This is a genomic window from Leisingera sp. UBA4491 (assembly GCF_002388965.1).
Lineage (GTDB): Bacteria > Pseudomonadota > Alphaproteobacteria > Rhodobacterales > Rhodobacteraceae > Leisingera > Leisingera aquaemixtae.
In genome coordinates, this window is record NZ_DGNN01000005.1 from 29,524 (window position 1) to 142,014 (window position 112,491).

Genomic DNA, 112,491 nt, shown 5'->3' on the forward strand with positions numbered 1-112,491 from the left:
CGCCGGGGCACCCAGCCCGCCGGGCAAACCCCGGGACAGGCGTGATGCGCCCTCCGCCGAATCGCCCCGTCTCCGCCCCGCCCGGCCGTTAACCAGTTCACTTCAGATTTTTTGACAATTCGAATTGAATCCCTCCACACTCAGTCACACATATCGTTCAAGCGCGTCTGTGTTGCCGGTGGGGGCCGATGCAAACGGGCAGTTTGAAAGGAAAGGTCCGGTTATGACCATCCCCTACTCGCTGCAGCGGGCTGCAGCCAATGCCGTCGAAGCCACCTCTATCCTGCAGGACCCGGCGGTTCTGCGCGCCGCCAACAAGCCGCAATTGCGCCGCTACGAGGTCAGCAGCCTGCTGCCCGGCGGCGCCATCTCGGAAACCCGCCACATCGCCCCGGCGCTGCCGCTGTTCGAGGACGCCTTCTGCGCGTTCTCCCGCGGCTCGCTGGTGGAAACCGCCAGCGGCCCGGTCGCGGTCGAGGATCTGCTGCCCGGCGATGAAATCCTGACCAGCGGCGGCGGCAGCCAGCCGCTGGTGTGGATCGGCCGTACCAGCCTGCTGCCGGCCCGGCCCGGCAGCCGCGGCCGCAGCCACCGGCTCACCAGCTTCATGGCCGACAGCCTGGGCCTGCAAAAACCGTCCGCCAGCCTGGTGGCCGGCCCTGCCGCCCGGCTGCTGCGCACGCCGCCGCACCTGCAGGGCAGCGGCAAAGGCCCGCTGCTGACTCCCGCGGCCGCGTTTCAGGACGGGATGAGCATCTTTGAAACCGCGCCGCCGACGCCGGTGGACATGTACCACCTGTGCCTGCCGCGCCATGCGGTGATCAATGCCGGCGGGCTGGAGTTTGAAACCTATCACCCCGGCCCGGACGCGCTGAAGCTCGCCAGCTATGCCATCAAGACGCTGTTTTTGAACATGTTCTCCCACGCCGACAGCGTCAGGGACTTTGGCCCGCTGGCCTATCCCCGCGCCGACGGCCAGGGCGGCAGCGCCGGCGGCCCGCTGCTGTGATCTCCCTGCCGGCGGCCTGTCCGCCGCCGGCACAGGGGCTGCGGGTCAGTTCATGCCGCGCACATAGCGCACCAGCTGGCTGGCATTGAACTGCTCTTCGTCAATGATGCTTTTCATCAGGTCGCCGATCGAGACGATCCCCGCCAGCTCGCCGTCCTTCAGCACCGGCAGATGGCGGACATGCTTTTCCACCATCACCGCCATGCAGGCCTCGGCGCTCTGCCCCGGCTCGACGCCATAGAAATCCGTCGCCATCACATCGGCAAGCGGCGTCGTCGGAGAGGTCTTGCCCGCCAGAAACACCTTGCGGGTATAGTGCCGCTCGGTGAAAATCCCGGCCAGCTTGCCGCCGGACATCACCAGCACGGAGCCCACGTCCTCCTCCGCCATCAGCTTCAAGGCGTCGACCACCATGGCCTCCGTCGGAAGCGTGTGCAGGGTGCCGCCCTTCGCATCGAGAATTTGCTGAACAGTTGCCATCGTTACACCTCCAGTCGGCGGAACAACGACCGGGTCAAACCGATCAACCGGCATGCCCCGCCTTACCAGCATCCGGGGTTTCCCCCTCGCGTCAATGACTTGGATCAAGTGGCCCCGGCACCGCCCCGCAAAAGGGCCGCCGCCGGCACGCGCCGGGCGGCTCCGGCTCAGGCCTCGCGGGCCAGCCGCTCCTCCAGCACCTCAAACGGCACGCCCGGCTCATCCTTGGCGCCGCGGATCACCAGCGAGGTCTTGACGCTGGCCACATTCGGCGTGGTCAGCAGCTCGCCGGTCAGGAAGCTTTGAAAGGTGCTCAGATCCGGCGACACGCATTTCAGGATGAAATCCACCTCGCCGTTCAGCATGTGGCACTCGCGCACCAGGGGCCAGCTGCGGCACTTCTCTTCAAAGGCGCTCAGCTCCACTTCGGCCTGGCTCTCCAGCCCGACCATGGCAAAGACCTGCACCTCGAAGCCTAGCTCGCGGGCGTTCACATCTGCATGATAGCCGTGAATCAGCCCGGCCTCCTCCAGCGCCCGCACCCGGCGCAGACAGGGCGGTGCCGAGATGCCGACCCGCTTGGCCAGCTCCACGTTGGTCATCCGCCCATCGGCCTGAAGCTCCGACAAAATCTTGCGATCAATCGGATCTAGACGGGTTGTGACCATGCGGGAAACTCCTGTGAACTTTGCGTTTCTTATAGCACCGCCGCCGGGCTGCGCAATAATGTTTCATCGCCGCGCAATATTCTTTGCACTCCGAAGGTGCAAGCGGCAATCCGGGGCGGCAGCGGCACCAGCGCCAGGCACCCCGGCACGGCTGGGGGGGTTTAAGCCAGCGGGTCCTGCCGCTATATGCATTTCCTGACGGCGGCAAGCCCGCCATGCTGCTTACGTAAGGGACGAACATGAGCGAGACGCGCCACACCAAGGTTCTGATCATCGGCTCCGGGCCTGCCGGCTATACCGCGGGGGTCTATGCCTCCCGCGCCATGCTGGAGCCGATCCTGGTCCAGGGCATCGAGCCCGGCGGCCAGCTGACCACCACCACCGAGGTGGAGAACTGGCCCGGCGACACCGAGGTGCAGGGCCCCGACCTGATGGTGCGGATGCAGGAGCACGCCAAGGCGATGGGCACCGAGATCATCGGCGACATCATCACCTCGCTCGACACCTCCGCCCGCCCGTTTGTTGCCAAGGGCGACAGCGGCACCACCTACACCGCTGACGCTGTGATCCTGGCAACCGGCGCCCGCGCCAAATGGCTGGGCCTGCCGTCCGAGGAGAAATTCAAGGGCTTCGGCGTCTCCGCCTGCGCCACCTGCGACGGCTTCTTCTACCGCGGCCAGGAGATCGTGGTGATCGGCGGCGGCAACACCGCTGTCGAGGAAGCGCTGTTCCTGACCAACTTCGCCTCCAAGGTCACGCTGATCCACCGCCGCGACGAGCTGCGCGCCGAGAAGATCCTGCAGGACCGCCTGATGAAGAACGACAAGATCGAAACCCTGTGGTTCCACACCCTGGAGGAGGTCGTCGGCACCGACAACCCGCTGGGGGTCGAGGGCGTCGTGGTCAAGAACGTGCAGACCGGCGAAGTGAAGGAAATCCCCTGCAAGGGCGTCTTTGTCGCCATCGGCCACGCCCCCGCGAACGAGCTGGTCAAGGACGTGCTGGAGCTGCACAACGGCGGCTACGTCAAGGTGAAGCCCGGCACCACCGAGACCTCTATCCCCGGCATCTATGCCGCCGGCGACCTCACCGACCACAAGTACCGTCAGGCGGTCACCTCGGCCGGCATGGGCTGCATGGCGGCACTCGACGCCGAACGCTTCCTGGCTGAGCAGGAATAACCGGGATGCCGCATGATTTCGCCGCGCAACGGGCCGGAACCGTTGCGGCATTCAACGACATGCAGGCCGAACACGGCCTGCCGGAGGCGGCGGACGTGGATTACTTCTTCGTCCCCGCCCGCGACGGCGCCGACTGGCGCAAGCTGGCCGATGACCTGAGCCGCGAGGGCTACGGCTGCAACTGGGTCAGCGGAAAAGACGCCGAAGGCGGCAGCCCGTATCTGGCCGCCACCCTGCCGGATCAGATCATCTCCGCCACCGGCATCTGGATCGGCGAGGAAGTCGCCACCCGAGCCGCCCTCTCCCACGGCTTTGCCCCCGACGGCTGGGGCCTGGAGGGCTGAGCGCCCGCCACCCCCGGCATTGACCCCAGGCCCCCGTCCCCGCAGTCTGCCCTCAGCGGACCGCAGGACAGGAGGACCGGCGTGGCAAGCGCGCTCTGGCAGGGCAACTGGATCACCCGCACCCGGATCATCACCGGGCTGGTGCTGTTCACCTATGCCTTCTTCCACTTCCTCAACATCGGCCTGGGCTTGCTGTCGCCAGACTGGATGGAGGCGTTTCAGGACGTCCGCCAGCTGATCACCCGCAGCGTCCTGGGCGGTCTCATCCTCTATACCGCGCTGATCCTGCATGCCGGGCTGGCGCTGTGGAGCCTGGCCCGCCGCCGCACCCTGCGGATGCGCCCGGCGGCGGCGCTGCAAATGCTGCTCGGGTTTCTGATCCCGCTGCAGCTGCTCAGCCATCTGGCCTACACCCGCTATTCGCATGAAATCTACGGCGTCAACGACGAGATGGCCTATGTGATCGTGCTGATGTGGGCCTCGCCCGAGGCCTGGCAGCAAAGCGCGCTGCTGCTGGCGGTGTGGATCCACGGCTGCATCGGCCTGCATTACTGGCTGCGGCTGACCCGCTGGTGGCGGCGGCTGATCCCGTGGATGGCCGGGCTGGCGGTGCTGATCCCCGGCTTTGCCCTGGCCGGCTTCCTGACCGAAGGCCGCCGCATCCACGGCCTGTTCGCGGAGGGCAGCCAGCGCCCGGCGCTGATGGAGGACTTCAACTGGCCCAGCCGCGAGGTTTTTGCCGAGCTGCTCCTGACCGACAGCCGCTGGTTCACGGCGTTCCTGCTGCTCTTGGGGCTGGCGGCGGCGGCGCATGTGCTGAACCGGCTGCTGCGGCGGCGCCGCGCGGTGCGCATCCGCTATGCCTTCGGCCCGGAAATCCGCGCCGAGCGCGGCCTCACCCTGCTGCAGATGTCGCAGGCGGGCGGCGTCCAGCACACCTCCCTGTGCGGCGGCAAGGGCCGCTGCACCACCTGCCGGGTGGTGGTGGAGGAAGGCGGCGACACCCTGCCGCCGCCCGCCCCGCCCGAGGCGCGCAGCCTGGCCCGCGTCAAGGCGCCCGCCAATATGCGTCTGGCCTGCCAGATCCGCCCCGAGGCGCCGCTGACCGTCACCCGCATGTTCCGCCCCGACGGCCGCAAGACCCGCGCCCATGCCAGCCAGGGCAGCGAACAGCAGCTGGCGGTGCTGTTCCTCGACATGCGCGGGTTTACCGCCCGCACCGCCGGCCAGCTGCCCTATGACGTGGTGTTCCTGCTGAACCGCTTCTTCGACGCCATCGTCCCCGCCGTCACCAGGGCCGGCGGCACGGTGGACAAATACCTGGGCGACGGCCTGCTGGCGCTGTTCGAGGCCGCCACCCCCGCCCGCTCCGCCGAGGCCGCACTGGACGCCGCCGCCGCCATCGGCACCGCGCTGCAGGACTTCAACGCCCGGCTGGCAGCGGACGGCGAGCCGCAGATCCGCATCGGCATCGGCATTCATCTGGGCCAGCTGGTGCTGGGCGAGATCGGCAGCGCCGGCCACGCCCCGCGCACCATCATCGGCGGCAGCGTCAACACCGCCAGCCGGCTGGAGGCCAAGACCAAGGATCTGGGAATCGAACTGCTGGTGTCCGCCCGGGTGCTGGAGGCGGCGGGCTACCCCCTGCACCGTTTCGCGCTGCAGGAGTTCCAGCTCAGGGGCGTCTCCCGGCCGCTGGCGGCGCTGGCGGTGGAACAGGCCGCCGCGCTGCCGCGGCTGCTGGCCAAAGAACAGGGTTAAGCCCCGCCCGCGGCCCCGCGAACACCCGTTTCCGCCCCGGCGCCGGACCCGGACGATCCCGCCCGCATAACACGCCTTAGGAGAACTTTCTGCCGCGCACCCGGATGCGTTGCAGCACGGCAACGCGGCAGAAAATCGCCAATCCGAGGCAATTCCCCCTTTGATTCCCGGCCAATCCATGCAATGCGTTCACGCGTGAACACACTTTGACCCCCGCCCTGGACCCGCTGCGCCGTGCCTGAGACCCTGACCACATCCACCCCGGACGAGCAAGACCTGCTCTTTCGCCTCCTGCGCCAGCTCGATGCGGCGCCGGATGCCTCGCAGCGGACCACCGCCGCGGCGCTGGGGATTTCGCTGGGCCGGCTCAACACCTTGCTGCGGTCAGCGGCAGAGGGCGGCCTGGTCACCGTCAGCGCCCGCCCCGGCCCCGACAAGCGGCAGCGGTTTGCCTATTCGCTGACCACCCGCGGCGCGGCAGAGAAAGTGCGGCTCACCGATCAATTCCTCGCCCGCAAGCTCGCAGACTACAACGCGCTGCATGCGGAACTCACCGGCTCCGCTAGCGGCCTCCCCCCTCTCAAACACAGGACCAACCCGATGCAAAGCAACCTGGCTCCCATTCCTGAGCTTTATGTCTCCTACGAAAGCGCCCAGAAACTGAAGGTCGAAGCGGCCGATCTGGTCAGCTGGGATCTGACCCCGCGCCAGATCTGCGACCTGGAGCTCTTGATGAACGGCGGCTTCAACCCGCTGAAGGGGTTCCTGTCTCAGGCTGACTATGACGGCGTCATCGAAAACATGCGCCTGGCCGACGGCACCCTGTGGCCGATGCCGATCACCCTGGACGTCTCCGAAGACTTCGCCGCCAAGCTCGAAGCGGGCCAGGACATTGCCCTGCGCGACCAGGAAGGCGTGATCCTCGCCACCATGACCGTGACCGACAACTGGGTGCCGAACAAGGCGCGCGAGGCGGAGAAGGTGTTCGGCGCCGATGACGACGCCCACCCGGCAGTGAACTACCTGCACAACACCGCGGGCAAGGTCTACCTGGGCGGCCCCGTGACCGGCATCCAGCAGCCCGTCCACTATGACTTCCGCGGCCGCCGCGACACCCCGAACGAGCTGCGCGCCTACTTCCGCAAGCTGGGCTGGAACAAGGTTGTTGCCTTCCAGACCCGCAACCCGCTGCACCGCGCCCACCAGGAGCTGACCTTCCGCGCCGCGCGCGAAGCCCAGGCCAACCTGCTGATCCACCCGGTGGTCGGCATGACCAAGCCGGGCGACGTTGACCACTTCACCCGCGTGCGCTGCTACGAGGCGGTGCTGGACAAATACCCGGCCGCCACCACCTCCATGTCGCTCTTGAACCTGGCGATGCGTATGGCAGGCCCGCGCGAGGCGGTCTGGCACGGCCTGATCCGCAAGAACCACGGCTGCACCCATTTCATCGTCGGCCGCGACCACGCAGGCCCCGGCAAGAACTCTGCCGGCGAGGACTTCTACGGCCCCTATGACGCGCAGGAGCTGTTCCGCGAGTTCCAGGGCGAAATGGGCATCGAAATGGTGGACTTCAAGCACATGGTCTATGTGCAGGAGCGCGCCCAGTACGAGCCGAACGACGAGATCGAAGACCGCGACAACGTCACCATCCTGAACATCTCCGGCACCGAACTGCGCCGCCGCCTGGCCGAGGGCCTGGAGATCCCGGAATGGTTCTCCTTCCCGGAAGTGGTGTCCGAGCTGCGCAAGACCAAGCCGCCGCGCTCCAAGCAGGGCTTCACCGTGTTCTTCACCGGCTTCTCCGGCTCCGGCAAATCCACCATCGCCAACGCGCTGATGGTCAAGCTGATGGAAATGGGCGGCCGCCCGGTGACCCTGCTCGATGGCGACATCGTGCGGAAAAACCTCAGCTCCGAGCTGGGCTTCTCGAAAGAGCACCGCGACCTCAACATCCGCCGCATCGGCTATGTGGCGTCTGAGATCACCAAGAACGGCGGCATCGCCATCTGCGCCCCGATCGCGCCCTATGCCACCACCCGCCGCGCCGTGCGCGAGGACGTGGAGCAGTTCGGCGCCTTTGTCGAAGTGCACGTCGCCACCTCGATCGAGGAATGCGAGCGCCGCGACCGCAAGGGTCTGTATAAACTGGCCCGCGAAGGCAAGATCAAGGAGTTCACCGGCATCTCCGACCCCTACGACGTGCCGCAGAACGCCGAGCTGGTGGTCGAGACCGAGAACGTCGACGTCGACAACTGCGCCCACCAGGTGCTCTTGAAGCTGGAAAGCATGGGGCTGATCAAGGCCTGAGCCTGACAGCAGCACAAGACCGCAGAGCGGCCCGCCAATTGGCGGGCCGTTTTCCGATTGGCCGAATGCGGGCAGTGGCAGCCGCCGCACCGCTCCGGCAGCCCCCGCCTCCCCGCCGGCGCTTTGGTCAAAAAGGCAACGGTCGGCCCCTGATGCGCAGGTCCCTGCCCCGGAACGCTTCCCGGATCGGCGGAAAACCGCTAATCATGCCGCAAAAATACAGCATTACAGGCGGATTTCAGGTGCGTGTCGTTTCTCTTTGGATCGGTGAAGAGCTGCCGCTGCTGACGCAGCTGGCGGTCATGTCCTGGCAGCGCCACACCTGCGGCGTCGACCTCTATGTCACTGACCCCGCCTGCCCGCCCCGCGGCGTGCCGCCCGGTGTCAGCCTGAAACCGGCCGGAGAGATCCTGCCGCTGGACACGCTGGAGCGCCTGAAGCCCCTGATCCGCACCCGCTACAGCCCGCGGCAGGAGCGGCTCAGCTATTCCGACATCTTCCGGATCGTGCTTCAGAAACAGGGCCTTGGTGTCTGGCTGGATACCGATGTCATCCTGTTCCAGGACTTCCAGCCGGACCCGGACCGGGCCTGGTTCGCCTTCGACGGCGCGGCGACGGTGGGCTGCTCGGCGCTGTATTTCCCGCCCGATGACCCCTTTGTCTGCGACTTCCTCAAGGTGCTTGACCATCCCGAGCTGTGGCCGGACTGGCTCGGCTTCAAACGGCGGGTGGTCAAACCCGCGCTGCTGCGCGCGCTTGGCCGGAAATTCCGCGCAACCGATCTCGGCATGACCGTCTATGGCAACGAGGCGATGGTGCGCATCCTCAAGCGGCAGAACCGCTTCGGGGAGGCCAAGCCGATGAAATCAATGTATTACCTGCCGGGCGCCAGCTGCGATTTCTATGACCCGGCGCACACCCAGGCGCTGCTTGGCCAGCCCGACATCATCGGCCTGCACGTGCATCAAAAAGGCCCCTCCACCCAGCCGCCCCGCAGCGGCAGCGCGTTTGATGTGACCCTGCGCGCCTACGGTCTGGCCGCCGCGGAACCCGCCTGAGGCCGCCGCCCGCGGTCACAGCGCCGCGGGCAGATCCACCGTGCCGCGCATCAGCACAAACCCCTCGCCCGCAACCCTGACGCCCTCGATCGCCTCCGCAGGGCCAACCCGGGACACCCGCGCCTGGCCGGGGCGGCCCAGCCCGTGTCCCTGTTCTGCCACGAACTCCGCCTTCTGCATCAGCCCGTGGTGCCACAGATAAGACGCCATCGCCCCGGTGGCGGACCCAGTGAACGGGTCCTCCGGCGGGCTGGGCGGCGCCATCAAAAGGCGCGAGAAGGTGTCCCCCGCCGCCGTCGCGCCCTCCAGCGCCACCAGGAACGGCTCCATCATGTCGATGCCATCGGCGCCCAGCGATTTGCCCAAGGCGGCCAGCGCCTCCAGGTCCAGCTGCGCCGCCTCCAGCGCCGCCCGGTCGCGCAGGACAGTGATACAGAACGGCAGCCCGGTTGAGACTTTCTGCGGCCGCCCTGCGATGGCCTCCACCGGCAAGCTCACCGCCGCCGCCACCAGTGCCGGATCGGCAAAGGGGCCGAACTGCGGCGCCACCTGCGTCATTTCGATCAGGTCCCCGTCCAGCCGCACCGGCACGATCCCCGCCCCGGTTTCCAGCGTGATGCTATCGCCCTCGATCAGCCCGCGGTCCCGCATCGCCGCCACCGTGGCGATGGTCGGATGGCCGGCAAAGGGGATCTCGCGGCTGGCCAGGAAATAGCGCACCTTCACATCCGCCGCCTCAGACGGGCCGGTGAATGTGCATTCCACCAGCGAGGTCTCCCGCACGTAGGCGGTGCAGACCGCCTCCGGCAGAGGCGCGCCGCCATGCACCACCGCACAGCCGTTGCCCCCGAATGCCCGGCCTGAGAACGCATCCACCCAGTCGAAATCATAGCGCGCCATCTGCATCTCCCGGCTTTAAGGCAACAAAAAAGGCGGGCTGCGGCCCGCCTTTCGCATCATCAAAGCCCGCCGCGGGATGTCAATCCGCCGGCCCTGCACCTTTCCGTGTGCTGGCCCTAGTGGACCGGCACCGGCGTCATGTCGTTCTGGCGCGCCAGCACAAAGGCCAGGCTGCGGTCGGCCACCAGCGCCAGCTGGCCGCCCTCGGCGTCGTGCACCGCATAAAGCTGTTCACGCCCGCCCGCGCTGGCCTGCACCTCTTTGGGAAGATCTGCCACCGCAACCGCCTTCACATAGACGGTCCGGCTGCCGGCATCCTTGAAGTCAAACGGTGTATGCATTGCTCTTACCCCTTCTTGATGTTGATCGTCTGAACCACGGTTTCGGGCCGCGACCGGGTCAGGTCCACATGCAGCAGCCCGTTTTCCATCACCGCCTCGCCCACTTCGACGCCATCGGCCAGCACGAACATGCGCTGAAACTGGCGCGCCGCGATGCCGCGGTGCAGAAACACCCGCCCTTCGCTGTCGTCGCGCTGGCGGCCGCGGATCACCAGCTGGCGGTCCTCGACGGTGATCGCCAGATCCTCCTCGGCGAAACCGGCCACGGCCAGGGTGATGCGGTAGGAAAAGTCAGAGGTCTGTTCGATATTATATGGAGGATAGCCTTCGTTGCCCGATTTGGCCGAGCGTTCCAGGAGGCGTTCCAGCTGCTCGAACCCCAGCATATGCGGGTAAGAGCCCAAGGTAAGTTTCGACACGTTGTTCGTCCTTTTTGCCAAAGCGACGGATGCTTGCGGCCCCGGTCACGGCAGCCGCTTCCAGAAGAATATGGGAAGTTCCTGCTGGATTCACAAGAGCATGTGCTCATAGGTCTAGCGGAAAAGCGGTTAAGGAAGTATCTTCAGCCTCACTTCATTCATCAGCTTTACTGAGTCGCCCATGAACGCACCCACAGATGTGTCGATGAAGACGGATGAGGTCCTCAGGGTTGAGCTGGAGGTTTTCCGCAGACAGCACCGCGATCTGGACGAAGCGATCTCCGCGCTGGAAGAGCGCGGCACCGCCGACCAGCTGACCATCCGCCGTCTGAAGAAGCAAAAGCTTATCCTCAAGGACAAGATCGCCTTGATCGAAGACCGGCTGACCCCGGACATTATCGCCTGACGCCGCGCCGGCAGGACCGGCAGCGCATCAGCGCCTGTTGCCCGGCGCCAAAGCCGCCCGGGCCCCGGCTGCAGAACGCAGCGCTTTTTTTCAGAACCCAAGCCCTCCCGCCCCCTGGCGGTGCAGCGCAGCTGCCCAGCCAGGCGTTGGGCGCGGCAGCGCGCCTGCCGGCGCGCTGCGCTCCCGCAGGGCCGCCGCCCGCTCGTCCTGCCCGCCTGGCCCGCCTGCCTGGCCCGCCTGCCTGGCCCGCCTGCCTGGCCCGATTACCGGCTGCGGCGGATGGTCAAACCGGCCGGAACCGGTTAGGAGCAGCGCGATTGTTTCCGGCGGCCGTGCAAAGCGGCCTCCGGACGCAAGCCTCTGAACAACAAGACGAGTTAATCCATGACCGCTGCGAGGGAACAGATCCCGGCGTCCGATCTGCAGGACGCCGATTACAACTTCACACCAAGGCAGGCGCTGGCCGGGGCGCAGATGCTGTTTGTCGCCTTCGGCGCGCTGGTGCTGGTGCCGCTGCTCACCGGGCTGGACCCCAGCGTGGCACTGTTCACCGCCGGGCTTGGCACCCTGATCTTCCAGGTCGTCACCCGCGGCCAGGTGCCGGTGTTCCTGGCATCGTCCTTCGCCTTCATCGCGCCGGTGATCTACGGCGTGCAGACCTGGGGCATGGCCGCCACCACCGGCGGGCTGGCGGCGGCGGGCCTGCTGTATGTGGCGCTCAGCTTTGCCATCCGCGCCTTTGGCACCGGTTTTCTGCACCGGCTGCTGCCGCCCGTCGTGGTCGGCCCCGTCATCATGGTGATCGGCCTGTCGCTGGCGCCGGTTGCGGTCAATATGGCCACCGGCCTGGCAGGCGACACCCAGGTGATGCCGCGCAGCACCGCGCTCTTGCTGGCCGGTATCTCGCTGGGCACCACCATGCTGACCGCCATCCTCGCCCGCGGCATCATGCGCATCGTGCCGATCCTGGCCGGCGTCGCCGCAGGCTGCAGTGCCGCGCTGATCCTGGGCGCCGTCACCGGCGACCCGCTGATCAGCACCGCCGCCATCGCCGCCGCCCCCTGGTTCAAGGTCCCGGCCTTCGTCGCGCCCGAGTTCAACCTGGCCGCCATCCTGTTCATCCTGCCGGTCGCCATCGCGCCCGCGATCGAACACTTCGGCGACATCCTGGCGATCTCCAACGTGACCAAGCGCGACTATATGGAGAAGCCCGGCATCCAGAACACCATGCTGGGCGACGGCCTTGCCACCGCCGCCGCGGGCCTGCTGGGCGGGCCGCCCAACACCACCTATTCCGAGGTGACCGGCGCCGTGACCCTGACCCGTGCCTTCAACCCGGCGATCATGACCTGGGCGGCGATCTTCGCGATTGCGCTGTCCTTCGTTGGCAAGCTGTCCGGTGCGCTGGCGGCGATTCCGATGCCGGTGATGGGCGGCATCATGATCCTGCTCTTTGGCATGGTCACCGTGGTCGGCCTGTCAGTTCTGGCCAAACTGGGCGAGGCGCTGTCGGAGGCGCGCAATATGGTGATCATCTCCACCGTGCTGATCATCGGCCTGGGCGGGTTGACCCTGGAATTCGGCGAAGGCTTCACCCTCGCAGGCATCGGCCTGTCCGGCGTGGCCGGCCTCGCGCTGAACCTGATCCTGCCGAAACAGCGGTAATCCCGCAACGCTGAGGAGCCGCCGCAAAGGCGGCTCCCCTCACCGCTCCTCCGGCGCCAGGTGCCGGATGCGCTCCACATGCGCGGCAATGTCCTCGCGGCTGAACTTCGAATGCACCCGCTTCTCTGACGCCGGATGGTTCCCCAGCCCCAGCTTCAGCTCCTCCCGCCAGGCGCGTTTCGGCCGGATGGGCCGCGGCGCAAAGCCGCCGCCGCAGGTGGGGCAGACATTGTGCAGAACCGCCTCAGCACAATCCGCGCAATAGGTGCATTCATAGCTGCAGATCCGCGCTTCCGCCGCATCCGGCGGCAGATCCTTGCCGCACAGCTCGCAATTAGGGCGCAGCTCCAGCATCCTATCCTCCCTGATCCTGCCCCCACCCTGCCCCGGTTACTGCCCCCTTGCAATCCTCTGTTCAAGCCACCCGCGCCGCGCAACGCGCGGCGCCACGCCCAACCGCAAGGCGGTGCAGCTTGCCTGCGTCCCGCGCGGGCGGGAGCCTGCCGCCCTGCGGCATAGCGGCCAGCGGCGCAAAACAGGGCAAATCCCCCTGCTTTCCCGGCCAAGCCGGATTGCGCAAAACCCAACATTCCCTATAGTGCGCGCTCCACAAGCCGCGACAGGAGCCACCAGCCATGGGTGACATCAAAGTGGGCATCATCATGGGCAGCCAATCCGACTGGCCCACCATGAAGGAAGCCGCGAATATCCTCGATGAACTGGGCGTTGCCTATGAGGCCAAGATCGTCTCCGCCCACCGCACCCCGGACCGGCTGTGGAGCTACGGCAAATCCGCGGCGGACCGCGGCTTGCAGGTGATCATCGCAGGTGCGGGCGGCGCCGCCCATCTGCCCGGCATGGTCGCCTCCAAGACCCGCGTGCCGGTGGTCGGCGTGCCGGTCCAGACCCGCGCCCTTTCCGGCGTCGACTCGCTCTATTCCATCGTCCAGATGCCCAAGGGCTTCCCGGTCGCGACCATGGCAATCGGTGCTGCCGGGGCCGCCAACGCAGGCCTGATGGCCGCGGGCATCCTGGCGCTGCAGGACGCGGACCTCGCCCAGCGCCTGGACGACTGGCGCGCGGCGCTCTCTGCCTCGATCCCCGAGGAGCCGTCCGATGACTGACGTGCTTGCACAGGCACTGCAGCCGGGCGCCACAATCGGCATCCTCGGCGGCGGCCAGCTGGGCCGGATGCTCTCGGTCGCGGCCTCCCGCCTCGGCTTCAAGACCCATATCTTTGAACCGGGCGCCAACCCGCCCGCAGGCCATGTCGCCGACCGCGTGACCACCGCAGGCTACGAGGACGCAGAGGCGCTGGCCGCCTTCGCCGCGTCCGTCGACGTGATCACCTATGAGTTCGAGAACATCCCGACCTCCGCGCTGGACCTCCTGGAATCGCAAAAGCCGATCCGCCCGGGCCGTGAGGCGCTGCGGATCAGCCAGGACCGGCTGACCGAAAAGAGCTTCCTGCAGGATCTGGGCCTCAAAACCGCGCCCTTCGCGGACATCACCGATCAGGCCAGCCTCGACGCCGCTTTGGCGCAGACCGGCACGCCCTCGATCCTGAAAACCCGCCGCTTCGGCTATGACGGCAAGGGCCAGGCCCGCATCAAATCGCCTGAAGACGCAAACGAAGCGCTCGCTTCCATGGCCGGCGCGCCCTCGATCCTCGAAGGGTTCGTGACCTTCACCCACGAGGTTTCGGTCATCGCCGCCCGCGGCGTGAGCGGCGAGATCGCCTGTTTTGACCCCGGCGAAAACGTCCACCGCGACGGCATCCTGCACACCACCACCGTGCCCGCAAAGCTCAGCACATCCCAGCGCATGGACGCGGTGCTGATGGCCGGCAAGATCCTGAACGCGCTGGACTATGTCGGCGTCCTCGGCGTCGAACTCTTCGTCACGCCCCAAGGCCTGATCGTCAACGAGATCGCCCCCCGCGTCCACAACTCCGGCCACTGGACCCAGAACGGCTGCACCGTCGACCAGTTCGAACAGCACATCCGCGCGGTTGCGGGATGGCCGCTCGGCGATGGCCAGCGCCACTCGGACGTGGTGATGGAAAACCTGATCGGCGATGACGTGGAGCGCTTGCCCGAACTGGCAAAAGAAGCCGATTGCGCCCTCCACCTCTATGGCAAGGCGGAGGCCAAGCCGGGCCGCAAGATGGGCCATGTGAACCGGGTGGTTAGGGCGCAGGGGTAAGGCCTCGCGTCAGGAAATTCAGCGCATTGAAGCGGAAAGCGGCCTCAGATGAGGCCGTTTTTTACAATCTCCGCATTCATCCAATGCACCTCTGTCTGCACATGATCCGCGCGGACGTACTTGGCCAGCAGCGTCTGCATTTCCGCCTCGGCAAATTCTCTGGCAGTGCGGATCACGAAACCTTCCTGTGCCGCCAAATCCAGCGCGGAAATGGTCGCTTGTAATACAGATTCCGAGGGCGGTCCCCGGTACAGCACCGGAACGCTGACAATCCCCAGCTCACCAAACCGGGCCAGCGTTTCCTCCCAAGGCTGGATCACGCCATCCACGATCCAGGCGAATCCCAGAAAATAGCTGGGCAGCGCAGGGTAAGCGATGGCATGGCGGGCAAAGAGGTACTCACCGACAATCCGCTCGCCATTCGTCAACGCCGGAGAAATGCCTGCAGCAAAAGCCTTAATCCAGTCGCGGGACGGGTGGTAGCGGGCATCGGGGCTGCGCGGGTGGCAGCCGCCGGGGTAAATAGTGGTGTTTTCACCATCCATTTTTTCGGTAATGACCACCTCTGCCTCTGCCAGAAGCGCAGAGGTATCCTGCAGGATTTTGTCATCACTGGTGGCACCGGGCGATTGCGGCAGATGAAAAGTGCGGCCGTATTTTCGGGTCATGTGATCAACCGTTGCATAAAAACCTCTTTCGCCGCAGCCTAGCCGCGCCGCACCGCGGCAGCAAGGCGTCCCGGTGAAAGCGGCTCCGCCGGTTTCACGCGCAAAGAGGGCCATCCGGCCTGATGCGCGGCGCTTCCCCCTCAGGCCAGGAACCGGCCCGCCACCTCCCCGGCCATATAGCTGACCCGCCCGCCGGCAATTGTCGCCGCGACCCGCTGGGTGGCCTTGTCCAGCACCAGAATATCGGCGCGCTTGCCGGCCTCCAGCGTGCCGCGATCGTTAAGCCCCAGCAGCTGCGCAGGCCCGTGTGAGACCAGCCGCCAGGCGCCCTCCAGATCCAAGAGGCCGGACCGTTCCAGCATCAGGGCTGCGCGCCGCGGGCTGGGGTAGTGATAGTCGGAGGCCAGCGCATCGCACAGCCCCATGGCGATCAGTTCGACGGCAGAGGCATTGCCCTTGTGCGAGCCGCCGCGCACCACATTGGGGGAGCCGAGGATCACCGGATCGTCCGCGGCGCGCGCCGCTTCTGCGGCCTCAAGTGTCTCGGGAAACTCGGAAATCCGCGCGCCGCGCGCGCGCCAGACGGCGCGGCCCTCTGCGGTCTGGTCGTCATGGCTGCCGAGCCGCACCTCCAGCGCCGCCAGCTCCGCACAGAGCGCATCCAGCCGGCCTGCCACCTCCTCCCGGCGCGCGTGCATGTCTTTCAGCATCTGCCAGTGCACCTCCGGATTGCGCCCCGCCTTCAGCGCCTGCCCGGTCAGCCGCGGCGGCTTCTTGCCCGCCGCCAGCCGGTCGTGCGGCAGGTGGTCGTTGAACACCACATAAGGCACCTGCCAGTCCGCCACCTTGGCGGCCAGCCCGGCGTAATCCTCCAGCATGTGGATCTCAAACCGCAGCTGCGGCAGCAGATCGGTCACGACGGAGTGGCGCACCGCCTTGATGGCCTCAAACACCTGCGCGGCAAACTCCGGGCTGCGCAGGCCGCCCTCCCAGGAATAGAACTGCGCCAGCACCGCAGTGGTGATGCCGTTGGCCGCCAGTTCCGCCTCGGCGGCCACAACGCCCTCGGCCATCTGCTTCATCGCGCCCCGGCGCGGCGCCAGGTGGCGTTCAAACCCGTCGCCATGCACGTCCACAATTCCCGGCAGCACCAGATAGCCCGACAGGTCCACACGGCGTCCGGCGGGCGCATCCGCCACCTGCCCCTCCGCCAGGGCGATCTCGCCGCCGCGCTCCAGCCCGCCGGGGCGCAGCACATCGCCGCTCTGCAAGGTCAGTTCCAACGTCATTCCTCTGCCTCTTCACAGCCGCCATTCAGCTGGCAGGCCTCGGTGATGATCTCTTCCACCGCCGCCAGCCAGCCCAGGCCGGGCTCAAACCGCCCCTCTTCCAGGAAATGCAGCGCCTGCGCCATCACCTGCGGGTTGTTCATCATGTAGGTGTGGGTGACCGGCAGCGTCAGATGCGCCGCCATGCCTGCCACCTTGGTGCTGTCGACCGAGACTTTGCCGTCATCCTCCCCCGGGATCAGCGAGGAGAACAGCGGGTTCAGCGTCTCATTGCCCGCAATCACACCCAGCTCGAAATTCACCGGCGGCAGACGCCTGGGCAGGCTGCCCGTCCCGGTCCCCAGCTGCAGCCCGGCAGGCCCGTTCAGCAGGCCGAACACCTCCCAGTCGCCCAGCTCATCCACCAGCTCGCTGCCCTGGTTGGGCGGCCCCATCATCACCACACGGCCCAGATTGCCGGGGTGATTGCCCTGCAGCCAGTAGCGCAGCAGGATGCCCCCCATCGAGTGGCTGACCACATGGGTGGTCTCCGCGCCGCAGGCGGCAAAGGCCGCTGGCAGGGTCTCCTCCGCCAGCACCTGAATGGCCGCCTCAGTGGAGGCATAGCCCGGCCGCACCACGCTGTAGCCGCGCGACTGCAAAACCTCCTCCATCACCGCAAATGAGGTCTCGGTGCGCGCCAATCCATGCAGCAGGATCACGCAATCGGCCGCCGCGGGCAGCGGCAGCAGCGCCGCAGCGGCGGCAAGGAAGGGTTTTGCAAAATAACGCATGGCGCCCAGATAAGCGCAAGCGGCGGCACAGGGAAGACCCCGCGGTCAGCCGGCGGCCCGTTTGGCCGGCTGCGCCTTGCGCCCCGGCGCCCGCAGCACCACCAGCGCAATGCCGCCCAGCACCGCCGCACTGCCAAACAGCAGCCGCAGGGTCACGGTCTCGCCCAGCAGCACGGCCCCCGCCAGGATCGCAATCACCGGCACGCTCAGCTGCACGGTGGCGGCCACCGCGGGCAGGATCTGCGGCAGCAGCCGGTACCACAGCGCATAGCCCATGCCGGAGGTCACCGCCCCCGACAGCACCGCCAGCCCCGCGCCATAGAGGCTGACCGAGCTGCCGCCCAGCCATAAGGCAATTGGCAGGAACATCGCCGCCGACCACAGGAAATTCACCGCCGTCGCCGCCAGCGGCTGCGCCGCCCCCCGCCCCAGAATGCTGTAGATCCCCCAGCCCAGACCCGCCGCCGCCATCAGCAGCGACGCGCCCAAGGGCGTTGCGCCGGAGCCGTCGGGCCAGACCACATAGGCCAGCCCCAGAAACGCCAGCACCGCGCCCGCCAGCTGGCCCGCGCTGACCGGATTGCCCCGTACCGCCCCCCACAGGAACATCGTGACCTGCACCACCCCGAACAACACCAGCGCGCCAAGGCCTGCGTCGAGCTGCTGATAGGCCAGCGAAAACCCCGCGATATAAAGCGTCAGCGCCGCCCCGCCCCCCAGGCTCGCCCGCAGGCCCTGGCGCACCGCCAGCCCCTGCGCCTGGCACAGCACCACCAGCATCGCCGCACCGGAGGCCAGCCGCAAAAGACCAAAGCTGCCCGCATCCATATGCCCGCCCCCGATCGCCAGCCGGCTGAGGATGGAGTTCGCGGCAAAGGCCGCCATGGTGAGGGAGACAAGAAGAAACAGGCGCATTTTCAAGGGGTAGCGCGCCGGAGCGTGCGGGGCCACTGATATTTTCGTGTCAGCCGCCGATCCCTCAATTGGACATCTGCCGCCGCCCAAGGGCTTTAGCCCTTGAAGACATTTTCCCGATGCCAGCGGAGGTATGATCTGTGAGGTTTGAAAGCCGGGTTCACCGGCTCGATCAGTCGCCGGTCCGGCAGCAGCAAACGATTAAGCGTCGCCTCATCCACCGCCTTTTTCGCAACAAGCACCTCGTTATCATCGCTGATCGACAGCAGCCCCCGGTCGAACATCCAATGCACGGTTCCCGACAGGGCCAGCCCATTGCGCACCGTATCCGGACCGCGTTCCGAAACCGGCACGATATGTGCGGCCTCCACCTCCGGCCGCCCTCCGCCATTACGCAACTCCAGCCCCGACATCGAACAGCGGCCGCCATAGGCATGTTTGACCTGCCTCGCAAAACTGCGGTCCCGGAAGGCCCGCTGGGACAGCAGCATTTCGCGTGGCTGATCCTGCGGTTCAAAGGGGGCCTGCGCCTCGGCAAACCCGGGCTCTGCGGTGAAATCTCCGGTTCGAGGGATGGCATTCGGCTCTTCGCGTGCCGCCAGACCGGCGGTAATAATCCGCGCAAAATCAGCATCGGAGATCAGCCGGACCGCGCTGGTGTTGCTGCCGCGCGACCTGGGCAGCCCGGTTTCATACGGCCCCTGCCCTTCCACCCATCGGGGAACAAAATTCTCGAAGGACAGCTCACTGCCTGTGTCCAGCAGCGCATAAGCCATTGCAGGATCCTTCGGGTCATCCTGCACCTGAAGCACACGCTGGACAGAATGGTAGCCTTTACCGCCGCCGCGCCGGCCCTCATAGAAGACAACCCAGTCGCCGACAGTTTGCTCAACCCGGCTCAGGTAGTGCTTTTTAGGGAAATGGTACGCTTTGCCAGGCTGGTCGTCATAACCTGAATGCGAAGACTGAATGAAAACTGCTTTGACCATGACGGTGACTTTAGGCCGTTGTTTCATAAACGAAAAGAGGGGAGAGAAAACGTGCCCCCCCCCTTTCACCTTTGCCCAAATACTCCCGCCGGAGGCAGGCCCGCACCGCAGGCCTTCAATACCTCTCAAAACGAAAAGGGGCCGCCCGAAGGCAGCCCCAAGTCTTGCAGTCGTCAGCGGTGGGCTTCCGGCAGATTGGCCTTCCCGGCCAATCGCCTGTCGCCGCATCCCAAATCCCGAAGGGATTTGTGATTACATCATGCCGCCCATGCCGCCCATGCCGCCCATGTCGGGCATGCCGCCGCCTGCCGCGCCTTCTTTGGCGGGCTTGTCGGCAATCATGGCTTCGGTGGTGATCAGCAGGCCTGCAACCGAGGCCGCGTCTTCCAGTGCGGTCCGGGTCACTTTGGCCGGGTCGATCACGCCGAAGGAGAACATGTCGCCATATTCACCGGTCTGCGCGTTGTAGCCGAATGCGCTGTCGGAGGACTCGCGGACCTTGCCGGCAACCACGGCACCGTCGACGCCTGCGTTTTCGGCGATCTGGCGCAGCGGCGCTTCGATGGCCTTGCGGACGATGTTGATGCCTGCGTTCTGGTCAGCGTTGGCGCCTTCCAGGCCGTCCAGGCCCTTGCCGGCCTGCACCAGGGCAACACCGCCGCCGACGATCACGCCTTCCTGCACGGCTGCGCGGGTCGCGTTCAGCGCATCGTCCACACGGTCCTTGCGCTCTTTCACTTCGACTTCGGTCATGCCGCCGACGCGGATCACGGCCACACCGCCTGCCAGTTTGGCAACGCGTTCCTGCAGCTTCTCGCGGTCGTAGTCAGAGGTGGTTTCCTCGATCTGGGTGCGGATCTGGGCCACACGGGCTTCGATCTCGGCCTTCTCGCCAGCGCCGTCGACGATGGTGGTCTCGTCTTTGGTGATGGAGATTTTCTTGGCGGTGCCCAGCATGTCCATGGTGACGGACTCGAGCTTCATGCCCAGATCTTCGGAGATCACCTGGCCGCCGGTCAGGATCGCGATGTCCTGCAGCATGGCCTTGCGGCGGTCGCCGAAGCCCGGTGCCTTGACGGCTGCGATTTTCAGGCCGCCGCGCAGCTTGTTGACAACCAGGGTTGCCAGCGCTTCGCCTTCGACGTCCTCAGCAATGATCAGCAGCGGCTTCTGCGACTGGATCACCTGCTCCAGCAGCGGCACCATCGGCTGCAGCGAAGACAGTTTCTTCTCGTGCAGCAGGATCATGCAGTCTTCCAGATCCGCGATCATCTTGTCCGGGTTGGTGACGAAATAGGGCGACAGGTAGCCGCGGTCGAACTGCATGCCCTCGACCACGTCGGTCTCGGTTTCCATGCCCTTGTTCTCTTCGACGGTGATGACGCCTTCGTTGCCAACCTTCTGCATCGCGTCCGCGATCTGGCGGCCGATTTCAGCTTCGCCGTTGGCGGAGATGGTGCCAACCTGCGCAACCTCGTCGGAGTCTTTCACTTCGCGGGCCATGTCCTTGATGCCCTGCACGACTTTGGCGGTTGCCAGGTCGATGCCGCGCTTCAGGTCCATCGGGTTCAGGCCGGCAGCAACCTGCTTCAGGCCTTCTTTGACGATCGCCTGGGCCAGAACGGTTGCGGTGGTGGTGCCGTCACCGGCTTCGTCGTTGGTGCGGGAAGCAACTTCCTTCACCATCTGGGCGCCCATGTTCTCGAACTTGTCTTCCAGTTCGATTTCCTTGGCAACCGAGACACCGTCCTTGGTGATGCGCGGTGCGCCGAAGGATTTGTCCAGAACCACGTTGCGGCCTTTCGGGCCCAGGGTCACTTTCACGGCATCGGCCAGAATGTTGACGCCCTTCAGCATGCGGTTGCGGGCATCGGTGTCGAATTTGACGTCCTTAGCAGCCATTTTTCACTCTCCTAGAGTAATCTGTAATTGTCAGCGAGGGATGGGATCAGAGCAGGCCCGCGGGCTTACTCGATGATGCCCATGATGTCGCTTTCCTTCATCATCAGCAGCTCTTCGCCGTCGACGGTGATCTCAGTGCCGGACCACTTGCCGAACATGATGCGGTCGCCGGATTTGACGGCCATCTCGATCAGCTCGCCGCTGTCCTTGCGGGCGCCTGCGCCGCAAGCAACCACAACGCCTTCGCTCGGCTTTTCCTTGGCGGAATCGGGGATGATCAGGCCGCCCGCGGTTTTTTCTTCGCTTTCGGTGCGGCGCACCAGCACGCGGTCATGAAGCGGTTTCAATGCCATCTTTGCAGCTCCTTAAAAAGGCTCAAAGGTTGTTATCTGTTGGACCTCCGCCTCCCCGGCGGGGCCGTTATCACTCACTCGGGGTGAGTGCTAACGACGGGGAAGCTAGGCATCGGGCCGGGCCGAGTCAACATCTTCCGGCAAGAAAAATCGCAGGAAATTGCGCAGCGCTGCGGGCATCGTGCGGAGCCTCCGCAAGGCAATGATTTTGCGCCGGAAATCAGGCGGCCGTTACCGCTGCTGCCCGGCCCGGCCTAGGTTTCCCAGCTTTCCGCCCAATGCACCAGGCCTGCGCGGCCCGCCTCGGTCAGCTGGTAGATCCCGGTCTCCACCCGCTCGAACCAGCCGTAATGGTTGCTGGCCATCAGCCGGGTGGCGCGGGCCACGCCGGTGGCCTTGGCGACTTCCGCTCCCTTGCAGGCGCCTGCGCCGGCCAGATGCGCGGCGCAGGCCAGCGCGTCCTGGCGGTAGGCGGTGACGATGCCGTGCCGGGTGGCGCCGCCTGCGTTCGGGTCGCCGCGCAGCGCCTGAAACTCGCGCAGCAGCCGCGTCTGTTTCTTCTTCGATTTGCGCGGGCTGTACGGTCCGGGGTCGCAATGCACCTCGGCCCGGCCGTCTGCCAGCACGGTAATCAGCCCCAGCCCCAGCCGCCGGCACATCGCCAGATTGTCCTTCAGCATCCGCCGCGCCTGCCGCCCCCCGGGCCGCGGCACCGCGATATAGACGTGATCGGTGACCGCCAGCCGGGCCACCGCCTGGTGGAACAGCGACAAGGAGAATTTCAGCTTCAGCTCGACAATCACCGGCGGCTCCGCGCCGCGGACAGCCACCACATCGGCAGCCCCCACCTCGCCCTTCACAGCGTAGCCCTGGGCCTCCAGCAGCGCCTTCACCGGCGCATATAGCTGATCCTCGCGTTCCATGCCGCCATGACTGGCAGCAAGCGCCGCCGAAGGCAATCCGCCGCGCGGTTTTACGGCCCAGGCGGCAGGTTTTGCATTGCCGCCCCCCCTGCCCCGTCCTAGGGTCATACACTCAGGCCACAGTTCCGGACCCCCGGGGAAAGGGCGCTTGATGAAACCCATTGCACTTGCCTTGGCCCTGGTCCTGCAGGCCTCTGCCGGCCTGGCCGCCTGCCGCGGCATCGACTACCGCGACCACCTGCCGCCCGCCACCGAAGCGCGGCTGGAGCGCGAGATGGCCGCCACCCCGTTTTCCCGCGGCAACCACTGGATCGCCACCAAGGGCAGCCGCACCATCCATGTGATCGGCACCATGCACGGCGGCGATTCCCGCATGGCCCGGGTGATGCGCAACCTGCGCCCGGCGCTGGCCTCGGCGCAGGCGATCTACCTGGAAACGCTGCAGCCCGGAGTGGAGACGCCGGAAACCATGCCCGCGAGTCTGGCCAGCAGCTTTCTGCTGCCGCAAGGGCAAGAGCTGCGGCACCTGCTGGGCAAGGAAGCCTGGCGCCATTTTGAACTGACCGCGCGGGTCTCCGGCGCCAATCTGGACACCATGAACCGGATGCAGCCCTGGGCGGTGTCGATGTTCCTGGTGCAAAGCGGCTGCCGCCCCTACGGCTTTGGCCTGAAGCGCGGGCTGGACGACCGGATCGCCGATTTCGCGCGCCGCAAGCGGATCCCGGTGGGCGGGCTGGAAACCCCGGCGCAGGCGCTGACGGCGATTGCCGGCCTGCCGCTGCGCGACCAGGCGCGGATGCTGGAGCTGGAGCTGGAACTGGTGCGCTCCTCCAAGCCCGAGGATGCCACCCCGGTGGAGGCCTATTTCGACCAGAGCGTCTGGTCCGCCTTCGTGCTGGCCCCGTGGATCAGCGCCCAGTACAGCAGCTTTTCCGGGGCCGAGACCGCGCGTCTGTGGCGCCAGTACAATGACCGCCTGCTGGACCAGCGCAACAGGCGCTGGATGAAGGTGATCGAGGCCGCCCGCCACGAGCGGATCGTGGTTGCGGTCGGCGCGGCGCATCTGCCCGGCAAAAACGGGGTGCTGAACCTGCTGCACCGCAAGGGGTTCAGCCTCACCCGCGCCGCGTGGTAGACCCGGCGCATCGCGGTTTTCCTCCCCAGTTTCAGGACCTGTCTGTCATGCGGCTTTTCTTCACCCTCCTTTTTCTGCTGCTGCCCGCCGCGCTGTGGGCGGGCTGCACCGGCACCGACCTGCGCACCACCCTTGCGGCCGGCGATCTGGCCCGCCTGCAGGCCCGGGCCGCAGCCGCCCCCTTTGCCGAAGGCAACCACTGGATCGCCCGCCGCGGCACCCGCACCGTGCATGTGATCGGCACCATGCACATCAATGACCCGCGGATGGAGGCGATCACTGCCAAGCTGGCCCCGGTGGTCCGCGAGGCCGGCCTGCTGCTGATGGAGGCCAGCCCCGCCGAGAAGGCCGCGTTCGAACGGAAACTGGGCCGCACCCCGTCGCTGATGCTGATCACCGAAGGGCCGACGCTGATCGACCGCCTGCCCCGGCAGGAATGGGAGAGCCTGGCCGCCAAGGCCCGCGCGCACGGGATTGCGCCCTGGATGGCTGCCAAGATGCGGCCCTGGTTCCTTGCGCTGTCGATGGCGGTGCCGCCCTGCGTGCTGCGCCAGCCGGACGTGAAGAACGGCCTCGACCTGCGCCTGGCCGCCGCGGCGGAAGAGGCCGGCGTGCCGATCCGCTCGCTGGAGGATCCGATGAGCGTGATCCGGATGCTGGACGGCGATCCGCTGGAGGAGCAAGTCCGCCAGCTGCGCGCCTATACCGCGCTGCTGGGCGGCGGCCAGGACGATTTCTTCACCATGTCGGAGGCCTATTTCGACCAGCAGGTGCTGCACGCGCTGCTGCTGAGCGAGCAGGCGTTTCTGGAAAACGGCGCCCTGACCCGGGCGGAGCGCGAAGAGATGTGGGCGGAGGCAATGCAGCAGCTGCTGGACCAGCGCAACCGGGCCTGGATTCCGGTGATCGAAGCCGCCGAGGCCGGCACCCTCGTGGTGGCCGCCGGGGCGCTGCATCTGCCGGGGGAGAACGGCGTGCTGAACCTGCTGCAGCAGCAGGGCTACAGCCTGGAGCGCGCCCCGTTCTGAGCACATCGCCGCATTGCAGCAGCTGCGGGGTGACAAGGCTGCGCGCCGCCCCTATAAGGCGCGCAAATCTCCCCTTTTTGGACTCATGAGTGAACAGGACAGTCACATGACCATTCAAGTTTTCGGCCATAAATCCCCCGACACCGATTCCACCGGCTCCCCGATCGTCTGGGCCTGGTACCTGAACGAGGTGAAGGGCGCCGCCGCCGCGCCCAAGCTGCTGGGCGAGCCGAACACCGAAGCGGCCTTTATGCTGCAGCGCTGGGGCCTGGAGAAGCCGGAAATCATCGCGGACGTGGCCGATGATGCGGCTGTCGTGATCGTCGACACCAACAACCCGGCAGAGCTGCCCGCCAACATCAACGGCGCCGATGTGCAGGCAATCATCGACCACCACAAGCTGGTCGGCGGCCTGGAAACCAAGGGTCCGATCGACATCACCATCCGCCCGCTGGCCTGCACCGCCACCATCATGCACGACCTGATGGGCGACGATGCCGCCAAGATGCCGGAAGCCATCAAGGGCGCGGCGCTGACCTGCATCCTGTCCGACACCCTGGAATTCCGCTCGCCGACCACGACCGCGCATGACAAGGCCGTGGCCGAGAAGCTGGCCGCCGACCTGGGCATCAACATCTCCGATTACGCGGCCGAGATGTTTGCCGCGAAATCCGACGTCTCCTCCTTCTCCGATGCCGAGCTGCTGCGCATGGACTCCAAGGAGTATGAGGTCGACGGCACCAAGTTCCGCGTCTCGGTTCTGGAAACCACCGCGCCGGCCGTGGTGCTGGACCGCAAGGCGTCGCTGATGGACACCATGACCGCCGTCGCAGCCGAGGACGGCGTCGACCAGGTGCTGCTGTTCGTGGTCGACATCCTGAACGAAGAAGCCACCCTGCTGGTGCCCAACGACCTGGTGAAAACCGTGGCCGCCAAATCTTTTGGCGCCGAGGCCGCAGGCGACACCGTGGTGCTGCCGGGCATCATGTCCCGCAAAAAGCAGATCATTCCGAACCTGAAAGTCTGATCCGCCTCAGGTCTGTGACACGCAAAAGGCGCCCCGCGGGGCGCCTTTTTCTGTTACCGGGCCGGTGGTGCTGCGGCGCAGGCGCCGGCCTTGCGGCAGGGCGGCCGGGCTACAGCCCCAGATCCCGGCTGATCTTGCGGAACAGGCGCTGCTGGCTGTTGCCGCTGACCTGCTTGCTTTGCTTGTGCCGGTACCAGTCGCCGTCCTCGTTCAGGTAACGCTCCCACACGGTGCCGTCCGGAGCGGTGACGAACTGCCAGCAGCTTTTGTGCGGATAGGCCTTGACCGCACCGCCTTCGGCCTTGTGCCAGTTGGCTTCGTGGCAGAGTTTGCCCTTGCGCGTCACATACCATTTGCCGACGCCAACGGCGTCCTTGGTTTTGTTGATCCCCTGGAACTGGCCGTCCGGCGCCCAATAGGCATGGCCGCCGCTGTTCCAGTTCGAGGTCTTGCCCGCATAAAGCTGAAGGATCACCTCGGGCGGGGTTGCCTTGGCGCCCTTGGGCTTGCCGCCGGCCAGAGCCGGTGCTGCGGGCATGGAAGCCAGAACGCAGGCCGCCACGGCCAGTCTGAGGCTTTGCTTAACGGATGTCATGTCCTCCCCCCCTTTATTCCAGACACGGGTTGCGCGCCCGCCTGGGAAGAGGCCTCTGGCAGGTGCTGCCAGCTACGGCCGGCACTGCCCCCCGGCGCACCTGATGCCCCTGAACGCCAGGGGCCGCCGTTACTCGTTACACTTGCGCCTGCCAGAGGCGGCACCTCAGCCGATGGCCGGGCCGCCGGAGCAGGGTGCCAAAATCCCGGCGCGGCGCCAACCTATCGATATTGATAGGAGTTTGCTGCCGCCCGGGGCCGGGCCACGGCCTTGCCGGGTATCGGGCGGCGGCAGGCGCCGGGCGGCGCCCGGCATGGCGCGGCCAGCCTCATGCGGAGCTCGGCAGCGCCGTCTGCTGCCGCTGATCCTGACCGCCGGACGCAGGCAAGGCCGGCTGAGACGCCGGCCTGCGCGCGGCCCTGGCAGGGCTCAGGCAGATTTGGAAAGCGGCGCGCCCTCCTCCGGCCAGGCTTCGCTGCCGTCATTGAAGTCTTCCCAGCGGGCATCATCCTGCGCCGGGCTGGCCATCTCAGGCTCCGGCAGGGAGGGCTCCGCCGGATGCGCCGCGGGGGTGTCACTCCAGACCTCCGCTGCCGGCATCTGCACCGCCGCCGCGCCCTGCCCCTCGCGCAGGGTGAACTGGCCGACCAGCCGGTTCAGTCCCACGGTCTCGGCATTCATCGAGCGGATGGCGGACCCGGACTGCTCCACCATGGAGGCATTCTGCTGGGTCACCGAATCCAGCTGGGAGACGCCGATATTGATCTCGTTCAGACCCTGCGCCTGTTCGGCGGATTCGCTGGAGATGCCCGACACCAACTCGGCGATGTTGCTGACTTGGCTGACCACGGTTGTCAGCGCCTTGCCGGCGCCGTCCACCTTGCGCACGCCGTCCTCCACATGGGCGGAGCTGGTGCTGATCAGGGTCTTGATTTCCATCGCCGCATCCGAGGACCGCTGCGCCAGCGCCCGCACTTCGGAGGCCACCACCGCAAAGCCGCGGCCGACCTCGCCCGCGCGGGCCGCCTCGACCCCGGCGTTGAGCGCCAGGAGGTTGGTCTGGAAGGCGATGTCGTCGATCACGCCGATGATCTGCGAGATCTGCTGGGAAGAGGTTTCGATCGCGTTCATCGCGCTGACGGCGCCTTCGACCACCTGGCCGCTGTGCTCCACATCCCTGCGGGCGGAGTTCACCACCTCCTGCACCTCCTGGGCGTTGCGGGCCGAGGAGTTGACGCTGGCGGTCATCTGCTCCAGCGCGGCGGCGGTCTGCTCCAGCGTGGCGGCCTGGCTTTCGGTGCGCGACGACAGATCCTCCGACGCGGTCTGGATTTCCCCCGACTGCCGCTGGATCCGGACGCCGGCCTGCACCACCTCGGACATCAGCTCGTTCAGCCGGTCGACGGTTTCATTGTAATGCACCCGCAGCGGGTCGTAGTCGGCAGTGAACGGTTCTGCGATCCGGTCGCTCAGATCGCCGTTCGACAGCCGCTTGAGACCCTTGCGCAGGCGCTCGATCACCTGCTCGCTTTCCTGGCGCAGCGCATTCTGCTCGTCCAGGGCGGAGATCACCCGGGCCGACACCTTGTCGATGGCGCTGGCGATATCGCCGAAATCGTCCTGGCGCATCCTGTCAGCCACCTTGATGCCGAATTCACCCTCGGCCACCTCACGCAGGGCCGCCCGCAGCCGGCCGACGGGGCGCACGACGTTCAGCGTCATCTTGCGGGCATTGTAAATGGACAGAATGATCAGGGCAGCGGACACCGCCAGCAGCGAATAGAGCAGCGTCATATCATGCGCGCGGGCCGACACAGCCGTGGCGCGCGCGTTGCTGATGATGGTGTCCCCCAGCGGGCCCAGGACTGCACCAAGCTCGTCAGACTGGGCCTGAAACGCGGACAGAGCCGCCTCCAGCCCTGGCCCGCCGGTGAGCGCGGTGTCTATGGTTTCACTGGCAGCGCGCAGGAAGCGGTCCATCTGCGGCAGAGCCGCCTCCAGAAGGCGGCTCACTTCCGCCTCAAGCTCCATCGCCTGAAGGGCCGACATTTCTTCGCGGAAGACCGCATCCTTCTCCGCGGCCTTGGCGCGGGTGTCTGCCTTCTCCTCCGGCGTGCCATCCGCTCCGACAAGCACGGCGGAGAGCACCGAAGCCTCCACCGCGTCGTGCATCATGTCTGCCCGCAGCACATGGCGGGAAACCTGGGTCGCGCTGATTTGCCGTTCCAGCTCCAGCTCGCTTTGCCAGAGGCTGTAGACCGCGAAGGAGGACAGGATCAGAATCGCGACGACGGAAATAACACCGGCAATGAGAAACCGGGTCTTCATGGATAACGTACGGAACATGGGAAACACACCTTAGAGCTGTTTTCACCGCCAACCTTTCCCGCTTACCTTTAAGCAATCCTGAAGCCGCAGAGGCGGCGGCGGGTTTTTTGCGCTGTTTTTCCGGGGCGGCCCCCGCCGCCGCCGCACTGGCCTTCGCGAGGAGCCTCTGCCATAGGTAGACCCAAAGGACCTTTTTGTGTGGAAGAAGCTGCCATGACCCAGATCATCTCCTCCCTTTCCGAAGTCTCCGGCCGGTATAAGGCGCTGTTCGTCGACCTGTGGGGCTGCGTGCACAACGGGATCACCGCCTTTCCCGAGGCGGTGGCGGCGCTGCAGGCGTACCGGGCGGAGGGCGGCATCGTGGTGCTGGTCACCAATTCGCCGAAACCGCGCGCGGGCGTGGCGGCGCAGCTGGGGCAGTTCAACGTGCCGCAGGATGCCTATGACACCATTGCCACCAGCGGCGATTCCGCGCGGGCGGCGATGTTCACCGGGGCGGTCGGCAACAAGGTCTATTTCATGGGCGAGTGGGAGCGCGATGCGGGCTTTTTCGAGCCGCTGCATGTGATCCACGACCCGGTGGAGATCACCCGGGTGCCGCTGAAGGAGGCCGAGGGCATCGTTTGCTGCGGCCCGTTCGACCCGCATGCGGACCCGGCGGTGAACCGGCCCGATTTTCTCTATGCCAAGCAGATGGGGATGAAGCTGCTGTGCGCCAATCCCGATATCGTGGTGGACCGCGGCGAGACGCGGGAGTGGTGCGCGGGCGCCCTGGCGCGGCTTTATACCGAGATGGGCGGCGAGAGCCTGTATTTCGGCAAGCCGCATCCGCCGATCTATGACCTGGCGCGCCGCCGCCTGGCGGAGCTGGGCCAGGACGTTGCGGATGCGGATATCCTGGCGATCGGCGACGGGCCGCACACCGATATTGCCGGCGCCATGGGCGAAGGCATCGATTCCCTGTTCATCACCGGCGGCCTGGCAGCCAGTGAGACAAAAACATCGGTCCAGCCGGACCCGGCGGCGCTGGAGGCCTATCTGCAGAAGGAGCAGGCCAGCCCGGCCTATGCCATTGGTTTCCTGCGCTAAAGCAACCCTTCCCGGCCCCTGAGCCGGAGCCTTCCGCAGCATCTGAAGGTTGGACCCCGCCGCAACAGGCGGGGTTTTCTTTTGTCAAACCCTCTTGATTTTCTGCAACTGCAAAGTAATAAAGTTGCGCAAGCGGGCAATGGAGCGCGCAATTATTTCATCGGCGCCTGGGGCCAGACAGGTGAACGGAGGATCGAATGTTGGACAACATGCCGCGCGGGACCATCTGCATCGAAGACATCGAGATGGGCATGGTGCGTTACTTGCGCAAAGTTATCACCGATGAGGACATCCAGATGTTTGCCGAGGTCTCCACCGACCGCAATCCGGTGCATCTGGACGACGCCTATGCCCAGGACACCATTTTCGAGGGCCGGATCGCGCATGGGATGCTGACCGCGGGGCTGATTTCGGCGGTGATCGGCGAGCAGCTGCCGGGCCATGGCACCATCTACATGAGCCAGTCGCTGAAGTTCCTGGCGCCGGTGCGGCCGGGCGATCTGGTGCTGGCGGAGGTCGAGGTGACCGACATCGTGATCGACAAGCGCCGGGTCAAGCTGGACTGCCGCTGCATCGTCAACGGCAAGAAGGTTCTGGTGGGCGAGGCCATGGTGATGGCGCCGTCGCGCAAGTTCGACTGAGTTTTCGGCACGCAGCCGTTTCCGCCGCCGGGGGCCATTGCCCTTGGCGGTTTTGCTTTGCCGGATTGTGCCGTTTCGGTCTTTTCGTTTCCGTTTATGCGCTGAAACCCAGTTAAGGGGGCGGCGCCGCCGGATGGAGGTGGACAGACCCCGCCGGGGGCCTGCTCGGACAAGCTCGCTTGGACGACCCCCTTTTTATCAGGGCCGGTCTCCGGGTGTTGCGCAGGCAGCTCCACAGATGCCTGCGCCTCGTATCATGGCCCCGCGCGCGGGAACCATGGCTGGGGGATCGCGATCATTTGGGAGCATCGCATAAGGCCGTGAGGATTGCCTGAAGCGGGCGTACGGTGGGTGTGCAACACCTGCAAGCCTCCCCTCACCGCCCGGAACAAGGCGCGCAGCACCGCCGGGCGGACAGATGCCCGCGCGGCGCGCCTCCCTCCCCCGCCACTGGCCGCTTGAACCGCCGCGCGGGTGCGGGTACGGATGCGCCATGCGTATCGTCAGAGATTTTGAATTCGTCGAACACCAGGACCGGGGCGCCACCGTTGCCATCGGCAACTTCGACGGCGTGCATCTGGGCCATCAGTCGGTGATCGAGCTGGCCCGCAAGGCCGTCCCCGGCGCGCCGCTGGGGGTGATGACCTTTGAGCCGCACCCGCGCGAGTATTTTGCGCCCGATGCGCCGCCCTTTCGCCTGATGCGGGCCGAAACCCGCGCTCACCGGCTGGAGAAGCTGGGGGTGGAGCGGCTCTATGAGCTGAACTTCAACACCGCGCTGTCGAGCCTGACGCCGGAGGAATTTGCCCGCGACGTGATTGCCGAAGGGCTGGGGCTGGCGCATGTGGTGGTGGGCGCCGATTTCTGTTTCGGCAAGGGGCGTGCGGGCGATGCCGCGGACCTGCAGCGCTTTGGCGAGCAGTACGGCTTTGGCGTGACGATTGCGCCCTTGATGGAATATTCCGAACATGCCGTGTCCTCCACCGCGATCCGCAATGCGCTGAGCGAAGGCCGGCCTGCGGATGCGCGGGCGATGCTGGGCCATTGGCACCGGATCGAGGGCGTGGTGATCGGCGGCGAGCAGCGCGGGCGGGAGCTGGGCTTTCCAACCGCCAACATGTCGATTGACGGGCTGCACCAGCCGCGGTTCGGCGTCTACGCGGTGCTGGTCGATGTGCTGGACGGCCCGCACAAGGGCAGCTACTTTGGTGCGGCCTCGATCGGGGTCCGGCCGATGTTCGGCGGCGAGGTGCCGAATATCGAGACCTATCTGTTTGATTTTTCAGGCGACCTTTATGGTGCAACGCTGTCGGTCGGGCTGGTGGAATTCCTGCGGCCTGAGCTGAAGTTCGACGGGCTGGAGGCGCTGACCGCCCAGATGGATGCAGATTGCGCCCAGGCGCGTGAAATCCTGGCGGCGCTATGAAACCGGGCAAGGATGTGATCGACCGCTCCGGTCTGGGCAAGCGGTTCTGGGAGAAGAAGCCGCTGGCCAAGCTGAGCCAGAAGGAATGGGAAGCGCTGTGCGACGGCTGCGGCAAGTGCTGCCTGAACAAGCTGGAGGACGAGGACAGCGGCGAGGTGGCGCTGACCCGGGTGGCCTGCCGCCTGCTGGACGACAGCACCTGCCGCTGCGCGCAGTATCCGATCCGGCATCAGTTCGTGCCGGAATGCATCGTGCTGAAACCGGACAACCTGGACACCCACGCCTATTGGATGCCGCAGACCTGCGCCTACCGGCTGCTGTGGCAGGGCAAGCCGCTGCCGGAGTGGCACCCGCTGCTGACCGGCACGCCGGAGAGCGTGCATGAGGCAGGCGTGTCGGTGCGCGGCTGGACGGTGTCGGAATTCGAGATCGCCGAAGAAGACTGGGAAGACCACATCATCGACGAGCCGCTGGGCTGAGCAGGCGCCGCCGGGGGGGGCGCGCGGATCGCGTTCAATTTGAGGCGCATCATACGCAACCTGAGGTTGCAAATCCCCCTGTCCAGGCCGAAACTGCTGCCAGCCGGTTGCGGCTGCCGCCTGGCCGGGCGGCGGCTGTCGAACCGGGGCAAAAAAGGGGGCAGCAGAAAATGCCGTTTGAGCATGGCACCTATTTCACCGCCGCGGATGAGCGCAAGGCCAGGGCCTTTCTGGCCGGTCAGGGGCTGAGCCCGCGGCAGGAGGCTGAAATCCGCGCCTGGCACCGGTCCAGGCTGAGCGCGCAGCTGTCGCTGTGGTCCTCGGCTGCGGCGGCGGCCGGGATTGCGCTGGGGTATTTCCTGGCCGGGGTGTTCTGACGTTCCGGCGGGCCGGCCATTGCCGGCTTGGCAGCGGCGCGGGGCTGGCTTAGGTCTGGGAGCGGACAGCCGCAACAGAGCAAGGACCCAGCCCGATGCATTTCGCCTCCGACAATTCCGGCCCGGTGCCGCAGCAGATCCTTGACGCTCTGGCCGCAGCCAACCGGGGCTATGCCATGGGCTATGGGGCGGATGCGGAAATGGCCGAGGTGACGGCGCGGATCCGGGAGATCTTTGAGGCGCCGGAGGCGGCGGTCTATCTGGTCGCGACCGGCACCGCCGCCAATGTGCTGGCGCTGTCGACCCTGGCGCAGCCGTGGCAGACGGTGTTCTGCACCCGGCCTGCTCACATCAACATGGATGAATGCAACGCGCCGGAATTCTACACCGGCGGCGCCAAGCTGACGCTGGTGACGGAAGCCGACAAGATGACCTCCGAAGGCCTGCGCGCCGCCATCGAGGGCGAGGAGACCCGCGGCGTGCACGGGCCGCAGCGGGGGCCGGTGTCGCTGACGCAGGTGACGGAGTTCGGCACCGTCTACAGCCTGGCGGAGCTGCAAGCGGTCTGTGCGGCGGCCAAGGAATACCGGCTGCCGGTGCATATGGACGGCGCGCGCTTCACCAATGCGCTGGTGTCGCTGGGCTGCACGCCCGCCGAGATGACTTGGAAAGCGGGTGTGGATGCGGTCTCCTTCGGCGGCACCAAGAACGGCTGCATGGGGGTGGAAGCGGTGATCTTCTTTGATCCCCGGCACGCGGAGGAGTTCGAGTACCGGCGCAAGCGCGGCGCGCATCTGTTTTCCAAGCACCGGTATCTGTCAGCGCAGATGCTGGCCTATCTGAACGACGATCTGTGGCTGAAGAACGCCCGCGCGGCCAATGCCAAGGCGGCGCTGCTGGCCGAAGGGCTGGAGGCGGCGGGCGCGCATTTCACCCATCCGGCGCAGGCCAACATGATCTTTGCCGCCCTGCCCCGCCGCAGGCACCAGGAGCTGTTTGCGGCAGGCGCCATCTATCACCTGTGGGACGGGTTGCTGCAGGGGCCGGAGCATGAGCTGGTCACCGCGCGATTCGTCTGCGACTGGTCGGTGCCGGACGAGGCCATCCGGGCGTTCCTGTCGCTGCTTTGATCCCGAGCCCGGCGGCGGCTACTGGCGGTCCAGCGCCCAGAGCAGCGCATCCTCCAGCCGGTCGTCGCCCCAGAATATCTCCTTGCCCACCGCAAAGCTGGGCGCGCCGAAGATGCCCAGGGCCATTGCCTCCTCCGTTGCATCTGCCAGCATTTCGACGGTTTTTTCCGACTGCGCCTCTTCCAGCACACGGGCCGGATCCTGGCCAGCGGCCTCCAGGCTGGCGCTGAGGTTCGGGTCCTCCCCCGCGGGCTGGCCCGCCTCGAACCAGCAGCGGTAGGCGGCCTGGGTATAGGCCTCGCCCCAGCCCTCTGCCGCGCCCAGCGCTGCGACCTGATTGGCCAGCACCAGTTCCGGCAGCGGATAGGGTGCGGGCAGCCGCACATGGAAGCCGTAGCGCTGCGCCCGGCGTTCGACGTCGCGCCACATATAGGCGGTCTTTTCAGGCTTATCCTTGAACGGGATGTTGTTTTGCACCGTCATCACGTGGCGCACGTTGAACGGGCGCCAGCGGACCGGAATGCCCGCCTGCGCCGCCGCATCGCCGATCCGCATCACGGTGAGGTAGCTGTAGGTGCTGCCGATCGAATACCAGAAATCTAGTCCGGGCATGGGAGCCTCCTGTCAGTCGTGACCTGCGGTAGAGTTTAGCGGCTGAGGCGGATATTCCAAAGGCCATCCGCGGCCCGCCCCTGCCCTGCCCCTGCTGCTGCGGCCCGTTTTATGATAGAATTGCGATAGCAGCGGGTGGCAAGACCCGCGTCCCGAGGCCCGGTGCGAGCAGCAGTTGCCAGCAAGGGAGGGGAAATTCAGATGACACGATCCAAAAGTGACAGCACCGCGCTGGACTATGCCGCGGGCGGCGGACTGCTGAGCCGCCGGACGCTGCTGACTGCCGCCGCAGCCGGAACCGTTGCGGGACTGGCACGGCCCGGGGCGGCGCGGGCGGAGGCGGAGATCCCGGAGTGGACCAAGGCCGCAGGTGCGCGGGCGCGCGGCTACGGCATGCCGGCTGCCACGGAAGCCTCCGTGCAGCGCGCCATCATCGAGCCGTGGCAGGATGTGGCGCCGGCCTTCAGCCTGTCCGGCACGCCGCATCACCGCCTGCGCGGCACCATCACCCCCAACGGGCTGCACTACGAGGTGCATCACGGCGGCCGTCCCGACATCGACCCGGCCCGCCACCAGCTGATGATCCACGGGCTGGTGGAGCGGCCGCTGCAATTCGGCGTGGAGGCGCTGGAGCGTTACCCGATGGTGACGGCGGCCCATTTCCTGGAATGCGCCGGCAACAGCCTGTTCAACGCGGTGATGCCGGAGCCGATGCAAGCAGGCTGCGACATGCTGCATGGGCTGGTGTCGAACACCGAATGGACCGGCGTCCCGATGGCCGTGCTGATGGAGGAAGCCGGTGTGAAGCCCGAAGGGAAGTGGGTGGTCGCCGCCGGCGCCGACGGTCCGAGCCTGGCGCGCTCGATCCCGATGGAAAAAATCATGAGTGACGGCATGCTGGCGCTCTATCAGAACGGCGAGCGGATCCGCCCCGAACAGGGCTATCCGATGCGGCTGCTGCTACCGGGGTGGGAGGGCAATATGAACATCAAGTGGCTGACCAGCCTGTGGGTGACGGAGGCGCCGGTGCATACCAAGGATGAATCGGGGGAGTATACCGAGATCCTCGCCGATGGTTCCTCGCTCCAGTTCACCTTCGCAATGGGGGTGAAGTCCTTCATCACCCACCCGTCCGCCACCATGACGATGAACGGGCCGGGGGTGTATGAAATTTCCGGGCTGGCCTGGTCCGGCGCTGGCAAGGTGGCCAAGGTCGAGGTCTCGGCCGACGGCGGCGAAAGCTGGGCAGAGGCGGCGCTGGCCGGACCGGTGCTGCCGCAGGCGCTGACCCGGTTCAGCCTGGCTTGGCACTGGGACGGCTCGCCCCTGGTGCTGATGAGCCGCGCCACCGATGAGACCGGCGCGGTGCAGCCTGCGCGCGCCGACTGGAAGGCGCGTTATCACGCGTCGAACTTCCTGCATTACAACGCCATCCAGCCCTGGCAGGTCACAGCAGAAGGAGCGGTTCAGAATGTCTATCTTTAAACTCACCGCCGCCGCCCTGCTGCTGGGCACCGCTGCCGCCCACGCCGAAGGGCCCGGGCTGGGCCAGCCCTTGGATGCTGCGGAGATCCCGTTTTACGCCACCTATGTAAAACCCGATGGCACCGGCCTGCCCGCGGGCAGCGGCACCGCGGCACAAGGGGCGGAGATCTATGCCGCGAAATGCGCCGCCTGCCATGGCGCGACCGGCAGCGAGGGCCCGGTGATGCCGCCGGTGGGCCCCAATGATGTCTGGCCCAAGCCAGCCGGCAGTTACTGGCCCTACGCCACCACGCTGTTTGACTACATCCGCCGGGCAATGCCGCTGGAGGCGCCGAAATCGCTGAGCGATGACGAGGCCTATGCGCTGGCTGCCTTCATTCTGGAACGCAACGGGGTGATTGATGCGGAGACCGCGATGACGGCAGAGACCCTGCCACAGGTGCAAATGCCCAACCACGGCAACTTCACCGACGTCTGGGCCAAGCAGGGCGCAACGCCGTGGTAAGGCCGGACCGCGCCCTTCAAGCCTAAGCGCCAGCCCAGAAGCGGCGCAGGAACTCCGCCGTTTCGTTCGGATGCGTCACCGGCAGCATGTGGCCTGCACCGGCCACCGAGACAGTGCGGGCATTGCCCAGGCGGCGGGCGAGTCCCTTGGCGATCTCGGCCATCACCGGGGGGCTGTCCGAGCCGGTGACCAGCAGGGCCGGCATCGTGACGGGATCCAACGACCCCGGCGCCAGGGTGGCGTTTTCATCCAGATACAGCGTGCCATAGCTGGCCGGGATCACCGGCATCGCCCGCATCATGGATGCGCGCAGCGGCTCCGGCAGGTCGGGCCATTTCGGCTCTCCCGGTCCCCACAGGCGGTTGAACAGCCGGGTTGTCAGCTCCACATCGCCAGCCGCCCAGGCGGCGTCGATGGGCTGGTTGCCGGCCTCCAGCTCGGCCAGCACCTCCGGGGCGTCCGTTCTGGCCACGGCAAACAGCACCGGCTCGATCAAGGTCAGGCTGCGCACCAGATGCGGGCGCGCCATCGCCATGCGCAGGGCAACGGTGGCGCCGAAGGAATGGCCGACCAGATCCACCGGCTCTGTCAGCAGCGCAAGGCCCGCCTTTGCGTTCAGCAGCTGGTAATTGCCCTGCCCGTCCCAGTCCGGGCTGCGGCCGTGGCTCAGCATGTCATAGGCGGTGAGGGTGATGTCCTCCGCCATCACCTCTGCCAGGCCGCGCCAGGCGCCGGAATGGGCCAGCGAGCAATGCACCGCCAGCACCGGCCGCGGGCCCTGCCCGAAGCTGCGCGAGAAGATACCGTCCAGCTGATCCGTCACCCTGCCGCCTCCGCCAGATGGGCGTCCAGATCCTGCAGCCGGTCCTGGCCCCAGAACCTGGCCCCGTCCGCCGTCACCCAGAACGGCGCGCCGAACACGCCGGCAGTGACCGCATCCTCGAGGTTTTGCGCATAGGTCTCCGCGCCGGCCAGGAGGCCGCTGTCCGCCAGCGCGGGGTCGAAGCCGGCGCCCGCGAGGCAGGCGCGGATCACCGCGTCCTCTGCGATGTCCTTCTCCTCCGCCCAGCAGGCGCGCAGGATGGAATGCACCAGCTGCGCCATATCGCCGCCGCCTGCGTTCTGGGCGGCGATGATGGCATAGGCCGAAGGCGCCGCGTTGGTTGGCCAATGCGCAGGTTTCAGATTGATGGGCAGGCCCAGCTTATCCGCCTGCCGCTGCAGTTCGATCAGCCGGTATTCCTGCCGCGCCGGGTGCCGTTCGCCCGGGGGCGTGCCGCCTGTGCGGGCAAACAGTGCCAGGATGTCCAGCGGCTTGCAGGTGACTTCGGCGCCGTGACGGGCCGCAATCTGCCACGGGCGGGTTCCGGCGAGATAGGCAAAAGGCGAAAGAGTGGAAAAGTAGAAATCAAATGCTGCCATAGGCTGTATCTCCCGCTTAGAACTTTGCGCGACGGTAAGTGCATGATAAGCGGGGTTCAATATCACGAATCTGACACATTGCCATTGCTGCCTGGGGATCACAGCCAATGCCGACCTTGAACGAACCCAAGCTGATTGCTGGGAACGCCAACCTCCCTCTTGCCCAAGCCATTGCCCGCCGGATGAGCCTGCACCGCGGTGTCGACCAGGGGCTGGCAGACGCCCGCGTCGAGCGGTTCAATGACGGCGAGATCTTCGTCGAAGTCTATGAGAACGTCCGCGGCGAGGACATGTTCATCATCCAGCCGACCTCGAACCCGGCCAATGATAATCTGATGGAGCTGTTGATCATTGCCGATGCGCTGCGCCGCTCCTCGGCCCAGCGGATTACCGCAGTGATCCCCTATTTCGGCTATGCCCGCCAGGACCGCCGCACCAAGGCGCGCACCCCGATTTCGGCCAAGCTGGTGGCGAACATGCTGACCGGCGCAGGTGTTGAGCGGGTGCTAACCATGGACCTGCACGCGGCGCAGATCCAGGGCTTCTTCGACATTCCGGTGGACAACCTTTATGCCAGCCCGATCTTTGCGCTGGACGTGAAGGCCCAGTTCAAGGACCAGATGGGTGACCTGATGGTTGTCTCTCCCGACGTGGGCGGCGTGGCCCGCGCCCGCGAGCTGGCCAAGCGCATCAACGCGCCGCTGTCGATCGTCGACAAGCGCCGCGAGAAGCCGGGCGAAGTGGCGGAAATGACCGTGATCGGCGACGTGAAGGACAAGATCTGCCTGATCGTCGACGACATGTGCGACACCGCCGGCACCCTGTGCAAGGCGGCGCAGGTGCTGCTGGACAACGGCGCCAAGGAAGTCCACGCCTATATCACCCACGGCGTTATGAGCGGCCCGGCGGTGGAGCGCGTCACCAACTCGGTGATGAAATCGCTGGTGCTGACCGACTCGATCCAGCCGACCGAGGAAGTGAAGGCCGCGCCGAACATCCGCATCGTGCCGACCGCGCCGCTGTTCACCCAGGCGATCCTGAACATCTGGCACGGCACCTCTGTGTCGTCGCTGTTCGAGGACAAGACGCTGGTTCCGATTTACGAGAGCCTCTATTCAAACGGCGGCTGAGGCGGCTGTTACCCCGGAATTGATGAAAGCCCCGCAGTCAAGCGGGGCTTTTTCGTTTCAGGCCGGGGCACGGCGGCGGGCGGTCTGCAGCGCCGCGGCCAGCGCGGCGGCGGCCATCAGCGCCAGCACCGCCGCAGCCGCGCCGAAGGCGCCGCCGTATCCCCAATGGGCAATGGCCGGCGTGCTGGCGAAGGGCGACAGAAACTGGCCGCAGAACACCGAAGCAGTGAGGATGGCCCCCGCGGTGCCGCGCCGCCCGGCCGGGGCCAGGGCCAGCGCAATGGCCACAAAGCCCGGCGACACCGTGGCATAGCCGATGCCGACGGCCATCGCCCCGCTGAGGGACAGGGCCGGGCTGCCCTCTTGCGCCAGAACCGCAAAGCCAAGCGCCAGCGCGCTGTAGCCGGCGGCAAAGACCGCCGCATGGGGCAGACTGCCCTTGAACCGGGCATAGGCCAGCGCGGTGAGGCCGCCGCACAGCGACAGAAGGCCCAGCCCGGCGCCGGTCATCAGCGCGCTGTTGAGCCCCTGGGACTCAAAGAAGAACGGCAGCTGGGTCGGCATCATGAAGAACAGCCCGTTGGTCAGCATCTGCAACCCGGAGACCGCAATCACCAGCGCCAGCCAGGCCGGGTGCCCTGCCCCCTCTGCCTGCGCCTGCCCGGCGCCGGTGCGGTCCGGTTCGGCGGCAAAGCGCCAGACCGTGTAGAGGCCAACAGCCGCCAGCCCGTAGATCAGGAACGGCAGCCGCGGCGACAGGGTGGCGGCCAATCCGGCGAGGCCGATGAACACCAGCCCGCCGAAGTTGCGGGCCGAGATCTGCAGGCCGGTCAGCGCCTGCCGCCGGGTGCCGGTGAAATAGTCGCCGATCAGCGCGGTCTGGGCGGTCATGATCAGCGCCACCGCCAGGCCCAGGCCAAAGCGGCTGGCCAGCATCAGGTGCAGGTCGGGCAGGTAAAACCCCGCGGTGCCGCACAGGATGAACAGCCAGATCCCGGCCAGCAGCACGCGCCGCCGCCCGGCGCGGTCGGTGAGCCAGCCCGCCAGCGGCGCCGCCAGCATCACCCCCAGCGAGGGCGCGGTGACCAGGAGCCGCACCAGAAAGCCCGCATCGGGCACTGCCGCAAACTCCTGCTGCAGCCCCGCCAGTGCCGGGCTGATGGTGGCATTGGCCATGACCGTGAGGCTGGCGGCCATCAAAAGCGCGATCGCCTTGGGCTGCCGCCACAGGCCTGTGTTTTCCGTCGTCATCCGCAAATTCCCTTGTTCATTCCGGTTCCGGATGGCAGCCTGCGAATTCAAGCCAGCTTGAGGTCAAGGATGAAACTTCTGGATATTGGCGAGGTCGCCGAACGCTCCGGCGTGGCGGCCTCGGCCTTGCGGTATTACGAAGAGATCGGGCTGATCGCCTCGGCCGGGCGCAAGGGATTGCGGCGGCAGTTCGGGCCCGGCACGCTGGTGCAGCTGTCGCTGATCACCCTGGGCAAGGCGGCGGGGTTTTCGCTGCAGGAGATTTCGGCCATGTTCGGCAGGAACGGCCAGCCCGACCTGCCGCGGGAGCAGCTGCTTGCGCGCGCCGACGCGCTGGACGCGCAGATCCAAGAGCTGTCGGCGCTGCGCGACGCGCTGCGCCATGCGGCGGAATGCCCGGCGCCCAGCCATCTGGAGTGCCCGAAGTTTCAGAAGCTTCTGCAGGCTGGAAGCCTCACGGCGAAGGTCTAGTCGACGTCCCAGTCATCGGCATGGGGCAAGTCGCCGATGGCCAGCCAGGCGGCGCGCACACGGGCGGCGCGGCTGTCGGCCCAGGTTCGGAAGACGGCATCGAAGCCTTCGCAGGTGATGTTTTCCGCCACCAGTTCTGCCCGGATCGCGGCGGAGGTGTCCATGTCCCACAGCGAGACCGACACATGCACGGCGGGCGGGCGGGCGAACGGCTCGGAAAACTGCACCGCCCGGCGCCGTTCCCGGGGGCCGGTGCCGGTCCACATCTGGCCGCCGTCTTCGAAGTCCGAGAAGATCCCGGTGTCGCCCTGATCGACCCCCGTGCGGGGGTTGCGCAGTCTTTTCATTCCGTTTCCCAAGCGCTTAGCCTGACTGTCAGTCTAGGCCATACAGCAGGATAATCCAGAACTCAGCAGCAATGCGCCAGCGGCTGTTGCGGGGGCGCACGGTGGCGGCGGGTTACTTGTCCTCGCTGGCAAGCGCCGCGCTGAGCTCGGAGATGCGCTCCAGCCGGGCGGAGATCCGGTCCTGGAACTGGCCCAGCTCATCAATGATCGAGTTCAGCGATTCCCCCACATGGCCCAGCCGCGCGCATTCGATCTTGCACAGCACCCGGGTGGTGGTGAGCGCCATGAAGTGGCGGTGCAGGGTCAGGCAGGCCTTCTGGATGCGGTCGGCCTCGAAGCGGACGTCATGCAGGCTGGCGCGCGCCTTGGTGAACTGGGTTTCGGTCAGCTCTGACAGGATGGCCTGCTCGCGGGCGATGTCGGTGGAGGCGGTGCCGTCTTCCTGGTCCAGCTGATGGCCGCATTCGGTCAGGATGCGCGCCAGCCCCTCGACAAAGATGGCCGCCGTCACGGTGCCCTTGATGGCCCGGAATTTGCTGTCCTTGCCCCAGACGTGGGCCTCGAACCAGCTGGACATGTCGCGCGACATGGAGCTGTAGTTCTGCGACAGAACCGTCACCGGCCCGCCTGCCGGTTCGATCCGCGAGGCGATCACCCGCAGGTTATGCGGGATGGTGCGCATGGATTCGAACTCCTGCACCAGCGCCTCGGTTTCCCCCACCAGCGTGCCTGCGGTTGCGTGCATCTCGCGGCGTTCGGCCAGCCGGGCGCAGGCCGGGCGCTTGAGGCCGGCATCGCGGGCCAGCAGCTCCTCTGCCAGGGCGTGGCCCGCAAAATCGTTGTAGGTGTCAAAGCCCAGCTCCTTCAGGCGGGCCAGCAGAAGCACGGCGCTGTCCTGCGGGCTCAGCCCCTCTGCCTGCTCTGCCTGGCGCAGCTTGACGTATTCCTGCTCCACCGTGCGCAGCAGCGGGCTGGTGGGTTTGATCCGCGCCGACAGATAGCCGCCGTCGCAGGGCGTCACCACGGCAAACACCCAGTAATAGCTGCCGTCGCGGGCGCGGTTCTTGACATAGGCGCCGACGGTGCCGCCGTCCTTGATGGTGTCCCACAGCAGCTGGAACACCGCGCGCGGCATGTCGGGATGGCGGATGATCTTGTGCGGCGCCCCGAGCAGCTCCTCCAGCGGGTATTTTGCGACCCGGCTGAACACCGCGTTGCCGGCCCGGATGACACCACGGTCATCGGTGCGGGAGAAAAACACTTCGTCCAAGGCAAAAAAAGCCTCTTTGCTCCTGGTCTGAGCAGTCAGCGTGCGGTCTTCGAAGGACACGGGTCAGTTCCTGTCAGTGATTATTTATTGCTGGTTTATGTGTACCGCTCAGTGCTTTTCAAATTGCTAATGCGGCACGCGCCGCTCAACTTTTCCGGCAGCGCCGGGGGCGGCGGCGGCGAAACCGCCGCCGCCCCCGGCGGGATCAGGCAGCAGCCTCCTGCGCCAGGGCGGTGCTGCTGCGGTGCAGCGCGACGCCCAGGCTTTCCAGCAGCGGCAGCCGGCGGGCGGCGAATTTGCCGGCCCGGGCGCGCAGCAGGGCGAGGTTCTCTTCTTCGGTTTCCAGCACCCGCCCCTCGTGCTGCAGGCGCTGGCCCTGCGGCGCCAGGATGCGCCAGGCCAGATCCGCCCACTCAGAGGGCGTTTCCAGCCCCTCGCCGCGGGCCAGCAGGAACAGCTGCTCAAGCCGGTCAAGCTCCACCCCGCCGCCGGTGACCGGCGAGGCCAGAAAGCGCAGCGCCTCGCTGTCCTCGGCCCGCTTGCAGACGGCCTGGTTGAAGGCGCGGCAGGCGGCATCGCGCCTGGCCAGCCCCTCTGGCGGCAGGCAGGGCGCGATGCAGCCGGTGGCGGCCAGCGCGGACAGCAGGACGGTGATGCTGCCCCAGTCCATGGTGCCGAACACGCCCTGATCCAGCAGGCTGCGCACCGTTGCGGGGCCTTGGGCGAGCGCCTTCAGCACCGGCGCGTACTGCTCCTGCTCCAGCGGCAGGTCCTTGCCGCGGTGATGGAACCGGAGCGCGCCGCCGCTGTAAGTGCGGGTGAGCGCAAACGGTGTCGCGAACCAGGCGCCGATCTCGCCGCGCGGGGTGTGCGCCAGCTTGCCCTTCACGAAGATGTCGGTGCGGAAATGCTCGTTCAGCAGCACGTCCCGCAGGCTCTCGCGGCGGTCCGGGTCCGGCTCAGCCTCCAGCAGCGCCTGCTGCTGCGGCGTGAAGCGGACACTGTCGATATTGTCGAGCGGATGCACCGAGCCTGCAAAGTTCAGCTTGGCGCCGGCCAGCTCTGCGGCCAGATCCTCAAAGTGGAAGGGCGTCCAGTCCTTGTTGAAATACTCATGCGCCAGATAGTTGGCGGGCATGGCGTCCATATGCTTGAGACGCTTGGCGGCGGAAGGGTTGCTGGCAAAGAACCCCGCGCCGGCCGCGCTCAGCTGGCGGGCAAAGTCGATGGCATCCTGGATCCGCGTCATCAGCGGGCCGCTGCCCTGCTCTGCCCGGCTGGTGAGCAGGCGGCGCAGCGGCATCGCGGCGGCCCAGCCCGGCTGCGCGTTGCTGCTGACATACACCAGCCCGCCCGGCCGCAGCCGGTCAGAGATGAAGCGGAGGATGTGCTGGCGGTTTTCGGCGGAGACCCAGCTGTAGACGCCGTGCAGCGCGATGATGTCAAAGCTGTCCGGCAGGCCGGGCGCCTCGCCGAAATCCTCGAAGCTGCGTTCGTGAAAGCGGATGTTGTCCAGTCCGCCCTCCTGCGCCAGTTCGCGGGCGCCCGCGATGTGGGCCGGGCTGAAGTCCATCGCGTGAAATTCGATATGCGGGTTGGCGGCTGCCAGCAGGTTGGCGGAGAACCCCTGGCCGCAGCCCAGTTCGCAATAGCTGAGCCTGTCCTTATCGAGCCCGTGCCGGTGCCCTTGGCGCATGGCGCCGAATTCCAGCAGGGCGGGCGTCAGCTGGCTGTGGAAATCATAGGTGTAGTCAATGCCGGCAACATAGCCGGAAGTCCAATCGGTCACGGGGACTCCTGCGGTTGGGTAAACGTCATGCAGGGTAATTTCGGAAAATTTGGTGAGAATTGGGTTAAGAGGGGTGCGGATTGGCAGCAGTCTCACGGGAAGGTGAGAACAGGGAACAGAGGAAAGCGCGCACAAGACAACTTTCCATCGCAGCCTAGGCCAAGGTCTCCTTTGAGCCCATTACGGATGTCGGATGCTTGGCAGAACTTCGTACGCGTTGCAGGTCACAAACAGATCTTTTCGGACTCTTAGCCCCGCCGTAACGATTGGATAGGCTTTCCTTTAAACAGCCTATTGCCAATGCGGATGTGAATTTTTCCGTCCCATAATTGCCTCACAAAATCACCTTGGTAAAAGGTGCCCTCCCCCATCTGAATGGATCTAATATCTTTAGTCTCCTCAAATGAGAATTTCTCCTTCTTTATTTTTTCTAGCACCTCAAACCCAGCTTGGCGAGCTGGCTCCGAGAGTTGCGAATAGTTGAGCCAGCCCTCCGCGACGTTGATGCTTCTCTTCGCAAGTTTCTTAGTCGCTATTTTCGTGAATTTCGCCTCATACTCCTCATCGTCAACAAATCTTGCCAGCTCAACTGCACACAATGGGTGATCTCGAATCTCTCGGTACCGATCCTCCGACATAAGAGCTCGAAAATACTGACTAAATTCAGAAAGGCCGCGGGCGATAAAAATTTCCCCCTCTCGGTGAGCGAAGCAATGCAGGGCCAATTGGTCTACAAAACTTAACCTGTTTCCGTCATTCGCAAAAATTAAACGCTCTGCATTTGGCTTCTTAAGCTCCAGGAAATCTTCAATCTTCCCGTCACTTGATATGACTTGCTGGAAAAGTCGCCCTGATGGACCAGTCTCAGAGCTTAGCTGAAAGATCGGAAATACGCGTGACGGAAACCTACCAAGCGGATTGTGAACCGCAACAATCTTATATGAACTGCCACGAGGCCTCACCTCGACACACCTCCATCCAAGAAACCATGATCACGATACACTATTGAAATTTGAGCGTAGATTTGGCCAAGCCAGGAGTCCGTGCCATGAAAACCCTGCACATCGTAGTAGCGAACAGCTTCTTTAGCGAGTCCCCAGCGGTCCAGCGCATCAACTACCATTGGCTCTTCCAGTATTGCAGACGGAAGAACGATTGCAAGTGTTGCGTCAGCGATGTCTATCGAGTTTTCAGTTTGAATTTCTATTGAAGATGACCGTTCATCTCTAGTAACCTGATCTTCAGAAATTCTACTTGTAAAAGAGGGCTCCCTACTTAATTTCTGTATTCCTTCGGCTTCAAAGTTGAATGGAGGAATGTTGGTATTCTTCGTAGACCTCCCTCTCAGGTACTCTTCTTTGTTAGAATAAAAGGCGTCAACAAGCTTTTCGGCATACTCGAGCGATCCTGGAAGTCTAAAGTCTTCGGTTTCCGATTTTTTCGAAAAGAACCTCCTGTACAGGCCCAAGTAGAAAGCGCCTGTGTCAAAGGGGTAAACTGCTTTCAAGTTATCTATCTTGCTTGGATCTAGGACGAAAACAATAGGCCAATTGAATGACAGATCGCTGAATTCTGCTGTTTCCGTTCGATACGCTGGCCGTCCGTAGAACAAGTACAGCAATTTCTCGTTAAAGTGCTGGCAATGTGTAGGGTCAATACGATCTTCTGAACACAGATCTTCAAAGCTATACAAACTTGTTGTGTGGACTAAAGGTAAACGGCTCTCACTTGTGTGTTCTTCGTCAAGCATCTTTTGCAACCGCCCAACAGCCCGTCTTTTTGTCATCAATAGAACCACTTCATAGCCTAGGCGCACTCGAGGTAAAACCTCAAAGACACGCAAAAGTTGATTGCTTCCTCAAACTGTCCGCAACAGTATGATTTTTTGAATGCAGAGCTAAACTGACGAACTGAGTACGTGATGTCCAGCATGTGCCTTACAATCTAACTGGCAAAGTCTGCTTGTCGCGCACTGCGGCCACAGAGTGCTGTCGAGGCTGCGGCCGCAGCGAAGGGCGGCTCCGTCCCGCAAACGCACGATAGTCCCAACACCATTGGAGGAGGACTAGAACAAGGCCTGTGCCGAAACCCTCCCTGCCCAAAACAAAACCGGCCCCCAAGGGGAGCCGGTTTCTCAATCGTCCAATCCGCAAATGGATCAGAGGGACATATGGGTGCCCAGGGCTTCCATGTCGGCGAGCAGCTTGGCTGCGTCCTCGACCAACCCGTGCGGCTGGTCTTCCTCTTTCGCGGTCTTGTACATCTCGCGGGCTTCCTCGATCAGCTCGTTCATCTGATCGCGGGTCATCTCAGTCATCGGGATCGCGCGTTCGGCCAGAACCGACAGGCTGTCGCCTGCGATTTCAGCAAAACCGCCGGTCACCAGATACTCCGAATTGCCTTCGGGGCTTTCGACCTTCAGCACGCCGGGGCGCAGGGTGGTGATGGTCGGCGCGTGCTGAGGCATCGCCGTCATGTCGCCCTCGGCGCCGGGGATCTGAACCGCGCTCGCCTGCAGCGACGCCAGGGCGCGCTCGGGGCTGACGAGGTCGAATTGCATCGTTTGTGCCATTGGGGCCTCCTTTCAGGGTTCCCCCGCACCGCGAAAGCGCGGGGGAAAATCCGTTCTTAGGCGGCTTCCGCAGCCATCTTCTCGGCTTTGGCGAGCACTTCGTCGATGCCGCCAACCATGTAGAAGGCGCCTTCGGGCAGGTGGTCGTATTCGCCGGCCACAACCGCCTTGAACGACGAGATGGTGTCTTCCAGCGGAACCTGGACGCCATCGGAGCCGGTGAAGACCTTCGCAACGTCGAACGGCTGGGACAGGAAACGCTGGATTTTACGCGCACGCGCAACGGTCAGCTTGTCCTCTTCCGACAGTTCGTCCATGCCGAGGATGGCGATGATGTCCTGCAGCGACTTGTAGCGCTGGAGGATCTGCTGAACGTCGGAAGCCACTTTGTAGTGCTCTTCGCCAACGATCTGCGGGTCCATCAGGCGCGACGAGGAGTCGAGCGGGTCCACGGCGGGGTAGATGCCGAGCTCGGAGATCGCACGGTTCAGAACGGTGGTCGCGTCCAGGTGGGCAAAGGTGGTTGCCGGTGCCGGGTCGGTAAGGTCGTCCGCGGGAACGTAGACGGCCTGGATCGAGGTGATCGAGCCGTTCTTGGTGGAGGTGATACGCTCCTGCATCGCGCCCATGTCGGTGGCCAGGGTCGGCTGGTAGCCCACAGCGGAGGGGATACGGCCGAGCAGAGCCGACACTTCTGAGCCTGCCTGGGTGAAGCGGAAGATGTTGTCCACGAAGAACAGAACGTCGGTGCCGGACTGGTCGCGGAACTGTTCGGCCAGGGTCAGGCCGGTCAGCGCAACACGGGCACGGGCTCCCGGAGGCTCGTTCATCTGACCATAGACCAGGGCCACCTGGGAGTCTTCCAGGTTGTCCGGCTTGATCACGTTGGATTCGATCATTTCCCAGTACAGGTCGTTGCCTTCACGGGTCCGTTCGCCAACACCCGCGAACACCGAGTAGCCGGAGTGCACTTTTGCGATGTTGTTGATCAGTTCCATGATCAGAACGGTCTTGCCCACGCCGGCGCCGCCGAACAGGCCGATTTTGCCGCCTTTGGAGTACGGGGCCAGCAGGTCGATCACCTTGATGCCGGTCACCAGGATCTCGGACTCGGTGGACTGCTCGTTGAACTCGGGCGCGGGCTGGTGGATGGCGCGGGTTTCGGTCGCGTTGACCGGGCCCTTTTCGTCCACCGGCTCACCCACCACGTTCAGGATGCGGCCCAGGGTGGCGTTGCCGACCGGGATCGAGATCGGCGCGCCGGTGTCGCTCACGGCGCGGCCGCGGACCAGGCCCTCGGTTGCGTCCATAGCGATGGTGCGGACGGTGTTTTCGCCGAGGTGCTGTGCCACTTCCAGAACCAGGGTCTTGCCCTCGTTTTCGGTGTGCAGTGCGTTCAGAATTGCGGGCAGGTGGTCGTCAAACTGGACGTCCACAACGGCGCCGATGATCTGGGTCACCTTGCCTTTTGCTTGTGCCATTTGTTGGTCTCCGGTTGTCTCTTAGAGCGCCTCAGCGCCCGAAATGATTTCAATCAGCTCGTTGGTGATCACGGCCTGGCGGGAGCGGTTGAACTCGATGGTCAGCTTGTCGATCATATCGCCCGCGTTGCGGGTTGCGTTGTCCATCGCGCTCATCCGGGCACCCTGTTCGGATGCGCCGTTTTCCAGCAGCCCCGAGAAGATCTGGGTCGCCACGCCGCGCGGCAGCAGGTCCGCCAGGATCCGCTCTTCGCCGGGCTCGTAGTCATAGACCGCAGATGCGCCGTCCTGGGCCTCGCCGCCCTCGTAGGAAGCCGGGATGATCTGCTGCGCGGTCGGGATCTGGGTCACCACGTTGACGAACTCCGAGAAGAAGATCGTGGCAACGTCGAATTCACCAGCATCGAACCGGGTCAGGATGTCCTTGGCGATGGCCTGCGCATTGGCATAGCCGACGCGCTTGACATCGCTGAGGTCCACATGGCCGACGAAATCACTGCCAAGGTCGCGCTTCAGGGCATCGCGGCCCTTCTTGCCGACGGTCAGGATCTTGACCGTCTTGCCCGCGGCCTTCAGCCCGGCCGCCTTCTGGCGGGCGAGCTTGGCAATGTTCGAGTTGAAGCCGCCGCAGAGGCCGCGTTCGGCGGTCATGACCACCAGGAGGTGAACCTGGTCCGAGCCGGTGCCGCGAAGCAGCTTGGGCGCGGAGTCGCTGCCGCCGACCGAGGCCGCCAGCCCTGCCATCACGGCGTTGAACCGCTTGGTGTAGGGCCGGGAATCCTCGGCAGCTTCCTGGGCGCGGCGAAGTTTCGCCGCGGCCACCATTTGCATGGCTTTGGTGATCTTGCGGGTCGATTTGACCGACTCGATCCTGTTTTTAAGGTCCTTGAGAGAAGGCATGTCCCGACTCTCTCCTTATGCGAAGGTGGCGGCGTATTCGTCGATCGCAGCCTTGAGTTTGTCAGCGGCATCGCCCTTGATCTTGGGATCTTCGTTGGTGATCCAGTCCAGGGTCTCCTTGCCTTTGCCGCGCATGTGCGCCAGCAGGCCCGCTTCCCAGCGGCTGACGTCCTTGAGGTCGATCTTGTCGAGGTAGCCGTTGGTGCCGGCGAAGATGACGCAGACGATCTCAGCGTTGGTCAGCGGCGAGTACTGCGGCTGCTTCATCAGCTCGGTCAGACGGGCGCCACGGTTCAGCAGCTGCTGGGTGGCGGCGTCGAGGTCGGAGCCGAACTGGGCGAAGGCCGCCATTTCGCGGTACTGGGCCAGCGACAGTTTCACCGGGCCTGCAACGGTCTTCATCGCGTTGGTCTGGGCCGAGGAGCCCACACGCGAAACCGACAGACCGGTGTTCACGGCGGGGCGGATGCCCTGGTAGAACAGTTCGGTTTCCAGGAAGATCTGGCCGTCGGTGATCGAGATCACGTTGGTCGGAATAAACGCGGACACGTCGCCGCCCTGGGTCTCAATAACCGGCAGAGCGGTCAGCGAGCCGGCGCCGAAGTCTTCGTTCAGCTTGGCCGAACGCTCCAGCAGGCGGGAGTGCAGGTAGAAAACGTCGCCCGGGTAAGCTTCGCGGCCCGGCGGACGGCGCAGCAGCAGGGACATCTGGCGGTAGGCCACGGCCTGCTTGGACAGGTCATCATAGATGATCAGCGCGTGCTTGCCGCTGTCGCGGAAGTATTCGGCCATCGCGGTTGCGGCGTAGGGTGCCAGGAACTGCAGCGGCGCCGGGTCGGACGCGGTTGCGGCCACGACGATGGAGTATTCCATCGCGCCGGCTTCTTCCAGCTTCTTCACCAGCTGGGCAACGGTCGAGCGCTTCTGGCCGACAGCGACATAGACGCAGTACAGCTTCTTGGACTCGTCGTCGCCTGCGGCGTCGTTGTAGGTTTTCTGGTTCAGGATGGTGTCCAGAGCCACGGCGGTTTTACCGGTCTGACGGTCGCCGATGATCAGCTCGCGCTGGCCGCGGCCGATCGGGATCATCGCGTCGACCGACTTGAGGCCGGTTGCCATCGGCTCGTGCACCGATTTACGCGGGATGATGCCCGGCGCCTTGACGTCTGCGACTTTACGCTCGGAGGCGTTGATCGGGCCCTTGCCGTCCAGCGGGTTGCCCAGACCGTCGACAACGCGGCCCAGCAGCTCGGGGCCGGCCGGAACGTCCACGATGGAGTTGGTGCGCTTGACGGTGTCGCCTTCTTTAATGTCGCGGTCGGAGCCGAAGATCACGATACCGACGTTGTCGTTTTCCAGGTTCAGCGCCATGCCCATGATGCCGCCCGGGAATTCGACCATTTCACCGGCCTGAACATTGTCGAGGCCGTAAACGCGGGCAATACCGTCACCAACGGACAGCACGCGGCCGATTTCTGCCACTTCGGCTTCTTGACCAAAATTCTTGATCTGGTCTTTCAGGATCGCAGAAATCTCTGCTGCTTGGATACCCATTTATCCGACCTCTTTCATTGCATTCTGTAGGGAGTTGAGCTTGGAGCGGATCGAACTGTCGATCATCTTCGAGCCCACTTTAACGACGAGACCGCCGATGATGGACGCATCGACGGTGGCATTGATGGTGACTTTCTTGCCCACGCGCTCGGCCAGGGTCTTGGCCAGCTTTTCGCTTTGGGTCTTGGTCAGCGCCTTGGCGGACACCACTTCGGCGGTGACTTCGCCGCGGGCCTCGGCCAGCCGGGCGCGCAGCGCGTCAATCAGCGCGGGCACCACGAACAGGCGGCGTTTGTCGGCCATCAGGGCAAGAGTATTGCGCAGGACGGGATCCAGCCCCATCTTCTCTGCCACCGCGGTGATCGCGGCGCCCTGCTCTTCGCGCGACACGAGCGGCGAGCGGATCAGGCTGTTGAGGTCTTCGCTGTCAGCCAGCGCGGCTGCCAGGTCATTGATGCTGGTTTCAAGGCTGTCGAGCGCCTTGTTTTCTTCAGCGATGTCGAACACCGCCGTGGCATAGCGCGCAGCAATGCCTGCAGAAATCGAAGCTGGTTCGGACACGTCCACCCTTCCGATATGTTTTTGGCCCCGGTTGGCATACCTGGCCTCAGGCGGCGTCCGGGGGCGTGAGTCATCCCCCATTGGCAGCGGGGCGTTGAAATCAGCGTGGGTCTAGCAGAGCGGATGCGACCTATCAACTGCCTATAACGGTAACGGATAAAAGCATGTTTCACGTGTTTTCAAAGGCTTGCGGGAAGTGCGGCCCTTTGACCACAGTCGTTAGATAAAAAAGTGCGGCTGAACTGCAGAATTTGGCGATTCCGGAAAGCGGCATTTGCGTCAAAAACCGTCACACATCGCTGCCCGGGCCGCTTTTGCCGCGCTGCAGCGTCGCTGCGGACAGTTTCAGGGAATCGAAATCCGCGCCCTCTGGGTCAGGCCGGTTCCGGCATCGGATTGGACAGGCCTTCCAGCACCCGGATGCGGCTGGGCGTCTTGGAGCGGATCATGTGGCCCTTCTGCGGGTAGGTCTGCTTGCTGACTTCGACCATGAACACCCCGCCGGCCAGTATCGCGGGCAGTTTGCGGCCCATCTTCTCCAGCATGGCGCCGGATTTGAGCCAGAACCGCTTGTGGCTGGGCAGCCGGTACAGCGCTGCGGTGTGCTGCTCGATGGCGAACTGATGCTCGCGCAGCTGGCCTTCGAGCTGGCGCAGCGTGTAGGGGCGGCCATAGCCGAACGGAGTGAGGTCCGAGCGCGCCCAGAACCCGGCCCGGTTCGGAACGATGAAAATCGCCCGCCCGCCCGGCCCCAGCACCCGCCAGCATTCCTCCAGCAGGCGGGAGGGCCGTTCCGAGGTCTCCAGCCCGTGCAGCAGCACCAGCCGGTCGATCCGGCCGGTATCGACGGGCCAGCTGGTCTCCTCGCACAGCACCGAGACATTGGGCATCCCCGCAGGCCATTGCATCACCCCCTGCGGTCCCGGCATCAGCGCCATCACCCGGCGCGCCTCCGGCAGGTAAGGCCGCAGCAGCGGCGCGGCAAAGCCGAAGCCCGCCACCGTCAGCCCCTCCGCCTCCGGCCACAGCTCCAGCAGGCGGCCGCGGACCGACGCCTGCGCCGCACGGCCCAGCGTGCTGCGGTAGTAAAAGTTCCTCAGATCCTGCACATCAAGATGCATTGCGGGCGCCTGCTGCTTCGGCCAATCTGGGCGCAGTTTAGCAATGTAAAGGCGAATGACCATGCCTCTTGAGATCATCACCCTGCCCTGCTTGTCCGATAACTATGCCTTTTTGATCCACAATCCGGCCTCGGGCGAGACCGCGCTGGTGGATGCGCCGGAGGCCGGTGCGGTCAGGGCCGCCCTGTCGGAGCGCGGCTGGGGGCTGGACTGGATCCTGCTGACGCATCATCACTGGGACCATGTGGACGGCGTGGCAGAGCTGCGGGAGGCTTATGGCGCCAAGGTGATCGGCGCCGAGGCAGACGCGCACCGGCTGCCGCCGCTGGACAAGGCGGTGAAGGATGGCGGCACCTTCAGCCTCATGGGCGAAGAGGTGCAGGTGATGGATGTGTCCGGCCACACGGTGGGGCATATCGCGTTTTACATCCCCGCAGCGGAGGCGGTGTTCACCGCCGACAGCCTGATGGCACTGGGCTGCGGGCGGCTGTTTGAAGGCACAGCGCAGCAGATGTGGGCCAGCCTGTCGCGCCTTGCCGCGCTGCCGCCGCACACCGTGGTTTACTCGGGCCATGAGTACACCCAGGCTAACGCTGGCTTTGCGGTCACCGTGGATCCCGGCAACCCGGCGTTGCAGGACCGCGTCCGCGATATCGCACGCGCGCGGGAGAAAGGAACCCCGACTGTGCCGTCGTCCCTGCAGCTGGAACTTGACACCAATCCGTTCCTGCGCGCCGCAGATAGCGCTATCAGGGCACATTTGGGCATGGAAGACGCTGAAGACGCAGAGGTTTTTGCCGAAATCCGCAAGCGCAAAGACAATTTCTGAGCAAATCAAGGGTCCCAGCGCGCAACAGGGAGAAAATAATTGTGACCCCAAAATGAAGAAAAGCCCTTGAAGCCGGCGCTCTATCAACCAAACTCTAACCATATAAGCACATGGTTGAACTGAGGGGTTGGTTAATACCGCCCCGCCGGCCAACCCAAGATCAGAGGAGCACGCCCGTGCCTTCATTCTCGAGCACCCTGGAACAGGCCATTCACGCAGCGCTGGCGCTGGCGAATGAACGCCGTCATGAATTCGCAACCCTGGAACATCTGCTTCTGGCCCTGATCGACGAGCCCGACGCGGCCCGCGTGATGCGCGCCTGCAGCGTCGACCTGACGGAATTGCGATCCTCTCTGGTGGAATTCGTGGATGAGGATCTTGCCAATCTGGTCACCGATATCGACGGATCGGAGGCGGTGCCGACCGCCGCCTTCCAGCGCGTCATTCAGCGCGCCGCGATCCATGTGCAAAGCTCCGGCCGCACTGAGGTAACGGGGGCGAATGTGCTGGTCGCCATCTTTGCCGAACGCGAAAGCGACGCCGCCTACTTCCTGCAGGACCAGGAGATGACCCGTTACGACGCGGTGAACTTCATCGCCCATGGCGTTGCCAAGGACCCGGCCTACGGGGAATCCCGCCCGGTCACCGGCGCGACGGAGCAGGAAGAGGACAACCTGACCACCGCGCCCGAAGGCGAAAAGAAGGAGTCGGCGCTGGCCAAATACTGCGTCGACCTGAACGCCAAATCCCGCAAAGGCGACATCGATCCGCTGATCGGCCGCGACCTGGAAGTGGAGCGCTGCATCCAGGTGCTGTGCCGCCGCCGCAAGAACAACCCGCTGCTGGTGGGCGACCCCGGCGTCGGCAAGACCGCGATTGCGGAAGGCCTGGCGCGCAAGATCGTCCAGGGCGAAGTGCCGGATGTTCTGTCGGAAACCACTATCTATTCGCTCGACATGGGCGCGCTCTTGGCGGGCACCCGCTACCGCGGCGATTTTGAGGAGCGGCTGAAGGCCGTGGTCTCCGAGCTGGAGGACCACCCGGACGCGGTGCTGTTCATCGACGAGATCCACACCGTGATCGGTGCAGGCGCCACCTCCGGCGGCGCGATGGATGCGTCGAACCTGCTGAAACCTGCGCTGCAGGGCGGCAAGCTGCGCACCATGGGCTCCACCACCTACAAGGAGTTCCGCCAGCACTTCGAGAAGGACCGCGCGCTCTCCCGCCGGTTCCAGAAGATCGACGTGAACGAGCCGACGGTCGAGGACTCAATCGAGATCCTGAAAGGGCTGAAACCCTATTTCGAAGAGCATCACGGCATCAAGTTCACCGGCGATGCGATCAAATCCGCAGTTGAACTGTCGGCGCGCTACATCAACGACCGCAAGCTGCCGGACAAGGCCATCGACGTCATTGACGAGGCCGGCGCCGCGCAGCATCTGGTCATCGAAAGCAAGCGCCGCAAGACCATTGGCGTCAAGGAGATTGAGGCGGTGGTGGCGAAGATCGCGCGCATCCCGCCCAAGAACGTCTCCAAGGACGATGCCGAGGTGCTGAAGGACCTGGAGAAATCGCTGAAGCGCGTGGTTTTTGGCCAGGACGATGCGATCACCGCATTGTCGAGCGCGATCAAGCTGGCCCGGGCCGGCCTGCGCGAGCCTGAGAAACCGATCGGCAACTACCTGTTTGCAGGCCCCACCGGCGTCGGCAAGACGGAGGTGGCCAAGCAGCTGGCGGACCAGCTGGGCGTGGAACTGCTGCGGTTCGATATGTCGGAATACATGGAGAAACACGCGGTTTCCCGCCTGATCGGCGCACCGCCGGGCTATGTCGGGTTCGACCAGGGCGGCCTCTTGACCGACGGTGTCGACCAGCACCCGCACTGTGTGCTGCTGCTGGACGAGATCGAGAAGGCGCATCCGGATGTCTACAACATCCTGCTGCAGGTGATGGACAACGGCCAGCTGACCGATCACAACGGCCGCACCGTGAACTTCCGCAACGTGATCCTGATCATGACCTCCAACGCGGGCGCCTCCGAACAGGCGAAGGCCGCCATCGGCTTTGGCCGCGACCGCCGCGAGGGCGAGGATACCGCCGCCATCGAGCGCACCTTCACGCCGGAGTTCCGCAACCGCCTGGATGCGGTGATCTCCTTCGCGCCGCTCGGCAAGGAAGTGATCCTGCAGGTGGTCGAGAAGTTCGTCCTGCAGCTGGAAGCGCAGCTGATGGACCGCAACGTCTCGATCGAGCTCACCCGCAAGGCGGCCGAATGGCTGGCCGACAAGGGCTATGACGACCGCATGGGCGCCCGCCCGCTGGGCCGGGTCATCCAGGAGCACATCAAGAAGCCGCTGGCAGAGGAGCTGCTGTTCGGCAAGCTGACCAAGGGCGGCGTCGTCAAGGTCGGCATCAAGGACGGCAAGCTGGATCTGCGCCTGGAGGGTCCGGGCAAGCCGCGGATTTCCGGCGACCGGCCGCCGCTGCTGACCGCGGACTGATGCGCCCTGCCGGGCTGCTGATCGCCATATCGCTCGCCGCGCCCGCCGCGGCGGGCGATTTTCGTTTGCAGTTCCCGCTGGATTGCACCTTGGGCCAGGACTGCCACATCCAGCAGTTCGTGGACCATGACGCGGGCCCCGGGGCCGCGGATTTCACCTGCGGCACGCTCAGCTATGAAGGCCACAAGGGCACGGACATCGCCCTGCCCTATCTGTCGGACATGCGGGCCGGCGCCACGGTCCGCGCCGCCGCGGATGGCGTGGTTCTGGGCACCCGCAACACCATGCCGGATCAGTATGCAACTGCGGAAAATGCCGCCGCCATCGACGGCAAGGAGTGCGGCAACGGCGTCGTGCTGCAGCACGGCGGCGGCTGGGAAACCCAGTATTGCCACATGAAGCGCGGCTCGATCCAAGTCCAGAGCGGCATGAAGGTCAAGGCCGGCGATGCCTTGGGTGAAGTCGGCCTGTCCGGCAAGACCGAATTCCCGCATCTGCATCTGTCTGTGCGCAAGGACGGCGCGGTGGTGGATCCCTTTGCGCCGGACAGCACCGGCACCTGCGGCGCTGCCGCTGGCCCGTCGCTGTGGGCCGATCCGCCGGATTACCGGCCCGGCGGGGTGCTGGGCGCGGGCTTCAGCACCGCCATTCCCGAATACCAGGCGGTCAAGGATGGCACCGCCGGCCAGGCGCCGCTGGCCGCGGATGCGCCAGCCTTTGTGTTCTGGGCCTATGCCTTCGGCGGCCAGGCGGGCGACACGCTGGAACTGACGGTGACCGGTCCCGAAGGCGCGTTTGTGAGCCGCCGCGACGCGCTGGAAAAGGATCAGGCGCAGTTCTTCCGCGCCACCGGCCGCCGTCTGCGCGGCGCATCCTGGCCTGCGGGCCATTACACCGGCACGGCGCGGCTGCTGCGCGGCGGCAGCGAGGTGGACAGTTTCAGCAGCAGCATGACGCTTGCGGACGCCCCGCAGTAACGTGTTCCGTATCACGGCACCGCATCTGCAGGGGCAACAGCCCCGGCAGATGCGCGGCCCAACGGGCGCGGACGCCCCGCAGAGGCGGCCCGGCGCCGGGCGGGAGCGCGCCGGAAACCGGCGCAGAGGCTGCGCCGCGCAAACTGTTTTCCTTCAAAAGTTGATAACTCCCGCAGCCGCAATAGTTTTAAAAGAGCCCTACTGCCCGGTGGGGCAGCAACCCGTGTGTAACTAGTAGCTTGTCTCCAATAGTGAAGCGGGTTGCACCTCCCGCCGGCGGCAGCGGCGCAGCCCTCTGGGCGGGCCACGGGCGCCAGCCGCAGCGCGGAGCCGTTCCGCAAAGCTGCTGCCGGGTTCTGCCGGGTTACTTTTCGGTGAACTTCAGCTCGATCCGCCGGTTCTGGGCGCGCGCCTCCGGCGTGTCCGCAGAGTTCACCGGCTGGTACTCGCCAAAACCGTTGGCCGCCAGCCGCGAGGGCGGCACTCCCAGCGCCTCCACCATGTAGCGCACCACCGACAGCGCCCGCCCCTGGCTGAGCTCCCAGTTGTCGTTGAATTTCGGATGCGCGCCAAGGGGCCTGTCATCGGTATGGCCGTCCACCCGGATGATCCAGCTGATCTCCGGCGGGATCGCCGCCACCACGCTTTGCAGGATCGACACCACCTTGGCGATCTCCACCTTGCCCTCGGACGACAGGGTGGCGCTACCGGGTGCAAACAGCACCTCGGAGGCAAAGACAAAGCGGTCGCCCTGGATGCGGACGCCCTCCTGGGTGCCCAGAAGATCGCGCAGGCGGCCAAAGAACTCCGACCGGTAGCGCTCCAGATCCTGCGCCTTGCTGGCCAGCGCCGCGGTTTCGGCTTCCAGCCGCTTGCGCTCCTGTTCTTCCAGCAGCCGCCGCCTGCGCTCCTCTGATGCGGCGCGGGCGAGGGCTGCGTTCAGGTCCTGGCCCAGGTTCTGCAGCTGCACCTGCTGGGCGGCGTCGCGGGACTGGTAATCGTCCAGAATGGCCTGCAAGCCCCCCAGCTGCTCGCGCAGCGCTGCCACCTGCTGGTTCAGCAGCGCGGTTTCGCGGCGGGCGTCCTCTGACACCGCCTTCTCCTGCGAGAGCGCCTGCCGCGCCTGGGCCAGCAGGGCTGCGCGCTCTTCGGCACGGCTCATCTGCTCAGCGGCGCCGGCCTCCGCCGTCTCCTGCGCGGCGGCTGCCGCCAGCAGCCGCTGGCGCAGCACGTCCAGCTCGCTGGCCTGGGTGTCCGCCGCGGCCAGAGCCGCCTTGGCCTCGGCCAGCTCTGCCGCCAGCCGTCCGGCCTCAGCATCAGAACCGGCGCGGGCCGTTTCCAGTTCAGAGAGCTGCGCATCCAGCTGCTTCTTTGCGGCTTCGGCCGCGGCCAGCAGGGTCAGCGTGTCTTCCGCCTCCTGCCGCTGCGCCTCCAGCGCCAGGGTCATGGCGGTCAGTTCGGCATCTGCGGATTGCAGCTTTTCGCGCAGGGCTTCGGCGGCGGCGGCCTGCACCATCCGGGCCGCTTCCTCGGCGCTCAGCTGCTCCTGCAGGCCCGCGATTTCCTTGGAGTTTGCTGCCTCCTCTGCCTCAAGGCTGGCGATCAGCGCTTCCATCGCCTCGCGCTCGGCTGCCGCCAGCCGGGCGGCTTCGGTCTGGGCATCTATCTCGCCGCGGGCCTGCGCCAGCGCCAGGTTCAGCGCCTCCTGCTCGCTCAGCAATGTGTCGCGGGCGGCCTCCAGGCTTTGGCGTTCGGCGCTCAGATCCGCCACCCGCGCCTCAGCCGCATCGCGGCTGGCGATCAGGGCGGCCACCTGCGCCTCGAAGCTGGTGATGCGGCTGGCGGCCTCGGCCAAGTCACCGGCCTGGCGGTCGCGTTCGGCGGTCAGCGCGGAGATCAGCCCGCGGGCCTGCGCCAGATCCTGTTCAGCAGTGTTGAGGGTCGAGGTCAGCGCCCCCAGCCGGGCGTTCAGGCGGCTGTTCTCGCGTTCTTCCAGCCCCAGCGCGGAGGCCAGCGCGCTGACTTCGGCGGAGAGCTCATCCAGCTGGCTTTCCTGGCCCGTGATGGTCTCGCGCAGCACGAATTGCACCACCATGAAGATGGTCAGCACAAACATCAGAACCAGCAGCAGCCCGGTCATCGCATCGACGAACCCGGGCCAGATCGAGGCCTGGAACCGCTGTCCTGTGCGCCGGGAGAGGGCCATCGGTTACTCCCCCGCGTCCCGGCCCGGCAGGCCGCCGCGCGAGAGACCGCGCGGGCGGGCAAAGGCCTTGATCATCAGGTCGATGTCCTTGCGCAGCTCGGCCAGGCTTTCCTGGCGGCCGGCCGAGATTTCTTCGAGGATGCGCAGCATCTGCACGTCGATCGAGCGCAGCCGCATCCGGCTTTCGGCGTCGATCGCCCCCTGCTCTCCTTGCGCGCGCAGGATTTCCGTCAGGGCCTCCTGCCCGACCGCCACCCGGTCCAGCGCCGCGGTGATGGTGCCGGTCTGGTCCTGACGGCGGTTCATTTCCTGAATGGTGTCCACCAGGTCGCTCAGCTTTTGATCCACCGCCGCGCGGCCTTCGGACGTTTCGGCAAACATCGCCTGCAGCGCGTCCATCTGTTCGGCCATGTTATCAAGTACCTGGGACACCACGCCGCTGTCCCCGGCGCCGTCCTCGCCGGAGGAGAAGCTGACCCGGGTGATCGAGGAAAGCCATTCCTCCAGCTCGCGGTAGAAGCGGTTCTGGCCGTGGCCTGCGAACAGCTCCAACAAGCCCACGATCAGCGAGCCGGCCAGACCCAGGAGCGAGGAGGCAAAGGCCACGCCCATGCCGCCCAGCTGCGCCTCAAGGCCGGTCATCAGGCGGTTGAAGACAGACAGGCCTTCTTCGCCCTCCTGCGGTGCCAGGCTGCGGATGGTGTCAACGACGGCGGGAACAGTGGTGGCCAGACCATAAAAGGTGCCCAGAAGACCGAGGAAGATCAGCAGGTTGACAATGTAGCGGGTGATCTCGCGGTCTTCGTCGATGCGGCTGGCGACGGAGTCCAGTATGGAGCGGGTCGAGGCGGAACCCAGCTGCATCCGGGCGCTGCGCGTTGCCAGCAGCGAGGCCAGAGGCGCCAGTATCGACGGCGGGCGGCGGTGCTCCTGATTGTCGCCGGCGGCAAAGCGTTCGATCCAGCGCACCGAGCCGATAAGCTGCACCACCTGCCAGAAACAGGCCAGCACCCCGATCACAAACACGAAGACGATGAAGCCGTTGAGCCAGGGGTTGGCCTGGAACACCGGCAGCACCCGCGGCAGCGCCACAAAGGCGCCAAAGCCCGAGAGCCCAAGTGCGATCAGCATCATGATGATCTGCCGCACCGGCTGGGAGAATTGCGGCCGGGTTTTGCGGTCTGGCTGCGCCATACGTCTTGGCTCCTGACACTTTTGACTGCTCTTATTGCGTTCGCAGCCTATAAGCAAAGTGTCAGAAGCGCCAAGGCTTTATGCGGTGATTTCCCGCACCCGGCCGGCCAGCCAGTCCAGATCGTTGTCGTGCAGACCGATCTCGGCCAGATGCTCGGCGGTGTTGTAGAGGTATTCGGTGTTGGGGCCGCGCCCGCCAACCGCATGGGCGATGATCTGGGCCTGCTCCTCCAGGCTGAGACCGCCGCAATACTGCACATGATGCGGGTCGATCACATAGGTCACGGCGGTGACCACGGAGCCATCCGCCAGCTCCACCTGCAGATCGCGCTCCAGATAGGCGGAGGAAATCAGCTCGCGCTCACGCAGTTCCGCTAGGGTCTGGTCTTCGTGACCGGCTTCGACCGCCAGCGCGATCCCCTTGCAGTGCGCGTCTTCGACGGCATCCAGCGCCAGCACCAGGCCCGGCTTTTCCTCGCTGCCGCGGTGATGGATCGAGGACATGCAGAAGGAGCGCGCATAGCCGTGCAGCACCGCAACCTCGCGCCGCGCCACCGGGAAACCGGGGTTCCAAAGAAGTGATCCGTATCCGAATACCCACATGGTCATGTCGTCTGGCCCTTTTTGCTGCCCCCCTATAAACAGCAATCCTGTTGCGGACAAAAGAGGCTATCCGATGCGCCTGGCAAAACTGCTGATGGCCGCTCTGGCGGTGTGGAGCCTGTACTGGGCGGCGGCGGCCTGGGGGCTGCGCACGGGGATCGCAAGCTGGTTTGCCCAGCAGGAGCGGCAGGGCTGGCAGGCAGAACACTCCGGACTGGAAACCAGCGGCTACCCGCTGCGGCACCAGACCCGGATCAGCCGCCCCGCCCTGGCAGATCCCCGCACCGGAACAGCCTGGCGGGCGGACTGGCTGGAGCTGGACAGCCCCGCCGCCTGGCCCGGGCGGCTGGAGCTGCATTTCCCGGCGACGGCGCAGCGGCTGTCCTATTTCGACCGCACCGCGGTGATCACCGCAGAGGGGCTGCAGGCCAGCCTGCACCTGAAGCCCGGCGCGGCGCTGGAGCTGGAGCAGATGGCCGCCGTTGCCGGCAGCTGGCAGATCGAGCGCGGCGGCGAAACGGTGCTGAGCGGCGCGGCGCTGGACCTGCGCATGGTGCAAACGGACAGCCCCGAGACCTACCGGATCAGCGCCGGCGCGCAGGAGTTTGCGCCGCGCGCGGCCTGGCGGCGGCTGCTGGCCGCCAGCGCGCCGCTGCCGGAGCGGTTCGATACGCTGGCGCTGGAGATGACGGTTGGTTTTGACGCCCCCTGGGACCGGTCAGCGCTCGAACAACGGCGGCCGCAGCCGCGCCGGATTGACCTGAAACTGGCCGATGCCCGCTGGGGCGATCTGCGGCTGAAAGCAACGGGCACGCTGACGGTGGACGAAGAGGGGCTGCCCGCGGGGGAAATTGCGCTGCAGGCGGAGAACTGGCGCGGGCTGGTGCTGATGGCCGAACGCACCGGCGCGCTGCCGCCTGCCCTGCGCGGCACGGTGGAGCGGGTGCTGGGCCTCTTGGCGGAGACCAGCGGCAACCCCCGCGACCTCGACATTACCCTGGGGTTCCGGGACGGTTATGTGACGCTCGGCCCGCTGCCCCTGGGCCATGCGCCGCGGCTGATCATCCGCTGACCATGCGCCCGCCAGCAGCCTGCGCGGCGCTGGCAAGGGCGGGATCCTGCGAGGCTCTGCCTCGCGCTCCGGGATATTTCCGGCCAGAAGAACACGGGACGCCCGGCAGGCCCGAACCCTTAGCGGCAGTAGGAGCCGCCGCGGTGGCGGGCGATGTCCAGATGGAAGTGGTCCTTGTGGTAACGGTCGGCCTCAGGCCCCAGCACGGTGCCGAAGGGGCCGCAGGCCGCGCGCCAGATCTTCTTCAGCTTCTTGCGCGTCTTGCGCTGTTGCCAGCCGTGCAGGACGGTGATGGTCTCGCCGCTGGCAAGGGTAAAGCCGGAAATGTCGATCGCCCGGCCCCTGCCGTGTTCGGAGATCTTGGCGCCCGGGCGGTTGTTGCGGGTGCGGCAGGCGTAATGGGCCGCGACCCGCAGGCCAACGACCTTGTTGCGGCGCCCGAAGGCGGTTTCGACCTCGCGGTTGATCCAGGTCTTCAGCGCCCGGGCGGTGTTGCAGGTCATCAGCGAGGTCTGGCTGAGGCGGACCCCGGCAATTTCGCGCACCCTGACCGCATCCTTGACGCCGCAGCCGGGCAGTGCTCCGGTGACGCTGCCCGCATCATCCCCCTGAATGTCGATGTCGCCGCAAACCGAGCCCCTGCGCCGCTGGCGGCGCTTGAACAGCACCTGCTCTGACAGGCTGTCCGGGCGCGCGAAGGGCACCAGGGAATCTCCGGGGGCCAGCAGAGGCAGGCCGGCGGGGCGGGCCGCTGCTGCCAGGCGCTGCTCGGATTGCGGGCGGGCGGCCGGGCGCATGCCGGGCACGGGGTCCAAGGCAGCCGGCAGCCCCGCGTCTGCTGCCGGGCGTTCGGGCGGCTCCAGCGAAGCGTCCGGCGTTGCGGCCTGCGCGGCGCCGCCAAACAGGCCCGCCAGGATCAGCACGCCCGCGCGGATCATTTCTTCTGCCCCCGGCCGAAGTCCGGCGCGTCGGTGTCCTGGCCGGCCTCGATGATGCCGCGGCGGATGGCGCGGGTGCGGGTGAAGTAGGCGTGCAGATGCTCCCCGTCGCCGGTGCGGATGGCGCGCTGGAGGGCAAAGAGCTCCTCCGTGAAGCGGCCGAGGATTTCCAGCGTGGCGTCCTTGTTGGTCAGGAACACGTCGCGCCACATGGTGGGGTCGGAGGCCGCGATACGGGTGAAGTCGCGGAAACCGGCGGCGGAATACTTGATCACCTCGCTGTCGGTCACCCGGCGCAGATCGTCTGCGACGCCGACCATGGTGTAGGCGATCAGGTGCGGGGTGTGCGAGGTGACGGCCAGCACCAGGTCGTGGTGGTCGGCGTCCATCTCATCGACATGGGCGCCCATACCCTCCCACAAGGCCCGCAGGCGTGATGTCGCCTCCGGATCGGTGCCCTCGACCGGGACCAGCAGCGACCAGCGGTTGTCGAACAGTTCGGCAAACCCGGATTCGGGGCCGGAATGCTCGGTGCCTGCCAGCGGGTGGGCGGGCACGAAATGCACGCCCTCGGGGATATGCGGCAGCACCGCCTCGATCACGTGACGCTTGACCGAACCCACGTCAGACACGGTGGCGCCGGGTTTCAGAACCGGTGCGATGTCCTCCATCACCGGCCCCATCGCGCCGACAGGAACGCAGAGCACCACCAGATCGGCGTCCTGCACCGCCTCCCGGGCGCTGTCGCAGACGCGGTCGCACAGGCCGATGCGGCGGGCGGTGTCACGGGTCTCAGCGCTGCGGGCATAGCCGGTGACCTCGCCTGCCAGCCCGGCGCGTTTCATGGCCCAGAACATCGAGGACGCAATCAGGCCCAGGCCGATCAGCGCGACGCGGCCGTAAACTTCTCCGCTCATGCCTGAACCTCTTTGGCCTTGCTCTCTTTGAATGCCTTGACGCCCTGCGCGATGCGGCGGCAGGAGTCCTCGTCGCCGATGGTGATCCGCAGCGCGGCGGGCAGGTTGTAGCCCGCCACCCGGCGCACGATCAGCCCCTGCGCCTGCAGATGCAGATCGCAAGCCTCCGCCTCTGCCTGGCTGGAGAACCGGGCCAGGATGAAGTTGGTGCTGGAGACATCCGACGGCACGCCAAGCTCCGCCAGCGCATTTGCCAGCCAAGCACGCCATTTGGCGTTTTCGGCCCGGCAGTAATCCACGTAATCCGTATCGCGCACCGAGGCCTCTGCCCCCGCCAGCGCGGTGCTGGAGACGTTGAAGGGGCCGCGCACCCGGTTCAGCACGTTGATGATCTCCCTGGGGCCGTAGCCCCAGCCGATCCGGGCGCCGCCCAGCCCGTAGATCTTGGAGAAGGTGCGGGTCATGAAGACGTTGCTGCGGGCGCCGATCAGCGCGGCGCCGGCATCAAAACCCTCGACATATTCGGCATAGGCGCCGTCCAGCACCAGGAGCGCACCATCGGGAATGCCATCTGCCAGCCGCGCCACCTCGGCCTCGCTGATCATGGTGCCGGTGGGGTTGTTGGGGTTGGCGATGAAGACCAGCTTGGTGCGTGCCGTGCAGCCCGCCAGCAGCGCGTCCACGTCGGTGATGCGCTCGCGCTCCTTCACCTCCACCGGGGTGGCACCGGCAGCCAGCGCGCTGATGCGGTACATGGCAAAGCCGTGTTCGGTATAGAGAACTTCATCCCCCGGCCCGGCATAGGCCTGGCACAGGAAAGCGATGATCTCATCGCTGCCGGCACCGCAGATGATCTGCTCCGGCTCCAGCCCGTGCACCTCGCCGATGGCCTGCCGCAGCGCCGCGTGATCCGAACTGGGATAGCGGTGCATATGGGCGGCCGCCTCCTGCATCGCCTGAATTGCGCGCGGGCTGGGGCCAAAGGGGTTCTCGTTCGAGGAGAGCTTCACAACATTGCTCACCCCTTTCACATGGGCAGCCCCGCCCTGATACAGAGCGATGTCCATGATACCGGGCTGCGGTGTGAGTTGGGTCATAATACGGGCTCCTTAATTCCAACCCGTCATAACGGCCCAAACGCGGACGGGGAAGCACCAAGATGACGCTTCCCCCTTGCTGCCGCCCCCCAGCGGCAGTCTGCCCCGGCCGCATACGCGCGTCAGTGCGCGGCTGCAGTCTTGGGCATTTTGCGCTTGGCTTCGGCCATGATGATCTTCTGGATCTGCTTGCGCAGTTCCATGTCCTTGCGCATCGCCTCGTTGGCCTGCTTCTGCATGGTGGAGGCTGATTGCGAGCCGTCCGCGCCGGCCAGCGCCTCCCCCGCGTATTTGCTGAGCGTCTTGCCGGAGATCTGCTTGGCGATCTCGCCATAGATGGCGTCGCCGTGCAGCTTGATGAAATCCTCCGTCGCCTTGGTGCCGTATTTGGCAATCAGGTCCTTCTTGACCGCGCCTTCCATGGCGGCGGGCGCCAGCGTGGTCTTGAGGAATTTTTCGGCGGCGCTCGTGAAGCCGGAAGAGAATGCCTCCAGCGCCTTGCCGGCGCCTGCGGACATGATCCCCGCGGTCAGGATCTTGGCGATGCTTTCCTTAATTTCCTTGGTGTTAGGCGGGCGGCCCTTTTCGATCAGGGGTTTGGCGAGGCCGATGGTCTCCTTCAAGGCCTCCGTCACCATGGCTTCGCCGGCCTTGGATTTCAGGAATTTCTCGAAGAAGGCCTTCACTGCCTTCTTGGGCATTTCGCGCGACAGCCTGGAGGCCGCGGCCTTGGCCAGATCATCGGCAAGGCCTGCGGACAGCTTGGCGGTCAGCTTGCCGCCGGCCGCCCCCGCCAGGCCCGCGATGAAGCTGTCGATGAACACCTTCTTGGCGGCGCCGTCCCAGGTGACGGTGTTGCCCGCCAGATGCTCGCCGAGCTGGCCCGCGCTGGATTTCAGCGCCTCGGTGCTGGCGGCGGCGATGGCGTGGGCCTTGGCGGGCGACATGCCTTTGGTCGCGACCAGGCGGGCGGTCATGTAGGTTTCGACCACGGCAAAGGAGACCTCGCGCACGACCTCCAGCTTCCAGACGATGGCGCCTGCGGTGCTGATGCGCTGGTCGATGAATTTCTTGAACGCCTTGCCGCCGGTGTTATAGGCCTTGGTTGCCTTCACATCCTGCTTGTAGACCTTTTTCCAGTCCGGCTTTTTCTTGCTGGTCAAGGTCTTGAGAAAACTCGCCTCGGAGCGGGCGTTCAGAATCGGGGTCCAGGGCGGATCGGTCTTGTCGTTGACCACGCTGACGGCGAATTCGGTCAGCGCGTTCAGGAAGGTCTCGTTGCCCTGGCGGGTGTTTTCCACATCGTTGCAGAAATCGACCCAGGATTCCGCCTGGCCGTACATCATTTCCGCCTTGGCCAGCAGCTTGCGGCGCAGTTCCTCCTGCCCGGCTTCAAACTCGGCCACGGTGATCAGCTTAGACTTGCCGTTTTCGACAACCTCGACGCGTTCCACCTTGGTGTCGGCGGAATGCATCGCAGCCAGTTTCGGCAGGCCCGCATTCCAGGTGCGCATGCCGGGATCGACAATGCCATCAGGCTTCTTGAAGCCCAGCTTCTTTTTCTGGAAATCGCGGATCATGGTGATCAGCGCAGCATCGCATTTGGTGCTGACCTCAACGGAATAGCCGTTTGCCTTGAGCATCAGGCGGACGAGTTCGACATCCGCGGGGGCGTTCTTGACCGGTTTGAATTTGCTTTCACCGGTTTTGGGGTCCGGCTTGGTAATCCGTTTCTTGTCGCCAACGGGGGCGGACAGCTTGAGAGCCATGACCTTGCTCCAACCAATTAACTACTGGTTCAAGCGTGCCATGGCCCCGGCGCTCCGTCGCGGGGGATTTGGCAGAGACATTCCCCTTTAAATGCCGGGGCCGGCTGCCTACGTATCACAAGCATGTGAGGTGCTTCCCCGATGCGGGAAAGCACTCAAACCGGGTACGCTAGGCGGCCTGTGCCTTGAAACGGGCGGTCTGCGGGTCGGCATCGTAACGGGCTGCAATCTCCCCCGCCTTCATCGTCAGGTCATTGACGCAATTGATGATGTATTGCGCTGTCTCCTCCTCCATCAGGTAGGAGAAGTTGAGCCGGACCCAGCCGGGCTTCTTCATCTCCTCGCCTGCCTGCAAGTCGGCAAACAGGGTTTCCGATTCCGGATGATTGATGCCCAGCAGCCGGTGCGCGTAAGGGCCTGCGCAAGCGCAGCCGCCGCGGGCCTGGATGCCGTAGACGTCGCTCAGCATGCGGGTGAACAGCTGCTGATGGACCGGCTTGCCTGCCGCGTCCGTCACCAGGAAGGAGAAGATCGGCAGCCGGTGCGCGCTGCGGTGGCCGAGGATGCGCAGGCGCGGGTTGGACAGCCAGCCGTCCCAGGCCATTTGTGCAAACCTGGCTTCGCGGGCCTCGATCTGGTCCTGACCCACCGCTTCCTTAACCAGAAAGGCCAGGGCCGCGCGGATGTCGCCGATCACGTTGGGGGTTCCGGCCTCCTCGCGCGCAGCCAGATCCTGGCTGTATTCGTGCCGCCAGGGGGAGACGAAGCTGACGGTGCCGCCTCCCGGCCAGGACGGGCAGCGGCGGCGCACGGCGGATTGGTTGACGATCAGCACGCCAGAGGCGCCGGGGCCGCCCGGGAACTTGTGCGGTGAGACCACGACGGCGTCCTTGCGGGCCGCGCCGCCCGCGCCCATGTCAACCGGCAGGTAGGGGCCGCCGCCAGCATAGTCCCAGACCGCCAGCGCGCCATGCGCGTGCAGCAGGCGGCTGATGGGATCGGGAGCGGTGACGATGCCGGTCACGTTGGAGGCGGCAGAAAAGCTGCCGATTTTCAGGTCGCTGTCCGCGTGCTGTTTCAGGGCCAGTTCCAGCACTGCCAGATCCGGGCCGCCCTCGGCTGCTTCGGGGATCTCCACCACCTCGGCCTTGCTCTCGCGCCAGGGCAGGATGTTGGAGTGATGCTCATAAGGGCCGATGAAGACGACCGGGCGGGCGGCCTCGTTGACGCCAAACAGGCTCACCAGGCGGTTGAGGCCCGCAGTGGCGCCGGAGCCGGTGAAGATCACCGCATCCTGTGCCGTGGCGCCGGTGAGACGGGCAATCTCGCTGCGCGCCTCGCGGCGCAGGCGGGTCATCTGGGTGCCGCAGTAGGACGCCTCGGTATGGGAGTTGGCGTAGAAGGGCAGCACCTGGGCGGCCACGAAATCCTCCACCTGGCGCAGTGCGCGGCCGGAGGCGACGTAATCGGCGTAGACCAGCGGCACCTCGCCATCGAGACCGGGGATCATCACCCCGTCGCCAATCACGCTGCGGCCAAGGGTTCCGTCCTGGGCGGCCTGCCGGATTGTCTGTTTAAATGCTGCCAGGGTCATGTCGCGCCTCCGAAATCTGTGAGGCCACTATGAACGGAGTTTCGCGAGAGAACTTTATCAATTACTGAGTGGATCGACCCAATATTGTGTCATATGATCCAATCATGACCAAATCAGCAGATCAAATTGACCGTGCGATCCTGAAGGCCCTGCAGCAGGACGCCAGCCTGTCGCAGCGCGAGCTGGCGGACAAGGTGGGGCTGTCGCAGAACGCCTGCTGGCGGCGGCTGAAGGCGCTGAACGAAAGCGGGCTGCTGAAGGGCTCCACCGCGCGGCTGGACCGCAAGCAGCTGGGGCTGGATCTGGTGGTGTTCGTGCTGCTGCGCACCCGGCATCATTCGGCGGAGTGGCTGCAAAAGTTCCGCCGCCACGTGCTGACCATCCCCGAGGTGGTCGATTTTCACCGCATCGGCGGCGATTACGATTATCAGCTGAAAGTGGTGACAGAAGACATGGCCAGCTACGACAAGGTCTATCAGCGGCTGATCTCGGGCGTGGAGCTGGACAGCGTGACCTCCTATTTCGCGATGGAAGCCATCGCCGAGGGGCGCCCGCTGCCGCTTTAGAAAAGGATGAAGCGGGGGCTCTGCCCCCAGCCCTGCGGGCTTCCCCCGGGATACTTCCGGCCAGAAGAAGGCCCTTTTGGTCAGTGACCGAAGGCGCTGTCCTTCATCCATTTCGGGCGCTTGCCGTCCGGACCCATGCGCATGTGCAGGCAGGCGGTGCCGAGGCGCTGGAAATAGAGGATATCGACCGGATACCAGCCGGCAGAGGGTACCTCGACCTGGGTCATGATGGTGCTGTCGCAGGACTGGCGGCCGTCGAATTCACCCACGATCTGGCCGCCGATATTGGCCCGCAGCCCGTCGTTGGTCAGGAAGTCGATATTGTGGATGCCCGGCTGGTCGAACTTCACGTATCCGGTGATTCTGGCCGCCACATGCATCGGCCGCTTGGCGGTCAGGGTGTTCTGCCCCTCTTCGGTGTCGCGGTTGTCCAGTCCGGCGATGGGGCGGCCCGGCTCGCTGCCGATTTTCAGCGCCGAGGAGGCTTCGGCCAGTGTTTTCACATCCTGCGGGTAGGCGTAGACCACCGCGAGACCGGGCTTGACGCCAGAGGGCTGCGGATTTGCGGGGGTGAGTTTCAGTGGTGCCGCGCCTGCCGCCGCCGCCAGAACCGTGAGCGCCGCCGCGGCAGCTGCCTTCATCATCAACTTCATGGGTCACTCCCTGTCGCTTTTGAGGAAGGATAGTACCAATGATGCCGCCGGACCACAGCTTTCCTTGCTGCCGCGCCGCGCGCCTGCGGCAAGGCGGCCGCGCCACAGAAAAAGGGCTGCCCGTTTGGACAGCCCTTCCGCCAGTTGCCCTGAGGGCAGCAGGCTTAGTTCTTGGCGTAGAATTCGACGACCAGGTTCGGTTCCATGATCACCGGATACGGCACGTCGCCCAGGGACGGGGTGCGCACGAAGGTTGCGGTCATCTTGGAGTGGTCGGCTTCGATGTAATCCGGCACATCGCGCTCAGCCAGCTGAACGGCTTCCAGAATGGCGACCATTTGCTTGGACTTGTCGCGGACCTCGATCACGTCGCCCTCTTTCACGCGGTAGGAGGGGATGTTCACGCGCTTGCCGTTGACCAGGACGTGGCCGTGGTTGACGAACTGGCGGGCCGCAAAGACGGTCGGCACGAACTTGGCGCGGTAGACGACGGCGTCCAGGCGGCGCTCCAGCAGGCCGATCAGGTTTTCACCGGTGTCGCCCTTCACACGCTCGGCTTCGCCGTAGATGCGGCGGAACTGCTTTTCGGTCAGGTCGCCGTAGTAGCCCTTCAGCTTCTGCTTGGCGCGCAGCTGGATGCCGAAGTCGGACAGTTTGCCCTTGCGGCGCTGGCCGTGCTGGCCCGGGCCGTAGTCGCGGCGGTTGACCGGGGACTTCGGGCGGCCCCAGATGTTTTCGCCCATGCGGCGGTCGATTTTGTACTTGGCAGACGTGCGTTTGGTCACGGCTGATCTCCTTCTAAAGTGGCATTGCAGCTGCTTCCGAAAACCGGTTCCCACTTTTCGGGCTGCAATCGCGTCTGCCACTGCACCGTCTGTGTGTACCTGTCCCAGGAGACCTGCAACAATCGAAGGGCGTTGTCCTCTTGCTCCGCATCCAGGATCCGGGCATGACAGGCATCCCCTTGCGGGGGCCACCAACACCAATGAAGCCGCGCTTATATCGGGGTTCGGGGCGGAGTCAACACGGCTGCGCCCGAATGATGCGAAAATCTGCATCCGCCGCGGGCCAGGCCGCCGCATGGTGCCCTGCCCGCCCAGGCAAAGGCGTCAGGCAGCCTCGTGCCGCAGGATCGCCGCCTCGGACGGGCTGAGGCTGCGGCGGGCATAGGCGCCATAGGAGAGCGGGTTGCGCTCCAGCTCCGGCTGCAGGCGGAACAGCCTTTCCCTGTCCGTGCCGCACAGCGCCGTGAGCGAGGCACTGGACGGATGGAAGCTGTCAGTTTCAACCCCATTGGCCCAGAGCACCTGATGGCTGGCCAGCATCAGGTGGATATAGGTGACTTCGCGCACCGAGGCATCGGGCAGGATCGTGCGGCCATCGACCAGATCGCCGGCCGCCACCAGCACCTCGGGCGTGTTGAACAGCGCCTGCACATGCGCGCCGCGCAGCAGCATCCGGTGATCGGGAGAGACCAGCAGTTCCTGCTCCGGCCGGCCGATCCCCAGGGCGCCTGCGTGAATGCGGACCGGGCGCAGCTGCGGCATCACATACAGGCGCGCACCGGTGATCCGGCGGGAGCCGATCCACAGGATCTCCTGCGCGCCGCTGTCGCGGGTCTGGACCCTATCGCCTTCGCGCAGCTGTTCCACCGGTTGCGGCCCGCGGGGGGTCGCAATCAGCGTGCCCGGGGTAAAGCAGATGACGCCGCCATCGCCCTGGGCCCCGCGCTGGGGCCGGTCTGTGCGGACGGCGCCAAGCGCGTGATGCACCACCCAGAGGTCAGTGCCGCGCGGCGGCAGCTCACCGGCAAACATCACCAGCGGGGGCTGGCCCGGGCCGGTTTCAATCAGGGTGGCCGTGAAACTTTGCACGCCGTTGGTCACTGCGAAGCTGCTGTCCTGCAGCGGCGCGTCAGCCGCCGCCGCGCTGATGCCTGTCCGGTTCTGCAGCGCCGCGCCAACCAGCCGGCGCACCGACCGCGCCGCGCGGCGGCGCATCTCTGCATCGCCGTTTGCCATATCCAGCCGCGACAGCCCGGCCGGCCCGTCCACCCGCACGGCATCGCCATGCCAGGACCAGGCCGCGCCCGTATTCAGCGCGTCCACCGGGGCGGCCCGAAGGCCGTCGATCTCGGTTTGCGACCAGGACATAACAAACGTGCCGTGAAAGCCCGTTTTCATCTGCCTGTATGCCCGCTTCAGTGTGTTATTTTTTGCGGAACGTTAACGCAGTGTTCTTACTCCGGAAACTGCGATGCGGTTGAAACGCTTGTGAACGTGCCCTTTGCGCACCAATCTTCACTGGGTTGAAGCCGGGCTTGCGCCACTCAACCAACGGGGCGGCAAACCGGCGGCCGTGCGCCTGAAAGACCCTCTCTCCGTGCCTCAGGTCATCGGGCTGTAACTGGCCCGCAGGGCATCGGCCGCCTGGCGCACCACGCCGGCGACCTGCATCAGCTGCCGCGCCAGCGGGTTGCTGCGGCGCCAGATCATGCCGATGGTGCGGGCGGGCTGCGGGTCGCGGAAGCGGGCCACCGACACCACCGCCGAGCGGGTTTCAACCGGCACGGCCATTTCGGGGATGAGCGTCACGCCGATGCCGGCGCTGACCATCTGAACCAGCGTCGACAGGGAGCTGCCGTCCAGCAGCTCGCGCGGGGCGGCCGACTGCATGTTGCAGAAAGACAGCGCCTGATCGCGGAAGCAGTGCCCTTCCTCCAGCAGCAGGAGCCGCATTTCGCGCAAGCCCTCAGGCCCCGGAACCGGCTTGCCAGTATCCTCCCCCGGGCGCACCAGCACGAAGTCCTCGGAAAACAGCGGCACCTCCTCGAACGCAGGCTCAGAGACCGGCAGCGCCACGATGGCGGTGTCCAGACGCCCCTCGCCCAGTTCCTCCAGCAGCTTGGGGGTCACGGTTTCGCGCACCCGGATGTCGGCCTCCGGATACTGCCGGGTCAGCGTGCCGACAATGGAGGGCAGCAGATAGGGCGCGATGGTGGGAATCACCCCGATCCGCAGCCGCCCGGCCAGCCCCTCGCGCGAGGCGCGGTCCAGCTCGCCCAGCTCATCCACCGAACGCAGGATGCCGCGCACCCTGACCGCCAGATCCTCGCCAAAGCTGGTCAGACGCACCTGGCGCGCCCCGCGCTCCACCAGCTGCACCCCCAGCACTTCCTCCAATTCCTTGATCTGAACCGACAAAGCGGGCTGAGACACCGCGCAGGTCTCTGCCGCGCGGCCGAAATGGCGGTGCTGTGCCAGCGCCTCAAAATAGCGCATCTGGCGGAGGGTCACGTTTATCATAGGATTTGCTTATCACTGCGATGAATAAATGCAACTTAATCCAATGGGTTTCCTCTGCTAGCCTCACCGCACGAAGACAGGGAAAACCGGCAGCAGCTTTGCCGCGCGCGCAGCCTCATGGCGGGGCTGCGGCAGCGCGCTGGCCCGGAGCCGCAGAACGGGTCCCGGGGCGCTTCTGTCGCGTAGCGCGTCAACAACTGCAGCCACGATCGGAGACAAAAATGGACGGAAATACTCCCCAAGGAAAATGCCCGGTGTTTCATGGCGCTGCCGCAACCGGCGGCACCACCAACAAGCACTGGTGGCCGAACCTCTTGAACCTGAAGGTTCTGCACCAGCATTCGCCTGCGTCGAACCCGATGGGGGCTGATTTCAACTATGCCGAGGAATTCAAGAAGCTGGACCTAAAGGCGGTGAAGCAGGACCTGCACGCGCTGATGACCGACAGCCAGGACTGGTGGCCTGCGGACTATGGCCATTACGGGCCGCTGTTCATCCGCATGGCCTGGCACAGTGCCGGCACCTACCGCACCGCCGACGGGCGCGGCGGCGGCGGCACCGGCAGCCAGCGCTTTGCGCCGCTGAACAGCTGGCCGGACAATGGCAACCTGGACAAGGCGCGCCGCCTGCTGTGGCCGATCAAGCAGAAGTACGGCAACAAGATCTCCTGGGGGGACCTGATGATCCTGGCGGGCAACTGCGCCATTGAATCGATGGGCGGCCCGGTGTTCGGCTTTGGCGGCGGCCGTGCGGATGTGTGGGAACCGGAGGAAGACGTCTATTGGGGGGCGGAGACCGAATGGCTGGCCACCAGCGACCAGCCCAACAGCCGCTATTCCGGCGAGCGCGACCTGGCCAACCCGCTGGCCGCGGTGCAGATGGGGCTGATCTACGTGAACCCGGAAGGCCCGGACGGCAACCCGGACCCGGTCGCCTCGGGCAAGGACGTGCGCGAGACTTTCAGCCGCATGGGCATGAATGACGAGGAAACCGTGGCGCTGGTGGCGGGCGGCCACACCTTCGGCAAGGCGCATGGCGCCGGCGATCCCGAACTGGTCAGCACGGAGCCCGAAGGCGCGGACATTGAGCACATGGGGCTTGGCTGGCTGAATTCGCACGGCACCGGGAACGCTGCTGACACCACCACCTCTGGCATTGAAGGGGCCTGGAAGCCCAACCCGACCCATTGGGACATGGGGTATTTCGACGTGCTGTTCGGCTATGAGTGGAAACTGGTCAAAAGCCCGGCCGGTGCGAACCAGTGGCAGGCGCAGGACGTGAAGCCCGAGCATATGGTGGTGGATGCCCATGACCCCAGCAAAAAGCATGCGCCGATGATGACCACCGCGGATATGTCGATGCGGATGGATCCGGACTATGAGAAGATCTCGCGCGATTTCCACGCCAACCCGGAGAAATTCGCCGACGCCTTTGCCCGCGCCTGGTTCAAGCTGTGCCACCGCGACATGGGGCCCAAGTCGCGCTATCTGGGCGAGGAAGTCCCGGCCGAGGATCTGATCTGGCAGGATCCGGTGCCGCCGGTGGATCACCCGCTGGTGGAAACGGATGACGTTGCAGACCTCAAGGCCAAGGTGCTGGCGTCCGGGCTTACGGTGCCGGAACTGGTCTCCACCGCCTGGGCCTCGGCCTCGACCTTCCGCGGCTCCGACATGCGCGGCGGCGCCAATGGCGCACGCATCCGGCTGGAGCCGCAGAAGACCTGGGAGGTGAACGAGCCTGACAAGCTGGCAAAGGTGCTGAAGGTTCTGGAAGGCATCCAGAGCGATTTCAACGGGAGCGCATCCGGCGGCAAGAAGATCTCGATGGCCGATCTGATCGTGCTGGCGGGCGGCGCCGCGGTGGAAGAGGCCGCCAAGGCCGCTGGCCATCCGGTCGAGGTGCCGTTTACTCCGGGCCGGACGGATGCCAGCCAGGAGCAGACCGACATCGAAGGATTTGCCGTGCTGGAGCCGGAGGCCGATGGTTTCCGCAACTACCAGAAGGCGGACTACAGCATTCCGGCCGAGAAGATGCTGGTGGACCGGGCGCAGCTCCTGACCCTCAGCGCGCCGGAGATGACGGCGCTGATTGGCGGCCTGCGGGTGCTGGGGGCCAACCACGGCGGCGCGGCGCATGGGGTGTTCACGGACCGGGCCGGCACGCTGAGCACCGATTTCTTCACTAATATCCTGGACATGAGCGTGCAGTGGAAGCCGGCCGGCGACGGCACCTATGAGGGCCGTGACCGTGCCAGCGGCGAAGTGAAATGGACCGCCACCCGCGCCGATCTGGTGTTCGGCTCCAACTCGCAGCTGCGGGCGCTGGCCGAGGTCTATGCGCAGGATGACTTCAAGGATGCGTTTGTGCAGGACTTTGTTGCGGCCTGGGCCAAGGTGATGAACGCAGACCGGTTTGATCTGGCGGCGTAAACACGGCCCATCGCGCAAACAGGGCGCTCCGGGAAACCGGGGCGCCTTTCTCATTGCACGGCCTAGGAACAACACTGAGGGCAGCGCCTGACCCTGGGTGGGCGTGAAGCGCCCTCCCGTGGGGAGGGTCGGGCGCTGCCCGGCCTACGGCCGGGCGGAACGGTCGTTACTCAGGCGCCCCTGCCCCCTGCCCAAGTTCAATCACCCGGGTGCCGGCGGTGTACTCCGACTCGATGATCAGAATCGCCAGCAGCCCGATCAGCGCCAGCGGCGGCAGCAGGATCGCGTAGATCAGCGCCAGCCGCTCCCAGGCCATATGCATGAAGACGGCGATGATCAGCCCCGCCTTCAGCACCATGAAGATCAGGATCAGGCTCCAGCGCAAGAGCCCCTGCAGCTGTGCGTAATCCACCCAGTACGAGCCGGCGCTGAGGATGAACAGCAAGACCCAGACCACGAAGTAAAGCTTGATCGGATGCTGCTGCCCCTCGTCATGCGCCACATGCCGGGTGTCCATTGCGTGCGGTGTGTCTGTCATGGCGGCCCCCTACCACAGATAGAAGAATGCAAAGATGAAGACCCAGACCAGGTCGACGAAGTGCCAGTACAGCCCCATGATCTCGACCGCCTCGTAATCGCCGTTGCCAGCCGACATCCAGCTGCGCTGGTCCCGGTCGAAGTCGCCCCGCCAGACCTTGAGGGCAACGATGATCAGGAAGATCACACCGATGGTCACATGGGTGCCGTGAAAGCCGGTGATCATGAAGAAGCTGGCGCCGAACTGCTCTGCCCCCCAGGGGTTGCCCCAGGGGCGCACGCCCTCGGAAATCAGCTTGGACCATTCAAACGCCTGCATCCCCACGAAACACGCGCCCAGCGCGGCGGTCGCCAGCATCAGCGCGGCGGTCGCCTTGCGCGCCTTGCGGTAGGCGCAGTTCACCGCCATCGCCATCGTGCCGGAGGAGGAAATCAGCACGAAAGTCATGATGGCAATCAGGATCAGCGGCAGGTCCTGGCCGCCGATATGCAGGGCAAAAACCTCGCTGGCGTTGGGCCATTCGGCGGTGGTGGAGCTGCGGGCGGTCAGGTAGGCGACCAGGAAGCAGGCAAAGATAAATGTGTCGCTGAGCAGCAGGATCCACATCATCGCCTTGCCCCAGGAGACCTTCTTGAACACCCGCTGGTCCGAGCTCCAGTCGGCGGCGAAACCGCTGTGCCCCTGTTGCAGCAGCGTCTGGTCCTGGCCTTGCAGCGGATGGTCCATCAGTCTCCCTCCCTCAAGTCACGGCGGCGCGGCACAGCGCCAGAAAGGCGTTGCCCCAGCCCTGCAGCAATGCAAACAGCATCAGCCAGAACGCCAGCAGCCCGTGCCAGTAAAGCGCGCAGAGCCGCACCCCCGGCAGCAGCGCCTTGACGTCCCCGCCGCCGGCGTGGCGCAGGCAGATGGCCGCCAGCGCGATGATGCCGCCCAGCACATGCAGCCCGTGCAGGCCGGTGATCAGGTAGAAAAAGCTGGCCGCAGGGGGACCGTCCAGCGGGTAGCCGTCTGCGGTCAGCGCGATCCACACCTGCGCCTGCCCGGCCAGAAAGGCGAGCGTGGCGATGCTGGCGGCAATCAGGCTGGCGCGCAGCCAGCGCGTGGTGCCCGCCCGCGCGGAGATCACCACGAACTGCATGAACAGGCTGGCCAGCAGCAGCAGCGCCGTATTGAGCCAGACCCGGCCGGGCAGCGGCACCAGTTCCCACGGCGTCTCGTCGATCTGCATGACAAAAGCACTGCCAAGCATCGCAAACAGCCCGCCGGCCACGGCGAGGAAGACGGCGATGAAGATGAAGCCCGGCGCGCGCCCCGGGCCATGGCCCGCCAAGGGGGCAATGCCGGTTTCCAGCCAGGGCTTGGAGGCGAGCCGCTGCTGCGACAGCCACAGCCCGGCGGCCAGGGCGACCAGCGCCAGGAAGGCCAGGATGACCGTCACAGCCGCCTCCCCCCGCTGTCCGGCACCCAGGGATCGTTCTGGGCGACATAATCCTCCGCCGCGCCGGGCACGCTGTAGTCATAGGCCCAGCGGTAGACGTTGGGCAGGTCATCCCCCCAGTTGCCATGCCGCGGCGGCGTTTCCGGCGTCTGCCACTCCAGCGAGGTGGCGCGCCAGGGGTTGCCGCCCGCCGCAAGCCCATGGCGCAGGCTCCAGAAGATGTTGAACAGGAACAGCACCTGCACCGCGCCGACAATCAGCGCGGCGGAGGAGATGAAGGCATTGAGCCCGTCCACCGGCGCGGTCAGGAAGGCCGGCTCGCCGATCTCGAAATAGCGGCGCGGCACGCCGACGAGGCCGACATAGTGCATCGGGAAGAACACCGCATAGGCCCCGATGAAGGTGACCCAGAAGTGGATCTGGCCCATCGCCTCATTCAGCATCCGTCCGGTGATCTTGGGATACCAATGGTAGATCGCGCCGAAGATCACCATGATCGGCGCCACCCCCATCACCATGTGGAAATGCGCCACCACGAACATGGTGTCGCTGAGCGGCACATCGACCACCACGTTGCCCAGGAACAGCCCCGTGAGCCCGCCGTTCACGAAGGTCACGATGAAGCCCAGCGCAAACAGCATCGGCAGGGTCAGGTGGATGTCGCCCTTCCACAGGGTCAGGATCCAGTTATAGACCTTGATCGCGGTCGGGATCGCGATGATCAGCGTGGTGGTGGCGAAGAAGAAGCCGAACCACGGATGCATGCCCGAGACATACATGTGGTGCGCCCAGACGATGAAGCTGAGCGCGCCGATGATGACGATGGCCCAGACCATCATCCGGTAGCCGAAGACATTCTTGCGCGCATGGACCGCGATCAGGTCGGAGACGATGCCGAAGGCGGGCAGCGCCACGATATATACCTCCGGATGGCCGAAGAACCAGAACAGGTGCTGGAAGGCAATCGGGCTGCCGCCGCCGTAGCTCAGCTTCTCGCCCAGCTCCACCAGCGCCGGCATGAAGAACGAGGTGCCCAGGAGCCGGTCGAACAGCATCATCACGCAGGCCACGAACAGCGCCGGGAACGCCAGCAGCGCCATCACCGTGGCGGTGAAGATGCCCCAGACGGTCAGCGGGAGCCGCATCATGGTCATGCCGCGGGTGCGGGCCTGCAGCACGGTGACGGCATAGTTCAAACCGCCCATGGTAAAGCCGATGATGAACAGAATGAGCGAGACCAGCATCAGGATGATGCCGCTTTGCGCGCCGCCCGGCGTGCCCGACAGCACCGCCTGCGGCGGGTACAGCGTCCAGCCCGCGCCGGTCGGCCCGCCGGGAACAAAGAAGCTCGCCACCAGCACCAGCACCGCCAGCAGGTAGATCCAGTAGCTGAGCATATTGACGAAGGGAAACACCATGTCGCGGGCGCCGACCATCAGCGGGATCAGGTAATTGCCGAAACCGCCGAGGAAGATCGCGGTCAGCAGATAGATCACCATGATCATCCCGTGCATGGTGACGAACTGGTAATAGGCCTCGGGTGTGATGAAGTCGAACAGCCCCGGAAAGCCCAGTTGCAGCCGCATCAGCCAGGACAGCACCAGCGCCACCAGGCCGATGGCCGCGGCGGTGCCGGAATACTGGATGGCGATGTATTTGGCGTCCTGCGAGAAGACGTACTTGCCGATCCAGCTGTGCGCATGCGGCGGCATCACATCGGCAACTTCGCGCGGCGGCAAAGTGCTGTCGTGGTCAGGCAGGTAGTCGGTCATTACAGGCCTCCATCCAAATCCGGTGTACCGGCCGGCCTTTCGGCCGGGCAGCGCCCGGCCCTCCCCGCGGGAGGACGCTGCCCTTAGCGTCTTGCGAGCCTCGTTTCGGCCCCGGCTCCGGGAGCCGCGCCCGCGTAGTCTTCAAAGGTCAGCTGCTCCTGCAGCCATTCCTGGTATTCCGCGGCCTCCACCACGGTCACGAAACCGCGCATGAAGGGATGTGCGGTGCCGCAGTATTCGGCGCAAAGCGCCTCGAAATTGCCGGTGCGGGTCGGGGTGAACCAGATGTAGGTGACCATGCCCGGCACCATGTCCATCTTGGCGCGAAACTCGGGCACGTAGAAATTGTGCAAGACGTCGATGGAGCGCAGCAGCAGCTTGACCGGCTGATCCACCGGCAGATAGACCTCGCCGCCCTCGATGATGAGGTCATCCTTGCCGAACCGGTCATGCGGGTTGACGCCCAGGGGGTTTTCGCCGCTCACCCATTCCGCGTCCGCGGTGCCTAGCACGCCGTCGGCGCCGGGCAGCCGGTAGGCCCAGTTCCACTGCTGGCCGAAGACCTCCAACTCGCTGGCGTTCCCGGGCACGGTGACGAACTGCTTCCACACGAACAGCCCCGGCACCAGCATCGCAGCCACGCCAACGGCAGTCACTGCTGTCAGCCACCACTCAAGCCGCTTGTTTTCCGGATCGAACTCAGCCTTGTGGCCCGGACGGTGCCGGAATTTCCACACGCAATAGGCCGTGAACAGCACCACCGCGGCGAACACCGCACCAGTGATCCAGAAGATTATTACCAGCGTGTTGTCGATATAGTCCCAGTTCGACGCGATCGGCGTCCACCACCACGGGCTGTACAGATGGAACGCAACGGACCCCGCCACGATCAGCACAAGCACGACCGCAATCAGCATCCCGCCCCCTTTCCCCCGCTCCCCGGACACATCCAAGGCCGAAAAGGCAGGTTCAATCGGTAAGAGAAGGCAGTATACGCCGGTTTCACAAATTAATCCAGAAACGGAAGATTTTGCGCCCCTGACGCTAAAAACTTTCCGTTTTCACGCAATTTGCCAAACGAACCGGACGCGGCCGCCTCCGGAGGGCAGCACCGCTGCTGTCAGATGTCCGCAAACAGTAAGGGGCCGGAGGGAATGTTCCCCCCGGCCCCGGCACCGCCCGCAAGGACGGCTGGCGTGCTTATTCGGCAGGTGCGCGCTCTGCGGCCTTTTCGCGCTGGCCGTCGCGGAACAGCGCCTTGGCCAGCGAGATGCACATCAGGCCCATCACCATGGTGAACGGCAGCGCACCGATGATCATCGCGCTTTTCAGCGCTTCCATCGGATCCGCTCCGCCGTTCTGCTTGCCTGCAAACAGCAGGGTGCCGATCACGGCGGTCAGGATCAGGCCCCAGACGATCTTGTGCTTGTTGCCGATGTTCTGGTCGCCGCCGGACATGATGGTGTTCATCACCAGAATGCCGGAGTCCGCCGAAGTGACCAGGAAGGTCATGATCAGCACCACGCACATGATGGTGATGCCGGACAGCAGGCCGCCGTCGATCATGCTTTGCAGGGTCACGAACAGCTTGGCGGTGTTCGAGGCGCCGATGATCGCACCTTCGGCCGCGCCGTTCAGTTCCAGGTCGATGGCGGTGCCGCCCAGGATGGTCATCCAGGCAAAGCAGACCAGCGCCGGGGCGAGCACGCAGCCGACGATGAATTCACGCACCGAGCGGCCGCGGGAAATGCGCGCCAGGAACAGGCCCACGAAGGGCGAGAACGCGATCCACCAGGCCCAGTAGAAGGTGGTCCAGCCAGCCTGCCAGCCGAACTGGCGCTGCGGCTCGCCCGCGGCATAGGCCGCCGACAGCACGTCGTCGGACAGGGCAGCGGCTTCGCCCTCCAGACCGGACTTGAAGCCTTCGAAGGAGCCCCAGGCGTTGGTGGCACCGCCGCGCAGCGCATCGGCATAGGGGGCGGCCTCAGCCGGCAGCGCCGCCGAGAACTCAGCCGCGGATTGCGGGCCGAAAGCACCGAAGCTCAGCGCCGTGAAGTTCAGGATGTAGTCCACAATGGCCGACGCGTAGGTGCTCATGGCGAACACGAAGGAGCCGAAGACCACGAAGACCAGCAGCAGGATGATCGACAGGACCAGGTTCAGGTTCGACAGGTACTTCACGCCGCGGCCGACGCCGGACACTGCCGAGATGATCGACAGCCCCATGATCGCGAACAGGCCGGCCAGCAGGCCAACGGTGCCCGGTGCAGGCGCGTCGCCGCTCATGTCCATCATCCATTCCATGCCGGTGATCGCGTAAAGGCCGTCCACGAACTGCGACACGCCGAAGCCGATGGTCACGGACACGCCCAGGATGGTGGCGACAACGCCCAGCACGTCAACGACGTGGCCCAGGAAGCCGTTCATCAGCTTGCCGAACAGCGGCGTCAGCGCGGTGCGGATGGTCAGCGGCATCCCGCGGGTATAGGCGTAGTAGGCCAGCGACAGGCCGGTCACCACGTAGATCGCCCAGGCATGGAAGCCGTAATGCAGGAAGGTGTAGCGGAAGCCGGACTGAATGGCCTCCTCGCTGTTCGCTGCGACCTCCTGCGACAGCACCACCGGGTTGGACCCCCACAGGCCCAGCGGCTCTGCGGTGGCGAACACCATCAGGCCGACGCCCAGACCGGCGCCGAACATCATCGAGAACCAGGAAAAGTCCGAGAATTCCTTCGGCTCGCCCGGGGCCCCCATGATCCGCTTACCGGTTTGCGGCAGCGCGGCGACCACAAACAGGAAAAAGGCGAAGAAGCCGACGATGATGATGTAAAAGGCGTTGAAGTCCTCCAGAATACGCCAGTTCAGGCTGCCGAGCACGCCGGTGGCGTTTGCCGGCCACACCAGGGCCCAGAGCACCAGCGCGACCATGATCCCCTTGCTGAGCAAGGCAATCTCGACGCTGTGCCCCTCGTAGAAGCCGCCGTTGGAGGTCTTGATCTCCAAATCGGTAAAAGGTTGCTTAATTGACATGCGTTTCCTCCCGTTTCGCACGTGCCGCACCGGGGTGCGGAATGTCCGGCGGGGTGCGGCCCCGCCGGGGATTGGCGTCAGCCCAACAGAGCTTTGATCCTGTCCAGCGTTGCCACGCTGACCGCGACGCCTTGGTCCCGGGCTTTGATCCGCTTGCCGCGGCGCCCGTCGCCTGGCAGATGTGCGCCAGGCTGTGCCCGCACCGCGCCCACGATTCCGACCATTCCGGCACGAAATGTGTCATTCGAGGTTGCTGCGGGGTCGATTGCGATGAACATCTGGCCGGTTTTCGGCGGACCGCCTGCGGTGCCGGAGAACGGCGAGGCATTGATGCCCAGCGTGGCACCGGTCAGCGCGGCGGCCATGATCTCGGTCAGCAGCGCCACCCCGACGCCCTTGTAGCCGCCCGAAGGCGCCATCGAGCCCTTGAGGCCCGCGTCCGGGTCTGTGGTCGGGTTGCCGTCTGCATCCAGCGCCCAGCCCAGCGGAATCTCCTTGCCCTCGCGGGCGTGTTTCATCACCTCGCTCTTGGCGATGGTGCTGGCGCTTTGGTCGATCAGCAGCTCCGGCTCGCCGTCCTCGCCCGGCACCGCAACCGAGAACGGGTTGGTGCCGACCACCGGCTTCCTGCCGCCCGAGGGCGCAATTGAGGCGGGCGCATTGGTGAAGCCCAAGCCCACCAGCCCGGCGCGGGCCAGGCGGGCGGTGTGGTAGCCCAGCACGCCGCAGTTGTAGCTGTTGCGGATTGCCAGAACTGCGATGCCCTGCTCGCGGGCTGCCGGGATCAGCGCTTCAAAGCCTGCGTCGATGGCCGGATGGGCGAAGCCGGTGGCCGCGTCCACCGCGACGACGCCGGGGCGCGGGCGGGACAGAACCGGCACCGCCTGCCCGTCCACCTTGCCGCATTGCACATGCTCGGCATAGATCGGGATATAGGCGAGGCCATGGCTGGCCACCCCATCCGCCTCGGTCGCTGCGGTGGCAACTGCCAAGGGCCGCGCATTCGCCTCTGACGTGCCTGCAGCCACCAGTGCGCGGAACGACAGGTCCTCGATCTCGGCAAGGGTCAGGGTTCGGGTTTCGGTCATCTCAGTGCCTTCTCAGTCGTTGTCGGACAGCCCGGCGCCGGCGCCCAGCAGGCGCGACTCCTCGGTGGCCGGAGCGTAGGTTTTATGGGCAAAGCGGTTGAGCGCGGCCCAGGCCGCCTCCGCCGGTTCGGCGCGGGTGCGGCCGGGGTTCGGGTTTGCCAGGCTGCCCGCAGCGCAGATGCTCAGGCGGGCGGCCGCGTCCGGCAGGGTGCCTTCGCAGTGCAGGGCGGCGCCGTCGGTGACAGCCTGGAAGCCCTCGCCCGCAACCGTGACGCAGGCGCCAAGCTGCCGTGCGGCCGTTGCGGCAAAGGGCAGGATCATCGCAGGCTGGGCAACTGGGCCGATGGCCATTGGCATGTCCCGCAGCCGCGCCGCGCAGTCGGACAGCGCCGCGCCGGTTGCCAGCGGACAGAGCGGCGCGTCTGCCAGCCAGTCACCCTCGATGCCTTGCGGGACGTGAGCCTCCAGCTCAGCTGCAAAGCCGGCCTCCAGCAGCCGGGCCAGCACCGCCGCGCCGTCCAGCCCCTGCGCGCACAGCCAGCGGGTGGCCTTGGCGGCTTCCTCGGCCAGCCCCCAGTCATACCCCGCCCCGCGGGCGGCGCGTTTGGCGGTGGCTTCCACTTCGTTCAGCGCATAGCTCATTGGTCTGCCTCCGGGTATACCCACAGGTCGGCGTTGGCGGTGGTCAGGTCCTCAGGGTAAGGCGCGCCCGCATACATGCAGATCCGCACCCAGCGGTCGGAGCGCGGGTCGAAATGGGTAGCGCCGAAGAACGACAGTTTCGCCCGCAGCATGTCGACCGGCAGCACCCGGTCGCTGATGGTGTTGCTGCGGATTTCGCCGTAGGGGGCGGCTTGGCTCATCTGCGCCCGGCGCACGGTGTGGCGGTGTTCCGGGTGGCGCAGCAGGAAGGCCGCGACGGGCGCCTCGGCCTCCCAACCGGCCAGCGCGGCATGGGCCAAGGCTGCGTCACGGGCCGGCGCCAGCGGTTGTTCGTAATTGGCGATGGGCTCGTCGAAGCGTTCGCCCATGCGCGGCTCCAGCTTCTCTTCCGAGACATACCAGGCGCGGGCGCAGTTTTCGCGGGCCGCCCAGTCCAGATCCAGTGCCCAGCCAAAGCTGTCTTGCAGCAGGCTGCGGACCTGCGAAACCGGCATTGCGCCATTGATGATGAAGGCGTCTTTGTTGGCGTCGGCCATGCAGTCGGACAGACCGTCCACCAGCTCCGCATAGGGTTCCAGGATCAGCGAGGCCGCCAGTTCCTGCCCTTCCAGGCTCAGCGCTGTCCCGCTCCAGCGGATCAGCCGGTCCCAGGGGCGGTCATTGCGCAGATCATCTGACGCCACCCAGGCCGCCAGGGCCTCAAGATCCTTGCGAAGGCTCGCCAGCTTTTCGATCTGCACCGGGTGCTCCGAATGCCAGCGCGCCGCCGACAATTCGCTGCGCCGCAGCATCCGGCGAAAACAGGCGGCTTCCTCCGCGGTGGCGGTTTCGACCGAGCGCACCCGGGCAATCGCCTCCTCCCGCGCCATGATCCAGTTGTTGAACAGCACCGGGTGGTTGACGATGTAGGGCGCCATGCCAAGGCCGGTGGAGTTGCCGATCCCCAGCCGCTGCGCGGTTTCGGGCGCCAGCGGCACGGCGTTCTCGCCGCCCTTGGCACGGGCCATATGCTCCACCAGATCACGGACGAAGACACGGGTCAGGTAAACCGACAGCATCTCTGCCTGGAACGGCGCGCTGAGTTCGGGGCGGTCCGCGATGGCCTCCCGGTCGGCAGCGCCCAGCTTGCCGGAGCCGTAGACGGCGGTGGTGCGCATCAGGTAGCCGACGGCATCCACCTGCGCCGGGTCCGGCTGCCGGCCCTGCGACAGCGCATCGACGAAATGCGCCCACAGGCGCACCGAGCGGTTGGCGCGGGAAACAGACAGGGATTTCTCGTTGACCCGGCCCGCCTCCTGATACGGCACGTTCTTTGAAAGCCGTTCGATATCCGCATCCGTCGGCACCCCGTCGAACAGGGTAAAGGTCGCGTCCCAGGCGGTGGCGATCACCCGGTCGGAGCGCATGTCCGGCGGCAGGTCGTGGGCGAAGGCAATCAGGGAATAGGTCCGCGCGGGGCCGGTCGCGGTATAGACCGCCACACCGACACCCTTGGCATCAATATCAAACTTCGGGCGCGCAAAGCTCCAGTTTTCCCGGGCCATGCGCCGTGTCAGCACCCGCATGAAGCTGAGGCGGCACTGGTGCAGGGAGCCGAGGCGGCTGAGGCGCATGACCTGCGCCGGGTCCCGTCGTGATATCGTTGTCTGCGCGGTTGGTTCCATGACCTATCCCTTTGGGCCAAAGTTTTCGGCGAAGAACCGGTACCAGTTCCCGCCCATGATGCCGCTGACCTCGTCATCGTTCATGCCCGTCGCGCGAAGGCCGTCTTCGATGTTTCCAAAGTCGCGGTTGTCCTTGAACCAGCCGGGCATTGCCGGGAAGCCCGGCGCGGCGGCTGATCCTTCGCCGTAGTCGATCTCTTTCGTCCAGCGGCCGACCCGCATCCATTCAACGATGCTGTCAGGCTGGTCCTGGCAAAGATCGGTGCCGATGCCGAGGTGCTGTGCGCCGTATTTGTCGGCAGTGCGGGCAATCATTTCGCAAAAGCTTTGCAGGGTGCAGGCAGACTTGTCCTTCAGGTGGTGCGGATAGACCGAGAAGCCCAGCATGCCGCCATGGCCGGTCACCGCGCGGATCACATCGTCCTTCTTGTTGCGCAGGGCCGGCGACCACTCATGCGGGTTGGCATGGGTGATGGCGATCGGGCGGGTGGAGATCTCCGCCGCTTCGATGGTGGAGCGGTCGGCGGAATGGCTCATGTCCACGACCAGGCCGACCCGGTTCATCTCCTTGATCACCTGACGGCCCATGCGGGTGATGCCCGTGTCCTCGGCCTCGTAACAGCCGGTCGCCAGCAGCGACTGGTTGTTGTAGGTGAGCTGCATGAAACGGGCGCCCAGCGTGTGCAGGATTTCGATCAGGCCGATATCGTCCTCCATCGGCGAGGGGTTCTGGAAGCCGAAGAACACCGCGGTGCGGCCGGTTTCGCGGGCCCTGTCGATGTCAGAGGCCCACTGCCCCTTCATGATCAGGTCCGGATACTGTTCGAACCAGCGGTTCCACTTTTCGAAGTTCAGAACCGTCTCGCGGAAGTTCTCATGATAGGCAATCGTGACATGGATCGCGTCCACGCCGCCCTCGCGCAGCTGGCGGAAGATCTTTTCCGACCAGTTGGCATATTGCAGGCAGTCGATACGGTAGCCGGTCATTCAGGCACCTCGTTCATTAATGGTCAGCGCCCGTCCCAAGTGAATGCGGGGGGCAGGACGGGCGCTGCATCCGGCGTGTCGCCGGATAAGTTCAGGCCGCGCGATTGACGGGCATCAGACCGGCTCGCCGGCGCTGATGTAGGCGGTCTTGACGGCGGTGTAGAACTCCGCCGCCGCCTTGCCCTGCTCGCGCGGGCCATAGGAGCTGTCGCCGCGGCCGCCGAACGGCACGTGGTAGTCGGTGCCTGCGGTCGGCAGGTTGACGGTGACCACACCGGTGCGCGCGTTGCGGCGGAAATGGGTGGCACGGGCCAGCGACTGTGTCACGATGCCAGAAGTCAGGCCGAAGTTGGTGTCGTTGACCACCGCCAGCGCCTCGTCATAGCTGCCCACCTTGATCACGCTGGTCAGCGGCGCGAACATCTCCTCGCGGTTGATGCGCATATCGTTTGTGGTGTTCAGGAAGACGCCCGGGGACATGTAGAAGCCCTCGTGCGGCATTTCCAAACGCTGGCCGCCGCAGGCCAGTTCGGCGCCTTCGGATGTGCCGGTATCGACATAAGCCAGGTTCTCGTTCAGCTGCTGCTCGCTGACCACCGGCCCCATCTGCACGCCCGCTTCCAGCGCGTGGCCCACTTTCATGGCCTGTGCCCCGGCGACAAGCTTGTCAACAAAGGCATCATGAACAGCCGCGTGGACCACGAGCCGGGAGGAAGCGGTGCATTTCTGTCCGGTGCCGCCAAAGGCGCCGCCCAGCGCCAGGGTGACGGCCAGATCCAGGTCGGCGTCGTCCATCACCGCCAGCGCGTTCTTGGAGCCCATCTCCATCTGCACCTTGGTCAGGTTCTGGATGGCGGCGGCGGCAATGCCCTTGCCCACCGGCACCGATCCGGTGAAGGAGATCGCGTTCACCTTGTGGCTTTCGACCAGGCGCTGGCCAATGGAGCGGCCGGAGCCCATGACCAGCGAGAACAGGCCCTTGGGGATGTCCTGGCGCGCGATGATCTCGGTCAGGGCAACCGCCGAAGCCGGGGTGATGTTCGCGGGCTTCCAGACCACGGCGTTGCCGTAGCACAGCGCCGGCGCGATTTTCCACGAAGCGGTGGCGGTCGGGAAATTCCAGGGGGAGATGATGGCGACCACACCCACCGCCTCGCGGCGCACGTCCACCTCGATGTCCGGGCGCACGGAGTCGGCGTTTTCCCCGATCTGGCGCAGGCATTCGGCGGCGTAATATGTGAAGAACTGGCCAGCCCGGTAGACTTCGCCTTTGCCCTCAGCCAGCGGCTTGCCTTCTTCGCGCGACAAGAGCGTGCCCAGTTCCTCGGCGCGGGCCATCAGCTCATTGCCGATGTTCGTCAGCACCGCCTGCTTGCGCTCCAGCCCGTAGGCGGCCCATTCGCGCTGCGCGGTCTGCGCCTGATCCAGAGTGGCGTCCAGCTGATCGGCGCTGGCCTGGGCAAACATGCCGACCAGATCGCTCAGATCCGAAGGGTTGCGGTTTTCGATTTCGCTTTCGCCAGCCAGCCATTCGCCGGCAATCAGGTTCAGTTTGGTCACGGAGAAGCCCCAGATGCTGAATTTCAGGTTTGCAGCAGGATGGACTTCCGCCCTAGCATCAGTCAAACTCAATAAACTGAACGCAATTTCAATAATTCTGAAGTCATGGCCTTGAAGATCGAAATGCTGCGCGCCTTTTGCACCGTGGCGCAGACCGGGAACCTGTCGGAGGCCGCAAACCGGCTGGGCCGGACCCAATCAGCGGTTTCCATGACCCTCAAGCAGATGGAGGACCATCTGGGCAAGAAGCTGTTTGAGGGCGAGCGCAAGAACCAGCTGTCGCCGCTGGGCGAGCAAGTCTTTGAACTGGCACAGAAACAGGTGCGCCACTTCGACCAGACGGTGCAGAGCATCGAGATGGCAGCCGAGGCGACCCACGGCCTGATCCGCATCGTGTCGGTGCCATCGGTGGCCGCTCTGGTATTCCCGGCGGTGCTGGAGCATATGACCGCCCGCTTCCCGGGCCTGAAGGTAGAGCTGCGCGACACCGACACCCAGCAGGTTCTGGACGCCCTGGCCGAGGGCAAGGCGGATATCGGCATCGCCTCCGGCTATCATCCGCTCAACGGAGTCAAGGCGGTGCCGCTGTTCGAGGATAGGTTTGGCCTGGTCTGCTCTGCCGATCACCCGCTGCTGCGGCAGGAACAGCCGCCGGCGATCGCTGATGTTACCGGGGCCGGTTTTGTCCGCAACGCCCTGTGCGGCCTGATCCGCAACGAGCGCTTTGTCGAGGCCAGCAGCGCGGCCGATGTGACGATCCACAACACCCATTCGCTGATTACCATGGTGCGGACTGGCAAATGGGTGACCGTGCTGCCGCAGACCGTGGCCCGCTTCATGCCGGAAACCACCGCCTTCCGCGCCATAGCTGACTTGCCGGACAAGCGGGAGGTCTACCTCTACCAGCGCGAACGCTCGCGGTTTGCGGCCCTGACCGAGGAATGCAGCAGCTTCATCCAGTCCTGCGACCTGTCACCGGATCAGCCGGAGTAACCGCGCGGCGGCGCCCGCCGCCGTTCAGGCAAGGTGAAAGGACAGATGCGGCGCGCCGCCGCCGGCATCCCGGACCTGCCGGGCCGTGATCCCGAACACCTCCGACACCGTGTCCGGCGTCAAGGCCTGTTGCGGCGTGCCCGATGCCACCAGGCGCCCGCCCGACAGCACCGCCACCCGGTCGCAGGTCAGCGCCTGGTTCAGATCGTGCAGCGCCACCACGGCAGTCACCTTCAGGTTCCGGACACAGTTCAGGATCGACAGCTGGTGGTGGATGTCCAGATGGTTGGTCGGCTCGTCCAGCAGCAGCAGCCCCGGCTGCTGGGCCAGCGCCCGCGCGATATGCAGCCGCTGCCGCTCGCCGCCGGACAGGGTGGCCCATTCGCGCTGGGCAAATGCCTCCATTTCGACCGTCCGCAGAGCTTTGTCCACCTGCCGGGTGTCTTCGCCGCTCCAGGGCCGCAAGGCCGACAGCCAGGGGGTGCGTCCCAGCTCCACGACCGAGCGCGCGGAGATGCGCTCCGCGGTGTCGGCCTGCTGCTCGACGATGGCGATCCGCTGGGCAATTTCCCGGCGCGACAGCCGGGCCAGCGGCTGCTCCGCCAGCAGCACGTCGCCCTGCGAGGGCCGGGCCAGCCCCGCCAGCAGCCGCATCAGCGTCGATTTGCCGGAGCCGTTAGGGCCGACCAGCGCCAGCGTTTCCCCCGGTTGCGCCGACAGCGACACATCCGACAGCAGCTCCTTGCCGCGCACCGAGAAGGACAGGCTGCGGGCTTCGATCCTCATCGCGCAGTCCTCTGCCCGCGCACCAGAATGATGGCAAAGGCCGGCGCTCCGATCAGCGCAGTAACGACGCCGATGGGCAGCACCTGCCCGGGGATGATGATACGGGACACGATGTCGGCGCCGATCAGGAACACCGCTCCGGTCAGGGCGGCGGCGGGCATCAGGCGGCGGTGGCCAGGGCCAACCAGGAACCGCGCCGCGTGCGGGATCACCAGGCCGACAAAGCCGATGGAGCCAACGATCGACACCATCACCGCGGTCATCAGCGCGGTGGCAAAGATCAGCACCACCTGCACCCGCCGCACCGGGATGCCCAGCGCCGCGGCGGAATCGGTGCCAAAGGTGAAGGCATCCAGCGCCCGGGCGTGGAAGCGGCAGACCATCCAGCCCGCCAGCGCCAGCGGCACCGCCAGCCACGCATCCGGCCAGCGCACGCCGCTGAGGTTGCCCATCAGCCAGAACATGATGCCGCGCGCCTGATCCGCATTGGCGGACTTGGCGATGATGAAGGCGGTAAGGGCGTTGAACAGCTGCGAGCCGGCGATCCCCGCCAGCACGATCTGCGCCGCCGCCGCCCGGCTGCTGCCCGCCCCGGCGGCCCGCGCCAGAATGGCGACAAAGCCAAACGCCAGCAGCGCCCCGTTGAAGGCGCCGAAGGACAGCGACAGGGCGCCGCCGCCGAGGCCCGCAATGGTCACCGCCACCGCCCCGGTCGAGGCGCCGGCGGAGATGCCAAGGATGTAGGGATCCGCCAGCGCGTTGCGCAGCAGCGCCTGCAGCACCACGCCCGCCACCGCCAGCGCGGCACCGCACGCCCCAGCCACCAGCGCCCGCGGCAGCCGGTAGCTCCAGATGATGCCCTGGTCCACCGGGTCCACCGGCAGCCCCGCCCCGGCCAGCTTGTTGACAAGAACGGACAGGACAAGGTCAGGCGCAAGCGAGGTTTCCCCGATCATTGCGCCTGCCAGAACCGCCGCAGCCAGCACCGGCAGAGCCAGGCAAGCGCCCCTGACGCCCTGCCAGGCCAGTGCGGCGGCTGCGCTCATGCGCCGTTGCCGATCGCGCTGAGTTCAGCCGCCAGATCCTCCAGCGCCGGGATTGCGCGGATGGTGGCATCCATCGCCTGGGCATCCATCACCACGATGCGGCCGTTCTTCACAGCGTCCATCTGGCTGGCGACCGGATCGGTGCGCAGAAACTCCAGCTTCTTCTCGTAGTCATCGGCGGCAAAGCGGCGGCGGTCCATGCGGGCGATCACGATCACCGTCGGATTGGCCTTGGCGATGGTTTCCCAGCCGACGGTCGGCCATTCCTCGTCAGTTTCGATGACGTTCTTAAGGCCCAGCTGCTGCATCATGTAGCCCGGCGCGCCCTTCTGGCCGGCGACAAACGGGTCGCTTTCCATCTCAGGCGAGGAGAACCAGAACACGGCCGAGGCGTCTTCCAGCGCAACCTCTTGTGCCTTGGCAACTGCCGCGGCTTCGCGGGCCTTGTAGCCGGCGACCAGCTCTGCGCCCTTTTCGGCCTCGCCAAAGATCGCCGCAAGCTCCTCGATGCCCTGATACAGGCTCTCGGTGGTGAACATTTCTGTCCGGGTGCCGTCGCCGCCGGTGGTGTTGTCCTTGCCGGCGCAATCGGCGGGCAGAACATAAGTCGGGATGCCGAGGTCATGGAACTGCTCGCGCTTGGCGACGATGCCTTCGGGGCCGACGTGCCATTCGTACTGCGCCGCCACCAAGCCGGGGCGTTTGGCAACCACGCTTTCAAAGCTCGGGTCGTTGTCGGCCAGACGCTCGACCTTGGCGTTCACCTCGACAAATTCCGGCAGCACGTCGTTGAACCAGACCGAGGTGCCCAGCACCTTGTCCCCCAGCCCCAGCGCATAGAGCACTTCGGTGGCCGCCTGGCCGACGGTTACGGAGGATGCCACAGGGGCTTCGAAGGTGAGGGACTGGCCGCAGTTTTCGATGGTCAGCGGAAAGGATTCATCAGCAGCCGCAGCCTGAGCCGCAAGAGTGAAAGACAGGCCAATAAGGCCGGAACGCAGGAACATTATAGTCGATCTCCATGTGTCAATGACCGGAGAACGGGTGAAAGGGCATTGACCGGCGGGGCAGAAGGTCTGAGCCCTTCCTCTGCGGCGCCTGATCGCGGCGGCGCATCCTGCCGGCAACCTCCCCGGACAACCCCGCCCGGTGTGCTTCGGTTTTTACCGGCAGGTCTCCTGACTGGCGGGTCATCGTCTGGGCCGCCTTCCCGGACCGCTGGGATCCAGTGACGCGATGGCACAGCACTCGCCGCCTACAGTTGCGGGGGCAGTTCCGGTTGGCGCCCGGCAGGCACCGCGGATTCCCTCTTAGCCCTTGCGGGACCGGTTAAGCGCGCGTAGCGCATCGCCCTGCTTGCGGCAAGAAAAAGTTGCCGCTGGCAGGGAAAACCTGCGCGGGAGGCGCCCCCCCCTGCCGGGGCGGGCTACAGGATTTCATCCTCGTCAAACATCGGATCATCCTCCAGCTGGGCGCTGATATCCTCGACCGAATCCTCTGCCTTTGTGACGGAGGGGACCCTTCCCAGATGGAACACTGCATCGCCCTCGTTCACGACGGGCATTACCGCGCGGCCGACAATCAGCCCGTCGAAGGGGGCCAGGATTTCCTCGTCCTGCTCGCCGAAAGGGTCCGATACTGATCCCATCAGCTCCCCTTGCCGGACCAGCTCCCCGTCGTTCCTGTAGACCCTCAGAAGCCCGCCCATCGGCGCCCGCAGCCATTTGCTGGAGGCGCAGAACTGCGGCTGCGATTTGGGTTTGGAAATGCCCTTGGCCGGGACCATCCCCATGTGCCGCAGCACCCGCAGGATGCCGGCCAGCCCGGCCCGGATCGACAGCTCGTCAAAGCGCAGGCCCTCGCCCGCCTCAAACAGCAGGATGTCCTTGCCGATCTCCTTGGCCGCACCGCGCAATGAGCCGTCGCGCAGCGGCGACTGCATCACAATGGGCGCGCCGAACACCCCGGCAAGCTCCCGGGTTTTCGGGTTGTCGGGCGAGATGCGGATCTGCGGGTAATTGGTCCGGTGGACCGCCGCCGAATGCAGGTCGATCCCCAGATCCGAGCGGGCGACCACCTCTGCCATGAACAGATGCGCCAGGCGCGAGGCCAGCGAGCCAAGCTCGCTGCCGGGAAACGCCCGGTTCAGGTCGCGCCTGTCGGGCAGGTAGCGGGAGTGGTTGATGAAGCCGAAGGCATTGACGATCGGCACCGCAATCAGCGTGCCCTTGAGCGTCGTCAGGTTCGGCGCCCGCAGCAGCCGCCGGATGATCTCCACCCCGATCACCTCGTCGCCATGCACGCCGCCGCTGACAAAGACCGTCGGCCCGTCCTGGCGGCCATGCACCACATGCGCCGACATGGTGACCGGCGTGTGATCGGACAGGACGCTGACCGGCAGGTCAACCGTCAGCCGCGAGCCCGGCGCCACCCTGGCATGGCCGATGGCAAAATGCTGCCGCCCCTTCATGCCGTCATCCCTTGCCCTTGGTTTTGGTGGCACCTGCCTTGGCGTTCTTTTCCAGGAATTCGATCATCTTGCCGGCGATATCCAGGCCGGTGGCCTTTTCCACCCCTTCCAGGCCGGGGGAGGAGTTCACTTCCATCACCACCGCGCCATGGTTGGCCCGCAGCATGTCGACGCCACAGGCGTTCAGGCCCATGGTCTTTGCCGCGCGCACGGCGGTGGCGCGTTCTTCCGGCGTCAGTTTCACAACCTGAGCCGACCCGCCGCGGTGCAGGTTGGAGCGGAAATCGCCCTCGGCCCCGGTGCGCTTCATCGCGGCCACGACCTTGCCGCCAATCACGATCGCGCGGATGTCGGTGCCGCCGGCCTCCTTGATGAACTCCTGCATCAGGATATTGACGCCGGCGCCGCGGAACGCCTCGACGACCGACTTGGCCGACCGGTCGGTGTCGGCCAGAACCACGCCGATGCCCTGGGTGCCTTCCAGCAGCTTGATCACGATCGGCGCGCCGCCGGCGAGTTTCAGCACTTCTTCAGTCTGCTTGGGGTCATGGGCAAAGGTGGTGACCGGCAGGCCGACACCGTCGCGCGCCAGCAGCTGCATCGAGCGCAGCTTGTCCCGCGACCGCCCGATGGCGACGCTTTCGTTCAGCGGGTAGACACCCATCATTTCGAACTGCCGCAGCACTGCCGTGCCATAGAAGGTGACCGAGGCGCCGATCCGCGGGATCACGGCGTCATAGCCCTTCAGCTGCTCGCCGTTGTAAAAGATCTCCGGGCGGCGGCTCGCGATATTCATGTAGCAGCGCAGCGTGTCGATGATGTCGAGCTGATGCCCGCGCTCCTCTGCTGCGGCCTTGAGGCGCTTGTGGGTGTACAGGTTGGCATTGCGGGCAAGCATGGCAATTTTCACGTGGTGTCCTTTTCAGGTTGCCGCGCAGCAGCGGCGCGGCTGGCGCAGGCGGCGGTTGAATGGGTTTAGGCCCTGCACAGCAGGGATTTTCTGACAAGTGCTGCTGACCCGTCCGCCGGTATTAGTGTCCGGCGGACGGGCCTCATCGCCAATGGGGATCGATTATCTGCTTTGAGCCTATAAGGTGCCGTATCTGTTTTCAAACGTCCTGCTGCCGGGCCGCCGGGCGCGGCTGGGTTGCCGCCCCAGTACAGCCAGGCTAGTGTCTTGCCTATAGGTAAAAATTCATTGGACCCTGCAGATGGTCACCTTGGCCTGCGCCGCCGTCATCCTGGCCGGGCTTCGCGGGCGTGGTTGCGGCGGCAAGACTTGCGGACGCTGCAGGCTCCCGCGCAAGCTGCGGCCGGCGCAGGCGGTGCAAGGATGCGATTAAAAGTTCCTGCGCGCATTTCCAGGAAAAGAGGCATGTTTTGATTGTTGCGGACAGATCCTTTGTGGTTATGAATGCCAACGCCTTCGTTAGCTGCCGGCGGGCAAGGATATACCGGCGCAGCAGGCTGCGCAGACTGAGTGCCGCGCGGCGGCCGGCGGCTTGAACGGACAAGGATAAGATGGACCCGGAACAGCTGATCGCCTGCCCTGCCTGTGACGTGCTGCACTGCGACCAGGAGGTGGCCAAGCACACCGTCGCCAGGTGCGCCCGCTGCGGCACGGTGCTGGCGGCGCCCAAATCGGGAGCGATGACCCGGATTGCGATGCTGTCCCTGACGGCGCTGATCCTGCTGGCGGCTGCGGCCGGCTTCCCGTTTCTGGAGCTGCAGGCCCAGGGGCTGTCGCACCGGGCCTCGGTGCTGGATGCGGTGCTGGCGTTTTCCCGCGGGCCGATGGCGCCGCTGTCGCTGGCCACAGGCCTGCTGATCGTGCTGCTTCCCGCTGCCCGCTATGGCGCCCTGGTCTATACCCTGGCACCGATGGCCCTGGGCTGGCACCCTGCCCCGCATGCGGCCGCCGTCTACCGCTGGGCAGAGCGGCTGAAGCCCTGGGCGATGGCTGAGATCTTCATCATCGGCGTCGCGGTCGCCCTGGTCAAAGTGTCCGGCCTCGCCCGGGTCGGGCTGGGGCCTGCCTTCTGGGCCTTCGCGGCGCTTTTGGTGGTGACCATCCTGACCGACAGTTCCATTTGCAGGCTGACCGTATGGAAAACCCTGAAGACCCGCCGCGGTTCGTGACCGCAGCCGAGGCCGGGCTGACCGGCTGCCGCACCTGCGGCGCCGTCAACCCAGGCGGCGCGCAGACCTGTTACAGCTGCCGCAGCGCGCTGACCCCGCCCTCCGCTTACAGCCTGCAGCGGGTCTGGGCCTGGCTGGCGGCGGGGCTGATTGCCTATGTCCCCGCCAATATCTACCCGATGCTGCGCACCACCACCTTTGGCCGCGCTTCGGAGAATACTCTGATCGGCGGCATTGCGGAGTTGTTCAGCCATGGCTCCTATGGGGTCGCCTTCATCGTGTTCTTTGCCAGCATCGTGATCCCGCTCGCCAAATTTCTGGCCATCGGCTATCTGGCGGTCTCGGTCCGCAGGCCCGCAGCTCTTGGCAGCCACGGCAGGCTGGTGCTTTATGAGGTTGTCGAATTTATCGGCCGCTGGTCGATGATTGATGTGTTTGTCGTGGCGATCCTGACCGCCCTGGTTCAACTGGATTTTGCCGCTGCCGTCACCCCGGGGATTGCCGCGGTCAGTTTTGCATTGTCGGTTGCCTTCACCATGCTGGCAGCCCAAAGTTTTGATCCGCGGCTGATCTGGAACGCGGAAAAGCGAGAGTATGAATGAGCACGCCTGAACCCGCCACGATGAAAGTCTCCGCGCAGCGCCCGTCGCCGTGGCGCAACCTCTCGCTGGTCTGGCTGGTGCCGCTGGCGGCGCTGGCGGTGTCGCTGGGCGTTGCGTGGCAGGCATACTCCAGCCGGGGAGTTCTGATCCGCATCACTTTCGAGAACGCCTCCGGCGTTGTGGCCAACGAAACCGCGGTGCGCTACCGCGATGTGGCGATCGGTCAGGTAGAGGAGCTCGGCTTTACCGAAGACCTGAGCAAGGTCACCGTCTGGGCCCGCATCGACAAGAAGATTGCCCCCTACCTGGATCAGGACGCCGCCTTTTGGGTGGTCCGCCCGGAGGTCAGCACGCGGGGCATATCCGGCCTCAGCACCGTACTGTCCGGTGTCTATATCGAAGGCACCTGGGATCAGGAGCCCGGCGTGGCCGCCACCCGCTTTGAGGGCGTCGACGGGCCGCCGCTGGTGCAGCCGGGCCGGGACGGGCGGCGCATCACCCTGCGCACCCCTAGTGGCAGCATGATCTCGGAAGGCGCGCCGGTGCTGTTCCGCGGCGTCGAGGTCGGCCGGCTGGAGCAGCCGCGCCTGACGTCCAGCGGCGACAGCGTTGTTGTCGATGCCTTCATCGACGCGCCGCATGACCGCCGCATCAACTCCGCCACCCGGTTCTGGGACACCTCTGGCTTTTCAGTTTCCTTCGGTGCCAGCGGGCTGTCGCTGGACGTGGACAGCATCGCCTCGCTGGTGGCTGGCGGCATCGAATTCGACACCGTTTTCGACGGCGGCAAACCCGTGGGCAAGGACACGGTGTTCGACATTCATGAGGACGAGGCCGCCGCCCGCCGCACCGCTTTTGCGCGCTCGCAGTCGGAAGGCGTATCGGTGGCTGTCGCCTTTGACGAGTCGGTGGCCGGGCTTGCCAGCGGCGCCGCGGTCAGGCTGGGCGGCGTCAAGGTCGGCGAAGTCAGCACCCTGAACGCCGCCATCCAGAACCAGAGCGACGAGCCCGAGGTGCGGCTGATTGCCAAACTGCTTCTTCAGCCTTCGCTGATGGGGCTTCCCCCCGGCGCAGGAGAAACTGAGGTCCTGGATTTCCTGGAACAGGCGGTCGAAGGCGGGCTGCGGGCCCGGCTGGCCGCGGCCGGGCTGCTGAGTTCGGAACTGATTGTTGAACTGGTCACCCTGGATGAAGCCGCTCCGGCGCGGTTCGACCGCAGCGCAGAACCCTTCCCAGAGCTGCCCAGCGCCCCCTCCGACCTGCCCGATTTCACCGCCACGGCGGAAGGCGCGATGGAGCGCATCAGCGAACTGCCCGTTGAGGAGCTGATGGCCCAGGCCATCGCCACCCTGGCCAGCATCGAAGACCTGGCCTCTGCCGACAGCACCCGTGAGGTTCCCGCCGCCGCGGTGGCGCTGCTGGAAGACACCCGCGCGCTGGTCGCGGACCCCGGCACCCGCGCCCTGCCGGCTGAGCTGAACGCCGCCGTGGCGGAGCTGCGCGCCATCCTGACGGAGGTGCAGCAGGGCAATGCGGTCGCCAATCTGAGCGCCGCGCTGGAACAAGGCAGCCAGGCCGCCGCCAGTTTCGCTGCCGCATCGGATGAGCTTCCTGCCTTGGTCAGCGACTTCCGCGCCCTGGCGGCCAAGGCCAATTCCCTGGAAGCCGAAGAGCTGATCCGCTCCGCCAGCCGGCTGATGAACAGCGCCGATGCGCTGATCGGCACCGAGGAGGCCCGCGATCTGCCCCCTGCCCTGACCGGCGCACTGGATGAGGTGCGCCGCACCCTGGAGGCGCTGCGCCAGGGCGGGCTGGTGGACAATGCCAACGCCACCATGGCCTCCGCCCGCGGCGCCGCCGATGCGGTGGCCGCTGCCGCCGAAGGCCTGCCGGCCCTGTCCGCCCGGCTGGAGCGGCTGGTCGCCCAGTCCGAGGCGCTGATCGCCTCCTACGGCGCCCGCTCCAGCTTCAACTCCGAGACGCTGGACGCCCTGCGCGAGGTCAAGACAGCCGCCCGCGCGGTCTCGCAGCTGGCCCGCAAGATTGAACGCGATCCGAATTCCCTGCTGTTTGGAAAATAAAATGTTGAAAGCCCTGACTTTGATGGCCCCCCTTGCCCTGCTTGCGGCCTGCGGCCCCTCCAACGAGGCCCGCTACCTGATCTCCGCAGCGCCGGGCGAGAAAGTGGCGAACCTGCGCTCCCGCACGATCGAGGTGCGGCTGGTCTCGCTGCCCTCCTATGCCGCGGCGTCGGAAATCGTTGCCGAGGGCGACGGCGGCGCGCTGTTTGCCCTTGGCGGGGCGCAATGGGCGGATGACCCTGCCCGCGGCATGACCGCAGCCCTGGCGCGCGGGCTGAACCAGCGCACCGGCGCCGCCGCCGCGATGGAGCCCTGGCCGCTGAACACCGGCCCGGACGTGCGGCTGGATGTGCGGGTCGATCAGGCCTATGCGCGCGCCGACGGGGTATTCGCGCTGACCGGCCAGTTTGCGGTCTCCTCACCCGAAGGCACCGTGCGCGAATTCGTCAAACCGTTCGATATTCTGGCACCCGTCAATGGCACCGGCCCCGCAGCCGCCGCGGACGCCCTGTCGCGCGCGCTGGCGGAGCTTGCGCGGCAGGTGTCGCAAGCAATGTAACGGCCCCGGCCTGACGGAGGCGCGCGCCGGCCACGCTGGCGGCGCGCTTGCGGTCCCGTCAGGCGGGCTGCGCGCCCGGCCCGGCCAGCGGCAGCCCCTGCAGCATGCCGGAGCGGTAGGTTTCGGTGATCAGCATGCAGGAGGTGTTTTCGATTTCCAGGACATACGTCCTGGCCGCCTCCGGATCGGGCACGCCGCAGCGCTGCCACAGCCGGGACAGAACCCCCTCCGGGCACGGCACCGGCCTTTTGCGGGTCAGCTTGATGTCAAAGATATACCCGATCGGCGACAGCCCCTGTTCCAAATGCCGCTGCACCTCCGGGTCGAGCTGCTCCAGCGCGACATAGGTCAGGTTGTCCATCATCACCTCGCCGCGGTGCGACATGCAGACCTGGCGTTCGATAAAGGACGTGCCCGGCAAATGCGCCCTGACCCCGGCGGGAACGTCCCCGGTGACGTTCTGGTGCAGAACATCCAGCTGCACCGGCCCGTCCGCAAGTGTCTCGCAGATCAGCGTGGCGGAGCCGTCCTGCACCAGCAGCATCTTTTTCCAAACCGCGGCCCATTTCGCAAACGGGCTGCCGGCGGCCAGGCCATCGTCAAACCGCTTGCGCAGCAGCGGCGCCTGTGGCCCGTTCGGGCCGGCGGGCGGCGTGCCCGCGCTCTGGTGCTGACTGCCGGTGCTCATGTGCTGTTACTTTCATTGCCGGATCCGGCGAAACCAATAGCAGCACCGGCGCCGGGGTCAAACGGCTATGCCCCGACGGCGGCCCCGGCTGCCGCCCTGTGCCCCGCCGCCAGCGGCCGGAACCGCCGTTCAAGCGAAAAATTTCCGTTACTGTGCGGCCATTTGAAACGGTCCGGGCAGATGCAGCCGCTTGCAGCGCCCTCCTTCATGGCACGCAGCACTTTGCCGCTGCCCCAAGCGAGCATGCGTTGCAGTCTCACCACGCCCGCTCCCGCCCAGAACCGCCGCGTGCCGCAGCGGCTGCGGGGACCGCTGCCGGCCTTGACGGCTGCAAGGCCCGCGGCACATCAGTGCAGAAGCGACGCCGCTTCGGTCAGGTGGTCCGGCGACAAGGGTTTGCACAGGAATTTCTTGACCAGGGGGAACTTGGCCGCACGCTCCAGATCCGCCGGATTGACCGTGGTGCTGACAATCACCACCACAGGCACCGGGTCCATGGCCTGGATCTGATCGGCGTATCTTTCCAGAAATTCGAAGCCGCTGATCGGCGGCATGTTGATGTCCAGGAAAATGAGTTCCGGCGGCCGCCCGCCGTCTTGGATGAATTGCATTGCCGCCAAAGGCCCGTCGAACAGCTCCAGATTTTCGAACATCTGCGATCTGCTGATGATGCGTTCCGCAAACTTCCGGTCCATCCTGTCATCATCAATGACGTAAACGACTTTATCACGGCTACTCATCCTGATTCTCCTCCAAATCCAGATCGACGCTGAAAGCCGCGCCTTTCCCGGCCTGCGAAACGACCTGAAGCACCGTGCCGTGGGCCTCTGCCACACGCTTGCACAGGGCCAGCCCGATGCCCGAACCGGGGCATTGCTCATAGCGGTGCAGGCGTTTGAACAGCTCAAAAATCCTGTCTTGCATGTCCTCAGGTATGCCAGGCCCGCTGTCGGACACAGACAGCCGCACCTTGCCCGCCGTCTCAGCCGGCACACACACGATCCGGACCTCTGCCCGCGGCCCTTCGCTCCCGTATGTCAGGGCATTTGACAGAAGGTTGGTCAGCAAAACCCGTATCTGGAACGGGCTGCCCATTACCGCGGGCAACGCCCCCACATGGATCTCCGCCTGCGCGCTGGCGGCCAAAGCGTCCATGTCCTTGAGGATCTGCTGCACCATCTGCTGCAGGTCCACGCGCTCCGGCGTGAACTGGTGACCGACAACGTTGGAGTAATCCAGCACGTCATCGACAAGCTGGCGCATCCGCTGGGCGGTGCCGATCAGATCCGTGATCAGCTCCTGCGCCTCGGGCTTCAAATCCGCCTGAAAATCCTCCAGCAGAACGCCCAGAAAACAGTAAAGCGTGTTGATCGGTGTCTTCAGATCATGGGACAGCGCATAGGTGAAATTCGACTGGTCCTGGTTGGCCTGCACCAGCTGCCGGTTCTTGCTTTCCAGCTCTTGCGCGCGCAGGCGGATCTCATTCGTGCGCTTGCGGACCTCCCGGTCCAGCTCGTCCCGCTGGCGGGCCAGTTCGAAGGTGATGTCGCGCAATTCCTCCTCGACGCGGCGGCGCTCTGCGATTTCTTTTCTCAGGGCGGCCATGCCGCTGACGTAGCCGCGCAGCGCCATGTCATAGACTGCCACGCCCTCCAGGAAAAAATCTTCTGCCCGTTCAAGGCATGCGCCGCTGCTGCCCGCCGGCAGCAGGCTGTCGCGCAGCCCGGCAAAATGCATCAGCCCGAAGTCGGGCAACGGCACTTCCGCCTCCAGGGCAAACCGCGCCGTCTCATACGCCTCTGCCAGAAGCTCAGCTTCCCCGCTTTGGAGATAGGCGGCCAAGGCTGTCTGATACCGCTGCGCCACCAGCGTCAAGGTCTCTTTCGCCGGGTGCCAGTCCACACCGGTCATGGGCTCCTCCGCTGATGGGAAAGGGCCAGAACCGTGCGGTCATCATGGTCTTTGCCGTATGTGGCAAGACAGGAGGCGACCCACTCCTGAGGCGGCATGCGGGCGGAGGGGAGAGCGTCGCGGAACCGCCGCGATACCCCATCCGAGGCAAGGACCAGGATGTGGTTGGGCGGGAACGGCTGGATTTGGGGCAGCACCCCGGGGAACTGCACTCCCAGGGTTCCGCCCTTTTGCAGGATGGCCGAGCTGCCTTCACTATCCGGTGGAAGCGCGCAGATGACACCCTCGACATCCCCGACCGCGGCCCACTCGACGGCGGCGAGTTCCGGGTCTATCAGCGCCACGGCAAGCGCTGCGCCGCGTGTGCCCAGGACACGCTCATGCGCGGTTTCAAACACCTCCGCAATTGAACTGGCGGAGACGGTCGCAAGCGCCTCCAGGCAGGCGTTTGCTGCGGCCTGGGCGCCCTGTCCGCTGCCGACGCCATCCGCCAAAGCCACCATCAGCCTGCTGCCGGCACGCCGCAGCAAATAACCGTCGCCGCAAACAGAGCCCGCCATCTTCGGCGCCTGCGCCGCCGCCCAGTCGATCCGGGTGCCGCCCGTCTCAAAGGCGATGCTGCCGCTGTCTGCGCTTACCGCCATTTTATCACCGTCACGACAAGGCCCTGGCCGGGGTCCGAGCAGATATCGAACTCATCAACGATACGCCGCGTTCCCGGCAGCCCGAGGCCCAGGCTGTTGCCGGTGGAATAGCCGTCCTGCAAAGCCAGCTCCACATTGGCCAGTCCGGGTCCCCGGTCCCGGGCCGTCACCTTGATACCGGTCTTTGCACCGGCCCTGGCCGTGCAGATCTCGATTTCTCCCTCCTTGGCATAATTCACGATATTCCGGGCCAGCTCCGATACGGCAGTTGCAATCAGGGCCTGGTCCGGCCTGCTGAACTCCAGCTCTTCCGCGAGCCGGCGCGCCAGCTGTCGTGCCGCCACCACGTCGCTGTCACAGGAGACCCGCTGCAGCATCACAGCGGGATCCGCTGCGGGCGCCTTCATGGACCGTCTCGCAGAATGGCGATGCCGTGATCTAAGTTCAGCGCTGTGGGTATGTTTTCCAGTTTGAGGCCAAGCAGCACCATTGCCATCGCGATTTCCGGGCGGATGCCCACAATGGCAATCTTTGCGCCGCGCAGCGAGACCGACGCCGCGATATCGCTCAGCATCCTGGTGCCGAAGCTGTCGATCACATCCAGCAGGCTGACATCCAGGATGACCTTGGTTGCCGACAGGCGCGCAACCTCAAGCAGGATGTGGTTCTGCATCTCCTGGATGTCGCTATCCGACAGCTCCTCCTGCACCGCTGCTATCAGAAGGTCGCCCTGGCTGACGATGGGGACACGCCGGCCCACCCTAGCGCTCCAGAAGCTTGCGCGCGGTTTCAACACCCCGCTCAAGATCTCCCGCAGGGTTCAGCGCCTCGCCGGTCACGCCGATCTTGACTAGGGATTGCGCCACCTCGGCGCTGATGCCGGTCAGAACGGAGTGCGCGCCCATCAGGCGGGTTGCCGTCATTGTCTGTATCAGGTGATTGGCAACCATGCTGTCGACCGCAGCAACCCCGGTAATGTCAAGCACCACCGCCCGGGCATTCTGCTCCCGGATTGCATCAAGGATCTGCATTGTCAGAAGCCGCGACCGGTGACTGTCAAGCACGCCGACCACAGGCACCAGCAGCAGCCCCGCCTGCAGGCGCAGCACCGGCGTCGGCAGCTCGCTCAGCTGGCGTTCCCGCTGTTCGATCGCATCGCTCCGGGCGGCCGAGAAGGCTTCGATCGTCATAGCCTGATGGCACGCCGCCGCCTTGCGCAGCGCTTTCTCGGTCTCCATGGCGCCGGCTTCGTCTTCGGCCTCCTGCCGCAGCAGATCGCAGATCCGGTTGATGGCAAAGGTATAGAGGCCAAGATAGAAGCTTGGTGAGATGCCATTGTTTTCATTGAACAGCCCGGCGCGCCCGCGGTCCTGGAAGGATTTCTGGTCGAGGCCTGCCTCAAAAAGCTCCAGCAGATGCCGCCGCTGCTCGTCGCGGACGTCCTGCATGCCGTGCGGAGGGCCGTCGCCGCCGGGACGGTCGTACCCGCCCTCCCGGCTGTAGAATTCCTCCAAAATCGCCTCGATATTCTGTTCGGCCAAAGGCAGCAGGCCGGACACCCGGACCCGGTCGTCCTGGCTGACATCGAACCAGCCCCATACCTCCCGCAGCCCCTTGGACGGGGATTGGAGTGTGGAAGAAATGACCTCGTTCATGGCGCCCTCGCAACGATGGATATGCCCCACGAGAGTCCGGTGATATGCTTAACGAAGACCTAAGAGGCCAAGGGGCAGCCAATAATTCCCCGTAAAACCAGTGCGTTGAAACTGGTTGCGGACGGCCCAGGGTTTACCCCGCCCCGCGGGCCCAGCTGACGCCCCGGGATCAGAGCCCGTCAACGTCTCTAAACGCCGCGTCTGCCGCGTGCTGGGACAACACCGATCCAGGCAGCGGCGTATCCCGCAAGGCCGCGCAGACGCGGATAGATTGGTGGCTGACATGATCGAACTGGCCCGGCAGTACGGCCGATATGGCTGCCGCAGGATCGCAGCGCTGCTGCGAGAGGCCGGTTGGTCTGTCAGTGACGGACGTATCGAGCGGGCGTGGCGGCGAGAGGCGCTGAAGGTTCCGGAAAAGTAACCGAAGAAGGGAAGGCTCTGGCAGAATGACGGATCAAGGTGACCTCAGCAAACCAGGGGGTTACGGCAGCGAAGGCTGTATTACTTAGGCCTATTGTCCGCCAGCCCGCTATTGTGATGACAATGCGATGCTCGGATTCTGAATTGTTGGTGATACTGCTTGCGGGCTATGCATCCGCGAAGACACCAGCGAAATCACTCAGGACCTTTCACGGTTCGTGCCACATGTGATTTCGGTGTAAATTCCGCCCGATTGAGGTCAACGCGAAAGTACTTGGGCAAGTGCTACTGTCAAAGGAAGTATGATGTGTGAAACTTCAGACTTGATCTGACGGACACCTCAGCTTTCCGTGCTGAATACGGTCTGGCGGCTGTCCGATGGTCTGGAAGCTGGAGGATTGGCAGCAGCACTGCAACGAGGACAGACCACACAGCGCGATCGGATATAACATCCCGATCGCCATGCATTATCCCGATGGCGTCGCCAGCCCGTCATCGTGAAACAGCCGGGAAACTCCAGCGCCCCGCGGTAAAGCACTGGGACTCAGAGCACAATCCCTCAGACTCCCGCTGAGAACGAGGGACAGGCGGGGCGCAGGTCGCGGGCAGCTCGCTCGCGGCCCTCCCTTGTCAAATTACCCAGCACTGTCCCCTCTGCGCGGAAGCGAGTTACTCAGACGTTTAAAGCCCACCGGGAAGGCTTTTGTTACAACCCCAGCTTCGAACGGGCTCCCAAAACATTGGATTGAAATTTGTACCCCTTTTTCATCCCGGAATACTTTTTAATTCCAGAATTCTTTCCGGCCAGCGGCCACCATTCCGGATCATTGGGCCAGCTGCGCCAAACGGTTCCCCAGCGGTCAACGACATGGGAAATACAGGTCTGATCGCCAAGGCTCTTGCCTGCCTGATCGCCGTTCGGCCAGTACCAGGACAGCTGATGGCAGACGCTTCCCTGAGCGTCGATTGTCCATTCCCCGGCGCCCAGGCTTTCACTGTTTTCGCCGCACCAGGCGCGGGCTTGCTGGTTGGGGGCATAGTAAATGCCGCCGCCGCACCCTTCGGCCCAGATGTCAGTCTTTCCGGCATAGATCCCCGCAATGCGTTGCGGAGAGGCGGGCTTGGCGCTGCGAGGTTTCGGATCCGCGAGAACAAGCGACGGAAGGGCGCCCAGAAGGACAGTTGCGGCGAGTTTCGCAGCCAATTTCATGTAAAATCTCCTACGGTTAACAGCAGGCGGTCAACAAAGGCCGCCCTGGAATTTTGCGTGTTTCTTGCCTGTCCCCGCATGGCGTCCTTGCCTTGGAAGCCAAGGCCGCTGCCGGGACATGGCCTCTTCAGAACAGAAAGTTGGACCCGTCGTCGAGCTGTTCGACGGTCGTGTTTTGCACCGTTATTGTGACATTTCCGAAGTAGACGAACACATCCTCGCCCTGCTGGTCAAAATCCACCCCATTCATGCCGGACGCTCCGCTTTTCACGTGAATTTTGTCAATTCCGATTTGGAAGTCGGTAATGACGTCTGTGTGATCGTTCCGTCTGAACACAAAGACATCAGCGCCAGCCCCTCCGGTGAGCAGGTCATCGCTTTGCCCGCCTGTCAGGGTGTCTTGCCCGCCGCCGCCGCGCAGGGTGTCATTGCCGGCGCCGCCAGACAGCTTGTCGTTTCCCTTGTTCCCAAACAGGGTGTCGTTTTCAGAGCCGCCGGCCAGCTTGTCGCGCCCGCGTCCGCCGATGAGTTCGTCACTGCCGTCTCCGCCTTGCAGCAGGTCCCGTCCGCCGCCGCCCAGCAGCCGGTCATCGCCGCCCCCGCCTGCCAGCGTGTCGTTGCCTGCTCCGCCCCATGCGGTGTCGTTGCCAGTGCCAAGACGGAGAACATCACTTCCGCCCAGCGACCGGATTTCGAGACCGGTGCCAAGGTTCAGGGAAATGTCGTCATCTCCGGAAAACAGTCTCCGCATCAGTTGCTGAGCGCTCATCGCCTCATACTCCGCATAAGGGAGTGCGAAACCCGAAATCGAGACGAGCGACGTGTCACCGTCGGAATAGGACAGGGAATAGATTTCCCAGTCACTTTGGAGTGTGCTGGTGAAGTTACCTGTCAGCGTCAGAACAGAGCCATCAAGGGCAGTCATCTCGATCGAGAAGCTGTCGTATACGGTGCTCGCGGACTCATCGAAATCTTCGAATGCCAGGAGTCTGATCAGAGTCGGCGCGCCATTTAAACCGCCGATAAATGCGTTAGCCATGGCATGTGTCTTTCTGCTGTGTAAACTTCATCGTGCTTATACCGGTAGAACAGGACCGGGGAAAAACAATCAATTTTCAATAAATCCTGCCTGCAGGCCGGATTTGAATAGATTTTCGAGGCCAAAGCGGCCTGACGGGCAAAACTGTTTCCAACTTCTGAACTGTTCTGTGTGCGAACCGCAAGCGGAGACCCTGCGGCCTGAGAATCGTGCCGCGTTTTGCCTGGCGGCCGGTCTGCGTTTTGACCGCAAGGAGCACCGGATTTCCTCGGCTTCTTCGATTCTCAGCAGCCATTCAGCGGCTGCGCGCATTAGCGGGTCCGGGCGGAACGCTAAGCACGAGAGCGACTCGTTGGATCAGGTTTTCTCAACAATTCCCCTCGGGCCACGGGATTGTTATCTCATACGCGGCACTTCCAAAGGAAATTCAGGAAAAATTTGAAGAAATTTTGACAAAGCCGGTTTCACGCAGGAAATTGGCCGCCATGTAGCCAGCTCTGCTTTTTTCGCGCGGAACCGCTGTGGGGACAGTTTTCGCGCACATCAGACAGCAGCGCTGGCCTGCTTGGGGGTCGGGGGACCGTGGCAAACGATAGTGTTGTTTTGTGCTTTGCAGGTGTGTGCCTGCCAGCTCTCGAAATGCAGTGCCGCTGCATTCGAAGGGGGCTTGAGTGAAACGGTTTTCCTTTCATCAGGACAGGCTGGAAACAGTCGTGTCGTCCCGCAAAGTGTTCGACGACCCGAAACGAATCCGGGCGCGCCGGGCCAGGGCTGTGGTCATCGCCTTGGTAACGGCTGTCCTGTGCTGGGCGATCCTGTTCCTTGACGGCTCGTTCTCCTTGCAGTCTGCGCTGCGTGAACTGAACCCCTTCTACCGCGACAACCGCAGTCATGTTCATCCAGCCGGGGACAGCAACGGTCAGCACGAGCTGACCCATCTGGTGTCGGCGTCACCGGTCCCTCAGGCAGCGCCCGCCTGCGAAACAGGGCACAAACAGCCCGTGTTTTCGGCGATGGCAGACCCAGGGGACCCGCGGGTCTTCGGCCACGTGCCCGTGTCGTCTGAAGGGGCATTTTTGTCGCTGGAAGACAGCTGCGGCCAACTGGGCGTGGTTGTGCCGGAATGGATCAGCATCGTCGAGGAACAGGACCGCCCTGCAGTGTCCCTGATCAGCAAGGACACCCGGATTTCTGTTGAAGAATACATGTCCGGCGCCGCTGTGCGTCCGCAGCTTCTGCCGGCCGTCTTGCTGGGAGAGAAGCGGAAAGAAGAGGCTTTTCTGGACAGTATCGCTGATGCGGCACAAGCACCGGCCCTTGCCGAAGGCATGGCCGCCGCTGTGGCCGCCTTGAACGCCCAGGGGGCGTGCCTGGATTTCACCGGATTGGACCCCGACGCCTTCCAGCGCCTCAGACCGCTGATGGCGCGCTTTTCTGATACCTTCCGCTCCCGCGGGCTGACGGCATGCACCATTCTTGCGGGCAGCCAGGCGGAGTGGAAGGATGCGGAACTGACCGGTCTGTTTGATCAGGTTATCCTGAAGCTCTTCCAGGAGCCCTGGGCGGAATCCGTGCCTGGCCCGCTTGCCCCGTACAACTGGATTGAGGATGTGGCAGCTGAGGCGGTGCAAGCCATCGGTGCAAAAAAGCTGGTTGTCGCGATCGGAAATTTCGCCGTTGAGTGGACCTCCGGATCCTCGAAACCGGAGCTGCTGTCTTATTCGGAAGCGATGCAGAGAATGAGCGCCGCCGGAGCGGACCTGCGCTTCAGCGCAAAATCCTCCAACAGCTTCAGCCGCTACCGTGACGCACAGGGGCAGCAGCGCAAGATCTGGATGCTGGATGCCGCATCCGCGCACAACCAGCTGCTCCGCCTGAAAGAGCTCGGCATTGCCAATGTCGCTGTCTGGTCGCTCGGCCAGGAGGACCCCGGCATCTGGAAAGTTCTGCAGCATCAGAATGCTGCCAAGGATGTTCTGGAAGCTGAACTTGCCATTGCCGAGCTCAACAACTTTGTCGATTACAAGGGACAGGGCGCCTTCATCCGCATCGATCAGCGCGCATCGGCCGGTGTCCGTCAGGTGACCTTCGAGGCAGAGACCGGGCTGGTCACGGACCAGAGCTACAGCCGGCTGCCCAAGCCGTATTCGATCGAGCTTTACGGCAAGCCAGAACGGCGCAAGCTTGTGCTGACCTTCGATGACGGCCCGCACGAAAGGTTCACCAAGGAGATCCTGGACATCTTGCAAGAAGAGCAGGTGCCCGGCGCCTTCTTCGTCGTTGGCACCAGTGTCATGAATTCACCCGACCTGGTCGCCCGGATGGTTGATGAAGGGCACGAGATTGGCGCGCACAGCTTTTCCCATCCGAGAATGGACCAGATCTCCCAGACCCGTGTCGATCTGGAATTTGCGCTTCTGGATAAGATCCTGGCTGGATCAGCCGGCCGGAAAACCATGCTCTACCGCGAGCCGTTTCAGCGCCGCGGCGGACCGATTAGCGCAGAACGTGCCGCCTCGCTGGAGGCTGCCGAAGCCCGCGGGTTCACCATTGCAGGTATGGAAATTGTCCCCAAAGACTGGGAAGGCTGGGACAGCGGGCAGATCGCGAACTATGTGATCGGCGAGGTGGAGCAGGGAAACGGCAATGTCATCCTTCTGCACGATGGCGGCCAGGACCGCACCGCGACCGTGGAAGCCGTCCGCCCGATTATCCGGTCGCTCCGGGCAAAAGGCTATGAGTTCACGACGCTCGCGGATCTTCTGGGCACCAACCGCGCGGCCTTGATGCCTGTGGCCCAGGGCGGCTCTCCGGCCTTCGACCGGGTGTCGTTCTCCATGGTCTGGGTGGCGCAACAGGCGGTCGTGGTTGTCTTCTGGGTGGTGCTTGCAATCGGCCTTCTCCGCTCGGCCGGCATTCTGATCCTGGCGCTGTTGAACCGCCGCGAACGGTTTACGCCGTTGCAGAGGCAGCCGAAGGTTGCCGTGGTTATCCCCGCTCATAACGAGGCAAAGGTGATTGCCCAATGCGTCGAAAGCGTCCGGGCGAGCGGTTACAAAAACCTGGAAATCATCGTGGTGGACGATGGCTCGACCGATGACACGCTGCTTGAGGTCCTGAAGTTCGGCCACAAAAGCGAGGTGCGCCTCATCTCGCAGCCGAACCAGGGAAAATGGAGCGCGCTGAACAGGGCCATCCAAAGCACCGACGCAGAATTTGCGGTTTGCATCGATGCGGACACGCAGGTCTGCAAAGACGCGATCACCCATCTGGTCAGGCATTTCGCAGACCCGAAAACCGGCGCGGTGGCAGGCAAGATCATCGCAGGCAACCGCGTGAACCTGCTGACCCGCCTGCAAGCTTTTGAATATGCGACGTCCCAGAACGTCGAACGGAAAGCCTTCGACCTGATCAATGGTATTCTGGTGGTCCCCGGCGCCATTGGCGCGTGGCGGGTCGAAGCCTTGAAGAAGGCGGGCTTGTTCAGTGAAGAAACCCTGACCGAAGACACCGACCTCACAATTCAGGTGAACCGGGCGGGCTATACTGTGGTGTTCGAGCCCAAGGCCAAGGCCTACACCGAGGTGCCGGAGAATGTAGGCCAGCTCCTGAAGCAGCGGCTCCGCTGGTCCCTGGGCATGTTCCAAAGCGCCTGGAAGCACAAACGGGCGATCCTCGAGGGCCGTCCGATCGGCCTGGTGTCCATTTCGGACATGTTCGTGTTCGGCTATGTCTTCCCGCTGCTGGCCCCCATCGCAGATCTGTTTGTGATCTTTATGCTCTACAACCTCATGGCAGGCGGCTGGACTGGCGATGTTGGCAGCACCCAGCACGTGCAAACGATGCAATACCTCTGGGCCTTTATGGCGCTGCCAGCCTTGGAGCTGCTGATTGCCGCCATTGCGATCACCACCGACAAGGACGAAAGCAACTGGTCCCTGCTGCTGTTCCCGCTGCAAAGGCTGGTGTACCGCCCGCTCCTGTATTTTTCGGTCATCCGCTCGATCCTGCGGGCCGTAACCGGACGTTTAGCCAACTGGGGTAGCGTCAAACGTCACGGGCGCGATTACGGTTTGGTGGCCGGCAACACATGAAACGCAGGTCCTTTCTGAAATCGGCGGCGGCCGGTCTGGCGCTGCTGCCGGGCAAGGGCGCTGCTTCCACGCTGTGGCAGCTTCCGGCGCAGGCGTTTCCGGTTGTGACAAACATCACCGAAGACGTCTCGATCCCGCATCTTATTACGGTGATAGATGCGTTTCTCGACCGGAACATGCCGCTGGCCTGCCTCGTCAATCCCTTTGACGAGCACGGCCGGCCCTACCCTGCGCAAAGCAAGCTGGCACAGGTGCTGAACGGGTATATGCTCGGCAGGAACGGTTTGGATGTCGTGCCATACATTCCGGAGCTGTCCTCGCTTTCCGAGCATTTTCAAGCCCGGGCAGCCCATGAGGCCCGCTCTGCCCTGCAAACCATGCTGCAGCCGGCGGTGTCTGCCCGAAACACGCACCGCCTCATGCAGACAATCGCGTGTGCGGATCAGGATGCCCCCGCTGCTCCCCGGGGGGTGCGTTCCGCTGGCTTCCTCAATCTCCTGTCGGTTCCGGCGCAGTCGGCTCCGGTTCGATCGGAGACGTGGGAAAACGGTGTTGTACGGCTTTTCGGCGGCACGGTGCAGTCGCTAACGGATTTCCACGGCGATGCGGCTGCTGCCGGCATTTCGGCCAGCCAGAACATTCTCTACCTTTCAGCCCAGGACATCTCCGGGATCGATCTGAACCAGCTGGAGACAGCTGCGGAGCGCTACGCCAGCGCGCTTTCGAAACAGGAGCTGGACGGGGATCTGTCTCTGCTGCCGGTCACAGACATCCAGCTGCGCGACAGCTACGGGTTCAAGCGTGTGCTGTGCCTGCATGTGCTGCAGCCGCAGGCGGACGACCGCGATCAGGCATCCGCGTATTCGGCCTTTACGGAATTCCTGAAGGCGGCGGGCATCCCCTATTCGACCGGGGCGGAAGATCCGGAACGGGCCGGCAGCGGCTTTTGGGTCCGGACCGGTTTTCAGAATGAAGACGCCGGGCAGCCCGGCATGTTCCCCATTGATATCGAAGACCGGAGCACCGCCAAAATCCGGACGGCCCGGCCGCTGGGGCCAGGCATCGGCGTGACCTTTCCCGCGGACGCGGCCGGACCGCAGGGGCTGGGGCGTGCGGGTTTCCTGCAATTCCCGCGCCACGTTGTCAGCGGCAGCGGCGTGGTGGAGGCATTTCAATCTGCAACGTCCGGAACTGAAGATGCAGTGATTTTCTTAAAGCCGGACGCGATTGCATTCCCGCCGGAGCGGCGCGCACTGGAAGGCCTTCTGAAAGACATGGCCGCCGCTGAAGGGACGCAGTTTCTCCTGCTCGAAACGTTCTCCCGGACTGTCGTGCCCGCGGGACCGCTGCCCGCCCGCTACCGGAAGACGGCTGCCACTGCGCCAGAGCTGATAAAAACACGCCCCCGCCTGGGCGATGCCGGGCGGGAGGAGCTGCTTGAAGATGCCCGCGTGGCTTGGCGGTATTTCGAGAAATTCACTGACCCTGGCACCGGGCTGTGCCCTGCGACCGTGGATTTCGCGCCAGGCGGGCGGTATCACGAGGCCGTCACGATGTGGGATGTCGGCAGCCACATCAACGGGCTTTTGGCAGCCAGGCAAATCGGCTTGATCAGCCAGGAGGACTTTGCGGCCGCAATCCGCAAGATCCTGCCCAATATCGCGGGCCGGACGTCGCAGGGCCGCCACTTGCCGCAGGGGTGGATACGGACCGACCGCCGCAAGTGGGGCAACAAGAACTTTGACGGCTCCGACGCGGGCCGGCTGCTTGCCGCCTTGGACAACCTGCGCCGCCACAGCAATTTCGGCGAGGAGCTGGAGGCGCTTGTCGGCTCCTGGGACCTTCGCAAGGTGATCATTGACGGCGAAATCCACTCTGTCACAGACGGTGAATTGAAGACCTCATACGTGTCCCACAGCGCCCATTATTCGGCCTTGGCCTTCCGGCGGTGGGGGGTGTCCGCAAAATCGCCATATGAGGTCTTTGCCGGCCGGTCGGCAGCCGACGGGCAGATGGCGCTGCTTGAAGCTGCGGCCAGGATCGGGCCGATTGGGGCAGAGCCCCTGCTGCTTGAGGCAATGGAACTGGGGATGTCGCAGGAAAGCGCCTATCTGGCTGACGTGCTGTTCGGCGCGCAGCTGGAGGATTTCCGCGAAACAGGCAGGCTCATCTGCGTCTCGGAAGGGCCAATCGACAAGGCGCCCTGGTTCCTCTACCAGGGATTGCAGCTGGATGCGCAAGAGCGCACGTGGGCCTTTGACACCGTCGGGCAGGAGCCGGAGTACCGGACGCCCGAATTCCGCGCAGAGAACCTGGCTCTCAGCAGCAAGGCCGCCTTTCTCTGGTCGGCCTATCAGCCGCATGACTACTCCGAAAAACTGGTCAGCTTCACCAGAAATATTGCCCGGACCAAAAACGGTTTTGCGTCGAGCATCTACTTGAAGACCGGGCGGCCGACCGAGGCCTACACGGATCT

Annotated in this window: 104 protein-coding genes, 2 pseudogenes and 1 riboswitch (1 of these 107 only partly in view); of the genes and pseudogenes, 38 read left to right on the forward strand and 68 right to left on the reverse strand. The window is 65.2% G+C overall.

Features of this window, described 5'->3' with window-relative positions:
* Positions 1-223: 223 nt before the first annotated feature.
* Entirely contained in the window at positions 224-1,009 is a 786-nt protein-coding gene (locus B2P87_RS01620; protein WP_141890875.1) for a Hint domain-containing protein, read from the forward strand.
* Between the two features lie 45 nt (positions 1,010-1,054).
* Here B2P87_RS01620 and B2P87_RS01625 read toward each other — a convergent pair whose 3' ends face one another.
* Positions 1,055-1,489 (reverse strand): CBS domain-containing protein, encoded by a 435-nt coding sequence (locus B2P87_RS01625; RefSeq protein WP_058286000.1) that lies wholly within the window; start codon positions 1,487-1,489, stop codon positions 1,055-1,057.
* Between the two features lie 167 nt (positions 1,490-1,656).
* The gene (locus B2P87_RS01630; protein ID WP_058286001.1) at positions 1,657-2,157 is read right to left on the reverse strand and encodes an Lrp/AsnC family transcriptional regulator; all 501 of its coding nucleotides are present in this window, start codon (positions 2,155-2,157) and stop codon (positions 1,657-1,659) included.
* A gap of 239 nt (positions 2,158-2,396) precedes the next feature.
* On the opposite strand from B2P87_RS01630, the gene trxB reads away from it, so the two are divergent.
* From trxB to B2P87_RS01655, 5 genes are all read left to right on the forward strand, one after another.
* The gene (gene trxB / locus B2P87_RS01635; RefSeq protein WP_058286002.1) at positions 2,397-3,338 is read left to right on the forward strand and encodes a thioredoxin-disulfide reductase; all 942 of its coding nucleotides are present in this window, start codon (positions 2,397-2,399) and stop codon (positions 3,336-3,338) included.
* Positions 3,339-3,343: 5 nt separating this feature from the next.
* A complete protein-coding gene (locus tag B2P87_RS01640) occupies positions 3,344-3,682 on the forward strand; it encodes a ribonuclease E inhibitor RraB (RefSeq protein WP_141890876.1) in 339 nt (112 codons plus the stop codon).
* Positions 3,683-3,763: 81 nt separating this feature from the next.
* Positions 3,764-5,443 (forward strand): adenylate/guanylate cyclase domain-containing protein, encoded by a 1,680-nt coding sequence (locus B2P87_RS01645; protein ID WP_141890877.1) that lies wholly within the window; start codon positions 3,764-3,766, stop codon positions 5,441-5,443.
* A gap of 234 nt (positions 5,444-5,677) precedes the next feature.
* Positions 5,678-7,753, forward strand: coding sequence for a bifunctional sulfate adenylyltransferase/adenylylsulfate kinase (locus B2P87_RS01650; protein ID WP_058286005.1), 2,076 nt, complete (start codon positions 5,678-5,680; stop codon positions 7,751-7,753).
* A gap of 242 nt (positions 7,754-7,995) precedes the next feature.
* Complete coding sequence (locus B2P87_RS01655) at positions 7,996-8,811, forward strand: hypothetical protein (RefSeq protein WP_141890878.1); 816 nt, start codon at positions 7,996-7,998, stop codon at positions 8,809-8,811.
* Between the two features lie 15 nt (positions 8,812-8,826).
* Here the strand turns inward: B2P87_RS01655 and B2P87_RS01660 are convergent, their stop codons facing one another.
* The 3 genes from B2P87_RS01660 to B2P87_RS01670 all read right to left on the reverse strand — a co-directional run bounded on the left by B2P87_RS01660 (position 8,827) and on the right by B2P87_RS01670 (position 10,471).
* The gene (locus B2P87_RS01660) at positions 8,827-9,711 is read right to left on the reverse strand and encodes a PhzF family phenazine biosynthesis protein (RefSeq protein WP_141890879.1); all 885 of its coding nucleotides are present in this window, start codon (positions 9,709-9,711) and stop codon (positions 8,827-8,829) included.
* 116 nt (positions 9,712-9,827) lie between these two features.
* Entirely contained in the window at positions 9,828-10,052 is a 225-nt protein-coding gene (locus B2P87_RS01665) for a DUF1150 family protein (protein ID WP_008556561.1), read from the reverse strand.
* Positions 10,053-10,057: 5 nt separating this feature from the next.
* Positions 10,058-10,471, reverse strand: coding sequence for an Hsp20 family protein (locus B2P87_RS01670; protein ID WP_027244437.1), 414 nt, complete (start codon positions 10,469-10,471; stop codon positions 10,058-10,060).
* Between the two features lie 181 nt (positions 10,472-10,652).
* Here B2P87_RS01670 and B2P87_RS01675 point away from each other — a divergent pair, with 181 nt between their 5' ends.
* Positions 10,653-10,877 (forward strand): YdcH family protein, encoded by a 225-nt coding sequence (locus tag B2P87_RS01675; protein WP_058286008.1) that lies wholly within the window; start codon positions 10,653-10,655, stop codon positions 10,875-10,877.
* Between the two features lie 384 nt (positions 10,878-11,261).
* The gene (locus B2P87_RS01680) at positions 11,262-12,542 is read left to right on the forward strand and encodes a uracil-xanthine permease family protein (protein WP_141890880.1); all 1,281 of its coding nucleotides are present in this window, start codon (positions 11,262-11,264) and stop codon (positions 12,540-12,542) included.
* Between the two features lie 39 nt (positions 12,543-12,581).
* Here B2P87_RS01680 and B2P87_RS01685 read toward each other — a convergent pair whose 3' ends face one another.
* Positions 12,582-12,896 (reverse strand): DUF1272 domain-containing protein, encoded by a 315-nt coding sequence (locus tag B2P87_RS01685; RefSeq protein WP_141890881.1) that lies wholly within the window; start codon positions 12,894-12,896, stop codon positions 12,582-12,584.
* A 281-nt stretch (positions 12,897-13,177) separates the two neighbouring features.
* On the opposite strand from B2P87_RS01685, the gene purE reads away from it, so the two are divergent.
* The gene (gene purE / locus B2P87_RS01690; protein ID WP_141890882.1) at positions 13,178-13,666 is read left to right on the forward strand and encodes a 5-(carboxyamino)imidazole ribonucleotide mutase; all 489 of its coding nucleotides are present in this window, start codon (positions 13,178-13,180) and stop codon (positions 13,664-13,666) included.
* The gene (locus B2P87_RS01695) at positions 13,659-14,747 is read left to right on the forward strand and encodes a 5-(carboxyamino)imidazole ribonucleotide synthase (RefSeq protein ID WP_141890883.1); all 1,089 of its coding nucleotides are present in this window, start codon (positions 13,659-13,661) and stop codon (positions 14,745-14,747) included. The genes purE and B2P87_RS01695 overlap by 8 nt, the downstream gene beginning before the upstream one ends.
* Before the next feature lie 44 nt (positions 14,748-14,791).
* Here B2P87_RS01695 and B2P87_RS01700 read toward each other — a convergent pair whose 3' ends face one another.
* The 8 genes from B2P87_RS01700 to B2P87_RS01735 all read right to left on the reverse strand — a co-directional run bounded on the left by B2P87_RS01700 (position 14,792) and on the right by B2P87_RS01735 (position 22,559).
* Positions 14,792-15,415, reverse strand: coding sequence for an RNA ligase family protein (locus tag B2P87_RS01700; RefSeq protein WP_141892095.1), 624 nt, complete (start codon positions 15,413-15,415; stop codon positions 14,792-14,794).
* 140 nt (positions 15,416-15,555) lie between these two features.
* The gene (locus tag B2P87_RS01705; protein WP_141890884.1) at positions 15,556-16,704 is read right to left on the reverse strand and encodes an alpha-D-ribose 1-methylphosphonate 5-triphosphate diphosphatase; all 1,149 of its coding nucleotides are present in this window, start codon (positions 16,702-16,704) and stop codon (positions 15,556-15,558) included.
* The gene (locus B2P87_RS01710; protein WP_141890885.1) at positions 16,701-17,477 is read right to left on the reverse strand and encodes an alpha/beta hydrolase; all 777 of its coding nucleotides are present in this window, start codon (positions 17,475-17,477) and stop codon (positions 16,701-16,703) included. The genes B2P87_RS01705 and B2P87_RS01710 overlap by 4 nt, the downstream gene beginning before the upstream one ends.
* A gap of 45 nt (positions 17,478-17,522) precedes the next feature.
* On the reverse strand, positions 17,523-18,392 hold the full coding sequence (locus B2P87_RS01715) for a DMT family transporter (protein WP_141890886.1): 870 nt from the start codon (positions 18,390-18,392) through the stop codon (positions 17,523-17,525).
* A 95-nt stretch (positions 18,393-18,487) separates the two neighbouring features.
* Positions 18,488-19,381 (reverse strand): HNH endonuclease, encoded by an 894-nt coding sequence (locus tag B2P87_RS01720; protein WP_141890887.1) that lies wholly within the window; start codon positions 19,379-19,381, stop codon positions 18,488-18,490.
* Positions 19,382-19,633: 252 nt separating this feature from the next.
* Positions 19,634-21,283 (reverse strand): chaperonin GroEL, encoded by a 1,650-nt coding sequence (gene groL / locus B2P87_RS01725; protein ID WP_058286015.1) that lies wholly within the window; start codon positions 21,281-21,283, stop codon positions 19,634-19,636.
* 65 nt (positions 21,284-21,348) lie between these two features.
* Positions 21,349-21,636 carry a co-chaperone GroES gene (locus tag B2P87_RS01730; protein WP_008554234.1) on the reverse strand — a complete coding sequence of 96 codons (288 nt, stop codon included), beginning with the start codon at positions 21,634-21,636 and terminating at the stop codon, positions 21,349-21,351.
* A 254-nt stretch (positions 21,637-21,890) separates the two neighbouring features.
* Positions 21,891-22,559 (reverse strand): DUF2161 domain-containing phosphodiesterase, encoded by a 669-nt coding sequence (locus B2P87_RS01735; RefSeq protein WP_141890888.1) that lies wholly within the window; start codon positions 22,557-22,559, stop codon positions 21,891-21,893.
* A 151-nt stretch (positions 22,560-22,710) separates the two neighbouring features.
* Here B2P87_RS01735 and B2P87_RS01740 point away from each other — a divergent pair, with 151 nt between their 5' ends.
* The 3 genes from B2P87_RS01740 to B2P87_RS01750 all read left to right on the forward strand — a co-directional run bounded on the left by B2P87_RS01740 (position 22,711) and on the right by B2P87_RS01750 (position 25,749).
* A complete protein-coding gene (locus B2P87_RS01740; protein WP_058286017.1) occupies positions 22,711-23,694 on the forward strand; it encodes a TraB/GumN family protein in 984 nt (327 codons plus the stop codon).
* A 47-nt stretch (positions 23,695-23,741) separates the two neighbouring features.
* Positions 23,742-24,722: a TraB/GumN family protein gene (locus tag B2P87_RS01745; RefSeq protein WP_141890889.1), complete on the forward strand. Its 981-nt coding sequence runs from the start codon at positions 23,742-23,744 to the stop codon at positions 24,720-24,722.
* A gap of 106 nt (positions 24,723-24,828) precedes the next feature.
* Positions 24,829-25,749 (forward strand): manganese-dependent inorganic pyrophosphatase, encoded by a 921-nt coding sequence (locus tag B2P87_RS01750; protein ID WP_141890890.1) that lies wholly within the window; start codon positions 24,829-24,831, stop codon positions 25,747-25,749.
* A 109-nt stretch (positions 25,750-25,858) separates the two neighbouring features.
* Here B2P87_RS01750 and B2P87_RS01755 read toward each other — a convergent pair whose 3' ends face one another.
* Positions 25,859-26,344, reverse strand: a complete 486-nt coding sequence (locus tag B2P87_RS01755) for a DUF995 domain-containing protein (RefSeq protein ID WP_244940725.1) — start codon at positions 26,342-26,344, stop codon at positions 25,859-25,861.
* A 429-nt stretch (positions 26,345-26,773) separates the two neighbouring features.
* Complete coding sequence (locus tag B2P87_RS01760; RefSeq protein ID WP_244940726.1) at positions 26,774-28,690, reverse strand: HAMP domain-containing methyl-accepting chemotaxis protein; 1,917 nt, start codon at positions 28,688-28,690, stop codon at positions 26,774-26,776.
* A gap of 195 nt (positions 28,691-28,885) precedes the next feature.
* Here B2P87_RS01760 and B2P87_RS01765 point away from each other — a divergent pair, with 195 nt between their 5' ends.
* From B2P87_RS01765 to B2P87_RS01790, 6 genes are all read left to right on the forward strand, one after another.
* Complete coding sequence (locus B2P87_RS01765; RefSeq protein WP_039949362.1) at positions 28,886-29,761, forward strand: TIGR01459 family HAD-type hydrolase; 876 nt, start codon at positions 28,886-28,888, stop codon at positions 29,759-29,761.
* 197 nt (positions 29,762-29,958) lie between these two features.
* Positions 29,959-30,402 carry a MaoC family dehydratase gene (locus B2P87_RS01770; protein ID WP_141890891.1) on the forward strand — a complete coding sequence of 148 codons (444 nt, stop codon included), beginning with the start codon at positions 29,959-29,961 and terminating at the stop codon, positions 30,400-30,402.
* A 493-nt stretch (positions 30,403-30,895) separates the two neighbouring features.
* A complete protein-coding gene (locus B2P87_RS01775; protein WP_141890892.1) occupies positions 30,896-31,828 on the forward strand; it encodes a bifunctional riboflavin kinase/FAD synthetase in 933 nt (310 codons plus the stop codon).
* A complete protein-coding gene (locus tag B2P87_RS01780) occupies positions 31,825-32,307 on the forward strand; it encodes a YcgN family cysteine cluster protein (RefSeq protein WP_141890893.1) in 483 nt (160 codons plus the stop codon). The genes B2P87_RS01775 and B2P87_RS01780 overlap by 4 nt, the downstream gene beginning before the upstream one ends.
* A 170-nt stretch (positions 32,308-32,477) precedes the next feature.
* A complete protein-coding gene (locus B2P87_RS01785) occupies positions 32,478-32,684 on the forward strand; it encodes a hypothetical protein (RefSeq protein WP_141890894.1) in 207 nt (68 codons plus the stop codon).
* 95 nt (positions 32,685-32,779) lie between these two features.
* The gene (locus B2P87_RS01790; protein WP_141890895.1) at positions 32,780-33,814 is read left to right on the forward strand and encodes a threonine aldolase family protein; all 1,035 of its coding nucleotides are present in this window, start codon (positions 32,780-32,782) and stop codon (positions 33,812-33,814) included.
* Positions 33,815-33,832: 18 nt separating this feature from the next.
* Here the strand turns inward: B2P87_RS01790 and B2P87_RS01795 are convergent, their stop codons facing one another.
* On the reverse strand, positions 33,833-34,426 hold the full coding sequence (locus B2P87_RS01795) for a 2-hydroxychromene-2-carboxylate isomerase (RefSeq protein ID WP_141890896.1): 594 nt from the start codon (positions 34,424-34,426) through the stop codon (positions 33,833-33,835).
* Between the two features lie 201 nt (positions 34,427-34,627).
* On the opposite strand from B2P87_RS01795, the gene soxC reads away from it, so the two are divergent.
* Positions 34,628-35,911 carry a sulfite dehydrogenase gene (gene soxC / locus B2P87_RS01800; RefSeq protein WP_141890897.1) on the forward strand — a complete coding sequence of 428 codons (1,284 nt, stop codon included), beginning with the start codon at positions 34,628-34,630 and terminating at the stop codon, positions 35,909-35,911.
* Entirely contained in the window at positions 35,898-36,416 is a 519-nt protein-coding gene (locus B2P87_RS01805; RefSeq protein ID WP_141890898.1) for a c-type cytochrome, read from the forward strand. The genes soxC and B2P87_RS01805 overlap by 14 nt, the downstream gene beginning before the upstream one ends.
* A gap of 22 nt (positions 36,417-36,438) precedes the next feature.
* Here the strand turns inward: B2P87_RS01805 and B2P87_RS01810 are convergent, their stop codons facing one another.
* Positions 36,439-37,239 (reverse strand): alpha/beta fold hydrolase, encoded by an 801-nt coding sequence (locus tag B2P87_RS01810; RefSeq protein WP_141890899.1) that lies wholly within the window; start codon positions 37,237-37,239, stop codon positions 36,439-36,441.
* Entirely contained in the window at positions 37,236-37,838 is a 603-nt protein-coding gene (locus tag B2P87_RS01815) for a 2-hydroxychromene-2-carboxylate isomerase (RefSeq protein WP_141890900.1), read from the reverse strand. The genes B2P87_RS01810 and B2P87_RS01815 overlap by 4 nt, the downstream gene beginning before the upstream one ends.
* A 107-nt stretch (positions 37,839-37,945) precedes the next feature.
* Here B2P87_RS01815 and B2P87_RS01820 point away from each other — a divergent pair, with 107 nt between their 5' ends.
* On the forward strand, positions 37,946-38,968 hold the full coding sequence (locus B2P87_RS01820; protein WP_008556654.1) for a ribose-phosphate pyrophosphokinase: 1,023 nt from the start codon (positions 37,946-37,948) through the stop codon (positions 38,966-38,968).
* Between the two features lie 57 nt (positions 38,969-39,025).
* Here B2P87_RS01820 and B2P87_RS01825 read toward each other — a convergent pair whose 3' ends face one another.
* Positions 39,026-40,219, reverse strand: a complete 1,194-nt coding sequence (locus B2P87_RS01825) for an MFS transporter (protein WP_141890901.1) — start codon at positions 40,217-40,219, stop codon at positions 39,026-39,028.
* A gap of 69 nt (positions 40,220-40,288) precedes the next feature.
* Between B2P87_RS01825 and B2P87_RS01830 the strand changes: the two genes are divergently transcribed.
* Positions 40,289-40,690, forward strand: a complete 402-nt coding sequence (locus B2P87_RS01830) for a helix-turn-helix domain-containing protein (protein WP_141890902.1) — start codon at positions 40,289-40,291, stop codon at positions 40,688-40,690.
* On the opposite strand, the gene B2P87_RS01835 is transcribed toward B2P87_RS01830, so the two are convergent.
* From B2P87_RS01835 to B2P87_RS01885, 11 genes are all read right to left on the reverse strand, one after another.
* Entirely contained in the window at positions 40,687-41,037 is a 351-nt protein-coding gene (locus B2P87_RS01835; protein WP_141890903.1) for an H-type lectin domain-containing protein, read from the reverse strand. The two genes, B2P87_RS01830 and B2P87_RS01835, sit on opposite strands and share 4 nt — an antisense overlap.
* Positions 41,038-41,149: 112 nt before the next feature.
* Positions 41,150-42,367 (reverse strand): PAS domain-containing protein, encoded by a 1,218-nt coding sequence (locus tag B2P87_RS01840; RefSeq protein ID WP_141890904.1) that lies wholly within the window; start codon positions 42,365-42,367, stop codon positions 41,150-41,152.
* 145 nt (positions 42,368-42,512) lie between these two features.
* Positions 42,513-44,096 (reverse strand): class I SAM-dependent methyltransferase, encoded by a 1,584-nt coding sequence (locus B2P87_RS01845; RefSeq protein WP_141890905.1) that lies wholly within the window; start codon positions 44,094-44,096, stop codon positions 42,513-42,515.
* 248 nt (positions 44,097-44,344) lie between these two features.
* A complete protein-coding gene (locus tag B2P87_RS01850) occupies positions 44,345-45,058 on the reverse strand; it encodes a hypothetical protein (protein ID WP_141890906.1) in 714 nt (237 codons plus the stop codon).
* Complete coding sequence (locus B2P87_RS01855) at positions 45,055-45,846, reverse strand: hypothetical protein (RefSeq protein WP_141890907.1); 792 nt, start codon at positions 45,844-45,846, stop codon at positions 45,055-45,057. The genes B2P87_RS01850 and B2P87_RS01855 overlap by 4 nt, the downstream gene beginning before the upstream one ends.
* 408 nt (positions 45,847-46,254) lie before the next feature.
* The gene (locus B2P87_RS01860; protein ID WP_058286041.1) at positions 46,255-46,668 is read right to left on the reverse strand and encodes a F0F1 ATP synthase subunit epsilon; all 414 of its coding nucleotides are present in this window, start codon (positions 46,666-46,668) and stop codon (positions 46,255-46,257) included.
* Positions 46,669-46,724: 56 nt separating this feature from the next.
* A complete protein-coding gene (atpD, locus tag B2P87_RS01865; RefSeq protein ID WP_058286042.1) occupies positions 46,725-48,149 on the reverse strand; it encodes a F0F1 ATP synthase subunit beta in 1,425 nt (474 codons plus the stop codon).
* A 21-nt stretch (positions 48,150-48,170) separates the two neighbouring features.
* On the reverse strand, positions 48,171-49,049 hold the full coding sequence (locus B2P87_RS01870) for a F0F1 ATP synthase subunit gamma (RefSeq protein WP_141890908.1): 879 nt from the start codon (positions 49,047-49,049) through the stop codon (positions 48,171-48,173).
* A gap of 15 nt (positions 49,050-49,064) precedes the next feature.
* Positions 49,065-50,603, reverse strand: coding sequence for a F0F1 ATP synthase subunit alpha (gene atpA / locus B2P87_RS01875; RefSeq protein ID WP_058286044.1), 1,539 nt, complete (start codon positions 50,601-50,603; stop codon positions 49,065-49,067).
* Complete coding sequence (locus B2P87_RS01880) at positions 50,604-51,164, reverse strand: F0F1 ATP synthase subunit delta (protein WP_058286045.1); 561 nt, start codon at positions 51,162-51,164, stop codon at positions 50,604-50,606.
* 374 nt (positions 51,165-51,538) lie between these two features.
* On the reverse strand, positions 51,539-52,285 hold the full coding sequence (locus tag B2P87_RS01885; RefSeq protein ID WP_058286046.1) for a class I SAM-dependent methyltransferase: 747 nt from the start codon (positions 52,283-52,285) through the stop codon (positions 51,539-51,541).
* Positions 52,286-52,340: 55 nt separating this feature from the next.
* On the opposite strand from B2P87_RS01885, the gene gloB reads away from it, so the two are divergent.
* The 3 genes from gloB (at position 52,341) to B2P87_RS01900 (ending at position 56,592) form a co-directional block, all read left to right on the forward strand.
* Positions 52,341-53,114 (forward strand): hydroxyacylglutathione hydrolase, encoded by a 774-nt coding sequence (gloB, locus tag B2P87_RS01890; protein ID WP_141890909.1) that lies wholly within the window; start codon positions 52,341-52,343, stop codon positions 53,112-53,114.
* Between the two features lie 176 nt (positions 53,115-53,290).
* A complete protein-coding gene (clpA, locus tag B2P87_RS01895) occupies positions 53,291-55,615 on the forward strand; it encodes an ATP-dependent Clp protease ATP-binding subunit ClpA (RefSeq protein WP_141890910.1) in 2,325 nt (774 codons plus the stop codon).
* The gene (locus B2P87_RS01900; protein WP_141890911.1) at positions 55,615-56,592 is read left to right on the forward strand and encodes a M23 family metallopeptidase; all 978 of its coding nucleotides are present in this window, start codon (positions 55,615-55,617) and stop codon (positions 56,590-56,592) included. The genes clpA and B2P87_RS01900 overlap by 1 nt, the downstream gene beginning before the upstream one ends.
* A gap of 364 nt (positions 56,593-56,956) precedes the next feature.
* Here the strand turns inward: B2P87_RS01900 and B2P87_RS01905 are convergent, their stop codons facing one another.
* The 3 genes from B2P87_RS01905 to B2P87_RS01915 form a co-directional block, all read right to left on the reverse strand.
* Positions 56,957-58,798, reverse strand: coding sequence for a peptidoglycan -binding protein (locus B2P87_RS01905; RefSeq protein WP_141890912.1), 1,842 nt, complete (start codon positions 58,796-58,798; stop codon positions 56,957-56,959).
* A gap of 3 nt (positions 58,799-58,801) precedes the next feature.
* Positions 58,802-59,992 carry a hypothetical protein gene (locus B2P87_RS01910; protein WP_058286051.1) on the reverse strand — a complete coding sequence of 397 codons (1,191 nt, stop codon included), beginning with the start codon at positions 59,990-59,992 and terminating at the stop codon, positions 58,802-58,804.
* Between the two features lie 78 nt (positions 59,993-60,070).
* Positions 60,071-60,601, reverse strand: coding sequence for a gamma-glutamylcyclotransferase (locus B2P87_RS01915; protein WP_141890913.1), 531 nt, complete (start codon positions 60,599-60,601; stop codon positions 60,071-60,073).
* A gap of 67 nt (positions 60,602-60,668) precedes the next feature.
* Here B2P87_RS01915 and B2P87_RS01920 point away from each other — a divergent pair, with 67 nt between their 5' ends.
* Complete coding sequence (locus B2P87_RS01920) at positions 60,669-61,667, forward strand: DUF2125 domain-containing protein (RefSeq protein WP_141890914.1); 999 nt, start codon at positions 60,669-60,671, stop codon at positions 61,665-61,667.
* Positions 61,668-61,786: 119 nt separating this feature from the next.
* On the opposite strand, the gene B2P87_RS01925 is transcribed toward B2P87_RS01920, so the two are convergent.
* From B2P87_RS01925 to B2P87_RS01945, 5 genes are all read right to left on the reverse strand, one after another.
* A complete protein-coding gene (locus tag B2P87_RS01925) occupies positions 61,787-62,605 on the reverse strand; it encodes an extensin family protein (protein ID WP_141890915.1) in 819 nt (272 codons plus the stop codon).
* The gene (locus tag B2P87_RS01930) at positions 62,602-63,522 is read right to left on the reverse strand and encodes a prephenate/arogenate dehydrogenase family protein (RefSeq protein WP_141890916.1); all 921 of its coding nucleotides are present in this window, start codon (positions 63,520-63,522) and stop codon (positions 62,602-62,604) included. The genes B2P87_RS01925 and B2P87_RS01930 overlap by 4 nt, the downstream gene beginning before the upstream one ends.
* On the reverse strand, positions 63,519-64,619 hold the full coding sequence (gene hisC, locus B2P87_RS01935; protein ID WP_039949367.1) for a histidinol-phosphate transaminase: 1,101 nt from the start codon (positions 64,617-64,619) through the stop codon (positions 63,519-63,521). The genes B2P87_RS01930 and hisC overlap by 4 nt, the downstream gene beginning before the upstream one ends.
* 122 nt (positions 64,620-64,741) lie before the next feature.
* Entirely contained in the window at positions 64,742-66,388 is a 1,647-nt protein-coding gene (locus B2P87_RS01940; protein ID WP_141890917.1) for a peptidoglycan-binding protein, read from the reverse strand.
* A 169-nt stretch (positions 66,389-66,557) separates the two neighbouring features.
* Entirely contained in the window at positions 66,558-67,982 is a 1,425-nt protein-coding gene (locus B2P87_RS01945) for an aminotransferase class V-fold PLP-dependent enzyme (RefSeq protein WP_141890918.1), read from the reverse strand.
* 104 nt (positions 67,983-68,086) lie between these two features.
* Between B2P87_RS01945 and B2P87_RS01950 the strand changes: the two genes are divergently transcribed.
* Entirely contained in the window at positions 68,087-68,548 is a 462-nt protein-coding gene (locus B2P87_RS01950) for an Lrp/AsnC family transcriptional regulator (protein ID WP_141890919.1), read from the forward strand.
* A gap of 80 nt (positions 68,549-68,628) precedes the next feature.
* On the opposite strand, the gene B2P87_RS01955 is transcribed toward B2P87_RS01950, so the two are convergent.
* From B2P87_RS01955 to B2P87_RS01970, 4 genes are all read right to left on the reverse strand, one after another.
* Entirely contained in the window at positions 68,629-69,201 is a 573-nt protein-coding gene (locus tag B2P87_RS01955) for a PA14 domain-containing protein (protein ID WP_141890920.1), read from the reverse strand.
* A gap of 164 nt (positions 69,202-69,365) precedes the next feature.
* Complete coding sequence (rpsD, locus tag B2P87_RS01960; RefSeq protein ID WP_058286061.1) at positions 69,366-69,986, reverse strand: 30S ribosomal protein S4; 621 nt, start codon at positions 69,984-69,986, stop codon at positions 69,366-69,368.
* A 324-nt stretch (positions 69,987-70,310) separates the two neighbouring features.
* A complete protein-coding gene (locus B2P87_RS01965; protein ID WP_141890921.1) occupies positions 70,311-71,384 on the reverse strand; it encodes a Hint domain-containing protein in 1,074 nt (357 codons plus the stop codon).
* Between the two features lie 204 nt (positions 71,385-71,588).
* Positions 71,589-72,506, reverse strand: a complete 918-nt coding sequence (locus tag B2P87_RS01970) for a LysR substrate-binding domain-containing protein (RefSeq protein WP_141890922.1) — start codon at positions 72,504-72,506, stop codon at positions 71,589-71,591.
* A gap of 221 nt (positions 72,507-72,727) precedes the next feature.
* Here B2P87_RS01970 and katG point away from each other — a divergent pair, with 221 nt between their 5' ends.
* Positions 72,728-74,935 carry a catalase/peroxidase HPI gene (gene katG / locus B2P87_RS01975; RefSeq protein ID WP_141890923.1) on the forward strand — a complete coding sequence of 736 codons (2,208 nt, stop codon included), beginning with the start codon at positions 72,728-72,730 and terminating at the stop codon, positions 74,933-74,935.
* A gap of 166 nt (positions 74,936-75,101) precedes the next feature.
* Here the strand turns inward: katG and B2P87_RS01980 are convergent, their stop codons facing one another.
* The 11 genes from B2P87_RS01980 to B2P87_RS02030 all read right to left on the reverse strand — a co-directional run bounded on the left by B2P87_RS01980 (position 75,102) and on the right by B2P87_RS02030 (position 87,675).
* Positions 75,102-75,473 carry a cytochrome C oxidase subunit IV family protein gene (locus B2P87_RS01980; protein ID WP_141890924.1) on the reverse strand — a complete coding sequence of 124 codons (372 nt, stop codon included), beginning with the start codon at positions 75,471-75,473 and terminating at the stop codon, positions 75,102-75,104.
* A 9-nt stretch (positions 75,474-75,482) separates the two neighbouring features.
* Positions 75,483-76,199 (reverse strand): heme-copper oxidase subunit III family protein, encoded by a 717-nt coding sequence (locus B2P87_RS01985; protein ID WP_141890925.1) that lies wholly within the window; start codon positions 76,197-76,199, stop codon positions 75,483-75,485.
* 13 nt (positions 76,200-76,212) lie between these two features.
* A complete protein-coding gene (locus B2P87_RS01990) occupies positions 76,213-76,911 on the reverse strand; it encodes a cytochrome c oxidase subunit 3 (protein WP_141890926.1) in 699 nt (232 codons plus the stop codon).
* A complete protein-coding gene (locus B2P87_RS01995) occupies positions 76,908-78,683 on the reverse strand; it encodes a cbb3-type cytochrome c oxidase subunit I (RefSeq protein WP_141890927.1) in 1,776 nt (591 codons plus the stop codon). Before B2P87_RS01995 ends, B2P87_RS01990 begins: the two co-directional genes overlap by 4 nt.
* Positions 78,684-78,766: 83 nt before the next feature.
* On the reverse strand, positions 78,767-79,600 hold the full coding sequence (locus B2P87_RS02000; RefSeq protein WP_141890928.1) for a cytochrome c oxidase subunit II: 834 nt from the start codon (positions 79,598-79,600) through the stop codon (positions 78,767-78,769).
* Between the two features lie 283 nt (positions 79,601-79,883).
* Entirely contained in the window at positions 79,884-81,713 is a 1,830-nt protein-coding gene (locus tag B2P87_RS02005; RefSeq protein WP_058286070.1) for a BCCT family transporter, read from the reverse strand.
* A 77-nt stretch (positions 81,714-81,790) separates the two neighbouring features.
* Positions 81,791-82,801, reverse strand: a complete 1,011-nt coding sequence (locus B2P87_RS02010; RefSeq protein ID WP_141890929.1) for an Ldh family oxidoreductase — start codon at positions 82,799-82,801, stop codon at positions 81,791-81,793.
* Positions 82,802-82,813: 12 nt separating this feature from the next.
* A complete protein-coding gene (locus B2P87_RS02015) occupies positions 82,814-83,443 on the reverse strand; it encodes a DUF3726 domain-containing protein (RefSeq protein ID WP_141890930.1) in 630 nt (209 codons plus the stop codon).
* The gene (locus B2P87_RS02020; protein WP_141890931.1) at positions 83,440-85,128 is read right to left on the reverse strand and encodes a hypothetical protein; all 1,689 of its coding nucleotides are present in this window, start codon (positions 85,126-85,128) and stop codon (positions 83,440-83,442) included. Before B2P87_RS02020 ends, B2P87_RS02015 begins: the two co-directional genes overlap by 4 nt.
* A 3-nt stretch (positions 85,129-85,131) precedes the next feature.
* The gene (locus B2P87_RS02025) at positions 85,132-86,115 is read right to left on the reverse strand and encodes a membrane dipeptidase (protein ID WP_141890932.1); all 984 of its coding nucleotides are present in this window, start codon (positions 86,113-86,115) and stop codon (positions 85,132-85,134) included.
* Between the two features lie 114 nt (positions 86,116-86,229).
* The gene (locus B2P87_RS02030; protein ID WP_141890933.1) at positions 86,230-87,675 is read right to left on the reverse strand and encodes an aldehyde dehydrogenase family protein; all 1,446 of its coding nucleotides are present in this window, start codon (positions 87,673-87,675) and stop codon (positions 86,230-86,232) included.
* A 105-nt stretch (positions 87,676-87,780) separates the two neighbouring features.
* Between B2P87_RS02030 and B2P87_RS02035 the strand changes: the two genes are divergently transcribed.
* Entirely contained in the window at positions 87,781-88,668 is an 888-nt protein-coding gene (locus B2P87_RS02035; RefSeq protein WP_141890934.1) for a LysR family transcriptional regulator, read from the forward strand.
* Positions 88,669-88,943: 275 nt separating this feature from the next.
* On the opposite strand, the pseudogene B2P87_RS02040 reads toward B2P87_RS02035, so the two are convergent.
* The 5 genes and pseudogenes from B2P87_RS02040 to rimK all read right to left on the reverse strand — a co-directional run.
* Positions 88,944-89,454: pseudogene (locus B2P87_RS02040) on the reverse strand (ABC transporter ATP-binding protein); the annotation flags it as partial.
* The gene (locus tag B2P87_RS02045; RefSeq protein WP_141890936.1) at positions 89,451-90,500 is read right to left on the reverse strand and encodes a FecCD family ABC transporter permease; all 1,050 of its coding nucleotides are present in this window, start codon (positions 90,498-90,500) and stop codon (positions 89,451-89,453) included. The gene B2P87_RS02045 and the pseudogene B2P87_RS02040, both read right to left, overlap by 4 nt.
* Positions 90,497-91,507: an ABC transporter substrate-binding protein gene (locus B2P87_RS02050; RefSeq protein WP_141890937.1), complete on the reverse strand. Its 1,011-nt coding sequence runs from the start codon at positions 91,505-91,507 to the stop codon at positions 90,497-90,499. The genes B2P87_RS02045 and B2P87_RS02050 overlap by 4 nt, the downstream gene beginning before the upstream one ends.
* Before the next feature lie 144 nt (positions 91,508-91,651).
* A riboswitch (cobalamin riboswitch) is annotated at positions 91,652-91,845 on the reverse strand.
* Positions 91,846-91,926: 81 nt separating this feature from the next.
* Positions 91,927-92,970: a succinylglutamate desuccinylase/aspartoacylase family protein gene (locus B2P87_RS02055; RefSeq protein WP_141890938.1), complete on the reverse strand. Its 1,044-nt coding sequence runs from the start codon at positions 92,968-92,970 to the stop codon at positions 91,927-91,929.
* 4 nt (positions 92,971-92,974) lie between these two features.
* Positions 92,975-93,880 (reverse strand): 30S ribosomal protein S6--L-glutamate ligase, encoded by a 906-nt coding sequence (rimK, locus tag B2P87_RS02060; protein ID WP_141890939.1) that lies wholly within the window; start codon positions 93,878-93,880, stop codon positions 92,975-92,977.
* 611 nt (positions 93,881-94,491) lie between these two features.
* On the opposite strand from rimK, the gene B2P87_RS02065 reads away from it, so the two are divergent.
* From B2P87_RS02065 to B2P87_RS02080, 4 genes are read left to right on the forward strand one after another with little or no spacing between them, the layout of a single operon-like run.
* Positions 94,492-95,109 carry a paraquat-inducible protein A gene (locus tag B2P87_RS02065; RefSeq protein ID WP_141890940.1) on the forward strand — a complete coding sequence of 206 codons (618 nt, stop codon included), beginning with the start codon at positions 94,492-94,494 and terminating at the stop codon, positions 95,107-95,109.
* Positions 95,076-95,711 (forward strand): paraquat-inducible protein A, encoded by a 636-nt coding sequence (locus B2P87_RS02070; protein ID WP_208764491.1) that lies wholly within the window; start codon positions 95,076-95,078, stop codon positions 95,709-95,711. Before B2P87_RS02065 ends, B2P87_RS02070 begins: the two co-directional genes overlap by 34 nt.
* Complete coding sequence (locus B2P87_RS02075) at positions 95,708-97,792, forward strand: MlaD family protein (RefSeq protein WP_141890941.1); 2,085 nt, start codon at positions 95,708-95,710, stop codon at positions 97,790-97,792. Before B2P87_RS02070 ends, B2P87_RS02075 begins: the two co-directional genes overlap by 4 nt.
* A gap of 22 nt (positions 97,793-97,814) precedes the next feature.
* A complete protein-coding gene (locus tag B2P87_RS02080; protein ID WP_244270191.1) occupies positions 97,815-98,351 on the forward strand; it encodes a PqiC family protein in 537 nt (178 codons plus the stop codon).
* A 58-nt stretch (positions 98,352-98,409) separates the two neighbouring features.
* Here the strand turns inward: B2P87_RS02080 and B2P87_RS02085 are convergent, their stop codons facing one another.
* From B2P87_RS02085 to B2P87_RS02115, 7 genes are all read right to left on the reverse strand, one after another.
* On the reverse strand, positions 98,410-99,039 hold the full coding sequence (locus B2P87_RS02085; RefSeq protein ID WP_141890942.1) for a chorismate--pyruvate lyase family protein: 630 nt from the start codon (positions 99,037-99,039) through the stop codon (positions 98,410-98,412).
* A gap of 347 nt (positions 99,040-99,386) precedes the next feature.
* Positions 99,387-99,779: a response regulator gene (locus B2P87_RS02090; protein ID WP_141890943.1), complete on the reverse strand. Its 393-nt coding sequence runs from the start codon at positions 99,777-99,779 to the stop codon at positions 99,387-99,389.
* Positions 99,772-100,950 (reverse strand): sensor histidine kinase, encoded by a 1,179-nt coding sequence (locus B2P87_RS02095; protein ID WP_141890944.1) that lies wholly within the window; start codon positions 100,948-100,950, stop codon positions 99,772-99,774. Before B2P87_RS02095 ends, B2P87_RS02090 begins: the two co-directional genes overlap by 8 nt.
* Complete coding sequence (locus tag B2P87_RS02100; protein WP_141890945.1) at positions 100,947-101,594, reverse strand: SpoIIE family protein phosphatase; 648 nt, start codon at positions 101,592-101,594, stop codon at positions 100,947-100,949. The genes B2P87_RS02095 and B2P87_RS02100 overlap by 4 nt, the downstream gene beginning before the upstream one ends.
* Entirely contained in the window at positions 101,585-102,001 is a 417-nt protein-coding gene (locus B2P87_RS02105; protein WP_141890946.1) for an anti-sigma regulatory factor, read from the reverse strand. Before B2P87_RS02105 ends, B2P87_RS02100 begins: the two co-directional genes overlap by 10 nt.
* Entirely contained in the window at positions 101,998-102,354 is a 357-nt protein-coding gene (locus tag B2P87_RS02110) for an STAS domain-containing protein (protein WP_141890947.1), read from the reverse strand. The genes B2P87_RS02105 and B2P87_RS02110 overlap by 4 nt, the downstream gene beginning before the upstream one ends.
* 1 nt (position 102,355) lies before the next feature.
* The gene (locus tag B2P87_RS02115) at positions 102,356-103,249 is read right to left on the reverse strand and encodes an STAS domain-containing protein (RefSeq protein ID WP_141890948.1); all 894 of its coding nucleotides are present in this window, start codon (positions 103,247-103,249) and stop codon (positions 102,356-102,358) included.
* 181 nt (positions 103,250-103,430) lie between these two features.
* Here B2P87_RS02115 and B2P87_RS02120 point away from each other — a divergent pair.
* Together B2P87_RS02120 and B2P87_RS02125 are read left to right on the forward strand one after the other, a co-directional pair.
* Positions 103,431-103,670: pseudogene (locus B2P87_RS02120) on the forward strand (IS3 family transposase); the annotation flags it as partial.
* A 145-nt stretch (positions 103,671-103,815) separates the two neighbouring features.
* Positions 103,816-103,914, forward strand: coding sequence for a glutathionylspermidine synthase family protein (locus B2P87_RS02125; protein ID WP_286851602.1), 99 nt, complete (start codon positions 103,816-103,818; stop codon positions 103,912-103,914).
* 464 nt (positions 103,915-104,378) lie between these two features.
* Here the strand turns inward: B2P87_RS02125 and B2P87_RS02130 are convergent, their stop codons facing one another.
* Positions 104,379-104,882 carry a DUF995 domain-containing protein gene (locus B2P87_RS02130; protein ID WP_141890949.1) on the reverse strand — a complete coding sequence of 168 codons (504 nt, stop codon included), beginning with the start codon at positions 104,880-104,882 and terminating at the stop codon, positions 104,379-104,381.
* Positions 104,883-105,009: 127 nt separating this feature from the next.
* Positions 105,010-105,921: a calcium-binding protein gene (locus B2P87_RS02135; RefSeq protein WP_141890950.1), complete on the reverse strand. Its 912-nt coding sequence runs from the start codon at positions 105,919-105,921 to the stop codon at positions 105,010-105,012.
* A gap of 728 nt (positions 105,922-106,649) precedes the next feature.
* Here B2P87_RS02135 and B2P87_RS02140 point away from each other — a divergent pair.
* Together B2P87_RS02140 and B2P87_RS02145 are read left to right on the forward strand one after the other, a co-directional pair.
* On the forward strand, positions 106,650-110,015 hold the full coding sequence (locus tag B2P87_RS02140; RefSeq protein ID WP_286851599.1) for a glycosyltransferase: 3,366 nt from the start codon (positions 106,650-106,652) through the stop codon (positions 110,013-110,015).
* Positions 110,012-112,491, forward strand: partial view of a DUF3131 domain-containing protein gene (locus tag B2P87_RS02145; RefSeq protein WP_141890952.1) — the 5' portion only. The gene runs 58 nt beyond the window's last position; 2,480 of the gene's 2,538 nt are visible here — the first part of the coding sequence; its start codon is at positions 110,012-110,014; the stop codon falls past the right edge of the window. Before B2P87_RS02140 ends, B2P87_RS02145 begins: the two co-directional genes overlap by 4 nt.

What these genes read in the sequence shown, in the direction of transcription:
- B2P87_RS02035 (WP_141890934.1), top strand. Translation starts at nt 87,781, where the DNA reads ATGGCCTTGAAGATCGAAATGCTGCGCGCCTTTTGCACCGTGGCGCAG.
- B2P87_RS01770 (WP_141890891.1), top strand. Translation starts at nt 29,959, where the DNA reads ATGTTGGACAACATGCCGCGCGGGACCATCTGCATCGAAGACATCGAG.
- B2P87_RS01620 (WP_141890875.1), top strand. Translation starts at nt 224, where the DNA reads ATGACCATCCCCTACTCGCTGCAGCGGGCTGCAGCCAATGCCGTCGAA.
- purE (WP_141890882.1), top strand. Translation starts at nt 13,178, where the DNA reads ATGGGTGACATCAAAGTGGGCATCATCATGGGCAGCCAATCCGACTGG.
- B2P87_RS01795 (WP_141890896.1), bottom strand. Translation starts at nt 34,426, where the DNA reads ATGCCCGGACTAGATTTCTGGTATTCGATCGGCAGCACCTACAGCTAC.
- B2P87_RS01705 (WP_141890884.1), bottom strand. Translation starts at nt 16,704, where the DNA reads ATGACGTTGGAACTGACCTTGCAGAGCGGCGATGTGCTGCGCCCCGGC.
- B2P87_RS01925 (WP_141890915.1), bottom strand. Translation starts at nt 62,605, where the DNA reads ATGATCCGCGCGGGCGTGCTGATCCTGGCGGGCCTGTTTGGCGGCGCC.
- B2P87_RS02075 (WP_141890941.1), top strand. Translation starts at nt 95,708, where the DNA reads ATGAGCACGCCTGAACCCGCCACGATGAAAGTCTCCGCGCAGCGCCCG.
- B2P87_RS01965 (WP_141890921.1), bottom strand. Translation starts at nt 71,384, where the DNA reads ATGAAAACGGGCTTTCACGGCACGTTTGTTATGTCCTGGTCGCAAACC.
- B2P87_RS01785 (WP_141890894.1), top strand. Translation starts at nt 32,478, where the DNA reads ATGCCGTTTGAGCATGGCACCTATTTCACCGCCGCGGATGAGCGCAAG.
- B2P87_RS01680 (WP_141890880.1), top strand. Translation starts at nt 11,262, where the DNA reads ATGACCGCTGCGAGGGAACAGATCCCGGCGTCCGATCTGCAGGACGCC.
- B2P87_RS01625 (WP_058286000.1), bottom strand. Translation starts at nt 1,489, where the DNA reads ATGGCAACTGTTCAGCAAATTCTCGATGCGAAGGGCGGCACCCTGCAC.
- B2P87_RS02105 (WP_141890946.1), bottom strand. Translation starts at nt 102,001, where the DNA reads ATGAAGGCGCCCGCAGCGGATCCCGCTGTGATGCTGCAGCGGGTCTCC.
- gloB (WP_141890909.1), top strand. Translation starts at nt 52,341, where the DNA reads ATGACCATGCCTCTTGAGATCATCACCCTGCCCTGCTTGTCCGATAAC.
- B2P87_RS01745 (WP_141890889.1), top strand. Translation starts at nt 23,742, where the DNA reads ATGCGGCTTTTCTTCACCCTCCTTTTTCTGCTGCTGCCCGCCGCGCTG.
- B2P87_RS01835 (WP_141890903.1), bottom strand. Translation starts at nt 41,037, where the DNA reads ATGAAAAGACTGCGCAACCCCCGCACGGGGGTCGATCAGGGCGACACC.
- B2P87_RS01860 (WP_058286041.1), bottom strand. Translation starts at nt 46,668, where the DNA reads ATGGCACAAACGATGCAATTCGACCTCGTCAGCCCCGAGCGCGCCCTG.
- B2P87_RS01710 (WP_141890885.1), bottom strand. Translation starts at nt 17,477, where the DNA reads ATGCGTTATTTTGCAAAACCCTTCCTTGCCGCCGCTGCGGCGCTGCTG.
- B2P87_RS01885 (WP_058286046.1), bottom strand. Translation starts at nt 52,285, where the DNA reads ATGCATCTTGATGTGCAGGATCTGAGGAACTTTTACTACCGCAGCACG.
- B2P87_RS01900 (WP_141890911.1), top strand. Translation starts at nt 55,615, where the DNA reads ATGCGCCCTGCCGGGCTGCTGATCGCCATATCGCTCGCCGCGCCCGCC.
- B2P87_RS01730 (WP_008554234.1), bottom strand. Translation starts at nt 21,636, where the DNA reads ATGGCATTGAAACCGCTTCATGACCGCGTGCTGGTGCGCCGCACCGAA.
- B2P87_RS02010 (WP_141890929.1), bottom strand. Translation starts at nt 82,801, where the DNA reads ATGACCGAAACCCGAACCCTGACCCTTGCCGAGATCGAGGACCTGTCG.
- B2P87_RS01760 (WP_244940726.1), bottom strand. Translation starts at nt 28,690, where the DNA reads ATGTTCCGTACGTTATCCATGAAGACCCGGTTTCTCATTGCCGGTGTT.
- B2P87_RS01805 (WP_141890898.1), top strand. Translation starts at nt 35,898, where the DNA reads ATGTCTATCTTTAAACTCACCGCCGCCGCCCTGCTGCTGGGCACCGCT.
- B2P87_RS02070 (WP_208764491.1), top strand. Translation starts at nt 95,076, where the DNA reads ATGGAAAACCCTGAAGACCCGCCGCGGTTCGTGACCGCAGCCGAGGCC.
- B2P87_RS01980 (WP_141890924.1), bottom strand. Translation starts at nt 75,473, where the DNA reads ATGACAGACACACCGCACGCAATGGACACCCGGCATGTGGCGCATGAC.
- atpA (WP_058286044.1), bottom strand. Translation starts at nt 50,603, where the DNA reads ATGGGTATCCAAGCAGCAGAGATTTCTGCGATCCTGAAAGACCAGATC.
- B2P87_RS01665 (WP_008556561.1), bottom strand. Translation starts at nt 10,052, where the DNA reads ATGCATACACCGTTTGACTTCAAGGATGCCGGCAGCCGGACCGTCTAT.
- B2P87_RS02005 (WP_058286070.1), bottom strand. Translation starts at nt 81,713, where the DNA reads ATGTCAATTAAGCAACCTTTTACCGATTTGGAGATCAAGACCTCCAAC.
- B2P87_RS01660 (WP_141890879.1), bottom strand. Translation starts at nt 9,711, where the DNA reads ATGGCGCGCTATGATTTCGACTGGGTGGATGCGTTCTCAGGCCGGGCA.
- hisC (WP_039949367.1), bottom strand. Translation starts at nt 64,619, where the DNA reads ATGACCCAACTCACACCGCAGCCCGGTATCATGGACATCGCTCTGTAT.
- B2P87_RS01915 (WP_141890913.1), bottom strand. Translation starts at nt 60,601, where the DNA reads ATGACCATGTGGGTATTCGGATACGGATCACTTCTTTGGAACCCCGGT.
- B2P87_RS01790 (WP_141890895.1), top strand. Translation starts at nt 32,780, where the DNA reads ATGCATTTCGCCTCCGACAATTCCGGCCCGGTGCCGCAGCAGATCCTT.
- groL (WP_058286015.1), bottom strand. Translation starts at nt 21,283, where the DNA reads ATGGCTGCTAAGGACGTCAAATTCGACACCGATGCCCGCAACCGCATG.
- B2P87_RS02115 (WP_141890948.1), bottom strand. Translation starts at nt 103,249, where the DNA reads ATGAACGAGGTCATTTCTTCCACACTCCAATCCCCGTCCAAGGGGCTG.
- B2P87_RS01750 (WP_141890890.1), top strand. Translation starts at nt 24,829, where the DNA reads ATGACCATTCAAGTTTTCGGCCATAAATCCCCCGACACCGATTCCACC.
- B2P87_RS02130 (WP_141890949.1), bottom strand. Translation starts at nt 104,882, where the DNA reads ATGAAATTGGCTGCGAAACTCGCCGCAACTGTCCTTCTGGGCGCCCTT.
- B2P87_RS02055 (WP_141890938.1), bottom strand. Translation starts at nt 92,970, where the DNA reads ATGAAGGGGCGGCAGCATTTTGCCATCGGCCATGCCAGGGTGGCGCCG.
- B2P87_RS01945 (WP_141890918.1), bottom strand. Translation starts at nt 67,982, where the DNA reads ATGACCCTGGCAGCATTTAAACAGACAATCCGGCAGGCCGCCCAGGAC.
- B2P87_RS02095 (WP_141890944.1), bottom strand. Translation starts at nt 100,950, where the DNA reads ATGACCGGTGTGGACTGGCACCCGGCGAAAGAGACCTTGACGCTGGTG.
- B2P87_RS02100 (WP_141890945.1), bottom strand. Translation starts at nt 101,594, where the DNA reads ATGGCGGTAAGCGCAGACAGCGGCAGCATCGCCTTTGAGACGGGCGGC.
- B2P87_RS01675 (WP_058286008.1), top strand. Translation starts at nt 10,653, where the DNA reads ATGAACGCACCCACAGATGTGTCGATGAAGACGGATGAGGTCCTCAGG.
- B2P87_RS01715 (WP_141890886.1), bottom strand. Translation starts at nt 18,392, where the DNA reads ATGCGCCTGTTTCTTCTTGTCTCCCTCACCATGGCGGCCTTTGCCGCG.
- B2P87_RS02000 (WP_141890928.1), bottom strand. Translation starts at nt 79,600, where the DNA reads ATGCTGATTGCGGTCGTGCTTGTGCTGATCGTGGCGGGGTCCGTTGCG.
- B2P87_RS02085 (WP_141890942.1), bottom strand. Translation starts at nt 99,039, where the DNA reads ATGAGCACCGGCAGTCAGCACCAGAGCGCGGGCACGCCGCCCGCCGGC.
- trxB (WP_058286002.1), top strand. Translation starts at nt 2,397, where the DNA reads ATGAGCGAGACGCGCCACACCAAGGTTCTGATCATCGGCTCCGGGCCT.
- B2P87_RS02045 (WP_141890936.1), bottom strand. Translation starts at nt 90,500, where the DNA reads ATGAGCGCAGCCGCCGCACTGGCCTGGCAGGGCGTCAGGGGCGCTTGC.
- atpD (WP_058286042.1), bottom strand. Translation starts at nt 48,149, where the DNA reads ATGGCACAAGCAAAAGGCAAGGTGACCCAGATCATCGGCGCCGTTGTG.
- B2P87_RS02015 (WP_141890930.1), bottom strand. Translation starts at nt 83,443, where the DNA reads ATGAGCTATGCGCTGAACGAAGTGGAAGCCACCGCCAAACGCGCCGCC.
- B2P87_RS01930 (WP_141890916.1), bottom strand. Translation starts at nt 63,522, where the DNA reads ATGAGCGGAGAAGTTTACGGCCGCGTCGCGCTGATCGGCCTGGGCCTG.
- B2P87_RS01940 (WP_141890917.1), bottom strand. Translation starts at nt 66,388, where the DNA reads ATGGCTCTCAAGCTGTCCGCCCCCGTTGGCGACAAGAAACGGATTACC.
- B2P87_RS01920 (WP_141890914.1), top strand. Translation starts at nt 60,669, where the DNA reads ATGCGCCTGGCAAAACTGCTGATGGCCGCTCTGGCGGTGTGGAGCCTG.
- B2P87_RS01700 (WP_141892095.1), bottom strand. Translation starts at nt 15,415, where the DNA reads ATGACCCGAAAATACGGCCGCACTTTTCATCTGCCGCAATCGCCCGGT.
- B2P87_RS01820 (WP_008556654.1), top strand. Translation starts at nt 37,946, where the DNA reads ATGCCGACCTTGAACGAACCCAAGCTGATTGCTGGGAACGCCAACCTC.
- B2P87_RS02065 (WP_141890940.1), top strand. Translation starts at nt 94,492, where the DNA reads ATGGACCCGGAACAGCTGATCGCCTGCCCTGCCTGTGACGTGCTGCAC.
- B2P87_RS01685 (WP_141890881.1), bottom strand. Translation starts at nt 12,896, where the DNA reads ATGCTGGAGCTGCGCCCTAATTGCGAGCTGTGCGGCAAGGATCTGCCG.
- B2P87_RS01910 (WP_058286051.1), bottom strand. Translation starts at nt 59,992, where the DNA reads ATGGCGCAGCCAGACCGCAAAACCCGGCCGCAATTCTCCCAGCCGGTG.
- B2P87_RS02135 (WP_141890950.1), bottom strand. Translation starts at nt 105,921, where the DNA reads ATGGCTAACGCATTTATCGGCGGTTTAAATGGCGCGCCGACTCTGATC.
- B2P87_RS01740 (WP_058286017.1), top strand. Translation starts at nt 22,711, where the DNA reads ATGAAACCCATTGCACTTGCCTTGGCCCTGGTCCTGCAGGCCTCTGCC.
- B2P87_RS01950 (WP_141890919.1), top strand. Translation starts at nt 68,087, where the DNA reads ATGACCAAATCAGCAGATCAAATTGACCGTGCGATCCTGAAGGCCCTG.
- soxC (WP_141890897.1), top strand. Translation starts at nt 34,628, where the DNA reads ATGACACGATCCAAAAGTGACAGCACCGCGCTGGACTATGCCGCGGGC.
- B2P87_RS01720 (WP_141890887.1), bottom strand. Translation starts at nt 19,381, where the DNA reads ATGGTCAAAGCAGTTTTCATTCAGTCTTCGCATTCAGGTTATGACGAC.
- B2P87_RS01815 (WP_141890900.1), bottom strand. Translation starts at nt 37,838, where the DNA reads ATGGCAGCATTTGATTTCTACTTTTCCACTCTTTCGCCTTTTGCCTAT.
- B2P87_RS01695 (WP_141890883.1), top strand. Translation starts at nt 13,659, where the DNA reads ATGACTGACGTGCTTGCACAGGCACTGCAGCCGGGCGCCACAATCGGC.
- B2P87_RS01640 (WP_141890876.1), top strand. Translation starts at nt 3,344, where the DNA reads ATGCCGCATGATTTCGCCGCGCAACGGGCCGGAACCGTTGCGGCATTC.
- B2P87_RS02020 (WP_141890931.1), bottom strand. Translation starts at nt 85,128, where the DNA reads ATGGAACCAACCGCGCAGACAACGATATCACGACGGGACCCGGCGCAG.
- B2P87_RS02050 (WP_141890937.1), bottom strand. Translation starts at nt 91,507, where the DNA reads ATGTTCCTGCGTTCCGGCCTTATTGGCCTGTCTTTCACTCTTGCGGCT.
- B2P87_RS01765 (WP_039949362.1), top strand. Translation starts at nt 28,886, where the DNA reads ATGACCCAGATCATCTCCTCCCTTTCCGAAGTCTCCGGCCGGTATAAG.
- B2P87_RS02080 (WP_244270191.1), top strand. Translation starts at nt 97,815, where the DNA reads ATGGCCCCCCTTGCCCTGCTTGCGGCCTGCGGCCCCTCCAACGAGGCC.
- B2P87_RS01855 (WP_141890907.1), bottom strand. Translation starts at nt 45,846, where the DNA reads ATGCTTGACGAAGAACACACAAGTGAGAGCCGTTTACCTTTAGTCCAC.
- B2P87_RS01985 (WP_141890925.1), bottom strand. Translation starts at nt 76,199, where the DNA reads ATGGACCATCCGCTGCAAGGCCAGGACCAGACGCTGCTGCAACAGGGG.
- B2P87_RS01755 (WP_244940725.1), bottom strand. Translation starts at nt 26,344, where the DNA reads ATGACATCCGTTAAGCAAAGCCTCAGACTGGCCGTGGCGGCCTGCGTT.
- B2P87_RS01825 (WP_141890901.1), bottom strand. Translation starts at nt 40,219, where the DNA reads ATGACGACGGAAAACACAGGCCTGTGGCGGCAGCCCAAGGCGATCGCG.
- B2P87_RS01870 (WP_141890908.1), bottom strand. Translation starts at nt 49,049, where the DNA reads ATGCCTTCTCTCAAGGACCTTAAAAACAGGATCGAGTCGGTCAAATCG.
- B2P87_RS01775 (WP_141890892.1), top strand. Translation starts at nt 30,896, where the DNA reads ATGCGTATCGTCAGAGATTTTGAATTCGTCGAACACCAGGACCGGGGC.
- B2P87_RS01995 (WP_141890927.1), bottom strand. Translation starts at nt 78,683, where the DNA reads ATGACCGACTACCTGCCTGACCACGACAGCACTTTGCCGCCGCGCGAA.
- katG (WP_141890923.1), top strand. Translation starts at nt 72,728, where the DNA reads ATGGACGGAAATACTCCCCAAGGAAAATGCCCGGTGTTTCATGGCGCT.
- B2P87_RS01735 (WP_141890888.1), bottom strand. Translation starts at nt 22,559, where the DNA reads ATGGAACGCGAGGATCAGCTATATGCGCCGGTGAAGGCGCTGCTGGAG.
- B2P87_RS02090 (WP_141890943.1), bottom strand. Translation starts at nt 99,779, where the DNA reads ATGAGTAGCCGTGATAAAGTCGTTTACGTCATTGATGATGACAGGATG.
- B2P87_RS01780 (WP_141890893.1), top strand. Translation starts at nt 31,825, where the DNA reads ATGAAACCGGGCAAGGATGTGATCGACCGCTCCGGTCTGGGCAAGCGG.
- B2P87_RS02025 (WP_141890932.1), bottom strand. Translation starts at nt 86,115, where the DNA reads ATGACCGGCTACCGTATCGACTGCCTGCAATATGCCAACTGGTCGGAA.
- B2P87_RS01830 (WP_141890902.1), top strand. Translation starts at nt 40,289, where the DNA reads ATGAAACTTCTGGATATTGGCGAGGTCGCCGAACGCTCCGGCGTGGCG.
- B2P87_RS01630 (WP_058286001.1), bottom strand. Translation starts at nt 2,157, where the DNA reads ATGGTCACAACCCGTCTAGATCCGATTGATCGCAAGATTTTGTCGGAG.
- B2P87_RS01970 (WP_141890922.1), bottom strand. Translation starts at nt 72,506, where the DNA reads ATGATAAACGTGACCCTCCGCCAGATGCGCTATTTTGAGGCGCTGGCA.
- B2P87_RS01905 (WP_141890912.1), bottom strand. Translation starts at nt 58,798, where the DNA reads ATGGCCCTCTCCCGGCGCACAGGACAGCGGTTCCAGGCCTCGATCTGG.
- B2P87_RS01955 (WP_141890920.1), bottom strand. Translation starts at nt 69,201, where the DNA reads ATGAAGTTGATGATGAAGGCAGCTGCCGCGGCGGCGCTCACGGTTCTG.